The organism is Streptomyces sp. NBC_01463 (genome assembly GCA_036227345.1).
Classification (GTDB): Bacteria; Actinomycetota; Actinomycetes; order Streptomycetales; family Streptomycetaceae; genus Streptomyces.
Genome location: CP109468.1, coordinates 7,251,370 through 7,363,692, shown reverse-complemented (window position 1 = coordinate 7,363,692; position 112,323 = coordinate 7,251,370). Strand labels below are relative to the sequence as shown.

Annotated in this window: 108 protein-coding genes and 6 tRNA genes (2 of these 114 cut by a window edge); 43 read left to right on the top strand and 71 right to left on the bottom strand. The window is 72.1% G+C overall.

Annotated features, from left to right (window positions below):
- Positions 1-1,111, top strand: partial view of a hypothetical protein gene (locus tag OG521_32585; protein WUW25238.1) — the final stretch only. The gene continues 1,397 nt to the left of window position 1, outside the view; 1,111 of the gene's 2,508 nt are visible here — the last part of the coding sequence; its start codon lies beyond the left edge, outside the window; it ends in the stop codon at positions 1,109-1,111.
- A 36-nt stretch (positions 1,112-1,147) separates the two neighbouring features.
- Here OG521_32585 and OG521_32580 read toward each other — a convergent pair whose 3' ends face one another.
- From OG521_32580 to OG521_32550, 7 genes are all read right to left on the bottom strand, one after another.
- Complete coding sequence (locus tag OG521_32580; protein ID WUW25237.1) at positions 1,148-3,892, bottom strand: Tat pathway signal sequence domain protein; 2,745 nt, start codon at positions 3,890-3,892, stop codon at positions 1,148-1,150.
- A gap of 90 nt (positions 3,893-3,982) precedes the next feature.
- Complete coding sequence (locus OG521_32575) at positions 3,983-4,564, bottom strand: hypothetical protein (protein ID WUW25236.1); 582 nt, start codon at positions 4,562-4,564, stop codon at positions 3,983-3,985.
- A 6-nt stretch (positions 4,565-4,570) separates the two neighbouring features.
- Complete coding sequence (locus OG521_32570) at positions 4,571-5,434, bottom strand: carbohydrate ABC transporter permease (GenBank protein ID WUW25235.1); 864 nt, start codon at positions 5,432-5,434, stop codon at positions 4,571-4,573.
- Positions 5,431-6,363 (bottom strand): sugar ABC transporter permease, encoded by a 933-nt coding sequence (locus tag OG521_32565; GenBank protein WUW26882.1) that lies wholly within the window; start codon positions 6,361-6,363, stop codon positions 5,431-5,433. Before OG521_32565 ends, OG521_32570 begins: the two co-directional genes overlap by 4 nt.
- Positions 6,364-6,433: 70 nt before the next feature.
- Complete coding sequence (locus OG521_32560) at positions 6,434-7,717, bottom strand: extracellular solute-binding protein (GenBank protein ID WUW25234.1); 1,284 nt, start codon at positions 7,715-7,717, stop codon at positions 6,434-6,436.
- 210 nt (positions 7,718-7,927) lie between these two features.
- Positions 7,928-7,999: transfer RNA gene (locus tag OG521_32555), tRNA-Val, on the bottom strand.
- Positions 8,000-8,053: 54 nt separating this feature from the next.
- The gene (locus OG521_32550) at positions 8,054-8,545 is read right to left on the bottom strand and encodes a TIGR02611 family protein (protein WUW25233.1); all 492 of its coding nucleotides are present in this window, start codon (positions 8,543-8,545) and stop codon (positions 8,054-8,056) included.
- A gap of 190 nt (positions 8,546-8,735) precedes the next feature.
- On the opposite strand from OG521_32550, the gene OG521_32545 reads away from it, so the two are divergent.
- The gene (locus tag OG521_32545) at positions 8,736-9,149 is read left to right on the top strand and encodes an SsgA family sporulation/cell division regulator (protein WUW25232.1); all 414 of its coding nucleotides are present in this window, start codon (positions 8,736-8,738) and stop codon (positions 9,147-9,149) included.
- Between the two features lie 334 nt (positions 9,150-9,483).
- A complete protein-coding gene (locus tag OG521_32540; protein WUW25231.1) occupies positions 9,484-10,059 on the top strand; it encodes a CGNR zinc finger domain-containing protein in 576 nt (191 codons plus the stop codon).
- Between the two features lie 4 nt (positions 10,060-10,063).
- Here OG521_32540 and OG521_32535 read toward each other — a convergent pair whose 3' ends face one another.
- The 4 genes from OG521_32535 to OG521_32520 all read right to left on the bottom strand — a co-directional run bounded on the left by OG521_32535 (position 10,064) and on the right by OG521_32520 (position 13,113).
- Positions 10,064-10,219: a hypothetical protein gene (locus OG521_32535; protein ID WUW25230.1), complete on the bottom strand. Its 156-nt coding sequence runs from the start codon at positions 10,217-10,219 to the stop codon at positions 10,064-10,066.
- A 155-nt stretch (positions 10,220-10,374) separates the two neighbouring features.
- Positions 10,375-11,346 (bottom strand): acetylxylan esterase, encoded by a 972-nt coding sequence (locus OG521_32530; GenBank protein ID WUW25229.1) that lies wholly within the window; start codon positions 11,344-11,346, stop codon positions 10,375-10,377.
- Positions 11,347-11,407: 61 nt separating this feature from the next.
- Positions 11,408-12,427: a LacI family transcriptional regulator gene (locus OG521_32525; GenBank protein WUW25228.1), complete on the bottom strand. Its 1,020-nt coding sequence runs from the start codon at positions 12,425-12,427 to the stop codon at positions 11,408-11,410.
- A gap of 230 nt (positions 12,428-12,657) precedes the next feature.
- Positions 12,658-13,113, bottom strand: coding sequence for a hypothetical protein (locus tag OG521_32520; protein WUW25227.1), 456 nt, complete (start codon positions 13,111-13,113; stop codon positions 12,658-12,660).
- Between the two features lie 213 nt (positions 13,114-13,326).
- Between OG521_32520 and OG521_32515 the strand changes: the two genes are divergently transcribed.
- A complete protein-coding gene (locus tag OG521_32515; GenBank protein WUW25226.1) occupies positions 13,327-13,842 on the top strand; it encodes a DsbA family protein in 516 nt (171 codons plus the stop codon).
- Between the two features lie 45 nt (positions 13,843-13,887).
- Here the strand turns inward: OG521_32515 and OG521_32510 are convergent, their stop codons facing one another.
- From OG521_32510 to OG521_32500, 3 genes are all read right to left on the bottom strand, one after another.
- Positions 13,888-14,724 carry a GNAT family N-acetyltransferase gene (locus tag OG521_32510; protein WUW25225.1) on the bottom strand — a complete coding sequence of 279 codons (837 nt, stop codon included), beginning with the start codon at positions 14,722-14,724 and terminating at the stop codon, positions 13,888-13,890.
- Positions 14,725-14,806: 82 nt separating this feature from the next.
- Positions 14,807-15,628, bottom strand: coding sequence for an aminodeoxychorismate lyase (locus OG521_32505; protein ID WUW25224.1), 822 nt, complete (start codon positions 15,626-15,628; stop codon positions 14,807-14,809).
- Positions 15,625-16,662: a chorismate-binding protein gene (locus tag OG521_32500; protein ID WUW26881.1), complete on the bottom strand. Its 1,038-nt coding sequence runs from the start codon at positions 16,660-16,662 to the stop codon at positions 15,625-15,627. Before OG521_32500 ends, OG521_32505 begins: the two co-directional genes overlap by 4 nt.
- Positions 16,663-16,825: 163 nt before the next feature.
- Between OG521_32500 and OG521_32495 the strand changes: the two genes are divergently transcribed.
- The 5 genes from OG521_32495 to OG521_32475 all read left to right on the top strand — a co-directional run bounded on the left by OG521_32495 (position 16,826) and on the right by OG521_32475 (position 17,268).
- Positions 16,826-16,898, top strand: a tRNA-Gly gene (locus OG521_32495).
- A gap of 37 nt (positions 16,899-16,935) precedes the next feature.
- A tRNA-Cys gene (locus OG521_32490) sits at positions 16,936-17,009 on the top strand.
- A gap of 1 nt (position 17,010) precedes the next feature.
- Positions 17,011-17,082 (top strand) — tRNA-Val (locus OG521_32485).
- A 19-nt stretch (positions 17,083-17,101) separates the two neighbouring features.
- Positions 17,102-17,173 (top strand) — tRNA-Val (locus OG521_32480).
- A gap of 23 nt (positions 17,174-17,196) precedes the next feature.
- A tRNA-Val gene (locus OG521_32475) sits at positions 17,197-17,268 on the top strand.
- Between the two features lie 129 nt (positions 17,269-17,397).
- Here OG521_32475 and OG521_32470 read toward each other — a convergent pair.
- The 4 genes from OG521_32470 to OG521_32455 all read right to left on the bottom strand — a co-directional run bounded on the left by OG521_32470 (position 17,398) and on the right by OG521_32455 (position 19,710).
- Positions 17,398-17,682 (bottom strand): zf-TFIIB domain-containing protein, encoded by a 285-nt coding sequence (locus OG521_32470; GenBank protein ID WUW25223.1) that lies wholly within the window; start codon positions 17,680-17,682, stop codon positions 17,398-17,400.
- 68 nt (positions 17,683-17,750) lie between these two features.
- Positions 17,751-18,806, bottom strand: coding sequence for an aminoglycoside phosphotransferase family protein (locus OG521_32465; GenBank protein WUW25222.1), 1,056 nt, complete (start codon positions 18,804-18,806; stop codon positions 17,751-17,753).
- Positions 18,807-19,053: 247 nt separating this feature from the next.
- Positions 19,054-19,263, bottom strand: coding sequence for a hypothetical protein (locus OG521_32460; GenBank protein ID WUW25221.1), 210 nt, complete (start codon positions 19,261-19,263; stop codon positions 19,054-19,056).
- Between the two features lie 186 nt (positions 19,264-19,449).
- Positions 19,450-19,710 (bottom strand): hypothetical protein, encoded by a 261-nt coding sequence (locus tag OG521_32455; protein WUW25220.1) that lies wholly within the window; start codon positions 19,708-19,710, stop codon positions 19,450-19,452.
- A 205-nt stretch (positions 19,711-19,915) separates the two neighbouring features.
- Between OG521_32455 and OG521_32450 the strand changes: the two genes are divergently transcribed.
- Positions 19,916-21,196: a protein kinase gene (locus tag OG521_32450; protein ID WUW25219.1), complete on the top strand. Its 1,281-nt coding sequence runs from the start codon at positions 19,916-19,918 to the stop codon at positions 21,194-21,196.
- Between the two features lie 29 nt (positions 21,197-21,225).
- Here OG521_32450 and OG521_32445 read toward each other — a convergent pair whose 3' ends face one another.
- The 8 genes from OG521_32445 to OG521_32410 all read right to left on the bottom strand — a co-directional run bounded on the left by OG521_32445 (position 21,226) and on the right by OG521_32410 (position 32,148).
- On the bottom strand, positions 21,226-22,044 hold the full coding sequence (locus OG521_32445; protein WUW25218.1) for an RNA methyltransferase: 819 nt from the start codon (positions 22,042-22,044) through the stop codon (positions 21,226-21,228).
- A 64-nt stretch (positions 22,045-22,108) separates the two neighbouring features.
- On the bottom strand, positions 22,109-23,362 hold the full coding sequence (gene cobA / locus OG521_32440; GenBank protein ID WUW25217.1) for a uroporphyrinogen-III C-methyltransferase: 1,254 nt from the start codon (positions 23,360-23,362) through the stop codon (positions 22,109-22,111).
- A gap of 212 nt (positions 23,363-23,574) precedes the next feature.
- The gene (cobT, locus tag OG521_32435) at positions 23,575-27,024 is read right to left on the bottom strand and encodes a nicotinate-nucleotide--dimethylbenzimidazole phosphoribosyltransferase (GenBank protein ID WUW25216.1); all 3,450 of its coding nucleotides are present in this window, start codon (positions 27,022-27,024) and stop codon (positions 23,575-23,577) included.
- Between the two features lie 333 nt (positions 27,025-27,357).
- The gene (gene cbiE / locus OG521_32430) at positions 27,358-28,596 is read right to left on the bottom strand and encodes a precorrin-6y C5,15-methyltransferase (decarboxylating) subunit CbiE (GenBank protein WUW25215.1); all 1,239 of its coding nucleotides are present in this window, start codon (positions 28,594-28,596) and stop codon (positions 27,358-27,360) included.
- Between the two features lie 107 nt (positions 28,597-28,703).
- The gene (locus tag OG521_32425; GenBank protein ID WUW25214.1) at positions 28,704-29,381 is read right to left on the bottom strand and encodes a GNAT family N-acetyltransferase; all 678 of its coding nucleotides are present in this window, start codon (positions 29,379-29,381) and stop codon (positions 28,704-28,706) included.
- A gap of 102 nt (positions 29,382-29,483) precedes the next feature.
- The gene (locus OG521_32420; GenBank protein ID WUW25213.1) at positions 29,484-30,350 is read right to left on the bottom strand and encodes a MetQ/NlpA family ABC transporter substrate-binding protein; all 867 of its coding nucleotides are present in this window, start codon (positions 30,348-30,350) and stop codon (positions 29,484-29,486) included.
- Positions 30,351-30,421: 71 nt separating this feature from the next.
- A complete protein-coding gene (locus OG521_32415) occupies positions 30,422-31,093 on the bottom strand; it encodes an ABC transporter permease (protein ID WUW25212.1) in 672 nt (223 codons plus the stop codon).
- Positions 31,090-32,148, bottom strand: coding sequence for an ATP-binding cassette domain-containing protein (locus tag OG521_32410; GenBank protein WUW25211.1), 1,059 nt, complete (start codon positions 32,146-32,148; stop codon positions 31,090-31,092). Before OG521_32410 ends, OG521_32415 begins: the two co-directional genes overlap by 4 nt.
- Before the next feature lie 670 nt (positions 32,149-32,818).
- Here OG521_32410 and OG521_32405 point away from each other — a divergent pair.
- Both OG521_32405 and OG521_32400 read left to right on the top strand, forming a co-directional pair.
- A complete protein-coding gene (locus OG521_32405; protein WUW25210.1) occupies positions 32,819-33,178 on the top strand; it encodes a hypothetical protein in 360 nt (119 codons plus the stop codon).
- A 2-nt stretch (positions 33,179-33,180) separates the two neighbouring features.
- On the top strand, positions 33,181-33,618 hold the full coding sequence (locus OG521_32400; GenBank protein ID WUW25209.1) for a hypothetical protein: 438 nt from the start codon (positions 33,181-33,183) through the stop codon (positions 33,616-33,618).
- A gap of 3 nt (positions 33,619-33,621) precedes the next feature.
- Here the strand turns inward: OG521_32400 and OG521_32395 are convergent, their stop codons facing one another.
- The 3 genes from OG521_32395 to OG521_32385 form a co-directional block, all read right to left on the bottom strand.
- Positions 33,622-34,125, bottom strand: coding sequence for a GNAT family N-acetyltransferase (locus tag OG521_32395; protein ID WUW26880.1), 504 nt, complete (start codon positions 34,123-34,125; stop codon positions 33,622-33,624).
- A 37-nt stretch (positions 34,126-34,162) separates the two neighbouring features.
- A complete protein-coding gene (locus OG521_32390; protein WUW25208.1) occupies positions 34,163-34,729 on the bottom strand; it encodes a sigma-70 family RNA polymerase sigma factor in 567 nt (188 codons plus the stop codon).
- Between the two features lie 113 nt (positions 34,730-34,842).
- Positions 34,843-36,015: a glycerophosphodiester phosphodiesterase gene (locus OG521_32385; protein ID WUW25207.1), complete on the bottom strand. Its 1,173-nt coding sequence runs from the start codon at positions 36,013-36,015 to the stop codon at positions 34,843-34,845.
- Positions 36,016-36,249: 234 nt separating this feature from the next.
- Between OG521_32385 and OG521_32380 the strand changes: the two genes are divergently transcribed.
- Positions 36,250-36,921, top strand: a complete 672-nt coding sequence (locus OG521_32380; protein ID WUW25206.1) for a 1-acyl-sn-glycerol-3-phosphate acyltransferase — start codon at positions 36,250-36,252, stop codon at positions 36,919-36,921.
- Between the two features lie 178 nt (positions 36,922-37,099).
- On the opposite strand, the gene OG521_32375 is transcribed toward OG521_32380, so the two are convergent.
- Together OG521_32375 and OG521_32370 are read right to left on the bottom strand one after the other, a co-directional pair.
- On the bottom strand, positions 37,100-38,644 hold the full coding sequence (locus OG521_32375; GenBank protein WUW25205.1) for an MFS transporter: 1,545 nt from the start codon (positions 38,642-38,644) through the stop codon (positions 37,100-37,102).
- Entirely contained in the window at positions 38,641-39,192 is a 552-nt protein-coding gene (locus OG521_32370; protein ID WUW25204.1) for a TetR/AcrR family transcriptional regulator, read from the bottom strand. The genes OG521_32375 and OG521_32370 overlap by 4 nt, the downstream gene beginning before the upstream one ends.
- An 85-nt stretch (positions 39,193-39,277) precedes the next feature.
- Between OG521_32370 and OG521_32365 the strand changes: the two genes are divergently transcribed.
- Complete coding sequence (locus OG521_32365) at positions 39,278-39,802, top strand: hypothetical protein (protein ID WUW25203.1); 525 nt, start codon at positions 39,278-39,280, stop codon at positions 39,800-39,802.
- Between the two features lie 28 nt (positions 39,803-39,830).
- Here the strand turns inward: OG521_32365 and OG521_32360 are convergent, their stop codons facing one another.
- Together OG521_32360 and argH are read right to left on the bottom strand one after the other, a co-directional pair.
- The gene (locus tag OG521_32360) at positions 39,831-40,802 is read right to left on the bottom strand and encodes an aldo/keto reductase (protein WUW25202.1); all 972 of its coding nucleotides are present in this window, start codon (positions 40,800-40,802) and stop codon (positions 39,831-39,833) included.
- Between the two features lie 65 nt (positions 40,803-40,867).
- The gene (gene argH / locus OG521_32355; protein WUW25201.1) at positions 40,868-42,301 is read right to left on the bottom strand and encodes an argininosuccinate lyase; all 1,434 of its coding nucleotides are present in this window, start codon (positions 42,299-42,301) and stop codon (positions 40,868-40,870) included.
- Between the two features lie 256 nt (positions 42,302-42,557).
- Here argH and OG521_32350 point away from each other — a divergent pair, with 256 nt between their 5' ends.
- The 3 genes from OG521_32350 to OG521_32340 all read left to right on the top strand — a co-directional run bounded on the left by OG521_32350 (position 42,558) and on the right by OG521_32340 (position 45,203).
- A complete protein-coding gene (locus OG521_32350; GenBank protein WUW25200.1) occupies positions 42,558-43,799 on the top strand; it encodes a hypothetical protein in 1,242 nt (413 codons plus the stop codon).
- Positions 43,800-43,841: 42 nt separating this feature from the next.
- A complete protein-coding gene (locus tag OG521_32345; protein ID WUW25199.1) occupies positions 43,842-44,435 on the top strand; it encodes a pyridoxamine 5'-phosphate oxidase family protein in 594 nt (197 codons plus the stop codon).
- A gap of 66 nt (positions 44,436-44,501) precedes the next feature.
- A complete protein-coding gene (locus OG521_32340) occupies positions 44,502-45,203 on the top strand; it encodes a L,D-transpeptidase family protein (GenBank protein ID WUW25198.1) in 702 nt (233 codons plus the stop codon).
- Positions 45,204-45,210: 7 nt separating this feature from the next.
- On the opposite strand, the gene OG521_32335 is transcribed toward OG521_32340, so the two are convergent.
- From OG521_32335 to OG521_32285, 11 genes are all read right to left on the bottom strand, one after another.
- Complete coding sequence (locus OG521_32335) at positions 45,211-45,747, bottom strand: arginine repressor (GenBank protein ID WUW25197.1); 537 nt, start codon at positions 45,745-45,747, stop codon at positions 45,211-45,213.
- Positions 45,748-45,772: 25 nt separating this feature from the next.
- Positions 45,773-46,969: an acetylornithine transaminase gene (locus OG521_32330; GenBank protein WUW25196.1), complete on the bottom strand. Its 1,197-nt coding sequence runs from the start codon at positions 46,967-46,969 to the stop codon at positions 45,773-45,775.
- Complete coding sequence (argB, locus tag OG521_32325; protein ID WUW25195.1) at positions 46,966-47,868, bottom strand: acetylglutamate kinase; 903 nt, start codon at positions 47,866-47,868, stop codon at positions 46,966-46,968. Before argB ends, OG521_32330 begins: the two co-directional genes overlap by 4 nt.
- The gene (gene argJ, locus OG521_32320; GenBank protein WUW25194.1) at positions 47,865-49,019 is read right to left on the bottom strand and encodes a bifunctional glutamate N-acetyltransferase/amino-acid acetyltransferase ArgJ; all 1,155 of its coding nucleotides are present in this window, start codon (positions 49,017-49,019) and stop codon (positions 47,865-47,867) included. The genes argB and argJ overlap by 4 nt, the downstream gene beginning before the upstream one ends.
- The gene (gene argC / locus OG521_32315) at positions 49,016-50,044 is read right to left on the bottom strand and encodes an N-acetyl-gamma-glutamyl-phosphate reductase (GenBank protein ID WUW25193.1); all 1,029 of its coding nucleotides are present in this window, start codon (positions 50,042-50,044) and stop codon (positions 49,016-49,018) included. Before argC ends, argJ begins: the two co-directional genes overlap by 4 nt.
- A gap of 129 nt (positions 50,045-50,173) precedes the next feature.
- Complete coding sequence (locus OG521_32310) at positions 50,174-51,181, bottom strand: MerR family transcriptional regulator (protein WUW25192.1); 1,008 nt, start codon at positions 51,179-51,181, stop codon at positions 50,174-50,176.
- 3 nt (positions 51,182-51,184) lie between these two features.
- Positions 51,185-51,856 (bottom strand): HEAT repeat domain-containing protein, encoded by a 672-nt coding sequence (locus tag OG521_32305; GenBank protein WUW26879.1) that lies wholly within the window; start codon positions 51,854-51,856, stop codon positions 51,185-51,187.
- A gap of 72 nt (positions 51,857-51,928) precedes the next feature.
- Positions 51,929-53,395: a rifampin monooxygenase gene (gene rox / locus OG521_32300; GenBank protein WUW25191.1), complete on the bottom strand. Its 1,467-nt coding sequence runs from the start codon at positions 53,393-53,395 to the stop codon at positions 51,929-51,931.
- Positions 53,396-53,577: 182 nt separating this feature from the next.
- Positions 53,578-54,465, bottom strand: coding sequence for a hypothetical protein (locus tag OG521_32295; protein WUW25190.1), 888 nt, complete (start codon positions 54,463-54,465; stop codon positions 53,578-53,580).
- Entirely contained in the window at positions 54,357-55,370 is a 1,014-nt protein-coding gene (locus OG521_32290) for a HEAT repeat domain-containing protein (GenBank protein WUW25189.1), read from the bottom strand. Before OG521_32290 ends, OG521_32295 begins: the two co-directional genes overlap by 109 nt.
- A gap of 130 nt (positions 55,371-55,500) precedes the next feature.
- Positions 55,501-55,890 carry a DUF5997 family protein gene (locus tag OG521_32285; protein WUW25188.1) on the bottom strand — a complete coding sequence of 130 codons (390 nt, stop codon included), beginning with the start codon at positions 55,888-55,890 and terminating at the stop codon, positions 55,501-55,503.
- 58 nt (positions 55,891-55,948) lie between these two features.
- On the opposite strand from OG521_32285, the gene OG521_32280 reads away from it, so the two are divergent.
- From OG521_32280 to OG521_32260, 5 genes are all read left to right on the top strand, one after another.
- Positions 55,949-56,758, top strand: coding sequence for a LysR substrate-binding domain-containing protein (locus tag OG521_32280; protein ID WUW25187.1), 810 nt, complete (start codon positions 55,949-55,951; stop codon positions 56,756-56,758).
- A 63-nt stretch (positions 56,759-56,821) separates the two neighbouring features.
- Positions 56,822-57,334 carry a DinB family protein gene (locus tag OG521_32275; protein WUW25186.1) on the top strand — a complete coding sequence of 171 codons (513 nt, stop codon included), beginning with the start codon at positions 56,822-56,824 and terminating at the stop codon, positions 57,332-57,334.
- 109 nt (positions 57,335-57,443) lie between these two features.
- Complete coding sequence (locus OG521_32270) at positions 57,444-57,941, top strand: peptidylprolyl isomerase (GenBank protein WUW25185.1); 498 nt, start codon at positions 57,444-57,446, stop codon at positions 57,939-57,941.
- A gap of 154 nt (positions 57,942-58,095) precedes the next feature.
- On the top strand, positions 58,096-58,839 hold the full coding sequence (locus OG521_32265; protein ID WUW25184.1) for an ATP-dependent Clp protease ATP-binding subunit: 744 nt from the start codon (positions 58,096-58,098) through the stop codon (positions 58,837-58,839).
- Between the two features lie 173 nt (positions 58,840-59,012).
- Positions 59,013-61,256 carry an MMPL family transporter gene (locus OG521_32260; GenBank protein ID WUW25183.1) on the top strand — a complete coding sequence of 748 codons (2,244 nt, stop codon included), beginning with the start codon at positions 59,013-59,015 and terminating at the stop codon, positions 61,254-61,256.
- Between the two features lie 35 nt (positions 61,257-61,291).
- Here OG521_32260 and OG521_32255 read toward each other — a convergent pair whose 3' ends face one another.
- Genes OG521_32255 through OG521_32245 form a run of 3 tightly spaced genes read right to left on the bottom strand, consistent with a single transcriptional unit; the run spans position 61,292 to position 63,822 of the window.
- Entirely contained in the window at positions 61,292-61,864 is a 573-nt protein-coding gene (locus OG521_32255) for a histidine phosphatase family protein (protein WUW25182.1), read from the bottom strand.
- 60 nt (positions 61,865-61,924) lie between these two features.
- Positions 61,925-62,356: a GNAT family N-acetyltransferase gene (locus tag OG521_32250; protein ID WUW25181.1), complete on the bottom strand. Its 432-nt coding sequence runs from the start codon at positions 62,354-62,356 to the stop codon at positions 61,925-61,927.
- Complete coding sequence (locus tag OG521_32245) at positions 62,353-63,822, bottom strand: PLP-dependent aminotransferase family protein (GenBank protein WUW25180.1); 1,470 nt, start codon at positions 63,820-63,822, stop codon at positions 62,353-62,355. The genes OG521_32250 and OG521_32245 overlap by 4 nt, the downstream gene beginning before the upstream one ends.
- Between OG521_32245 and OG521_32240 the strand changes: the two genes are divergently transcribed.
- Both OG521_32240 and OG521_32235 read left to right on the top strand, forming a co-directional pair.
- Positions 63,821-64,801, top strand: a complete 981-nt coding sequence (locus tag OG521_32240) for a DMT family transporter (protein ID WUW25179.1) — start codon at positions 63,821-63,823, stop codon at positions 64,799-64,801. The two genes, OG521_32245 and OG521_32240, sit on opposite strands and share 2 nt — an antisense overlap.
- Before the next feature lie 42 nt (positions 64,802-64,843).
- Positions 64,844-65,059, top strand: coding sequence for a DUF1918 domain-containing protein (locus OG521_32235; GenBank protein WUW25178.1), 216 nt, complete (start codon positions 64,844-64,846; stop codon positions 65,057-65,059).
- 8 nt (positions 65,060-65,067) lie between these two features.
- Here the strand turns inward: OG521_32235 and OG521_32230 are convergent, their stop codons facing one another.
- Entirely contained in the window at positions 65,068-66,342 is a 1,275-nt protein-coding gene (locus OG521_32230) for a family 10 glycosylhydrolase (GenBank protein ID WUW25177.1), read from the bottom strand.
- A 186-nt stretch (positions 66,343-66,528) separates the two neighbouring features.
- On the opposite strand from OG521_32230, the gene OG521_32225 reads away from it, so the two are divergent.
- The 9 genes from OG521_32225 (at position 66,529) to OG521_32185 (ending at position 76,598) form a co-directional block, all read left to right on the top strand.
- Complete coding sequence (locus tag OG521_32225) at positions 66,529-67,389, top strand: 3-hydroxybutyryl-CoA dehydrogenase (GenBank protein ID WUW25176.1); 861 nt, start codon at positions 66,529-66,531, stop codon at positions 67,387-67,389.
- 501 nt (positions 67,390-67,890) lie between these two features.
- A complete protein-coding gene (locus tag OG521_32220) occupies positions 67,891-68,139 on the top strand; it encodes a hypothetical protein (GenBank protein ID WUW25175.1) in 249 nt (82 codons plus the stop codon).
- Positions 68,140-68,597: 458 nt separating this feature from the next.
- Complete coding sequence (locus tag OG521_32215) at positions 68,598-70,250, top strand: hypothetical protein (protein WUW25174.1); 1,653 nt, start codon at positions 68,598-68,600, stop codon at positions 70,248-70,250.
- Positions 70,251-70,789: 539 nt separating this feature from the next.
- Positions 70,790-71,443, top strand: a complete 654-nt coding sequence (locus OG521_32210; GenBank protein ID WUW25173.1) for a GntR family transcriptional regulator — start codon at positions 70,790-70,792, stop codon at positions 71,441-71,443.
- Between the two features lie 45 nt (positions 71,444-71,488).
- Positions 71,489-72,247, top strand: coding sequence for a PIG-L family deacetylase (locus OG521_32205; protein ID WUW25172.1), 759 nt, complete (start codon positions 71,489-71,491; stop codon positions 72,245-72,247).
- On the top strand, positions 72,247-72,960 hold the full coding sequence (locus tag OG521_32200) for a 4-carboxy-4-hydroxy-2-oxoadipate aldolase/oxaloacetate decarboxylase (GenBank protein WUW25171.1): 714 nt from the start codon (positions 72,247-72,249) through the stop codon (positions 72,958-72,960). Before OG521_32205 ends, OG521_32200 begins: the two co-directional genes overlap by 1 nt.
- Positions 72,957-74,066 carry a 4-oxalomesaconate tautomerase gene (locus OG521_32195; protein ID WUW25170.1) on the top strand — a complete coding sequence of 370 codons (1,110 nt, stop codon included), beginning with the start codon at positions 72,957-72,959 and terminating at the stop codon, positions 74,064-74,066. The genes OG521_32200 and OG521_32195 overlap by 4 nt, the downstream gene beginning before the upstream one ends.
- Complete coding sequence (locus OG521_32190; protein WUW25169.1) at positions 74,063-75,010, top strand: VOC family protein; 948 nt, start codon at positions 74,063-74,065, stop codon at positions 75,008-75,010. The genes OG521_32195 and OG521_32190 overlap by 4 nt, the downstream gene beginning before the upstream one ends.
- Before the next feature lie 256 nt (positions 75,011-75,266).
- Complete coding sequence (locus OG521_32185; protein WUW25168.1) at positions 75,267-76,598, top strand: aromatic acid/H+ symport family MFS transporter; 1,332 nt, start codon at positions 75,267-75,269, stop codon at positions 76,596-76,598.
- A gap of 215 nt (positions 76,599-76,813) precedes the next feature.
- On the opposite strand, the gene OG521_32180 is transcribed toward OG521_32185, so the two are convergent.
- The 9 genes from OG521_32180 to infC form a co-directional block, all read right to left on the bottom strand.
- Entirely contained in the window at positions 76,814-77,344 is a 531-nt protein-coding gene (locus OG521_32180) for an NUDIX domain-containing protein (protein ID WUW25167.1), read from the bottom strand.
- Between the two features lie 51 nt (positions 77,345-77,395).
- On the bottom strand, positions 77,396-78,736 hold the full coding sequence (locus tag OG521_32175) for a transcriptional regulator (GenBank protein WUW25166.1): 1,341 nt from the start codon (positions 78,734-78,736) through the stop codon (positions 77,396-77,398).
- A gap of 431 nt (positions 78,737-79,167) precedes the next feature.
- Positions 79,168-81,717, bottom strand: coding sequence for a phenylalanine--tRNA ligase subunit beta (pheT, locus tag OG521_32170; protein WUW25165.1), 2,550 nt, complete (start codon positions 81,715-81,717; stop codon positions 79,168-79,170).
- A complete protein-coding gene (pheS, locus tag OG521_32165; protein ID WUW25164.1) occupies positions 81,717-82,844 on the bottom strand; it encodes a phenylalanine--tRNA ligase subunit alpha in 1,128 nt (375 codons plus the stop codon). The genes pheT and pheS overlap by 1 nt, the downstream gene beginning before the upstream one ends.
- Positions 82,845-82,969: 125 nt before the next feature.
- Positions 82,970-84,121, bottom strand: a complete 1,152-nt coding sequence (locus tag OG521_32160; protein ID WUW25163.1) for a PAS domain-containing sensor histidine kinase — start codon at positions 84,119-84,121, stop codon at positions 82,970-82,972.
- Positions 84,122-84,243: 122 nt separating this feature from the next.
- On the bottom strand, positions 84,244-85,086 hold the full coding sequence (locus OG521_32155) for an RNA methyltransferase (GenBank protein WUW25162.1): 843 nt from the start codon (positions 85,084-85,086) through the stop codon (positions 84,244-84,246).
- Positions 85,087-85,196: 110 nt separating this feature from the next.
- Complete coding sequence (gene rplT, locus OG521_32150; GenBank protein ID WUW25161.1) at positions 85,197-85,580, bottom strand: 50S ribosomal protein L20; 384 nt, start codon at positions 85,578-85,580, stop codon at positions 85,197-85,199.
- Between the two features lie 107 nt (positions 85,581-85,687).
- Positions 85,688-85,882 carry a 50S ribosomal protein L35 gene (rpmI, locus tag OG521_32145; protein ID WUW25160.1) on the bottom strand — a complete coding sequence of 65 codons (195 nt, stop codon included), beginning with the start codon at positions 85,880-85,882 and terminating at the stop codon, positions 85,688-85,690.
- 120 nt (positions 85,883-86,002) lie between these two features.
- Positions 86,003-86,713: a translation initiation factor IF-3 gene (gene infC / locus OG521_32140; GenBank protein ID WUW25159.1), complete on the bottom strand. Its 711-nt coding sequence runs from the start codon at positions 86,711-86,713 to the stop codon at positions 86,003-86,005.
- 363 nt (positions 86,714-87,076) lie between these two features.
- On the opposite strand from infC, the gene OG521_32135 reads away from it, so the two are divergent.
- Complete coding sequence (locus OG521_32135) at positions 87,077-87,439, top strand: DUF1844 domain-containing protein (GenBank protein ID WUW25158.1); 363 nt, start codon at positions 87,077-87,079, stop codon at positions 87,437-87,439.
- An 84-nt stretch (positions 87,440-87,523) separates the two neighbouring features.
- On the opposite strand, the gene OG521_32130 is transcribed toward OG521_32135, so the two are convergent.
- Both OG521_32130 and OG521_32125 read right to left on the bottom strand, forming a co-directional pair.
- On the bottom strand, positions 87,524-88,228 hold the full coding sequence (locus OG521_32130) for an MIP family channel protein (GenBank protein WUW25157.1): 705 nt from the start codon (positions 88,226-88,228) through the stop codon (positions 87,524-87,526).
- Between the two features lie 90 nt (positions 88,229-88,318).
- The gene (locus OG521_32125) at positions 88,319-89,047 is read right to left on the bottom strand and encodes an SseB family protein (protein WUW25156.1); all 729 of its coding nucleotides are present in this window, start codon (positions 89,045-89,047) and stop codon (positions 88,319-88,321) included.
- A gap of 86 nt (positions 89,048-89,133) precedes the next feature.
- On the opposite strand from OG521_32125, the gene OG521_32120 reads away from it, so the two are divergent.
- Positions 89,134-90,048 carry a serine hydrolase gene (locus tag OG521_32120; GenBank protein ID WUW25155.1) on the top strand — a complete coding sequence of 305 codons (915 nt, stop codon included), beginning with the start codon at positions 89,134-89,136 and terminating at the stop codon, positions 90,046-90,048.
- 7 nt (positions 90,049-90,055) lie between these two features.
- Here the strand turns inward: OG521_32120 and mycP are convergent, their stop codons facing one another.
- Positions 90,056-91,252, bottom strand: coding sequence for a type VII secretion-associated serine protease mycosin (gene mycP / locus OG521_32115; GenBank protein WUW25154.1), 1,197 nt, complete (start codon positions 91,250-91,252; stop codon positions 90,056-90,058).
- Entirely contained in the window at positions 91,249-92,133 is an 885-nt protein-coding gene (locus OG521_32110) for a hypothetical protein (protein ID WUW26878.1), read from the bottom strand. The genes mycP and OG521_32110 overlap by 4 nt, the downstream gene beginning before the upstream one ends.
- Positions 92,134-92,755: 622 nt before the next feature.
- Here OG521_32110 and OG521_32105 point away from each other — a divergent pair.
- The gene (locus OG521_32105) at positions 92,756-93,958 is read left to right on the top strand and encodes an amino acid deaminase/aldolase (protein WUW25153.1); all 1,203 of its coding nucleotides are present in this window, start codon (positions 92,756-92,758) and stop codon (positions 93,956-93,958) included.
- 19 nt (positions 93,959-93,977) lie between these two features.
- On the opposite strand, the gene OG521_32100 is transcribed toward OG521_32105, so the two are convergent.
- The 4 genes from OG521_32100 to OG521_32085 are packed head-to-tail and all read right to left on the bottom strand — an operon-like array spanning position 93,978 to position 98,478.
- Positions 93,978-94,907: a DUF2510 domain-containing protein gene (locus OG521_32100; GenBank protein WUW25152.1), complete on the bottom strand. Its 930-nt coding sequence runs from the start codon at positions 94,905-94,907 to the stop codon at positions 93,978-93,980.
- A 35-nt stretch (positions 94,908-94,942) separates the two neighbouring features.
- Entirely contained in the window at positions 94,943-95,731 is a 789-nt protein-coding gene (locus OG521_32095) for a 3-oxoacyl-ACP reductase (protein ID WUW25151.1), read from the bottom strand.
- A gap of 6 nt (positions 95,732-95,737) precedes the next feature.
- A complete protein-coding gene (locus tag OG521_32090) occupies positions 95,738-97,102 on the bottom strand; it encodes an aldehyde dehydrogenase family protein (GenBank protein ID WUW26877.1) in 1,365 nt (454 codons plus the stop codon).
- Positions 97,103-97,110: 8 nt separating this feature from the next.
- A complete protein-coding gene (locus OG521_32085) occupies positions 97,111-98,478 on the bottom strand; it encodes a glutamine synthetase family protein (GenBank protein ID WUW25150.1) in 1,368 nt (455 codons plus the stop codon).
- 114 nt (positions 98,479-98,592) lie between these two features.
- On the opposite strand from OG521_32085, the gene OG521_32080 reads away from it, so the two are divergent.
- A complete protein-coding gene (locus OG521_32080; protein WUW25149.1) occupies positions 98,593-99,288 on the top strand; it encodes a gamma-glutamyl-gamma-aminobutyrate hydrolase family protein in 696 nt (231 codons plus the stop codon).
- 192 nt (positions 99,289-99,480) lie between these two features.
- Positions 99,481-100,545: a class I SAM-dependent methyltransferase gene (locus OG521_32075; protein ID WUW25148.1), complete on the top strand. Its 1,065-nt coding sequence runs from the start codon at positions 99,481-99,483 to the stop codon at positions 100,543-100,545.
- 194 nt (positions 100,546-100,739) lie between these two features.
- Here OG521_32075 and OG521_32070 read toward each other — a convergent pair whose 3' ends face one another.
- On the bottom strand, positions 100,740-101,672 hold the full coding sequence (locus OG521_32070; protein WUW25147.1) for a LysR family transcriptional regulator: 933 nt from the start codon (positions 101,670-101,672) through the stop codon (positions 100,740-100,742).
- 70 nt (positions 101,673-101,742) lie between these two features.
- On the opposite strand from OG521_32070, the gene OG521_32065 reads away from it, so the two are divergent.
- A complete protein-coding gene (locus OG521_32065; GenBank protein WUW25146.1) occupies positions 101,743-102,891 on the top strand; it encodes a TDT family transporter in 1,149 nt (382 codons plus the stop codon).
- Here OG521_32065 and OG521_32060 read toward each other — a convergent pair.
- The 4 genes from OG521_32060 to OG521_32045 all read right to left on the bottom strand — a co-directional run bounded on the left by OG521_32060 (position 102,830) and on the right by OG521_32045 (position 108,047).
- On the bottom strand, positions 102,830-103,537 hold the full coding sequence (locus tag OG521_32060; GenBank protein WUW25145.1) for a helical backbone metal receptor: 708 nt from the start codon (positions 103,535-103,537) through the stop codon (positions 102,830-102,832). The genes OG521_32065 and OG521_32060 overlap by 62 nt on opposite strands.
- Before the next feature lie 38 nt (positions 103,538-103,575).
- Positions 103,576-104,121, bottom strand: a complete 546-nt coding sequence (locus OG521_32055) for a helix-turn-helix domain-containing protein (GenBank protein WUW25144.1) — start codon at positions 104,119-104,121, stop codon at positions 103,576-103,578.
- 172 nt (positions 104,122-104,293) lie between these two features.
- Positions 104,294-106,930: an ABC transporter permease/substrate binding protein gene (locus OG521_32050; GenBank protein WUW25143.1), complete on the bottom strand. Its 2,637-nt coding sequence runs from the start codon at positions 106,928-106,930 to the stop codon at positions 104,294-104,296.
- Positions 106,923-108,047, bottom strand: a complete 1,125-nt coding sequence (locus OG521_32045; GenBank protein WUW25142.1) for a glycine betaine/L-proline ABC transporter ATP-binding protein — start codon at positions 108,045-108,047, stop codon at positions 106,923-106,925. The genes OG521_32050 and OG521_32045 overlap by 8 nt, the downstream gene beginning before the upstream one ends.
- 260 nt (positions 108,048-108,307) lie before the next feature.
- Between OG521_32045 and OG521_32040 the strand changes: the two genes are divergently transcribed.
- The gene (locus tag OG521_32040) at positions 108,308-109,216 is read left to right on the top strand and encodes a 5'-3' exonuclease (GenBank protein WUW26876.1); all 909 of its coding nucleotides are present in this window, start codon (positions 108,308-108,310) and stop codon (positions 109,214-109,216) included.
- A gap of 111 nt (positions 109,217-109,327) precedes the next feature.
- A complete protein-coding gene (locus OG521_32035; protein ID WUW25141.1) occupies positions 109,328-110,170 on the top strand; it encodes a siderophore-interacting protein in 843 nt (280 codons plus the stop codon).
- Positions 110,171-110,252: 82 nt separating this feature from the next.
- Here the strand turns inward: OG521_32035 and OG521_32030 are convergent, their stop codons facing one another.
- Positions 110,253-110,891, bottom strand: coding sequence for a MerR family transcriptional regulator (locus tag OG521_32030; GenBank protein ID WUW25140.1), 639 nt, complete (start codon positions 110,889-110,891; stop codon positions 110,253-110,255).
- Positions 110,892-110,997: 106 nt separating this feature from the next.
- On the opposite strand from OG521_32030, the gene OG521_32025 reads away from it, so the two are divergent.
- Positions 110,998-111,960 carry a hypothetical protein gene (locus OG521_32025; GenBank protein WUW25139.1) on the top strand — a complete coding sequence of 321 codons (963 nt, stop codon included), beginning with the start codon at positions 110,998-111,000 and terminating at the stop codon, positions 111,958-111,960.
- Positions 111,957-112,323, top strand: the 5' portion of a protein-coding gene (locus tag OG521_32020; GenBank protein ID WUW25138.1) for an ABA4-like family protein. The gene runs 107 nt beyond the window's last position; only the first 367 of its 474 coding nucleotides appear in the window; the start codon lies at positions 111,957-111,959; the stop codon falls past the right edge of the window. Before OG521_32025 ends, OG521_32020 begins: the two co-directional genes overlap by 4 nt.

Sequence of the window (112,323 nt, the reverse complement as noted above, 5' to 3'; positions counted from 1 at the left end):
GCTGACGGTGCTGCCGCCCGCGCTGGACTTCTCGTACCCGGTGGCCGTCTCGGTGCAGTCGGTGCTGGCCGCGGGGGTGCTCGCCCTCGCGGTGGGCGCGCTGCGCCGCGGCAGGACGGGTGTGGCGCTGACGGCGTGGCTGTGCGGCTCGGTCGGTGCGGTGGGCGTTGCCCTGCTGTCGCTGGGCTCGGAGCCGGTCACGTACGCGGTGTTCGGGATGCTGCTGCTGGTGTTCGGCGGCGGAGCCGCGGCGCTGGACGCGCCGCAGGGGCCGTCGCGCTCCACGGCATGGGTGACCGTGCAGGCGGTGGTGGCGTGCGCGGCCGTGGTGTGTGCCGCGGTGCTCGCCGTGGCGGCCGGCGCGTCGTTGGACCTGGCGGCGCACGAGGCGGCCCCCCTGCTGCTCGTCGTCCCCGCGCTGACGGCCGGACTGGGGGCGTGGCTGAAGGGGCGCGCGGTGGCGGTGCCGGTCGAGGCGACCGGTGGCGCGGTGGGACTGGCGGCCGTCCTGATGGCTCTGGACGACCGGCCGTTCCTCGCTCTGGTGCTGTCGCTGTGCGGGGTGCTGGCAGCGGCGACGGCGCTGCGCCCGGAGCGGCGCCCGGTGGCCGGGTATCTGGCGACGGCGCTGTTCGTCCTGGCGTCCTGGGTCCGGCTGTCGGCGTCCGGGGTGTCCTCCCCGGAGGCGTACACCCTGCCCGTGACCGTGCCGGCGCTGGTGGTCGGTGTGCTGCGCCGGCGCCGCGATCCCGCGGCCTCCTCGTGGACGGCGTACGGGGCGGGTCTGGCGGTCACGCTGGTGCCTTCGCTCTTCGCCGCCTGGGTCGATCCGCACTGGCCGAGGCCACTGCTGCTGGGTGTGGCGGCGCTGGTGGTCACGCTGGTGGGGGCGCGGCTGCGGCTCCAGGCGCTGCTGGTGCTGGGCGGTGCGGTGCTGGCGCTGGACGCGCTGCACGAACTGGCGCCGTATGTGGTGCAGGTGGTGGGTGCGATGCCGCGCTGGGTGGCGCCGGCGCTGGCCGGGGTGCTGCTGCTGGCCGTGGGCGCGACGTACGAGAAGCGGCTGCGTGACGCGCGGCGGCTGAAGGACGCCCTGGGCCGGATGCGGTGACGTGCCGCGCGCCGGCCCGGGGCGCCCTCGGGGGCCTCAGGCCGGCATGCGGTCGCCGACGAGGGCGAGGTTCTCGATGGCGGCTAGCCCGTAGAGCGCGGTGTCGTTGGTGTAGACCCAGTTGGCCTCGCTGCCCGGGACGGTGGTGACCGGGCCGCTCACCTTCTCGGTCTTCCAGGGGGCGGATTCCTTGTAGCCGTCGCTGTTGTAGAACTTCTCCCAGGCACGGGCGGCGAGCTTCTCGTCGCCCGTCTGCACGGCGGCGTACGCGTCCATCCGGGAGTGGCCCTGGAAGAGGATCAGGCTGCCGAAGTTGGAGCCGTAGCGGGCGGCCTGTTCGGCCTTGGTGGCGTTGAAGTAGCGGCAGTAGTCGAGGTACGCCTCCTTGAACTCCGGCATGTCGATCAGGCCGATGAGTTCGGCGCACAGTTCGTTGAGGCCGAAGACGCCGGACAGGTGGGAGACGCTGACGACGGGTTCGGTGGCGACGGCGAACTTCCCGGTGTCCAGGTCGTAGAGGCCGCTGCCCTGGACGAATCCGTTGGGCTGGGCGGCGATCGTCTCCATGGTGCCGAGCACCCGGGCCTTCGCCTTCTCGGCCTGCGGGCCGCCGCGCTCCCATTCGGTGAGCCAGGCGGAGACGAGTCCGCTCCAGTCGGTGCCGAAGCCGACGGACAGGGCGTGCCGGTCGGGGGTGTAGGGCTCGGTGCGGATCTTGCGGAGCGGGTCGAGGGCGAGGAAGGTCTCGTCGGAGTCGACGTTGGCGCGCATCAGGTCGCCGACGCGTTCGTCCGCGGTGAGGAAGTAGTAGAAGCGCCGGTAGGTGGTGTTGGCGATGCGCTGCTGTTTGGCGCTGTCGGCGTAGTGCTGGACGCCGTGACGGGTGCCGAGGCCGGCCCAGTCGCCGAGGTGGTAGACGTCGACCTCGCCGGTGTGGCGGGTCATGGCCTCGGCGAAGCGGAAGATGTCGGCGCGCCCGGAGCGCAGGTAGGCGTACCAGAGCCAGAGGTCGGGCGAGAGCTCGGAGTTGTCCCAGGCGTAGCCGCCGACGTCGTAGCGCCACTGGTGCCGGGCGGGGTCGTAGGAGTGCATGATGTCGCCGTAGTCCCAGAAGCCGTACCAGCGGCGCATCTCGACCTGGTCCTTGTAGTACGTGAACAGGAAGTCCAGGTGGTCCTCGATCTTCGCCTTCGCGGGCGTGGAGCGGTCGACCGGGGAGAAGAGCCCGCCGAAGACGCCCGCGCCGATGAGCTGGGAGGGCGGGGCGACGAGCTGCGGGAGGGTGCGCACGGTACGGGTCTGCTGGGCGAGGGCCTCGGCGCTGGGGGTGGAGTCGTTGGCCCAGAAGACGAGTTCGCTGGTGCGGGCGATGCCGTACGGCGTGCCGAAGCCGGGCTCGTAGTCCTCGTAGGTGATCTCGAGGCCTTCGAGCTGTTCGGGGAAGGTGTCCTGGCCGAGGCCGTCGTGGTAGAACCGCAGGTCCATCGGCTCGGACTCGGGCGACCAGAGCCAGATGGTGACCTCGGCGGCGTCGGTGTCGGCGCCCCGGATGTCGAGCTGGGCGGGGAACTTCTCCCAGAAGTCGCGCAGTCCGAAGGAGAGTCCGCCGCTCGCGCCGCCCACGTAGCCGAAGCCGGAGGCGCGCCGCCCGCCGCCCGCGGCGATCCAGCCGTGGCCCTTCCTGGTGCGCTTGCGCAGCGAGAAGCCGTCGGCGGAGAGCTGGCTGAGGGTGTAGTCGCCCCAGGTGGGGATGAGCGGGAGGCGGGTGGTGACGCGCTGGTCCCAGGTCGCCGGGTCGGGCAGCTTCGTGCCCTCGAACTGGGCGGCCTGGACGGCCGCTCCGGGGTCGCGGCGCAGTCCGGTGATGCCCTTGACGGCCTCGCGGAGCATGCCGCTCTCGTCGCCGCCGATGCGGATGTGCCGGTCGTACGTCTCGTCGCGCATCGGGACGGTGAAGCGGACGCCGAGGCCGCGGATGAAGTCGCCGCTCGCCTTGCCGGGCTCCTGGGTGCCGTCGAACGTGATCGTGTGCATCATGCGGAACGATTCGGCGCCGGCGTAGAAGTACAGCCGGACGGAGAAGGGCAGCCAGGAGCGGCTGCCCCGGCGGTGCTTGCCGTCGATGCGGACCACGGCGCGGACGGGGCCGCTCTGTTCAACCTCGGCCCTGGAGATGGCGCTCTCGAAGCGTTCGTACTTCTCCTGCCCCTGGTCGCCGTCCTCGATCTCGCCCTGGCGGATGAGGACGAGCCGGCCGTCCCTGGCTGTTTCGGTGGAGCCTCGGGTGAGGGAGGTGACGAGCGAGGAGCCGGTCTTGCCGATCTTCGCGGTGATGACGCCGGTGGAGACGGTGATGGAGCCGCCGCTGTTCTTGACGGTGACCGTGTGGGCGGCGGTGGCGGGTTCGCCGGTGGTGAGGGTGAACTTCTTGGCGCCGGCCGCCTCGGGGCCGACCGCGTGGGCGGTCCACTTCAGGGAGCCGTCGGGCCATTTGGCGGTGGCCCAGGTCTGGACGGGGACGTCCTTTCCGTCGGCGGTGGCCAGGGCGAACCTCTGGTCGGCGGGGAAGCGGCCCTTGGCCCAGGGGACGCCGAAGGTGGAGCCGGGCGCGGCGCCGAGACCCTCCTCCTCCAGCCAGCTGATCTCGACGGGGCCTTCGCCGGCCTTGCCGGTGGCGGCGGCCGCCTGCTGGGCGGTGTCGTTCAGCACCCAGGAGAAGGTAGTGGCCGCGCCGGCGACGGCGGCTGCCTTGAGGACGGTACGGCGGGGGATCGGGGACATCACGGCTCCAATTCGTGGCGAAAACGGGCATGCCTGATCGCACGCTGACGCGTGGTGGGACGTGGTGCGGTTGGGGGGCCGGCCGTCGGGTCAGCGGCGGTCGGCGGCGACCGCGGCCGCGGCCAGACAGCCGAGGGCGGGCGCGGCCAGCGGCGGAATCTGCCAGGCGGCGAGGGCCAGGGCGACGAATCCGCCGACGAGCAGCAGCGATCCGGCCGGGTCGGTGAGGGTCCGGCGGCCCGCGGCCCGGGCGGTCCGCTGCCAGGGTGTGCCGGGCTGCCAGGCGGCAGCCGTACGCAGCCCCCAGACGGCGACCGCCGGCAGTCCCAGCAGACTCACGACGATGAGCGGACCGCCGCCCGGCAGCAGGCCGGACCGGGCGACCTGCCAGTCGAAGGCGAGCAGGGCGAGCGCCGCCCACCAGAGCAGGGAGATCCGCCAGCCGGTACGGAACGCCTCGCGTGCGTCGGCGGCGAACTCCCGCATCCCGCCCGCCTCACCCGCCAGGTAGCGGCGCAGGTGGCGGCTCCCCGCGGCGAACGCCGCGGGGAGGGTGACCAGCGGCAGGGCGGCCACGGTGATCCACACACCGGTGAGCAGGCATTCGGTGAAGACGCTGAATCGCTCCCGGACGAAGGAGGTCCTGGGTGCGGTGCCGGTTCTGGTCGCCACGGGTGTTCAGCCCTTCAGGCCGGAGGTGGCCATGCCGTCGATGAGGTAGCGCTGGAAGGCCAGGAAGAAGGCCAGCACGGGCAGCAGGGCCACCAGTGACATCGCGATCATGCCGCCGTAGTCGGCGACGGCGTCCTGGTCGATGAACATCCGCAGCCCCATCGAGACGGTGTACTTGTCCGGCTCGTTGAGGTACAGCAGGGGGCCCATGAAGTCGTTCCAGGCCTGGATGAAGGTGAAGATGGCGCTGGTGATGAGCGCGGGCCGGCAGAGCGGCATCACGATCGACCAGTAGATCCGCAGGTGCCCGCAGCCGTCGAGCCGGGCGGCCTCGTCGAGTTCCTTGGGCAGTCCGCGCATGAACTGGACCATGAGGAAGACGAAGAAGGCGTCGGTGGCGAGGTACTTGCCGATCAGCAGCGGAGTGAAGGTGTTGATCAGCTCCAGCTTCTGGAAGAGCACGTACTGCGGAATGATCAGTACGTGGTACGGGAGCAGCAGCGTCCCGATCATGATGGCGAACATGATGTTGCGCCCGGCGAAGCGGACCTTGGTGAAGGCGTACGCCGTGAGCGAGCAGGACAGGACGACGCCGATCACCGAACCGACCGAGATGTAGGCCGAGTTCAGGAAGAACTTCCAGATCGGGATGTCGGCGATGCCATCGGCGAGCCGCCGGTAGTTGGAGGTGACCGGGTCGGCCGGGAAGAGGTTCAGCGCGCCGACGATGTCCCCGCTCGGCTTGAACGACGCGCCGATCGTCCACGCCACCGGGTACAGGACCACCACGAGGATGGCCAGCGCGCCGATGTGCCAGGCGAGGGAGCCGGGGAGCCGGCGTCGTGCGGCAGTGGTGTCCATCGGGGTCATCGGCCCCCCTCCTCGTAGTGCACCCAGCGCTTCTGGGACCAGAACAGCACGGCGGTGACCAGGCCCACGGCGACGAGCAGCAGCCATGCCATGGCGGAGGCGAAGCCCATCCGGCTGTTCGCGAAGCCCTGGTCGTACAGGTAGCAGGTGTAGACGAGCGTGGCGTCGGCCGGGCCGCAGCTGCCGTTGCTGACGATGTAGGCGGAGGCGAAGATCTGGAAGGAGTGGATGGTCTCCAGCAGCACGTTGAAGAACAGCACCGGGGAGATCATCGGCAGGGTGATGCTCCAGAACCTGCGCCAGGGGCCGGCCCCGTCGACCTCGGCCGCCTCGTACAGCTCCCTGGGGACCTGCTTGAGGCCGGCCAGGAAGATCACCATCGGGGCGCCGAACTGCCAGACCGTGAGGGCCACCAGCGCGTAGATGATCATCTGCGGGTCGCCGATCCAGCCGCCGGCGTCGATGCCGAACAGCTGCTGTCCGCGGTCGACGACGGCGTCGTCGGAGAACAGGGCGCGCCAGACGATGGCGGCCGAGACGCTCGCGCCGATCAGCGAGGGGGCGTAGAACGCCGCCCGGTAGAAGGACTGGCCCCAGCGCTTCTGGGCCAGCAGCATGGCCACGGCGAGCGCGGCGGCCAGCTTGACCGGGGTGCCGATCACCACGTACCAGGAGGTCACCTTGACCGACTGGCGCCAGCGGGGGTCGGCGAACATGTCGGTGAAGTTCTTCAGGCCGACCCACTTGGGGGCGTCGAAGAGGTTGTAGTCGGTGAACGCGAGGTACAGCGAGAAGACCATGGGGCCGGCGATCAGGAACAGGAAGCCCGCGATCCAGGGCGACATGAAGAGATAGCCGGTCAGATTCTCGCGGTGGCCCCGCGGTTGCGGAGCGGGGCGGGTCTTGCGTCCCGGGCCGCTCCGCTCCACGGCGGCGAGGTCCGTGCCGAGGACCGGGCCGCTCGTGGAGGTCTGGATGTGAGTCACCGCGATGCTCCTCTCAGTTCGAGGCGAGGGCGGTCTTCGCCTCGGAGAAGAACTGCTTCACGGAGTCCTCCGGCGAGGCCTTGCCCAGGGACATGTCGCCGCCGATGCGCAGGAACGCCGCCTCGACGACGTCGGCGCCCGCCGGGTGCGGGGTGATGGGCTCCAGGACGCCCGCCTTGGCGATCTCGGTCTCGTACGCGCCGATCGCCTTGCTCGGGGCGTCGGTGGGCTGGAAGGCCTCGAACTGGGCGGTGGTGGCGGGGACTCCGCGGTCGTAGCCCATGATGCGGGCGACGGCGGGGTCGTGCGTCATGAAGCTGATGAAGGTGGCGACCTCGGCGGGGTGCTTGGTGCGGGCGGTGCCGCTGAGCATCAGCGAGCCGAGGTACTGGCCGGTCTTCTTGCCGTCGGTGGTCGGGATGGGCGCGAGGCTGTAACTGCTCTTGCCCTCCGCGCTGTAGCGGACGGAGAAGTTGTCCCAGGTGAACTCGCCGGCGGAGAGGCCCTTGGCGAGCGCGGAGGCCGGCTTGATCTGCTCGACCTTCTTCTGGTCGGCGTAGACGCCGGACTTGACCCGGGCGAGCGCCTCGGTCCAGTACGGCAGCAGTTCGTTCTCACCGAAGCCCATGCCCTCCTCGGTGAAGAAGGCCTTGCCGTTCTGGCGGAGGATCAGGTCGTAGAGGTACATGACGCCGTGCGGGCCGGAGTCGCCGGCTATGCCCTGACCGGACTTGATCTTCTGCAGGCCCGCGTACCAGTCGTCCCAGGTCCAGCCGAGGCCGTGGTCGACGCCGGCCTTCTCGAAGACCTTCTCGTCGATGACCAGGGCCATCGAGTTGCTGCCGACCGGGACGCCGAGCAGCTTGCCGTCGATCTCGGCGAACTTCTCCAGGCCGGCGCGGAAGCCCTCCAGTTCGAGATTGCCCTTCTTCGCCTGCGGGTTGAGGTCGAGCAGGACGTTCTTCGCCTCGTACTTGCGGAGGAAGGTGACCGCGTTCTGGATGACGTCGGGCGGGTTGCCGCCGGCCGCCTGGGTGTTGAACTTCTTCCAGAAGTCCGGGTACTGCTGGAAGTCCGTCTTCACCTTGATCTTCGGGTGCTTCTTCTCGAAGAGCGCGACGCACTCCTGGACCTTCTTGGCCCGGTCGTCGGCGCCCCACCAGGCATGCCGGATGGTGACCGGCCCGTTCGAGCCGCCGCCCGAGCCGCAGCCCGCCGCGGTCAGCCCGAGACCGGCGGCCGAGAAGCCCGCGAGCTTCAGCATCTGCCGCCGGTCCATGCCCTGGTTCCGAGACATAGTTCGCCCCTACGCTTGATTGAATCGTTTTAGAAAGCGCTTGCCGGGTCAAAGTAGGGAGCGGCACCGGCGACGTCAATGGCTGGGACGAAAATCAATCGAAGCGCTTGAACGGGACGCCCGGGAACACGCCCGGCCGGAGCGCCCGCGGCATCCGGAAACGCCGACGGCCCGGAAGCTTCTGGAAGCTTCCGGGCCGTCGGTCCGGGGTGGGCGATACTGGGTTCGAACCAGTGACCTCTTCGGTGTGAACGAAGCGCTCTCCCACTGAGCTAATCGCCCGGGCGCACGCCAAACATTACCCCATGTCAGCGGCGCCCCACGACCATGCCCGGGTCACTCGTGGATCTTCCACGGCATGACGATTCCGAACTTCCAGACGTAGATCCCCACCAGCACCGCGATGATCACGAGCCCGATCACCGTGAGCGTGATGTTGCGCCGCCGGACCTTCGGATCGAGCGCCCGCTGGGCGGCCTCGGTGACCTTTCGGCGCGTCCAGCGCAGCACCAGCTGGGCCCAGACGAACTCGGTCGCCCAGATCGCCATGCCGCCGAAGATCACCAGCCAGCCGGGGCCGGGCAGCGGCAGCATCACGATGCCGGCCCCCACCACGGCCAGACCGACGATGAACACGCCGACCTGCCAGCTCAGGTGCAGCGTCCTGGACGCCTTGATGAACCCGGGCGCCCTGGAGCCGAGCTCCCGGTCCTCCTTCGTCACACCTTCCGTGACGTCCCCCGTCACGCTCTTTCGTTCTTCCCCCGTGGCGGAAGCCGGATCCGCCGGTGCGGCGGCCCCGTCCCGCTCGTCACTCTCCGCATTCATGGGGGTCAACCTACCCGAACGCTCCTCGTCACCGGAATGGCCGCATGACTCAAAGTTACACACCGCTGTACGAGCTACCTGAAGGATCACAAAACGGTCAGAGGGGTTTACAACGCCACCGTAGGTGGCATGTCGATTTCGCCGACGTGCGAATCCCCGAGCGCACACTGAGCGAAAGGCCCTGGCGCTTATGAACACCACGGTCAGCTGCGAGCTGCACCTGCGCCTCGTTGTGTCGAGCGAGTCCTCACTGCCTGTACCCGCGGGCCTGCGGTATGACACGGCCGATCCGTATGCCGTGCACGCCACCTTCCACACCGGAGCGGAGGAGACGGTCGAGTGGGTTTTCGCCCGTGACCTCCTTGCCGAGGGGCTGCACAGGCCCACCGGCACCGGAGACGTCCGTGTCTGGCCATCCCGTAGTCACGGCCAGGGCGTCGTCTGTATCGCACTGAGCTCCCCAGAGGGCGAAGCCCTGCTGGAGGCCCCGGCAAGGGCCCTGGAGTCGTTCCTGAAGAGGACCGACGCCGCGGTTCCGCCGGGGACCGAGCATCGTCACTTCGATCTCGATACGGAGCTCTCACACATCCTGGCCGAGAACTGAGCCAGGCCGAGAGCTGCACGGCGCCGTCCGACTCGGGGAGACGGCGCCGCGCAGACAACCTCATACGGCTGACACCGGCGCGGTCACCACGGAATCCACCGTGGTGACCGCGCCGGTCCGCGTTCCCCCGCTCCCCCGTGACGCCGTCGCACCCTCCCGGAGGCCGCACCTGCCCGCCGGACAGCCGCGGGACTCCCGGCCGCTCCCGGATGCCCGGGAGGTGCGCCCCAGGGGCCCCACAGGCCCCTCCGCACCCCTGCGCGGCAGGGCCGAGCCAGTAGAGTCAGCCCGCATCGGCGGGTGTCCCGCCCGCCGGAGGCCAGGGAGCGGAAGCGTGCTGATCCCCCACGACACCCGGATCGCCCTCGAAACGGTGGTCGATCTGGTGAACACCGCGCCGGAGAGCGAGCAGCCCGAAGGCGGCGAACCCGTCGACGGGCTCGCCGACACCGCGGCGCTCTACGCGTTCGCCGGACGCCACCGGGTCAGCGGCGTGGGCGAGCTCGGCGAGAAGGACCTGAGGGCCGTCCACGACGTACGGGCACGGTTCGCCGACGTCTTCGCGGCCACCGACGCGGCGGTCGCCGCCTCACTGGTCAACGCACTCGTGGCCGCCGCGGGCACGACGCCGCAGCTGAGCAACCACGACGGCTACGACTGGCACGTGCACTACTTCGCGCCGGACGCCTCGCTGGCCGACCACCTCGCGGCGGACTGCGGCATGGCACTCAGTTTCATCATCGTGGCGGGCGAGACGGAGCGGCTGCGGCGGTGCGAGGCGCCGGACTGCCGGCACGCCTTCGTCGACCTCTCGCGCAACCGCTCCCGCCGCTACTGCTCCAGCCGCACCTGCGGTAACCGCTTGCACGTCGCCGCGTACCGCGCGCGCCGCAGGGAAGCGGCCGGCTGACCGTTCACAGCACGAAGAGATCGTGCAACGCGGCCATCAGCAGCAGACTGCCGATCACCGTGAGGAAGATCATCAGAGGGGGCTGGGAAAGCGCGAAGAGGCAGCCACGCGGCTCTTCGGCAGGGGGTGCGGGGGCATCGCCCCGGGAGGTGTCCACCATCTCGGGACGATCATGACGCAGTCCGGCCCCCGCGTGTGGTCAACACGCCTTTTCGTGGCGGGAGTTCACTCCCCGAAGGAGGTTGCGAATCGCTCCGGCGTCCGATCCCCCGTCACGCTTTCGGAACGGCGCTCCCCCGCACCCGGCCCCGCCCGTCAGCCCAGGTCGCGCAGCATACGCAACTGCGCGGCGCGGTGGACCGATGCGCCGCCCTCGTGGCCGTTCCAGGGGTAGACCTCGATCTCCTTGGGACCGGCCCAGTTGTTGTAGGCGGCGAAGACCGTGGACGGCGGGCAGACGAAGTCCATCAGCGCCACCGAGTACAGCGCCGGCAGGTCCGCCCGGGCGGCGAAACTGATGCCGTCGAAGTAGGACAGGGTCCGGAACACCTGGTCGGCGTGGCCGTGTTGGGTGGCCAGGAAGCGGACGATCTCCTGGTACGGGTCCTTGTCGGTGATCTCCACGGCCCGCCGGAAGTGCGTCAGGAAGGGTACGTCGACGAGCGCGGCCTTGACGTGGGGGCTGAGCCCCGCCACCGCCTGGGCGATGCCGCCGCCCTGGCTGCCGCCGTGCACGACGATCCGGTCCGGGTCGACGGACGGGTGGGCACGGGCCACTTCGACGGCGCGCACCGCGTCGGTGAACACCCGCCGGTAGTAGTACGTGTCGGGGTCGAGGATGCCGCGGGTCATGAAGCCGGGCGACTGCGGGTTGGCGCCGCCGTGCGGGTCGGCGGTGGAGCCCGCCGAGTGGCTGTTGACGGCGCCCTGGCCGCGGGTGTCCACGACCAGGGCGGCCCAGCCGGCGGCGGGCCACACCAGGTGGTCGTGCGGCAGTCCGCGCCCGCCGCCGTATCCGAGGTAGTGGACGACGGTGGGCAGGGGGCCCTCGGCACCGGCGGGCACGTTCAGCCAGGCCCGTATGCGGTGGCCGCCCCAGCCGGCGAACGACACGTCATGGACGTCGACGTTGCTCAACGCCGCGTCGTAGGGGCTGAATTCGGCGTCCAGCGGGTGCTCGCCCGCCTCGTCGAGCGTGCGGCGCCAGAAGGCGTCGAAGTCGTCCGGTTCACCGGACTCCGGCCGGTAGCTGCGGAGTTGGTCGAGGGGCAGGTCGAACAGGGACACGGCATCTCCATTTCGGGCATGCGGAAAGGGACGGCAGGGGCGGTGAGGGGGAGCGCGGGGCTCAGCGGGGCGTGGAGCTCGATGCGCGCACGACGAGTTCCGGCTGGAGCACCACGCTGCGGTGCTCGTGGGTGCCGTCCTCGTCGTCGGCCTCCTCCAGCAGGAGTTCGGCGGCCATCCGGCCCATGACGACGGCGGGCTGGCGGACCGAGGTCAGCGGTACGGCGGCGGCCGCGGCGAACTCGATGTCGTCGTACCCGACGATGGCGATGTCCTGCGGCACCCGCACCCCCGCCGCGTACAGGGACTGGAGCACACCGAGGGCGAGCAGGTCGTTCGCGCAGAACACGGCGGTGGGGCGCGGGACGAGCCCGAGCAGCCGGGCGCCGGCGTCGCGGCCCGCCGCCACGTCCAGGCGGTCGGAGGGGATCTCGACGAGTGCCCCGGGCGGCAGCCCGGCCTCGGCCAGGGCGGACAGCGCGCCCTCGCGGCGGTCCCGGATCTGGTGCAGGTCGCCGGGTCCGCTGACGTACGCCACCGAGCGGTGCCCGGCGGAGATCAGATGACCGACGGCCAGGGCGCCGCCCCGCACGTCGTCGACGGAGACCGCGCAGGTGCCGGTGCCGGAGGCGACCCGGTCGACCAGCACGTACGGGATGCGGTGGCGGCTGAAGGAGTCGAGGTTGCGGCCGGTGGCGTCGGCCGGTGTGACCAGGACGCCGCACACCCGCTGCTCCGCGAAGAGACCGAGGTACTCGGCCTCCTCCGCGGGGCTCTGGCCGCTGTTGCAGACCATGACGCCGAGGCCCGCCTGACGGGCGGCGCGCTCGGCGCCGCGGGCCACGTCGACGAAGAACGGGTTGCCCATGTCCAGGACGAGGAGCGCCATGATCCGGCTGCGGCCCGCCCTGAGCTGGCGGGCCGACTCGCTGCGGACGTAGCCGAGCTCCTCGATGGCGGCCAGCACCCGGGCCCGGGTCTCGGGCAGCACGGCCTCGGGGCGGTTGATCACGTTGGAGACCGTGCCCACGGAGACCCCGGCCTGCCGGGCCACATCCTTGATCCCTGCCACACGCGCCACTTGCCCTGCCCCACTGATGCCCTTGGCCGCACTCGTGAAGCGGCGTCACCCCATCGTACGGACGGCGTGATCGTACGAACGGCGTGAATGAATTGTTTCAATCGGTTCGGGACGCTAGCCCTCTCGCCCAACGCCGTCAAGGATCATGACTGAATCGATTCATACTACAGCTGTTCCGTCGCGGCCGAAGAGGACCTGAGGACCGGGCCGGGGAAGGACCGGGCCGGGCGTCAGATGCCGTGCTTCTTCAGAATGGCCTCGATGTCGCTGAAGTCGTCGCCCTGCCCCGTGGGCGCCGCCTGCTTCTTCGGAGCCTGTCGCGGCTGGGCCGCCGGGACACCGGCGCCCAGTGAGGGGGCCGCGGCGGCGGGCGCCACGGCATCGCCCTGCGCGGCCCGGGCGGCGGCCTTGCGTTCCTTGCGGCTGCCCCCGCCGCGGCGTTCGATCGCGCGCGTGGTGATGAACAGCAGCCAGGCCACCCCCAGCACCCCGAAGCCCAGCCAGACGCTCGGCTTGAAGGCGATGTCCGACACCCACTCGACGACCCCGGTCAGCACCAGGCCGATCGGCACCAGGGAGTAGGCGGCGATCCTGGTCGCCGCCAGGAACCGCTTCCGGTACGCGGTGACGGCGGCGATACCCAGGCCGGCCGCGGACGCCGCGGAACAAATGGTCTCGGCAAGCATCGGTGCCTCCAGGCGCAGGGGAAACGTCCCTTCCATCCTGCACCGGTCATCGTCCGGGGGGCCACGCTCCCGGCCCACATCAGGGACATTTCAGGGCCGGGCTCCTCCCCAGGTGCCGTGCGGGAGGGTGCCGGACGGCATGGGACCGGTCGCCGCTCCCCCGCCTCCGGGGCTCGGTCGTGGCACGCCCGCGCTCCCTGGGAGACTGGTCCCATGAGCGATTCCACCCCCGCAGCACCGGTCGTCCTCGACGTCTGGTGCGAGCTCCAGTGCCCCGACTGCCACCACGCCCTCGCCGATGTGCACGCCCTGCGCGCCCGGTACGGCGACCGGATCGACATCCGGCTGCGGCACTTCCCGCTGGAGAAGCACAAGCACGCCTACGCGGCGGCGCAGGCCGCCGAGGAGGCGGCGGCACAGGGCAAGGACTGGCCCTACATCGAGGCGGTGCTCGCCCGCACCGCCGACCTCGGCCGCACCGGCGAGCCGCTGCTGATCGAGGTCGCGGGGGAACTCGGTCTGGACGCCGAGGAGTTCGACACCGCCCTGATCGACGGCAGGCACATGCTGATCGTCGACGCCGACCAGGCCGAGGGCAAGGCGATCGGCGTCACCGGCACGCCCACGTACGTGATCGGCGGGGAGCGGCTGGACGGCGGCGCGAGCCAGGAGGGCCTGCGCGGGCGGATCGAGGAGATCGCCGACCGGCTGCTCGCGGACCAGGACTGAGAACCGGCGGCCGGATCCGCTCCGCGCACCGGGTCCCGGCAGCGGCTACAGCGGTTTGACCAGGTTGTACTGCGTCGGCTCGTAGCCGAGCGACTCGTACAGCCGCACCGCGGGCGTGTTGGCCGTGACGACGTGCAGACCCAGCCGTACGTCGCCGGCGGCCAGCGCGAGCCGTTCGGCCTGGAGCATCAGCGCGCGGCCGAAGCCCCGGCCCCGGAACCGCTCGTCCACCTCGACGTCGAAGACGTAGCCCACGGTCAGGCCGGGATGCATCTCGAACCGGGCCACCCAGACGTACCCGGCCCGCTCGCCCTCGTGCACCAGGAGGTGCAGCCGCGCCCCCTCGGTGGCCAGGCCGTCGGGCAGGTGTCCGGCGTGCGAGGCACGGGCCGCCCGCAGCGCCGTCTCCCGTGACGCACCGCGCGTCACCAGGCTCTCCGCGTAGGCGGCGATCGCCCCGTCCTCCCAGGCCGCGAACTCCTCCGGCGTCATCGGCCGGGCGGTCAGCCCGTCCGGGAGGGCCGGGGGCGTGGACGGCAGCCGCTTGAGCATGTTCCGGCTGCGCTCGGTGTAGCCGAGTGCGGCGGTCAGCCGTCGTGCGGCGGTGTTGTCGGCGGCCACCTCCGTCCGCACCTGGGTGCAGCCCCAGCCCCGCAGCACCTCTTCGGCCGCCAGCGCGGCGATGGTGCCGCGGCCGCGCCGTCGCACGGGCTCGTCGACGCGCAGGGCCCGCAGCACCCCCGTGCCGCCGTCCGAGCCCGCTTCGGTGCCGATCTCCACGGCCCCGACGGGCCGCCCGTTGTCGCACACGTCGTACGCGCGGCTCTGCGCGCCGTCGGCGCCTGGCTGGATCGGCCCGGAGGGCCGGAGTGTCGTGGTCATCAGAGAGGTTCTATCCCCTGCCCGCGGGCCCGTCATCCGCTTTTGCGGGCCCGGAGCCGCTCGGCGGCCCCGGGCGTCGCGCTCACGGGTCCAGGTCGTCGCCGGCCCGCTCGTCGAAGACGCGCATGGCCTTGGCGGTCACCGGTCCGGGCCCGCCGGGCAGTTCCCTGCCGTCGACCCGGTGGACGGCCTGGACGTCGCGGAGGGTGGAGGTCAGGAAGATCTCCTCGGCCCGGTCCAGGACGTCGAAGGGCAGCTCCGTCTCCTGCGCCCCGGTCCACTCCACGGCCAGGGCGCGGGTGATCCCGGCCAGACAGCCGGAGGCCACCGGCGGCGTGTGGAGCCGGCCGTCGAGTACGACGAAGACATTGGAACCGGTGCCCTCGCAGAGCTGTCCGACGGTGTTGGCGAACAGTGCCTCGGACGCGCCCCGCTCGTGGGCGCGGGCGAGGGCGACGACGTTCTCCGCGTACGAGGTGGTCTTGAGCCCGGTGAGCGCGCCGCGTTCGTTGCGCGTCCAGGGCACGGTGATCACCGCCGTGGTGTCCGGGCGCCGCTGCACCTCGCCGAGGGCGACGACGAGCCCGGGTCCGTCCGTGCCCCGGTCGGAGCCGAGCGGCGAGATCCCGCCGGTGTACGTGATGCGCATCCTGCCGAGTGCGGCCGGATTGGCCTCGGTGACGGCGGCGCAGGCCCGGCGCACCTCGTCGAGGTCGGGGGCCGGCAGGCCGAGGCCCCGGGCGGAGCGGGCCAGCCGGTCGAGGTGCCGGGTGAGGGCGAAGGGGCGGCCGTCGGTGGTCCTGACCGTCTCGAAGACGCCGTCGCCGACGGTCAGCCCGTGGTCGAGCACGGACACCCGGGCGTCATCGGCGGCCCGCAGTGCCCCGTTGACCCAGATCCTCATGGTGCGGTCCTTCCGGTTGCTTCGTAGGCGCCCGACGCTACCGCGAGCAGCCTGGACGCCTTCAGTTCGGTCTCGTCCCATTCCCGTTCCGGATCCGAGCCCCAGGTGATACCGGCGCCGGTGCCGAACCGCAGCACCGGTGCGGCCCCGGTCCGGTCGGTCCAGAAGGTGCGGATGCCCACGGCGAGCGAGGCGGTGGCCCGGTCGGCGTCCACCCAGCCGATGCCGCCGCAGTACGGGCCGCGCGGGGCGGTCTCCAGTTCCTCGATGATCCTCAGCGCGCTGGACTTGGGGGCCCCGGTGACCGAACCGGGCGGAAAGGCGGCGGCGAGGAGTTCCGGCCAGCCGGCGCCGTCGGCGAGCCGGCCGCGGACGGTGGAGACGAGGTGGACCAGGCCCGGGTGCTTCTCGACGGCGCAGAGGTCGGGGACGGTGACCGATCCGCTGGCGCAGACCCGGCCCAGGTCGTTGCGGACCAGGTCCACGATCATCACGTTCTCGGCGTGGTCCTTCTCCAGCAGGTCGGCCTCGGTGCGGCCGGTGCCCTTGATCGGCCCGGACTCGACCGTACGGCCGTCCCGGCGCAGGAACAGTTCGGGCGAGGCGGTCGCGATCTCCACGCCGTGCCCGGGCAGCCGAATCGTTCCTGCGTACGGGGCGGGGTTGCCGCGCGCCAGCAGGGCCGTGAGGGCGTCCACGTCCGCCGCCGCCGGGTCCGGCAGCGGCGCCGTCATCACGCGGCAGAGGTTGGCCTGGTAGACCTCGCCCGTCGCGATGTACGCGCGGATGCGGCGTACTCCCGCCGTGTACGCGGCGCGGTCGAGGGAGGACGTCCAGTCACCGGCGGCGGGTCCGCGCCAGGCGCCGCGCACCGGTGCGGGCACGGGTGCGGTACGCACGGTGGCGAAGCGGGCACAGACGAGCCGGCCCTCGAAGTCCGCGGACACCGCCCAGAAACCGGACGATTCGAGGGCCGCGGGATCACTGGTGACATCCTGCAGATCGGAGGCGACGAGGCCGCCGAAGCGGGCCATTGGGGCGAGGTCGTGCACGTCGGTGAGTCTAGGACGGCCCGCGGTGACCTGCGCCGGGCTGAGCGCACCTGCGCACGCTGCACAAACGCGTTTTTGTACTGGCCCCGGAATCCGCTAGAGTTCAACACGTCGCCGGGACGCGCAAGTGAACCGGAACCGACAAGCGGACGTAGCTCAGTTGGTAGAGCGCAACCTTGCCAAGGTTGAGGTCGCCAGTTCGAACCTGGTCGTCCGCTCGCAGAAGGTGGGGGATCTTCCCGAACTCCCACCCCTGGTGGAGTGGCCGAGAGGCGAGGCAACGGCCTGCAAAGCCGTCTACACGGGTTCAAATCCCGTCTCCACCTCCAAGGACGATTAGCTCAGCGGGAGAGCACTTCCCTGACACGGAAGGGGTCACTGGTTCAATCCCAGTATCGTCCACCGGTCCGCAAGGATCCCCGCGCGATTAGCTCAGCGGGAGAGCGCTTCCCTGACACGGAAGAGGTCACTGGTTCAATCCCAGTATCGCGCACGCAGTACACGCAGGGTCACCCTGCGCGATTAGCTCAGCGGGAGAGCGCTTCCCTGACACGGAAGAGGTCACTGGTTCAATCCCAGTATCGCGCACCGTCCGAAGCCCCGGTCGTCTCGACGACCGGGGCTTCGTCGTGTCCGGGCTCGTCGCGACCGGCCCGACGGCCGTGTCCGTACCGCGGCCCGGACGGGGTCCGTCCGGGCCGCGGTACGGCGAGCGGGTCAGGACGAGAAGAGCATGCGGCCGAAGCTCTTCTGGCGGTAATGGCCGCCGTGGTGCCCGCCGTGATGCTGAGGGGCGCCCCAGGCGGGCGCCGGCGCGGCCGGGTAGGCCTGCGGGGCGGGCGGCGCGGGCGGAGCCTGCTGGTTCCACTGCGACTCCATGCGGGTCAGGGACTCCAGCTCGCCGTAGTCCAGGAATATCCCCCGGCAGCCGCTGCACTGCTCGATCTGAATGCCGTTGCGGTTGTACGTGTGCATCTGTGCGTGGCACTTGGGACACTGCATCTTCGGGCTCACTCCTCGCCGTCGGTTAGCCGTCGCCGGAATGCATGCCCGGCGGCGGTCGGTTCACCCTACGACGAGTGTTCGGCGGTCAACTCGGGCGGGAGAGAGGCAATTCGGGCACAGGCGTCGATCATCACCTGTTCCACCTCATCCGGAGCCCTGTGCTCCGCAGCGGACTTGGCGAGGGCGAGTGCCGCGGTCTGCACGGTGAGGGCCCGGGCGGCCACGTCCAGTCCGGGCCACGGGTCGCCGTCGGCACGTACCGCGGGACCGCCCGCGGCCCGGTAGGCGGACAGGAAGCGGAACCAGACCTCGGGCGGCAGCAGCCCGGCCGCGTACCAGGCGGCGGGCCGCGCGAGATCCCACGCGGGGTCGCCGAGCCCCGCGTCGTCGACGTCGATCAGCAGCCACGCACCGTCCGCGCCCGGGTGCCGCACGAGCTGCCCCAGGTGCAGATCGCCGTGGCAGACGGCGTGCGCGGGAGCCGGTGCCTCGTCCCGCGCCCAGCCGGGCAGCCCGCGCCAGGCCGCGAGGACGGGAGCCGCGGCCGGATCGCCGGGCCGGGCCGCACACATCCGGGCGACGGCGAGCGCGGCCTTGGCCGGGCCCCTCATGGCGGGCAGGGCGGGTGACGCGGCCGGTGCGGGGTGCCGGCTCCTGGTGCGGTGGAGGCGTGCCAGGAGCGTGGCGGCCTCCTCCCACGGCGCCCGGTCCGGGTCGTCCGGGTCCACGGGCTGCCCGTGGGGCCACAGGGTCACCGGGCGGCCGTGCAGCTCGGTGAGGAAAGGCGAGGCGGGGCCGGCCGCGCCGGGCTCCGGCATGGGGTCCTCGGCGGGCCTTGCCGGCAGGGGGGCGAGCAGGATGCCGGTGAGGCCGGGGTCCGCGGCCAGCCGGAGGCGTGCGCGCAGGGCGGCGGTGTCCGTGCCGGGGGCGTGGGCCTTGGCGACGACGCCGCCGCACCGGACCACCGTGCCGTCCGCCCGGTCCGCGAGGACGGCCGGCGGCGGGCATCCGCAGCGCTCCCCCGCACCGGCACGGGCCGCTTCGCGGTCCGCCCGGTGGGCTCCCGCGTGGACTGCCTCGTGGGCGAGGGCGCCCAGCGCGGTGACGAGTGCGGTGGTCACGTACTCCCCCGGTGGCACAGGATCGGCGGGCCCGGCCGGCGCCGTACCCGCCGCAGAGCGTACGCGGATCGGACCGGACGGCCGGTGGACGGGGTACGCCGGTGTCCGTACCGGCCCCGGACAGCGCGATGTCCGGTCAGCTCCCCAGCTGACCGGACAAACGCTGCCGTCCGCCGCACCCCCGTCCCCACGGGGTTGTTGGCCGGATGTCCCGGTCCGGACCGCTCTTCCGGACCCGGGGCGCCGCTCAGCGCCCCAGCATCACGCCCACGGACGACGCCTGTGTGACCACCGCTTCCCAGCCGCCGAAGACGACTGCGAGCAGGGCCGCCAGAGGAAGAACCATGGCCGTCGCCACCAGTGGGTGACGCTTGCCGGACGACGGGCGGCTGCCGAACGAGGCGTATGCCTTACGTCCCTGCGTGCGGATCGCTGTCCGCGCTGCCGTGTCCGCCATGGTTCCTCTCCTGACCTGATGTGGAGCGGCGGGCGTTTGACCTCGGGGGACGAGTGCGACGCCCGCCGCTTGACTTCAACATTAGGGATCCGGGAGACGGGCGGCGTCATGCCCGCGTACCGAATGCCGGGCCTCCCGGAGGATGAGCCGTGGGTAGCCGGCGTACTCCCCTGGGTGGAGACGGGGCTACCCGGCGTTGGGGTCATCCCGGAGGGGACGCTCGGAGGCGTCCTCCCTGGGGACCGGCTGTTCGACCAGGGCGAGCACCCTGGTCGCCATGAAGCGGGCGGTGCGCACCACGGACCCGCTCCGCGTGACTTCACTCACTTCGACCACCCCTCGGCGGACCGCGGTCTCCACCCTGCGCCCTGCTCTGGAGGCCACCACTTCGTAGGTCCGGGTGGTGTCCCCGGCGTCCACGACTATCTCGACTCGATCGCCCTTCATTGATCCAATCCCCCTTCTGCGACGGACCTTTGAGATCTCGCACGGGCCGGGGAGCGTGGATCCGCGGCTCCCTGACCACTCCTCAAGTTTCCCACCCGGCACTGACAATCGAATCTCCGGCGAGGGCGCGGCCTCTGAGCGCCCCGGGCGGCGGGTACGTAAGCTGTGCCTCGTCAGGCGGACCAGGCAGCGGGGATGGGCAGACATGGCGATGATGCGGCTCCGGCGCGAGGACCCGCGTGTCGTCGGCTCGTTCAGACTGCACCGGCGGCTCGGGGCGGGCGGCATGGGTGTCGTGTACCTGGGTTCGGACCGGCGGGGCCAGCGGGTCGCGCTGAAGGTGATCCGGCCCGACCTGGCGGAGGATCAGGAGTTCCGCTCGCGGTTCGCGCGCGAGGTGTCCGCGGCCCGGCGGATCCGCGGCGGCTGTACGGCCCGGCTGGTCGCCGCCGACCTGGAGGCGGACCGTCCGTGGTTCGCGACGCAGTACGTACCGGGGCCGTCGCTGCACGACAAGGTGGCCGAGGAGGGTCCGCTGTCGGCGGCCGAGGTGGCCTCGATCGGGGCGGCGCTCTCCGAGGGCCTGGTGGCGGTGCACGAGGCCGGTGTCGTCCACCGTGACCTGAAGCCGTCGAACATCCTGCTGTCCCCCAAGGGCCCGCGGATCATCGACTTCGGAATCGCCTGGGCGACCGGTGCGTCCACGCTCACGCACGTCGGCACGGCGGTGGGTTCGCCCGGCTTCCTCGCGCCGGAGCAGGTGCGGGGCGCGGCCGTGACGCCGGCGACGGACGTCTTCTCCCTCGGGGCCACGCTGGCCTACGCGGCGATGGCCGACTCGCCTTTCGGGCACGGCAGTTCCGAGGTGATGCTGTACCGCGTGGTGCACGAGGAGCCTCAGCTGTACGACGTGCACGACGCGCTCGCACCGCTGGTGAGCGCCTGCCTGGCGAAGGACCCGGAGGAGCGGCCCAGCACCCTGCAACTCTCCATGCGGCTCAAGGAGATCGCGGCGCGGGAGGCGCAGGGGCTGCACGAGAGCCGGCCGCCGGCGCAGCGCTCGCCGCAGGAGGCGGACCGCCCGACCGGCCGTCTCGACGGCCCGTACACCGAGCAGCAGACGCGTCGCGCCGCCGGTCCGGGGCCGGCGTCGCGTCCGCAGAACCGGCAGACGGCTTCACCCCGTCCGGCGGCCCCGCGCACCGGTGGTTCGCGCCCCGCGCAGCAGCCGCCGCGCAGCACGACGCGTCCGGGGAAGCGGTCCCAGGGCTCGGCCGGGACGAACGGCAGGCCGGGCACGCGGCCCGGCCCCCGCACGACCTCGACCGGCCGGCGTCCTGCCAATCCGCGGCTGCTGCGGCAGCGGCTGGTGGTCTTCGTCGTGGTGACGCTGCTGGTGGCGCTGGGGATCGCGGCGGCCCAGGGCTGCCAGGGACCGGCCCGCGGTCTGGGCGCGGGCCAGCACCAGGAGCAGAGCGAGCGGTAGGCCGCTCGCCCCGGATCGGCTCGGGGGGCTCAGTTCTCCGGGCGGCCGGTGGCGACCGCGTAGAAGGCGACCGCTGCGGCCGCGCCGACGTTCAGCGAGTCGACGCCGTGGGCCATCGGGATGCGTACCCATTCGTCGGCGGCGACGAGGGCCTGCGTGGACAGTCCGTCGCCCTCGGCTCCGAGCATCAGGGCGACCTGGTCCATCCGGTGCGGGGCGGCCTCCTCGATGCTGCTGGCCTTCTCGTCCGGGGTGAGCGCGAGGAGCTTGAAACCGGCTTCCCGTACGGTCTCCAGCGCCTTGGGCCAGGTGTCGAGGCGGGCGTAGGGCACGGAGAAGACGGCGCCCATCGAGACCTTGACCGAGCGCCGGTACAGCGGGTCCGCGCAGTCCGGGGAGAGGAACACGGCGTCCATGCCGAGGGCGGCGGCGCTGCGGAAGATCGCGCCGATGTTGGTGTGGTCGTTGACCGCCTCCATGACGACCACACGGCGGGTGATGCGGAGCAGTTCGTCGGCGGTCGGCAGCGGCTTGCGCTGCATGGAGGCGAGGGCGCCGCGGTGGACGTGGTAGCCGGTGACGCGTTCGGCGAGCTCGGGGCTGACCGCGTACACGGGCGCCGGGACCTCGTCGATGACGTCGCGCATCAGGTCGACCCACTTCGCCGAGAGCAGCATGGAGCGCATCTCGTACCCGGCGTGCCGGGCGCGTCTGATCACCTTCTCCCCCTCGGCGATGAAGAGGCCCTCGGCGGGCTCGCGCCTGCGCCGCAGTTCGACGTCGGTCAGTCCGATGTAGTCGCTCAGGCGGGGGTCGTCGGGGTCGTCGACGGTGATGAGATCAGCCACAGGTTGATACTGCCTTGTCCGGTGTGTGGTGCCAACGGTCTGGAGGAAGATCCGTTACCGCTGGTTACTCGGTGGTTCGCGCGACGGCCCCGGGGCCGACCGCGACGACGTCGCCGATGACGATGACGGCGGGCGGGCGGACGTCCTCGGCCACGGCCCGTTCGGCGACCGTGGCGAGCGTCGCGTCGACGCGGCGCTGGGCGGCCGTGGTCCCTTCCTGGACCAGGGCGACGGGGGTCTCGGGGGACCTGCCGTGCGCGATGAGCGTACGGGCGATGGCGCCGATCTTGTCGACGGCCATCAGGAGCACCAGGGTGCCGCGCAGCCGGGCGAGCGCCTCCCAGTCGACCAGGGATCGCTCGTCGTCGGGGGCGACATGACCGCTGACCACGGTGAACTCGTGGGCGACACCGCGGTGGGTGACGGGGATGCCGGCCGCGCCGGGAACCGAGATCGAGCTGGAGATGCCGGGCACGACGGTGCACGCGATGCCCTCGGCGGCGAGCGCCTGCGCCTCCTCCATGCCGCGCCCGAAGACGAACGGGTCGCCGCCCTTGAGCCGCACGACGGCCTTGCCCGCCTTGGCGTGCTCGATCAGCGCGTTGTTGATCGCCTCCTGCGCCATGTAGCGGCCGTACGGGATCTTCGCGGCGTCGATCACCTCGACGTGCGGCGGCAGTTCGTCCAGCAGGTCGCGCGGGCCGAGCCGGTCCGCGATGACGACGTCGGCCTCGGCGAGGAGGCGGCGGCCGCGGACGGTGATCAGGTCGGGGTCGCCGGGGCCGCCGCCGACCAGGGAGACGCCGGGGGCCCTGGTGCGGTGGTGGGGGGCGGCGAGGGTGCCGTCGCGCAGGCCCTCGACGATGGCGTCGCGGACGGCGGCGGAGTGGCGCGGGTCCCGGCCGTGGGTGTCGGTGGTGAGCACGGCGACGGTCACGCCCTCGCTGCGGCCGGTGGCGGGGGTCAGGGCGGTGGCGGCGTCCGCGTTGTCGCTGCGGACGCACCAGGTGCGGGTGCGCTCGGCCTCGGCGGAGGCGGCGGCGTTGGCCGCGGTGTCGTCGGACGCGACGAGGGCGTACCAGGTGTCGGCCAGGTCCCCGTCGGCGTACGGGCGGCGCTCCCAGCGGATCTCGCCGGCGTCGGCCATCGCCTCGACGGACGGGGTGGCGGACGGCGAGACGAGGACGATGTCGGCGCCGGCCGCGATGAGGGCGGGGAGGCGGCGCTGCGCGACCTGGCCGCCGCCGACGACGACTACGCGGCGCCCGCTGAGGCGCAGTCCGACGGGGTAGGCGGGGTGATCGGCGTGCTCGGCCATGGCGGTGCGGGCTCCTCGTGCGATGCGGGGGCTGCGGCCGCTGCGGCGGTGGAGCGGCTGTGACGTGCGGTGTTCACGATACGGGGTGGCGCGCGGGGCCGAGCGGGGCTCCGCCCGCGCGCGCGGTCAAGCCGGACGGGCAGGATCAGGCCCCTCCGGCGGTTGAGGAGCGGGGGTCCGGGGGCAGCGCCCCCGAGACCCCCGCGGCTGCGCTACTTCTCCGTGACGCCCGCCGAGTCGAACGTCGCCACCTCGTGCATCGCGCGCGCCGCGCTCTGCACGATCGGCAGGGCCAGCAGCGCACCCGTGCCCTCGCCGAGCCGGAGGTCGAGGTCGACCAGCGGGCGCAGCCCCAGCTTGTTGAGCGCGGCGACATGGCCGGGCTCGGCACTGCGGTGGCCCGCGATGCAGGCGGCCAGGGCCTCCGGTGCGATGGCCCGGGCGACCAGGGCCGCGGCCCCCGCGCTCACGCCGTCGAGGATGACCGGGGTGCGGAGCGACGCGCCGCCGAGCAGGAACCCGGCCATCGCGGCGTGCTCCAGACCGCCGACGGCGGCCAGCACGCCGATCGGGTCGGCCGGGTCCGGCTGGTGCAGGTCGAGGGCGCGGCGCACCACGTCGACCTTGCGGGCGTGCATCTCGTCGTTGATGCCGGTGCCGCGACCGGTCACCTCGGCCGGGTCCATCCCCGTGTACACGCAGATCAGGGCGGCCGAAGCCGTGGTGTTGGCGATGCCCATCTCGCCGGTGAGCAGGCCCTTGTTGCCTGCGGCGACCAGGTCGCGGGCGGTCTCGATGCCGACCTCGATCGCGGCGAGCACCTCCTCGCGGGTGAGCGCGGGGCCGGTCGTGAAGTCGGCCGTGCCCGCGCGCACCTTGCGCGGCAGCAGGCCGGGCGTCGCGGGCAGCTCCGAGGCCACGCCGACGTCGACCACGCACACCTCGGCGCCGACCTGGGCCGCGAAGGCGTTGCAGACCGCGCCGCCGCCGAGGAAGTTGGCGACCATCTGGCCGGTGACCTCCTGCGGCCAGGCCGTGACGCCCTGGGCGTGGACTCCGTGGTCGCCCGCGAAGATCGCGACGGCCGCGGGCTCCGGGATCGGCGGCGGGCACATCCGGGAGAGCCCGGAGAGCTGGGCCGAGATGATCTCCAGCATGCCGAGCGCGCCGGCGGGCTTGGTCATCCGCTTCTGGCGCTCCCATGCCTCGCCGAGTGCCTTGGCGTCCAGCGGCCGGATGCTGGAGATGGTCTCCTGGAGCAGGTTGTGCGGCTCCTCGCCGGGCAGGGCGCGGCGGCCGTACGTCTCCTCGTGGACGACCCACGACAGCGGGCGCCGCTTGGACCAGCCCGCCTGCATCAGCTCGGGCTCCTCCGGGAACTCGTCGACGTAGCCGACACAGAGGTACGCGACCACTTCGAGGTGCTCGGGCAGTCCCAGGGCACGGACCATCTCGCGCTCGTCGAAGAAGCTGACCCAGCCGACGCCGAGTCCTTCGGCTCGGGCCGCGAGCCACAGGTTCTCGACGGCGAGCGCCGAGGAGTACGGGGCCATCTGCGGCTGGGTGTGCCGGCCGAGAGTGTGGCGGCCGCCGCGGGTGGGGTCCGCCGTGACGACGATGTTGACCGGGGTGTCGACGATCGCCTCGATCTTCAGTTCCTTGAACTGCTTCGCCCGCGCCTTGGGGAGCGACTTCGCGTAGGCCTCGCGCTGGCGCTGCGCCAGTTCGTGCATGGAGCGGCGGGTCTCCGCGGAGCGGATGACGACGAAGTCCCAGGGCTGCGAGTGTCCCACGCTGGGCGCCGTGTGAGCGGCCTCCAGCACGCGCAGGAGCACCTCGTGCGGGATGGGGTCGGCACGGAAGCCGTTGCGGATGTCGCGGCGCTCGCGCATGACCCGCAGGACGGCGTCGCGCTCGGCGTCGTCGTAGCCGGGGGCGGGCGGCGTGGCGGCGGGCACGTCCTCGGCCGCCTCCGGGGCCTCGGCGAGTCCGACGACCGGGGCCTCGGGCTCCGGCTCCGTCACGGGTTCGGCAACGGCCTCGGGCCGTACGGCCTCCGGACCCGTCCGCTCAACTGCCTCGGGGTGGCCGACCGTGAGGTCCGGGGTCTCGATGACCTCGGGGCCCACCTCGGGCTCGGACTCGGCCAGGGACGCCGAAGGCACCTCGATGGGCGCTGCCTCGACAGTTGCCACCGGCTCCGTGGGCTCCGTGGGCTCCACCGGCTGCTCGGCCACCGGTGCCGGGGCCGGGTGCGGGGCGATCGACAGGGAGTCCGTCACGGGTACGAACCCGCCCAGCGATGCGCCTTCGGGAACGGGCTCCACCGGCTGCTCCGCCACCGGCGGCTCCACGGCCGCGACGGGTGCGACGGGCGCGGGCTCTTCTTCGGCCGGTACTGCTTCCTCGGCCGGTGCTGCTGCTTCGACCGGTGCTGCTGCTTCGACCGGTGCCGCCTCGGGGGCGGCTGCCTCGGGAACGGCGGCCTCGGCCCTAGGTTCTTCGACTGCGGGCGCTACCACGACGGGTGCTTCCACGACAGGTGCTTCGGCGACGGGCGCTTCCACGACAGGTGCTTCAGCGACCGGTGCTTCAGCGGCGGCCACCGCCTCGGCCACAGGCTCCGTCTCAGCAGCGACGGCCTCGAGAGCAACGACGTCAGGAGCAACGGTCTCCGGAGCGACGACCTCGGCGGGCGCGGCCTCGGCGGGCGCGGCCTCGGCCATCACCGGAACGGGAGCGGGCTCCTCGGCCGGCGCCTCCGCCACGAACTCGGCCACGGCCTCGGGCACGGGTTCCACCACTGACTCGACCGCGACCGGTTCCGGGACGACCGTTTCTGCGGGTGCGGGTGCGGGCGCCGGGGCGGCCACCTGGGCCACGACCGGGACCGCGGCCTGGGCCGCCCACTGGTTCGCGCTCTGCGGCGGGATCTCGCCGAGCTGCGGGCCCGGGAGCGCGGCCACCTCGTCGGCCGGCATCTCGAAGTACTCGGGTTCGGCGGTGGCCGGGCCCGCGTGCCGGGCGGGCGCCTGGACGGCGGTCCGCGTCTGGGGCTGGGCCTGCGGAGCGCCCGCCGGGCCGCGGTCGGCCAGCGAACGGACCACGCCGCCGCCGGACGTACCGCCGTAGGAGGGGCCGGAGTCGGCGGAGGCCGGGCCGCGGTGCAGCGGGCGGCGCACGGGTGCCTGCGTCTGCGCCACCGGGACCTGGGCCTGCGCCGGGGCGGGGACGGGCGACGGGATGCGCACGCCGCCGAGATCGACATGGCCGGAGTCCCGGCCGCCGGACTCGTGGGTGCCCTGGCCGGTCTCCTGCAGCGGCTCGGCGGCGGCCTGCTGCATGGCGTACGCCGGCGGCTGCTCCTGGAACTGGACGGGGCCCTGGGACTGCCCCTGCGGCAGGCCCTCGCCGTGCATCGCGTGCTGCGGCTGCGGGGCGGGCTGGTATCCGCCGCCCTGCTCGGGCAGCGGAGCCGGGGCGGCCTGGGGCTCGCTCCAGGCGCCCTGGGAACTGGGCATCAGCAGAAGGTCGTCGTCCTCGGACGCATGCTCGGAGGGATCGAGGAAGGTGTAGGCATCCGGGGCGGGGATGCCCGGCTGCTCCACCATGCCTGCGTTCTCCGGCAGTCCCTCGCCCGGGATCTGGCCGGTGTCACTCATGCGTACCCCTCGCCCATCGTCAGTGCTTCTTCGGCCCTTCGCCCGGGACGCCCGGACGCGGCACACCGGTGCTCGTCCAGTGGAACGAGCAGGCGCGCCGCGCGGCACGAATCGGTCGCGGACATACTGCATTCTCGCGTTCGTTCGCCGCCGCGGCAGGACATTTCGCCACGGCTCGCTGTGGACTGCGCCACGTCGCGCGTCCCCCGGTTCTGCCGTACCACAACGAGGGCCAAAACGGTCCCCTTTTCCGGACATTGACGAACGAAGCGACGAACGTCCGGGCGCGGTGCAACGATCGTTCAGCCTACCTCGCACCGTATGCGGGACGGGTCAGGGGGCAAGGTCCGAACGCAGTGCGGAAAGCAGGAAGACGACCGTGCGTTCGCGCTCCGCCCATGCGGCCGTGTCGAGTTCGACGGACTGGAGGAGCGAGCAGGCGACCGTGTAGCCGTTCTCGGTGAGGGCGGCGCCCAGTGCCTCGGCCTCGTCCCGGGTCGACGCGTGGGTCACGATCCGCTCGGGCCTGCGGTCGGCGACGGCGGTGACGACGGGCACGCCGCCGCCTCCGATCCGTACGACGTCGGGTTCGGGCAGCCGTTCCAGGACATGGGGTGCGCGGCCCTCGACGACCTGGAGCTGGACCCCGAAGGCCCGCGCGGCCGCGGTCGTGCGGGCGCAGGCGTCCGGGTCGCTGTCGACGGCCAGGACCGCCGCGCCGAAGCGGGCGGCCTCCACGGCCAGGGCGCCGCTGCCGGAGCCGATGTCCCAGAGCAGGTCGCCGGTGCGGGGTCCGAGGTGGGCGAGTTGAGCGGCGCGGAGGCCGGGGCCCTCGCCCTCGCCGCTCTCGCCGCGGGTGTCCGTCGCGGTGCCGGGGTAGGCGTCGGCGGGCAGTGCCCAGCCGCGTACGCCCTGGGGGTAGGCGGGGTGGCGGCCCGCGATCCAGGCTCCCTCGGCCCGCTGTTCGGGGCCGCCGCCGATGACGATGACGACGTTGGGGTCGCGCCAGACGTGGTCGGCGGCCGCGTCGGAGGTGACGACGGTGACCTGTTCGCGGTCGGTGCCGAGTTCCTCGCAGACGACGAACGTGCGGTGGACGCCTTCGAGGAGCAGGGCGAGTTCGGCGGGTCCTGCCCCGGGCGACGTGAGGACGGCGACCTTGTGGTGGGCGCGGCAGACGTTCACGGCGCGGCGCAGGGTGCGGGGGTGGGCGACGACCGTCTGGGCGTCCTCCCACGGCATGCCGGCGCGGGCGAAGGCGGTGGCGACGGAGGTGACGGCGGGCACCACTTCGACCTCGAGGCCGTGCTCGGGCGCGCGCAGCGTGCGGACGACGCCGAAGAACCCGGGGTCGCCGTCGGCGAGGACCACGGCGCTGCCGCGGTGGCCGGCGATGCGGCGGGCGGCCAGGTCGACGGAGCCGAGCCGGATCCGCTCCGCGGCCTGCGGGATCTCGGGCAGGGCGAGATGGTGTGCGGCTCCGGCGACGAGGGTGGCGGCCGAGAGCGCGGCCGTGGCCGCTCTGGTCAGTGGCGAGCCGTCCCAGCCGATCACTGTGACCCGATCGGCCATCTGTCGTCATTCTCCTGGAGTTGTCGCAGGTGGGGCTGGTTGCCCTGGAGCGGGCAGAGTGAGGTTACCGGGTCCGGACCGGTGGGGCGCGGGTGCCCCGGTGCCGGTCAGTTCCAGTCGTTGTAGGTGCCGTATCCGCCCGCGTCGGCGAGCTGTTCGGCGACGCCTTCGAGGTCCTCGGGGAGGAGGCCCCAGACGATCAGGTCGGTCCTGATGTCGGTCCATCCTCCGTCCTCGGTCTGTGAGCGGGCTATCCGGGCGTTGCGCAGGACTCCCTCGCTGATGCAGCCGAGCTTCTGGGCGACCTGCTGGGAGGCGGTGTTGTCGGCGGCGGTGCGCAGCTCGATGCGCTCGAAGGCCTGGTCGCGGAAGAGCCACTGGGCCAGGGCGAGCACGGACTCGGTGGCGTAGCCCTCGCCGCGCGCCCACGGGGCGGTGACGTAGGCGGCCTCCGTGGCGCGGGTGTGCCAGTCGGTGTTGCGCAGCCGTACGGAGCCGACGAGGCGCTGGGTGAGGAACTCGGTGACGGCCAGCACGATGCCGTCGCCCTTGGTCCGCTGTGCGGGAGCGATCCTGCGGACCCAGCGTTCGGCGTCGACCTGGGTGTAGGGGTGGGGCGCCTCGGTCCAGGCGACGACGAGTTCGTCGTTCATCATCTCGATGTAGGCGGGGATGTCCGCCATGTCGAACGGGCGCAGCACCAACCGGTCCGTGCTGATGGAGATGTCCGGAAAGGTGGAAGTCATGCGCAGCTCCATGCCGAAGACCGTGTAAAGGCACAGCATGCAGCATCGGGCGGAGCTTGTGCATGGCCGGGTCGGCACGGCGGAGCCCCGCGCCCCCGGGACGGGGGGTGCGGGGCTCGTCGGGCAAGTGCCGTGCCGGGGTCAGGACTTGGCTGCGGTCCCGAAGGCGGGGATGACGGAGCCCTGGTAGCTGTCCTCGATGAACTTCTTGACCTCGTCGGAGTGCAGGAGCTTCACGAGCTTCTCGACGCGGGCGTCCTTCTCGTTGCCCTTCTTCACGGCGATGATGTTGGCGTACGGGTTGCCGTCCGCCTTCTCCAGCACCAGCGCGTCCGTGGCGGGCTTGAGCTTGGCCTCGATGGCGTAGTTGCCGTTGATGACGGCGGCGTCCACGTCGTTCAGGGCGCGGGGGACGGTCGCCGCCTCCAGCTCCTTGAACTCCAGGCCCTTCTTGTCGGTGATGTCGCTCAGCTTGGCGCTGGTTCCGACGCCGGCCTTGAGCGTGATCAGACCGTTCTCGGCGAGGAGCTGGAGCGCGCGGCCCTCGTTGGTGGTGTCGTTCGGTACGGCGATGGTCTGGCCGGACTTGATGTCGCCGAGGTCCTTGACCTTCTTGGAGTAGAGGCCGAGGGGCTCCAGGTGCACGGTGCCGACGGAGACCAGGTGGGTGTTGTTCTTCTTGTTGAAGTCGTCCAGGTAGGGCTGGTGCTGGAAGAAGTTGGCGTCGACCTGGCCGGTCTCGGTCGCGGTGTTCGGCAGGACGTAGTCCGTGAACTCCTTGACCTCCAGGTTGAGGCCGGCCTTCTTCGCCAGGTTCTTCTTGACGAAGTTCAGGATGTCGGCGTGCGGCGTCGGGGACGCGGCGACGACGAGGGCCTTGGAGGTGTCGGCCTTGGCTCCGGTCTCGCTCTTGGACGCCGGGTCGGAGTCCGTACCGCAGGCGGTGAGGCCGAAGGCGAGGGCGGCGGTGGCGGCGGCGGCAGCGGTGATCTTGATGTTCTTACGCACGAAGAGTGCCTCTTTCAGGTGGTGATGGTGGTGCGCCCGGACAAGGAGTGCGGGCTCGGGGAGGAGAAGTCTCAGGAGGTGGTGCGGCCGCGGCGGGCCAGCAGGCGTACGGCTCCGTCGCCGATCAGCTGGATCACGGTCACGATGACGATCAGCAGCGCGACGGTGATGAGCATGAACTGGTTGTCGAAGCGCTGGAATCCGTAGGTGACGGCCTTGGAGCCGAGCCCTTCGCCGCCGACCGCGCCGGCCATCGCGGAGTAGCCGATGAGCACGATGACGGTGGTGGTGACGCCGGAGACGAGCGAGGGCAGGGCCTGCGGGAGGAGGACCTTGCGGACGATCGTCGGGATGGATCCGCCCATGGACTGGACGGCTTCGACGAGCCCGTGGTCGACCTCGCGCACCGCCGTCTCGACGAGCCGGGCGAAGAAGGGGATGGCGCCGACGGCGAGCGGCACGATCATCGCGGTCGGGCCGATGAACGTACCGACGACCCAGGTGGTGAAGGGGATCAGGGCGATCAGCAGGATGATGAACGGCAGCGAGCGGCCGATGTTCACGATCACGCCGATGACCTTGTTCACCGGGGTGTTCTGCAGCAGTCCGCCCTTGTCGGTGAGGACGAGCAGGACGCCGAGCGGCAGTCCCACCAGGACCGTGACGACGGCGGACCACAGGACCATGTAGAGGGTGTCGACGGTGCCCTGTGTCAGCAGTGGCTGCATTTCGGACCAGGTCACTTCGCCACCTCCTTGGTGAGCGGTGCGGGGATGCTGACGGGTTCGGTCTCCGTACCCTCGACGAGCTCGGCCTGCAGGCCCTGCTCGCGCAGGAAGCCGATCGGCACGACGTTCTCCTCGAACCGGCCGGGCAGCTCGATGCGCATCCGGCCGATCTGCTTGCCGCCGACGGTGTCCATCGCGGCGCCCAGGATCGAGATGTCGATGTTGTACGTACGGGAGAGCTGCGAGATCACCGGGCGGGCGGCGGCCTCACCGTGGAAGGTGACGTCGACGACCGTGGCGTCGGGGCCGGAGGCGCTGCCGCCGACCGGGAACAGCTCGTGGGCGAGTTCGGAGCCGGGGGTGGCGAGCAGGTCGCCGACGGTGCCGGACTCGACGATCCGCCCCTTCTGCATCAGCGCGGCGGAGTCGCAGACGGTCTTGACGACGTCCATCTCGTGCGTGATGAGCAGGACGGTCAGGCCGAGCTGCCGGTTGAGGTCGCGCAGCAGCTGGAGGATGGAGCGGGTGGTCTCGGGGTCCAGCGCCGAGGTCGCCTCGTCGGAGAGCAGCACCTTGGGGTCGCCGGCGAGTGCGCGGGCGATGCCGACGCGCTGCTTCTGGCCGCCGGAGAGCTGGCCGGGGTAGGCCTTGGCCTTGTCGGCGAGGCCGACCAGGTCAAGGAGTTCCAGGGCCTTGCGGGAGCGCTCGCGCCCGGTGACTCCGAGGATCTCCAGGGGGAGCTCGACGTTGCCCTGGACGGTGCGGGAGGCCAGCAGGTTGAAGTGCTGGAAGACCATGCCGATGCGGCTGCGGGCGTCGCGCAGTTCCTTGCCGGCGCGGCGGCCACGGCCCGCGAGGGCGGTGAGGTCCTGGCCGCCCACGGTCACGGTGCCGGAGGTGGGGCGTTCCAGGAGGTTGACGCAGCGGATGAGGGACGATTTTCCGGCACCGCTCTGCCCGATGACGCCGTACACCTCGCCCTCGCGGACGTGCAGGTCGACGCCGTCCAGAGCGGTGACCTCACGGCCGCGCGACTGGTAGACCTTCGTGAGGCCCGTAGTGGTGATCACAGGGTTTCCGTCACTGTCGAGTGCGCGGCGCGGTGTCCGCCGGGCACGGGGAAGTCGTCCGATGAGGCTGTCCGGACGTTTCGATCGGACGTGTTGCGAGCGGGGTCCGGGCACGGCCGGGCGCGGCGGTGGCCGCGGGGCAGCGTGCTGGAAGGGCGCGTTCCGCTGGGTGCGGACGGCTCCGACGCGGTCTCGCTTCGGGGCGCGAGACTCAGGTGTGGGCCCTCAGAAGGCGCGCATTCGACACATACAACGAGCACCGGGCGTCGTGATCGCCTCGGTCGCAAGGATGCGGCTGCTCGTCGTGGTCATGCCCCAAGTAAAACAGACGTAACGTTCCTGCCGAACCGGCTGTCCGGATAGCGGACGAGCGTGGATGGTGCGTCCGCGCCGGACGGGCCGGCCCGCCGGGAATCCACCACACAGCTGTGACCTGCATGAACAGTGCAACGAGCGCTGCGGATGCACCCAGTGCCACCGACCGGGGCCGCCCGTATGTGTGGCCAAGGCCACGGCGCCCGGACCACCGCTCCCCCGCCCGGGGCGGACCGGCACGGACCGCACGGGACCTCTCTGTCCGGCCGGACGGGATCTTGGTTGCCGTGGGCTTGCGGCGTGCGGGTGCGGGGGCGCACGCAGCGGGCGGATCCGCCCGTAATACCCTCGGCTCATGCTTGACGCCCTGACGATCGCGGTCGGCGTGGCCGCCCTCGCCCTCGCCGCCTGGTGCGGATTCGCCGCCTACCGGGACCAGCCGACCAAGGACTGGCACTTCATCGGGATGGCCGTGGTCTCGCTGCTGGCGCTGGCCCAGCTGGTGGTGGGGATCGTGCAGCTGGCCCGCGGCGAGCGGCCGGAGCAGGGCATGACCATCTTCATCGCGTATCTCATCGGGGCCTTCCTCGCCGTGCCCGCGGCGGGCTTCCTGTCGCTGAGCGAACGGACCCGGTGGGGTTCGGTGACGGTGGCGGCGGGCGCGGTCGTGCTGGCCGTTCTCGAAGTACGGCTCTACGACATCTGGGGAAACTGACCGTGACCGACACCGAGCGCACCCCCGAAGCGGCCCCCGGCGAGAAGCAGCCGTTCGACCTCGGGACCGGGCCCGGCCGGGTACTGGTCTGGTTCTACGGCGTGTTCACCGTCGCGGCGGCGTCCCGTGCCATCGTCCAGATGATCCTGGACTTCGGAAAGGCTCCGCTGTCCTACGTGCTGTCGGCCGCCGCCGCCGCCGTCTACGGCTTCATCACCTATTCGCTGGTGCGCGGGGGCGAGAGGGCGCGCCGGACGGCTCTGGTGTGCTGCGCCGCCGAGCTCGCCGGGGTGCTGATCGTGGGTACGTGGACGCTCGTCGAGCCGTCCGCGTTCTCGGACGCCACCGTCTGGTCGTACTTCGGCAGGGACTACCTGTTCATCCCGGTGATCCTTCCGGTCACCGGGATGATGTGGCTGCGCCGCGCGCGCACCGCGTGACGCCTAGGCGCTCGTCACATAGGCGGGCGCCGAGGCCTCCTTCTCCAGGAGGATCATCCGGACGCCGTCCTGACCGGTGGCGTCACCGACGGGGGCGTAGCCGGCCCGCCGGTAGAGGCGCAGATTGCCCTCGCTCCGGTGTCCGGTGTGCAGGCAGTAGCGGGTGGCCGACCGCTGGTCGGTGAGTCCGGCCTCCACCGCTCCCAGCAGGCGGGCGCCGAGGCCGTGTCCCCGGAGCCGGGGGTGGACGCAGAGGCGCCCGATCTCACCGGCACCGTCCTGCGCCATCGACCCGCGTACCGAACCGACGACTTCCTCGCCGAGGCGTGCCACGAACACCAGGTTCGTGGCGATCTCGGCGCGCATCGCGTCGAGGGTCTCGACGAGGGGGTCGATCCGGTAGTTGCCGTACAGCTCCGCCTCGCTCTGGAAACAGAGGTATTGGAGTTTCAAGATCTGTTCGGCGTCCTGTGCACTCGCCGCCGAGATGATCACGCTCATGCCCATCTGCGCATGCCTCTCGCTCACCTGATCCGCCGGTTGTCTACCGCTCCTTTCCCCGCAGTTCAGGAGCTACAACCTCCGCCGCCAGCATTCTGCGCAGACATCCAAGGCATCGGGAACGGATCGGACCCAAACTCCCCTGTGACATACCCAACGCCCCTGCGATTTCCCGGTAGGTGGGATCGCCCGGGGCGAGCAGCGCGCCGATGAGGCGGGCGCAGCGGGCGGGAAGCCGGGCCACGGCGGCGCGCAGCCTGCGCCGTTCGTCGGCGCCGAGGACGGCCCGCTCCGGGCAGCCGGCCGGGTCGGGGGCGTTCTCGTCACGGTAGGGGCGTTCGTGCCGGGCGGTGCGACGGGCCCGGCGGGCCTCCGCCCTGACGGTGTCCCGCACCCAGCGGGCGGGGTCGCCCGGCGGCCCCTGGTCGGCGAGGCGTTCCAGCAGCCGCAGCCAGACCGACTGTTCGAGATCGGCACGGTCGACCGCAGCACCGGTGGCAGCGGCTGCGGACTCCGCTCCCGCCTCGGCGCTGACCAGGGGATACAGCGTGCGGACGACGGTCGCGGCGGCCGGACCGGGCAGTCCGCGGGGATGATCGAGAAGCGTCATGTCCCCACCCGACGCCCTTCGCCCGCGGCCGGTTGCCGAACGGGCCGGGCACCACCCGACCGGGGCACGCCCCGGCCGGGTGCTGACGCCGCACCGCAACTGCTGCCGGGCCGCTACCGCTTGCCGGCGAAGTCGGCCGCGGCGAGCAGCGCCGTGTCCGGGTTGTCGGAGAAGACCCCGTCGATCCCGGTCGCGAAGTACGCGGCGAAGGCGCCGAACGCGTCGCCGTACGCGTTCGGGTCGGTGCCCCGGCGGAAGTCGGCGGGCAGGAAGGTGTTCTCGTTGCGCATCGTGTACGGGTGCAGGATCAGGCCCTGCGCGTGCGCGTCCCGCACCAGGGTGGTGGGTTCGGCGAGCTTGCCGGAGCCGTCCTTGGGGATGACCAGGTCCAGGGTGGGGCCGATGCCCTGGGCGAAGGACGCCATCCACTTCAGGCCCGCGGGCTTCACCAGGTCGTCCACGGTGCGCGGGTCCCCCGACACGACGAAGTCCCACGGCCGGGTGCCGGCGCCGGACAGCAGGACGACGCGCGGGGTGGCGACGAGCCCGGACAGCCGCTGGATGCTGCCCGGTTCGAAGGACTGGAGGATGAGCGGCGACTGCGCGCGGTGCCGGTCGTAGCGGCGCAGCAGTCGGACGAGCGGCTCCTCCAGGCCGAGGCCCAGGCCGCGGAAGTAGGTGGGGTGCTTGGTCTCGACGTACAGCCAGACCGGCTTGCCGCGCCTGCGGCCCTCGCGGTCGGCCCAGCGCAGGACCTCCTCGAAGGTCGGGATCTCCCAGCGGCCGTCGTACAGGGTGTTCTTCTGCCGGTTGCCGGGGATGCGCTCCTTGGCGCGGAGCGTCTTCAGCTCGGCGAGGGTGAAGTCCTCGGTGAACCAGCCGGTCAGGGCGACACCGTCGACGGTCTTCGTGGTCCTGCGGCTCGCGAACTCGGGGTGGGCGGAGACGTCGGTGGTGGCGGTGATGTCGTTCTCGTGGCGGCATACGAGATGGCCGTCCCTGGTCGGCACCAGGTCCTGCTCGATGATGTGCGCGCCCATGTCGAGGGCCAGCTGGTAGGAGCCGAGCGTGTGCTCGGGGCGGTAGCCGCTGGTGCCGCGGTGTCCGATGACGGTGGGCACCGGCAGGTCGAGGCGGTGACCGCCGCCGTGCCCGCCGGACTTCCCCGCGGTGTTCTCCGAGGCCTGCGCCGTCCCGGTGATCCCGAGGGCGGCCGTGCCGAGTACCGCGGCCCCCGCGCCCATGACGGTCCGTCGTCCGGGACTGGCCTGCGCACGCTCTGTCATGAATGCTCCTCGCATGTGATGTCCGGCACCTGTCGGGCGAGGACCGAGCGTAGGCAGCGGCGTGGTCCTGGCGGCGGCACCTGGACGAACATGGCGCAAACACACGTCAACACTGCGTATCCACTGGGTGAACCCGATGTGCGATCGGCGAGTACCCGCGAGTATCGTCCTCACCTGCATGGACCCTCACCATCCGTCGCCTCGGCCGGCCCGGCCACTACACCGGAGGAACCGTTGTCCCGACTCGCACTCATCAAGGCAGTGCTCGGACCGATCCTGCGTCTGATGTTCCGTCCGCGGATGGAGGGCATCGAGAACATTCCGGGCTCCGGGCCGGTGATCCTGGCGGGGAACCACCTGACGTTCATCGACTCGATGATCATGCCGATCTGCTGCGACCGTCCGGTGTCCTTCATCGGCAAGGACGAGTACGTCACGGGCAAGGGGCTCAAGGGCCGGCTGATGGCCTGGTTCTTCACCGGTGTCGGCATGATCCCGGTGGACCGGGACGGCGGCCGCGGCGGTGTCGCGGCGCTGATGACGGGCCGCCGCATCCTGGAGGAGGGCAATGCCTTCGCGATCTACCCGGAGGGCACCCGCTCCCCCGACGGCCGGCTCTACCGGGGCCGTACCGGCATCGCGCGGCTGACGCTGATGACGGGCGCCCCGGTGGTGCCGTTCGCGATGATCGGCACGGACAAGCTGCAGCCGGGCGGCTCCGGTCTGCCGCGGCCCGGCAAGGTCACGGTCCGCTTCGGTGAGGCGATGGAGTTCTCGCGCTACGAGGGCATGGACCGCGACCGCTATGTGCTGCGGGCGGTGACGGACTCCGTGATGGCCGAGGTGATGCGGCTGTCCGGCCAGGAGTACGTCGACATGTATGCGACCAAGGCGAAGGCCGCCTGAGCCGGAGCACGACGGCGCGGCACAGGACATACGGAAGGGCCCGTACCCCGGTTGGCGGTACGGGCCCTTCCGTATGTCGTTCCACTCGACCGGCGGATCGGCGTCCGGCGCGGCCTCTCAGCCGCGGGCCTTCCCGGTAGGACCTTCCCGGCCGTGCGCCTGCTCGCTGATGGCGTTCTCAGTCGTGGACGATGCCTTCCTCCAGCTCCTGGCCGCGCAGCAGGAACCAGGCGGCGACCGCCGTCGCCAGCAGCACCACCGCGCCGATGGCGGAGGCCGCCCCCAGCCCGTCGACGAAGGCGTCCTGGGCGGCGGAGACCAGGGTCGTCGCCTCCTGTTCGGGCAGCGCCTCGGCCGCCTCGACCGCGCCGCCCAGCGACTCGTGGGCGGCCGCCGCGATGTCGGGCGGGGTTCCGGCGGGGGCGTTGAAGCCCTGGTACACCCCGGTGACGATGGAGCCGAGCAGAGCGATACCGAGGGCTGCTCCCAGCTCGTACGCCGTTTCGGACACCGCGGACGCGGAACCGGCATGCTCCTTCGGGACGCTGGAGAGAATCACGTCGGAGGTGACCGTGAAGGCGAGGCCGGCCCCCACCCCGACGACCAGCAGGAGGGCGCCGATCAGCGGGTAGGCGGTGTCCTTGTGGACGAAGGAGACCGCGGCCAGGGACAGGCCGATGCCGGCAAGACCCCAGGTCACCACAACCCGTACGGAGTAGCGGCGGGCGGCGGTTCCGGCCAGCAGGCCCGCCGTGACCGCGCCGACCGCGGCGGGCAGCTCGGCGAGCCCGGCCTCCAGTGGTCCGCGCCCCTGGACCAGTTGCAGGAACTGCGAGAGGAAGAAGACCAGGCCGGAGAGGCCGAGGATGGTCAGCAGGTCGGCGAGCACCGCGCCGGAGAAGCCCCGGTGATGGAAGAGCCTCATGTCGAGCAGCGGGGCGGGGAGCCGGAACTGCCGGCGTACGAACCACATGAGCAACACCAGGCCGCCGAGGCCCGAAAGGGCGACCTCCCAGCTTCCGCCGTGTGCGGCGAGCTCCTTGATGGCGTAGACGAACCCGATCATGCCGACCAGCGAGAGCGCCACGCTCGGCAGGTCCCACGGTCCGGGCGCCGGGTTCTTCGACTCGGGGATCATCTTGATGCCGACCACGACGAGCACGGCCATGACCGGCAGGTTGATCAGGAAGACCGAGCCCCACCAGAAGTGCTCCAGGAGGAACCCGCCGACGACGGGTCCGACCGCCGCACCGGCGGAGGCCATCGCGCCCCAGATGCCGATGGCGAGACTCCGCTCGCGGGCGTCGTGGAAGAGGTTGCGGATCAGGGCGAGGGTGGACGGCATCAGGGTCGCGCCCGCGACACCGAGCAGGGCCCGGGCCAGGATCATCATCTCGGGCGAGTTCGCGTACGCGTTGAGTACGGAGACGGCGCCGAAGGCGGTGGCCCCGCACAGCAGCAGCTTCTTGCGGCCGATGCGGTCACCGAGGCTGCCCATCGAGACCAGGAGCCCGGCGATGACGAAGGAGTAGACGTCGCCGATCCAGAGCAGCTGGGTGCCGGTCGGCTCCAGGTCCTCGCTGAGGAACGGGGTCGCCAGGCCGAGGACGGTCGCGTCGACCGCCACCAGGAGCACGGCGAGCACGAGGACGGACAGCGCGATCCACCGCCCGGGGCGGTACAGCTCGGGCGCGGGCTCCGGCTGCTGTTCCATGCTGCTCATTGCTCCACGCTCCGGCGTGCGCCGCCGAGCAGCAACTCGACGATCATGTACTGGAAGTCCCGGCCGGCCACCCGGCCCGCCTGAACGGCCCACGCGGCGCTGCTGAGAATGCCGTAGAGCGCCTCGGTCAGCCACGCGGGCGTCAGGTCGATGCGGATCTCGCCGCGCTCCTGGCCGCGCAGGAAGAAGGCGGAGACCCGCGCGTCCAGCCGGTCCCAGCCCTCGTTCAGCTCGTCGCCCTCGAAGAGCTGGTTCTCGGTCACGAGGAAGGAGAGCAGTCCGGCGCTCGGCTCGACGGCCGCGACGAACCGGCGCAGCGCCTCCTCCGAGGTGCCCCGGTCGAGCGCCGCGGCGTCGAGGGCGGCTTCGAACTCCTGGATCCCCAGCTCCTCCAGCGCCCTGACCAGGGCGTCCCGTCCGGCGAAGTGCCGGTGGAGCGTGGCGCGGCCGATGCCGGCGGCCTTGGCGACCTCGTCCATGGTGGCCGTCGATTTACGGGTCAGCAGGGCGGCGGCGCTGCGCAGCACCTGCTCACGGTCAAGAGTCATGAGACGACACTAACCCATTTGAGACACTGACGTCTCACCAGAAAGAGGCTCGCGTTTTCGGCCGGAGACGGAGGACCATGTCGGCATGAAGCCGCTGCTGCTGATCGACATCGACGGTCCGCTCAATCCGTACGCAGCGCTCTCCCGCCGCCGCACGCCGGAGGGATACACCAGGCACCGCATGCGGCCGACAGGGTGGGCCTCCGGCCCGGCGCTGCCCGTTCTGCTCAACCCCTGGCACGGCGAGGAACTGCTCGCGCTGTCCGGCCGCTACGAGCTGATCTGGGCGACCACCTGGAAGGCGGAGGCCAACGAATGGGTCGGGCCGCATCTCGGACTGCCCGAGCTGCCGCACATCGACTGGCCGGCCATGCACGGCAACGCTCCGGCGGGGACGTACTGGAAGACGCAGTACGTCGTGGAGTACGCGGCCGGGCGGCCGTTCGCGTGGGTCGACGACGAGATCACCGAGCACGACCGGGCGTGGGTCGCGGACCACGGGGCGGGCGGCGAGAGCCTGTTGCGCTGGATAGATCCCAGGGTGGGGCTGGAGCGGTCCGACTTCGACGCGCTGGCCGCGTGGGCGGACGGCCGGGGAACGGCGGGCTGAAGCCGGTCCGCCCCGAGGCCGCCGGGCTTCAGCTCCAGGGGAGCGAGGCGCGGTGCCGCCAGTACGCCTCCGGCTCCTCCACCAGTGCGTCCAGCCGCGCCCTGCGCTCCTCGTCGAGGTCGAGGACGGCCGCGTGGAGGTTGCCGGCGAGCTGGCCCACGGTCGCGGCACCGGAGAGCACCACTCCGGTCCAGGGCTGGTGCAGCACCAGCGCCAGGGCGACGGCGTCACTGCCCAGCCCCTCCTCGGCGGCGATCTCCCGCATCACGGCGGGCGCCTCCGTCCCCGCGAGCCGGCCGTTGGCCATGGCCTCCTTGACGATGACGGTGAGCCCGGCGTCATGGGCCTCGGCGAGCGCGGGACCTGCCGAGGTCTCCAGCGCGTTGTAGGTGGCCTGGACCGTACGGAAGAGGGGCGTGCCGTCCACCGTGACGGCGAGGGCGGCCCGGATCGCGTCGGCCTGGGCGGGCCCGCTGACGGAGAGGCCGACACTGACGCCCTCGTCGGCGAGACCGGCGAGGCGGGCGTGGAGTTCCTTGTCGGTGAGGGCCGGGCTGTCGGCGGTCACCGAGTGGATCTGGTAGAGGTCGAGCCGGTCGCCGAGCAGGGCGGCGGACTCGGCACGCTGGCGGTCGAACGTACCGGGGCCGTGGTCCTTGACCTCGTGCGCCTCGGCGTCGACGGACCAGTCGGCGGTGTAGGTGTAACCCCACTTGCTGCCGACGACGATGTCGCGGATCTCGGGCCGGGCGGTCAGCCAGTCGGCGAGGAACTCCTCGGAGCGGCCGTAGGACCGGGCCGCGTCGAAGTAGCGGACGCCCTGGGCGTACGCCGCGTCGAGGAGTTCGTGCGTCCGGGCGCGCAGCGCGTCGACGGTGCGCTCGTCCGGCAGGTCCACGTCGCGGTGGAGATTGATGTAGCCGGGCCTGCCGACCGCCGCCAGGCCGAGCCCGATGTGGGCGGTCGGGGTGGTCGCTGTGGCCAGTCGGGCGAACGGCATCGCGGGCTCCTCATGATCGGCAGGAATCTCGCCTACCCCCAACGTAGCCCGCGATGCCCGTCCGGCTACTTACGGGCGGTCGCCCAGGCGTGCTGCGTGGCGAGGTCCGCCTTGACCTCGGCCAGCTGGACGGCGACGGCCGAGGGGGCCGTACCGCCGCGTCCGCTGCGCGAGGCGAGCGCGCCGGCGACGTTGAGGACCGTGCGGACCTCGGGGGTGAGGTGCTCGGAGATCTTCGCGAACTGCTCGTCGGTCAGCTCGTCGAGCTCGATGCCGTGGTGCTCGCACTCCTTGACGCACTCACCGGCGACCTCGTGGGCGACCCGGAACGGCACGCCCTTCTTGACCAGCCACTCGGCGATGTCGGTGGCGAGCGAGAAGCCGGCCGGGGCCAGCTCCTCCATGCGCGCGCGGTTGACGGTGAGGGTGGCCATCATGCCGGTGAAGGCGGGGAGCAGGACCTCGAGCTGGTCGCAGGAGTCGAAGACCGGCTCCTTGTCCTCCTGGAGGTCGCGGTTGTACGCGAGCGGCAGGGCCTTCAGCGTGGCCATGAGCCCGGTCAGGTTGCCGATCAGCCGGCCGGACTTGCCCCGGGCCAGTTCGGCGATGTCGGGGTTCTTCTTCTGCGGCATGATCGAGGAGCCGGTGGAGAAGGCGTCGTGCAGGGTGACGAAGGAGAACTCCTTCGTGTTCCAGATGATGATCTCCTCGGCGATCCGGGAGAGGTTGACGCCGATCATCGCGGTGATGAACGCGAACTCGGCGACGAAGTCCCGCGAGGCCGTGCCGTCGATGGAGTTGCCCACCGAGCCGCCCTCGAAGCCGAGGTCGGCGGCGACCGCCTCGGGGTCGAGCCCGAGCGAGGAGCCGGCGAGCGCGCCGGAGCCGTACGGCGAGACGGCGGTCCGCGCGTCCCACTGCCGCAGCCGCTCCGCGTCCCGGGACAGGGGCTGCACATGGGCCAGGACGTGATGGGCGAACAGCACCGGCTGGGCGTGCTGCAGATGCGTACGGCCGGGCATGGCCACGTCCGGGTGGGCCTCGGCGAGACCGACGAGGGCGTCCTGGAGGTCGGCGATCAGTCCGCCGATGATGCGGGCGTGGTCGCGCAGGTACATCCGGAAGAGCGTGGCGATCTGGTCGTTGCGGGACCGTCCGGCCCGCAGCTTGCCGCCGAGATCCGGACCGAGCCGCTCCAGCAGGCCGCGCTCCAGCGCGGTGTGGACGTCCTCGTCGGCGATGGTCCCGGTGAAGGAGCCGTCCGCGACATCCGCTTCCAGCTGGTCGAGACCGGCCGTCATCCGGGTCAGCTCGTCCTCGGTGAGCAGACCGGCCTTGTGCAGGACGCGGGCATGGGCGCGGGAGCCGGCGATGTCGTACGGCGCGAGCCGCCAGTCGAAGTGGACGGACGCGGACAGCCGGGCCAGCGCCTCGGCCGGACCGTCCGCGAAACGGGCGCCCCAGAGACGTACGTCGCCGTTGCCGTTGCCGTTGCTCACTCGTGCTCCTCGGAAGAACCAGGGGGTGGGGATGTGCGGCCGCTTCCCCGTACGCGTGGGACGCGTCCGGTCACGGACGTCTGCTCACGGCGCGATCCGGGGGCAGCTGCTGCCGCAATCACTCGCAGGCATAACTATGCGGTCCTCTGTATGTTTTGTCAAAGCTGCTGAAGGGCGCCCCGGCCGCCGGGTAATTCGCGGGCTCCATCCCACTCTCCCCGATACGGTCGGCACTCGGCACGCCCGAGGGGGGCTCATGAACGACGTCCGGACGGCGGCATCGCAGCTGGCAGGCGGTCTGCCCCTGCACGAGGTACTGGCGGACGCTCCGCCGGAATTCTGGCCGGCCCTCGACAGCGCGATACGCGACCTGCCGCCCCGGGACCTCGGAACATACGTCGCACCGGGCGGCCGGTGGCTGCGCCGGGACCGGGACGCGCCGCTGCCGTCGCTGGGGCGGGGCGGCCGAGGCCGCCGGGAGAGGTCGGAGTCCGAGGCCGCCGTCGAGTTGTGCCATCCGGACGGACGGGTCCGCGAGGCGGCCCTCGACCTGGTGCCCGGCTTCCCCGCCCTGCTGCCGCTCCTGATCGTGCGGTGCGCGGACTGGGCCGCTCCGGTACGCGAACGGGCCCGGGCCCTGCTGTCGGAGATGCCCCCGCCCTCGCTCCTCCCGTGCGCGGGACTGCTGCTCCTGCTGGCCCGGCGCGAACAGGGCCGTTTCGCGGTGGACCTGCTCGACCGGGAACTGCGCGAAGGCCCCGCCTCACAGGTGGAGGACCTGCTCGACAGCGAGGACCGCGCCACCAGCCGCTTCGCCCACCGCGTCGCCCTCGACCGCGGCCTTCTGGCACCGGGCCGGCTGGCCCGCCTGGCCGCCGGTTCCGGCGACGCCTCCCTGCGGGACCTCTGCGCGGAGGCGGCCATCGCCTCGATGCGGGACGAGGACCACGACGACGTGCTCGGGACGCTGCTGGCGGCCAGGGCCGGACGCATACGGGCGGCCGGCGTCACCGCGCTGCGCCGCACCGGGCGGCACGACGAGGCGCGGGCCTGGCTCGCGGACCGTTCGGGAGTGGTCCGGGCCTGCGCCCGGTACGTCCTGCGGCAGGGCGGTACCGATCCGCTGCCGCTGTACCGGGCGATGTGCGCGGGCGAGGTCACCGTGCCGGGCGCCGTCTCGGGACTCGGCGAATGCGGTGACCGCTCCGACGCGGAGACGCTGTGGGCGCTGGTGAGCCATCCCGCTCCCGGCGTCCGCGTGCACGCGGTCAGCGGGCTGCGGGCGCTCGACGCCGTGACCCGGGACCGGCTGGCCCCGCTGATCGACGACCCGTCACCCGCCGTGGTCAGGGCGGCCACCCGGGCCCTGCTCCCCCACGCCGGCGGGTTCTCCCCGGAGTGGCTGTCCGAGCGGAACGTGCCCGACCGGCCCCGGGTGGTCCAGGTGGCGGCGCAGCGACTGCTGAGAGCGGCCGGGCACATCCGTCCCACCCCCTGAAATCCTCCCGCTCCGACCGAAGTCGGCACGGATACTCAGACCATGGGAAAAACACACGAACGCATCGACGGCCGGCTGCGCACCTTCATCGAGGAGCAGCACATCTTCTTCGCCGCGACCGCGCCACTCGACGGTGAGGGCACCGTCAACCTCTCCCCCAAGGGTGTCAGCGGTTCCTTCGTGGTGCTGGACGAGCGGCGCGTGGCGTATCTGGACTTTGCGGGGAGCACCGCGGAGACCGTGGCGCACCTGCGCGAGAACGGCCGGATCACGTTGATGTGGTGCGCGTTCCAGGGGCCGCCGAACATCGTGCGGGTGCACGGCCACGGTGAGCCGGTCTTCCGGGACGATGCCCGGTTCCCGGAACTCCTCGGGCGGTTCGACGGGGTGGACCCCTCCCGGCACGGGCTGCGGGCGATCATCGTGGTGACCGCGGAGATGATCCGGGACAGCTGCGGGTACGGCGTGCCGTTCATGAGTTACGACGAGGACCGGACGCTGCACGGGCAGCGCTTCTCGCGGGACGACGATGCGTCGCTCAGCGCGTACTTCGAGAAGAAGGAGTACATCGCCACCAGCATCGACGGGCTGCCGGGGCTGCCGCTCCCGCTGCCCGCGATGCCGTCGTCGCCGTGAGCGGGGTTGGGCCGGACGGAGCAGGCGCGCGGGTGGGCGGGTAGTTCGCGGTCTACGGTCCGGGGCATGCGCAGACTTCTGGTGACGGGTTCGGTCCTGCTCGCTCTCGCCGGCCTCGTCGGGGCCCGGCCTCCGGCGGCGGCGCCGCTGCCGTGGCGGCTGGCCGACACGGGTGGCGGCAGTCAGCTCATCACCGCGGTGGCGGCTGGGACCGGCTCCACCACGGGGACGGTCACCTGGTGGAGCCTGCGGTCGGGGCGGTGGGTGGCGGCCGGTTCGGCGCCCGCGCGGTTCGGGGCGAACGGGCTGGCCGAGGGGGCTTCGCGTCAGCAGGGCACCGACACCACGCCCACCGGGCTGTACGACCTGCCGTACGCCTTCGGGGTCGAGGCGGCCCCGTCCGGGACGCGCTACCCGTACCGCCGGATCGGCGACCGGTCGTGGTGGTGCCAGGACAACGCCTCGCGCGCCTACAACCGGTGGGTGGAGCCGCGGCCCGCGGACTGCCGGGCGGCCGAGGCCGAGCACCTGATCACGTATCCGACGCAGTACGCCCGGGCGCTCGTCGTCGGGTTCAACTACCACCGGCCGGTACGGGGCCGGGGCGCCGGGATCTTCCTCCACGTCAACGGACGCGGTGCGACCGCCGGCTGTGTCTCCGTGCCGGCGGCCGCGATGGACCGGATCCTGGCCTGGGCCGATCCGGCCCGCCGTCCGCACATCGCGATCGGGACCCGTTCGGGACCGGCCGCGATCACCCGGTACTGACCGCTCGTCAGCGGTCGTTCTGTGCGAGCCGCAGCAGGTGGTCGGCGAGCGCCTGTCCCCCGGCCGGGTCGCGGCTGATCAGCATGAGCGTGTCGTCCCCCGCGATGGTGCCGAGGATGTCGTGCAGTTCGGCCTGGTCGATCGCCGAGGCGAGGAACTGCGCGGCGCCCGGGGGCGTGCGCAGCACGACGAGGTTGGCCGAGGCCTCCGCCGAGATGAGCAGTTCGGCGGAGAGGCGGCGCATCCGCTCCTCCTTGGCGGAACCGCCCAGCGGTGCGTGCGGGGTACGGAATCCGCCCTCGCTCGGCACCGCGTAGATCAGCTCGCCACCGGTGTTGCGGATCTTCACCGCGCCCAGCTCGTCCAGGTCCCGGGAGAGCGTCGCCTGGGTGACGCTCAGCCCGTCGTCCGCGAGGAGCTTGGCCAGCTGGCTCTGCGAGCGCACCGGCTGCCGGTTGAGGATGTCCACGATCCGGCGGTGGCGGGCCGTGCGGGTCTGCGGCACCGACGGCCCGCCGTGCTCGGATTCCTGCGCATCGGTCATCGTCGTCGCCTCGTCTCCCGGTGCGTCATTCCGCGGACCGTCCGTCCGCGTGGGCCGTGTCGAGCACGCCGGGCAGCGCCCGGAGGAACGCGTCCACCTCCGCGTCGCCGATGATCAGCGGCGGCATCAGCCGCACGACATCGGCGGCGGGTGCGTTCACCAGCAGCCCGGCTCCCTGAGCCGCCTGCTGCACCTGGGGCGCGAGGGGCTCGGTGAGCACGATACCCAGCAGCAGGCCGGAGCCCCGGACGTGGGAGACCAGCGGATGACCCAGGCCCTCCACGCCTTCCCGGATCCGCTCGCCGAGCCGCTTCACCCGGTCCAGCGCGCCGTCGGCGGCCAGCGTGTCCAGGACCGCGAGACCGGCGGCGCAGGCGATCGGATTACCGCCGAACGTCGTGCCGTGCTGGCCGGGCGCGAGCAGGTCGGCGGCCGCGCCGAACGCCACCGTGGCGCCGATCGGCAGTCCGCCGCCGAGCCCCTTGGCGAGCGTGACGAGGTCGGGCTCCACGCCCTGGTGGGCCTGGTACTCGAACCAGGTGCCGCACCGGCCGATACCGGTCTGCACCTCGTCGAGGACGAGCAGGGTGCCGGTGGCGCGGGTGATCTCCCGGGCCGCCTCCAGGTACCCCTTGGGCGGCACGACCACGCCGTTCTCGCCCTGGACCGGCTCGATGATCAGCAGCGCGGTGTCGGTGGTCACCGCGGTCCGCAGCGCCTCGACGTCCCCGTACGGGACGTGCGTGACATCGCCGGGCAGCGGGACGAACGGCTCGCGCTTCTTGGGCTGTCCGGTGAGCGCGAGGGCGCCCATCGTCCGGCCGTGGAAGCCGCCGTCGGTGGCGACCATGTGGCCGCGCCCGGTCAGCCGGCCGATCTTGAACGCGGCCTCGTTGGCCTCGGCGCCCGAGTTGGAGAAGTAGACCTTGCCGGTGCGGCCGAAGAGCTGGAGCAGCCGTTCGGCGAGCGCGACGGGCGGCTCGGCGATGAAGAGGTTGGAGACGTGGCCGAGGGAGGCGACCTGACGGGAGACCGCCTCGACGACCGCGGGGTGGGCGTGGCCCAGCGCGTTCACTGCGATGCCGCCGACGAAGTCGAGGTACTCGGTGCCGTCGGCGTCCCACACCCGGGCGCCCTCACCGCGGACGAGGGACAGCTTCGGGGTGCCGTAGTTGTCCATCAGCGCGGACTTCCAGCGCTGCGAGAGCTCGGCGTTGGTCATGCTTCCCCCTGTGCGTCGGGCACGACCATCGTGCCGATTCCTTCGTCGGTGAAGATCTCCAGCAGGATCGAGTGCTGGACCCGGCCGTCGATGACCCGGGCGGTCTCCACGCCGTTGCGCACGGCGTGCAGGCAGCCCTGCATCTTGGGCACCATGCCGCTGGAGAGTTCCGGCAGGAGCTTCTCCAGTTCGGTGGCGGTGAGACGGCTGATCACGTCGTCGCTGTTGGGCCAGTCCTCGTAGAGGCCCTCGACGTCGGTGAGGACCATCAGCGTCTCGGCGTTCAGCGCGGCGGCGAGTGCGGCGGCCGCGGTGTCGGCGTTGACGTTGTAGACGTGGTTGTCCTCCGCCGAGCGGGCGATGGAGGAGATGACCGGGATGCGGCCGTCGTCCAGCAGTGCCTGGATGGCCCCGGTGTCGATCGCGGTGATCTCACCGACCCGGCCGATGTCGACGGCCTCGCCGTCGATGACCGGCCGGTGCTGGACGGCGGTGATCGTGTGGGCGTCCTCGCCGGTCATGCCGACGGCGAGCGGTCCGTGCTGGTTGAGCAGGCCGACGAGCTCGCGCTGCACCTGGCCGGCGAGCACCATCCGTACGACGTCCATCGCCTCGGGCGTGGTGACGCGCAGACCGGCCTTGAACTCGCTGACCAGGCCCTGCTTGTCGAGCTGGGCGCTGATCTGCGGGCCGCCGCCGTGCACGACGACGGGCTTGAGACCGGCGTGCCGCAGGAAGACGACGTCCTGCGCGAAGGCCGCCTTCAGCTCGTCGTCGATCATGGCGTTGCCGCCGAACTTGATGACGACGGTCTTGCCGTTGTGCCGGGTCAGCCAGGGCAGCGCCTCGATGAGGATCTGCGCCTTCGGGAGTGCGGTGTGCTTCCGCGCTGCGCTCATGAGCTGTACGCGCTGTTCTCGTGGACGTAGTCCGCGGTGAGGTCGTTGGCCCAGATGACGGCCGACTCGGTGCCCGCGGCGAGGTCGGCGGTGATCTTGACCTCGCGGTAGCGCATGTCGACCAGGTCGCGGTCCTCGCCGACTCCCCCGTTCTTGCAGACCCAGACGCCGTTGATGGCGACGTTCAGCTCGTCCGGCTCGAAGGCCGCCTTCGTCGTGCCGATGGCGGACAGCACCCGGCCCCAGTTGGGGTCCTCGCCGTGGATGGCGCACTTGAGGAGGTTGTTACGGGCGATGGAACGGCCCACCTCGACGGCGTCGTCCTCGGTCGCGGCGTTCACGACCTCGATCCGGATGTCCTTGGAGGCACCCTCGGCGTCACCGATGAGCTGCCGGGCGAGGTCGTCGCAGACGGTCCGTACGGCCTCGGCGAACTCGCCCTGTTCCGGGGTGATCGCGCTGGCGCCGGAGGCCAGCAGCAGCACGGTGTCGTTCGTGGACATGCAGCCGTCGGAGTCGACCCGGTCGAAGGTGGTGCGGGTGGCGTCGCGCAGCGCGGCGTCGAGCCCCGCCGCGTCCACGTCGGCGTCGGTGGTGAGGACGACCAGCATGGTGGCCAGGCCCGGCGCGAGCATGCCCGCGCCCTTGGCCATGCCGCCGACGGTCCAGCCCTCGCCGCCGGCGACGGCCGTCTTGTGGACGGTGTCGGTGGTCTTGATGGCGATGGCGGCCTTCTCGCCGCCGTGCTCGCTCAGGGCCGCCGCGGCCTTCTCGATCCCGGGCAGCAACTTGTCCATGGGGAGCAGCAGACCGATGAGCCCGGTCGAGGCGACGGCGATCTCGCCCGCGCTGTGGCCGTCGAGGACCTCGGCCGCCTTCTCGGCGGTGGCGTGGGTGTCCTGGAAGCCCTGCGGTCCCGTACAGGCGTTGGCGCCGCCGGAGTTGAGGACGACGGCGGACACCTCGCCGCCCTTGAGCACCTGCTCCGACCAGAGCACCGGGGCGGCCTTGACGCGGTTGGAGGTGAAGACGCCCGCAGCGGCGCGACGGGGACCGTTGTTGACCACGAGGGCCAGGTCCGGGTTACCGCTGTCCTTGATTCCGGCGGCGATGCCCGCCGCCGTGAATCCCTGTGCTGCCGTGACGCTCACGGTGCGACTCCGATCGTGGAAAGTCCGGTGTCCTCGGGCAGTCCGAGGGCGAGGTTCATGCTCTGCAGGGCGCCGCCCGCGGTGCCCTTGGCGAGGTTGTCGATGGCGCTGATCACGATGATCCGGCCGGCCGCGGCGTCGTACGCCACCTGGATCTGCACCGCGTTGGAGCCGTATACGGCGGCGGTGGCGGGCCACTGCCCCTCGGGCAGCAGATCGACGAACGGCTCGTCCGCGAAGGCCTTCTCGTACGCGGCGCGCAGGGACTCGGCGCTCACGCCCGGCTTCGCCTTCGCGCTGCACGTCGCGAGGATGCCGCGGGGCATGGGCGCGAGGGTCGGGGTGAACGACACGGTGACCGGTTCACCGGCCGCGGCGCTGAGGTTCTGGATCATCTCGGGCGTGTGCCGGTGGACGCCGCCGACGCCGTACGGCGTCATGTTGCCCATCACCTCGGAGCCGAGCAGATGCGGCTTGGCGGCCTTGCCGGCGCCGGAGGTTCCGGAGGCGGCGACGATCACGGCCTCGGGCTCGGCGAGCTGCGCCGCGTACGCGGGGAAGAGCGCGAGCGACACGGCGGTCGGGTAGCAGCCGGGCACCGCGATACGCTTGCTCCCCGCCAGCGCGGCCCGTCCCCCGGGCAGTTCGGGCAGTCCGTACGGCCAGGTCCCGGCGTGCGGCGAGGCGTAGAATTTCTCCCAGTCCGCGGCGTCCTTGAGCCGGAAGTCGGCCCCCATGTCGACCACGAGCACCTCGTCACCGAGCTGCTCCGCCACGGCGGCGGACTGCCCGTGCGGCAGGGCCAGGAAGACCACGTCGTGGCCGGCGAGCACGTCGGCGGTGGTCGGCTGGAGCACCCGGCCGGCCAGCGGCCGCAGATGCGGCTGCAGGGCGCCGAGCGGCTGGCCCGCGTTGGAGTTCGCGGTGAGGGCCCCGATCTCGACCTCGGGGTGGACGAGCAGAAGGCGGAGCAGTTCCCCGCCGGCGTATCCGCTCGCCCCTGCCACTGCTGCACGTACCACCATCGAAATCCTCCTCGTCGATGGCATGACTATACGCAGCGCTGCACTTTTATGCAAAAGGTTTGGATCATTCCCTGCCCCGTCCGCCGCCGCTGCCTCCCGTCCGGGGTTCAGCAGCGGGTCCGGTCTCCGTCACTCCGCGTCGCGCAGCCGGAGCAGGTACGCCGCGGTCAGGGCCACGGCACGGTCCTCGTCCCCCGACAGCCCGACGAGGACGCCCGCGGCCTCCGTTCCCGGGATGCCGGCGAGCGCCTGGGCGAGCCGTCCGCGGGCAGCGGCGTCCGGGCCGGTGTCGGCGAGGCGGTCGGCGAAACCGGCCGCGATCCGGTCCGCCGTCGCGTCGTCACCCGCCAGCACGCTCAGCGCGTCCGCCGCACCGGTGTCGTCCAGCCCCGCCACGATCATGTCGATGAGCGCCGGGACCACGCCGGCCGTGCCCCGGTTCGCGAGCGCCAGCGCCGCCTGCCCGCGGACCACGGCGTCGGGGTGAGCGAGGGCGTCCCGCAGTTGCGCGGCAGCCTCGTCACCGGGCATCTCGGCGAGGCACCGGACGGCTCGTTCCCGCACCGCGGCCGCCGGTGAGCCGAGGCCCTGCGCCAGCAGCGCCGGGCCGGCGTCGTCGCCCGACCGCGCCAGCGCCCACGAAAGGGCTCCAGCGACGTTCGGCTCCGTCTCGTTCAGGACCGCCTCGACCAGGGCCTCCACGGGGACGGGAACCTCGTCGGCGGAGGAGAGGGCCGCGCGCTGGCGGGCGTCGGCGCTCTTCGATCCCAGCGCCTGGAGGAGCGGGACGACCTGGAGGACCTCCCCCCAGTCGGCGGGGTCCGCGGCGTCGATCCGGCGCAGCCTGGTGAGGAGTTCGGTCTCCGCCGTGATGCGCTCGCGCGTCTGCCGGATGAGGTCACCGACGAGAGCCGAGGGCGCGAAGCCGGGGTCCTCGAGGGCGCGCCCGATCTCACGCAGCGACAGGCCCAGCGACCGCAGGCTCTCGATGTGGAAGATCCGCCGGATGTCCTGCCCGGAGTACTCCCGGTAACCGGAACCCGTACGGCCCGTGGGACGCACCAGACCGAGCCGTTCGTAGTGCCGGAGCATGCGGGCACTGACCCCGGACCGCCGCGCCACCTCACCGATCAGCACGCCTCATTGTCCCTCCCGCCCGGGACCGCCGAGGGCCACCACACGCTTCGCCTCCTCGATCGCGCTCTCGAACCCGGTGTCCGGGTCGCGCAGCAGCTGTTGCGTGGCAAGCGCGTGCGCCCGCACCCGCGGTTCGGGGGCCGTCGTCGCGGTGTGCACCGGCGGCACCATCGCCTCGCCGAGTCCGACCAGCGCCCGGCTGAGGCTCAGCTGCGTCTCGCGCCCGCCCCGGCCGAGCTGTGTCGCCAGTACGGCGGCCAGCTCGGGCATCCCGTCCTCCGGCACCAGCACGACCGCGGCCCGCCAGGCACTGCGCGCCACCCCGTCGTCGGCGTCGCACAGCACGGCGCGGGTGATGGCCGGCCACGCCCTCCCGTCCCCGATCTTGGAGAGCGTGTGCAGCGCCTGACTCCGTGCCTGGACGCGCTCCGAGCGGACCTCACCGAGCAGCGCGGGCAGCGTCAGTGACACCGGGTGGCGGGTGAGTGCCCAGGTCAGCATGTCGCGGACCAGGAAATCGGGCTCGACGGCACATCGCTCGACGAGTGCGCCGACGTAGCGGGGGTCGGGCGCCGTACCGATCGCCAGAGCGGCCCGCAGCCGCACGGACGAGCGCTCGTCCTCCAGCGCCCGAAGCGCCCGTACCGTGTCCGTGTCCTGTCCCGTGACCGTCATCGAGACCACCTCCTCGGCACGCAGTGAAAACCCTGTCACCGTGTCAAGGTCAAACGCGGCCGCCCCCCGCGCTCAGGGGCGGGCTGCGCCGAACCACCGGGGAAGCACGGCGCGCAGATCCTCCTGTTCCTCGCCGGCCCACGCCACGTGGCCGTCCGGCCGCAGGAGCACCGCGGGCACGTCCAGTTCCTGGGCGGTGGCGACGACGTGGTCGACCCGGTCCTCCCAGCCCGCGACCGACAGCCGACCGGTCCCGTCGAGCAGCAGTCCCCGCCCGGCGTGCATCAGGGAGTAGAGGCGGCCCTGCTTCAGTTCCACGTCCCGCAGCCGGCGGCCGAGGAGAGGGTGCCCGTCGCCGAAGTCGTAGCGGACGTCGACCGCGGTGATGAGCCCGGTGACGTACCGGTTCACCTCCTCGAAGTCCATCAGCTTCGAGAACAGCTCGCGCAGCGCGGTCGCTCCGGGATCGGTGCCCAGCAGGGCGATCTGCGCCCGGGTGTTGTCGAGTACGGCGGCGCCCACCGGGTGCCGTTCCGTGTGGTAGCTGTCGAGCAGCCCGTCCGGCGCCCAGCCGTTGACCGTCGCGGCCAGCTTCCAGCCGAGGTTGAACGCGTCCTGGACGCCGAGGTTGAGCCCCTGCCCGCCGGTCGGCGGGTGGATGTGCGCCGCGTCGCCGGCCAGCAGCACCCGGCCGGCCCGGTAGTGCTCGGCCTGCCGGGTCGCGTCGCCGAACCGGGACAGCCAGCGCGGCGTGTGCACGCCGAAGTCGGTGCCGGCGACCGCCCGGAGCCGCTGCCTGAACTCCTCCAGGGTCGGCGGGGCCGAACGGTCGTCGGAGACCCCGTCGGCGGGCACGACGACCCGGCACACACCGTTCTCCGGGGGCGAGACGCCGAACCGCAGCTGGGTCCTGCGGACTTCCGCGACGACGGCGGCGACGGTCTCCGGGTCCTCGGCCACCTCCATCTCGCCCAGCAGCGTCTCGACGGTGGCGGGCAGGCCGGGGAAACCGACGCCGAGCAGCTTGCGCACCGTGCTGCGGCCGCCGTCGCACCCGACGACGTACCGCGCGCGCAGTTCCGTGCCGTCGGCCAGCTCGACGGTCACCCCGGCCCGGGCGCCCCCGGCTCCGTCGCGCTCTTCGTCGCCCTCCGTCGACCGGTTCAGGCCGACGACTTCGCAGCCGAGCCGGATCTCGGTGCCGAGTTCGAGCGCGTGCTCCTGGAGCAGCCGCTCGGTGACCGGCTGCGGGGTCGCGACGCCGTACGGGTGGGCCGTGTCCAGGGCGTCCGGCCACGGCTTCCTGATACCGCCGAAGAGTCCACCGGCCTGGAACGTCTCGCTGACGGCGAGGAACCGGTCCAGCAGTCCGCGCTGGTCCATGATCTCGACGCTGCGTGTGTGCAGGCCCTGCCCCCGGGACTCCCCGGTCGGCTCGGTCAGCCTCTCCAGCACGACCACGCGTACGTCGTGCAGCCGCAGTTCGGCCGCCAGCATCAGGCCGGTCGGGCCACCGCCGACCACGATCACATCAATCATCTGTACGCCCGTTCAGGAGATCGGATTCCGGCCGGGGCCGGTCGAGGCCGGTCATTCTGCGATCCGGGGCGGGCCTTGCCGCAAGCCCCCTGACGCGCTATATCTTGATAGTGGCAAGGAGAGGGCAGCATCCTCCTTGCCTTTTCGTTTGCTGCCCGGCGGTCCTTCGGGTGGCCGGACTCTCAGCCGGTCAGCGCCAGCAGTTCGCGTGCCGCCCGCCTCACCGCGAGGTCCGGATGCGGGCTTCCGTCGCAGAGGAAACCGCCGACGACCCGGCGGGGCGAGGCGGCTATGTGCTCGACCGCGGGGCGGGCGCCCTCCGGGAGCAGCCGCATCGCCACAAGTGTGCGGAGCGCACCGAGCTGTGGTTCGTGCCGGTCTGCGCGACGGGTCAGCTGGTCCGCGATCACCGGCGCCATGTCGTGCGCGCTCCCCGTGACGCGCCAGATCGCGGCAGCCGCGTCCGCCCTGCTCTCCCGGGCCGGCGCCCGCAGCCGTTCCTCCAGCAGGGGCAGCAACGGGGCCGCGGGCGGCCCGAGTTCGCTCGCGACCAGGACCGCCGCCCTGCGGCGCTCCGGCGCGTCCGGCAGCGCCCGTACCGCCCGCAGTGCCGGTTCCGTGTCCCCGTCGACGCGCGCCAGTGCCAGCGCCGCCGCCAGGTCGCCCGCGGCGGCGTGCGTCCACAGGGCCCGTGCCGCGTCCGGGCCGGCTGCAGGCCCCAGCGAGGCCAGCACCCCGGCCGAAGCGGGCAGCAGCCGGACCAGGTCGCCGGCACATGCGGCGGCGAGGGCGGGGAACGGCAGCAGGGCGTCCAGCCATTCGGCCCGCGGGCGGGCCGCGACCCGCCGGGCCACCGGCTCGGCCGCCGCGCCGAACACCTCGGCCGCCGCGGACACCACCGCCCCCGGCACACCGAGCGGCGTCAGGGACAGCGAGGCCGCCTCCTCGGGCAGTTCGTCCATCAACCGCAGCACGAGGCCGGGCGCACCGGGCACGCGCAGCCGTACGGCGGCGAGCGTCGCCGCGACCCGGACCGCGGGGTCGTCGGACCGCAGATGGGGTCCAGCCATGGAGCGGCCTCACCGCCCTTGAGCGCGGCTCCCACACGGGCCACCCGGCACAGGCCGTCCGCGTCGGTGGCGGCGGCCGCGAGCCGGGGCAGGACCGCGGCCTCCCGGTCGCGCCAGGTCTCGGTGAGCTCCCAGGCCAGCGGCAGCCCCCGCTCGACGGCGCGCAGGGCCGCGTCGGGGTCCGCCATCAGCCGCTCGGTGAGCGGGACGTAGGAGGCGGGCCACGGCCGGTGCGTGCCGTCGTCGCCGGGCGCGGCCCCGTGGGCGTCGAGCGCCGATTCCACCAGGGCGGGCGGCAGCGGCAGCGGTGCCGTGCGGAGCAGGTCCGTCGCCGCTGCGGTGCGCACCAACGGCTCGGGGGCGTGCAGGAGTTCCCGGTTACGGGCCCTGCTCGGGCCGGGTGAGACGTCGAGCAGTCCGAGCGCGGTGACGAGGGCCGCGCGCACCTCGGGGTCGCCCTCGGTCTCCAGCCGGGCCCGCAGCAGCGGGAGCAGCGGCAGAGACGCCTCCTCGCAGCCGGCGATGATCCACACCATGGTGCGCCGGACGGCAGGGTCCCGGTCCGCCGCGAGGCCGAGGAGGGCAGGAAGGGCCGTGGCCACCGCCCGTCGTACGTCCTGCCGGTCCCGTCCCGCCCCGTCGGCCGCGCCGTGCAGCAGCCACAGCAGCGGCAGCCGGTGACCGGGCCCTTCGAGGGCGAGCCGGGCGACGAACCGCACGGCCGGTGCCGTCGCCGAGTAGACGGAGCCCTGGTGACAGAGGGAGGAGAACAGCTCGTCCACGGCCTCGCCCCGGGCCTCGGCGTCCGGCGATGCGGCCGCCCGCAGCAGAGCGGGGACGTCGTCCGCCGGCCCGTACGCGTGCTCCAGCGCCGCCCAGTCGATGGCGTCGATCCCCTCCGGCATGGGGGTCAGCCTAGGTGTATTGCCCTGTCCGGCGCGGGCGGCCTTGCGGAGAACGACGTGTGGGTGGCCCCCGTTCCGCCGGTGTCCGGCGGAACGGGGGCCACCCACACGTGAACCCGGAGGGGCGGCGCTACGACTGGTCCTTGCGCTCCGCGTTCCGCTCCTTGATCCGTACGGTCTCCTTGCGGACCTCCGCCTGCGTGGCCCGCTCCTTCTGCAGCCACTCGGGGCTGTCCTGCTTCAGCGCCTCGATCTGCTCGGTGGTGAGGGCGTCCGTGACGCCTCCGCGGGCGAGACCGGAGATGGACACGCCCAGCTTGGACGCGACCACCGGCCGGGGGTGCGGGCCGCTGCGCCGCAGTTCCTGCAGCCACTCGGGCGGATCGGCCTGGAGGGCCGCCAGCTCGGCGCGCGAGACGACACCCTCCTGGAACTCGGTGGGGGTGGCCTCGAGGTACACACCCAGTTTCTTCGCCGCGGTCGCGGGCTTCATGGTCTGGGTGGTCTGGTGCGACGTCATGGTGTCCAGGGTATCGAGCGTGTGCGCCACCTCTGACCACGACCGGTAACCTGGCGGGGTGACAGGCTCGGAAGTTTCCCCTTCGTTCCGGCTCGCGTACGTCCCGGGGGTGACGCCCACCAAGTGGGTGCGGATCTGGAACGAACGCCTGCCCGGCGTACCCCTGGCTCTCGTGGCGGTGCCCGCCGCCGAGGCGCCGGCCCTGCTGCGCGACGGCGGCGCCGACGCGGGCTTCGTGCGGCTGCCGGTCGACGGGACGGATCTCAGCGCGATCCCGCTCTACACCGAGCAGACCGTGGTCGTGATCCCCAAGGACCATGTGGCGGCGGCGGTCGAGGAGCTCTCCCTCGCCGAGCTGGCCGACGACATCGTGCTGCATCCGCTGGACGACCTCCTCGGCTGGGAGCAGCTGCCCGGCAAGCCCGCGATCGAGCGGCCGGCCACCACGGCCGACGCGGTCGAGCTGGTCGCCGCGGGTGTGGGCGTACTGGTCGTTCCGCAGTCGCTGGCCCGTCTGCACCACCGCAAGGACCTCACCTACCGTCCCCTGACGGACGCGCCCGAGTCCCGCATCGCGCTGTCCTGGCCGCAGGACAGGACCACCGACCTGGTGGAGGACTTCATCGGGATCGTCCGCGGGCGGACCGTGAACAGTTCGCGTGGCCGCAGCACCGCGCCCGCGGAGCAGCCGAAGGCGAAATCGAAGCGGGCCGAGGGCGGCGCCGCGCGGCGGAAGCCCGCGGGGGGCGCGGCGGCGGGGAAGAACCCGCGCGGCGGCTCAGGCGGTGCGAAGGGGGCCAAGGGCGGCGCGCGCGGCGCGAAGGGTGCCGCGGCCGCCAAGCGCGGCAAGCCCCGCCGGCGGCCGTAGGGCGACCGCTGCGGAGCGGTCGCGGGGCCCGGCTGTCAGACCCGCCTGGCAGCATCGGTGATCATGACGCACACCGAACGCGCGATGCCGCCCCTCCAGGCCGACGAACGCACCAATCTGGCTGCCTGGCTCGACTTCTACCGGGCCACCGTGGCCACGAAATGCGACGGCCTCACGGACGGACAGGTGCGGGAGGCCTCCGTGGCACCGTCGGAGCTGACGCTGCTGGGGATCGTCCAGCACCTGACGGAGGTCGAGCGGAACTGGTTCCGCCGGGTGCTGACCGGTGAGGACGTGCCGCCCGTGCACGGCGCCCCGGCCGCTCCCGGTGACCACGACGGAGGGTTCGGCCTCTCCGACGGCACCAGCTTCGCGGACGCCCGCGCGGCCTGGCTCGACGAGATCGAGGTGTCCCGGGCCAACTGCGCCGCGAGGTCGCTGGAGGACACCGCGCCTTTCATGGGCGGCGAGGTCGCTCTGCGGTGGATCTACACGCACATGATCGCCGAGTACGCGCGGCACAGCGGCCACGCCGACCTGCTGCGGGAGCGGATCGACGGCAGCACCGGGGTGTGAGGGAGCACGGGCCGGGCAGCCGCCGCGTTCACCGGGCCGGTCACCCGTGAGCGGTGTTTCGCCGCGCCCGCCCGTCGGGGCCGCGCGGGAAGATGTCAGGATGGGTTCCATGACGAGCAAGGTTTACTTCGACATCACCATCAACGACGAGCCCGCCGGGCGGATCGTCTTCAACCTGTACGACGACGTCGTCCCGAAGACCGCGGACAACTTCCGCCAGCTGGCCACGGGCGAGCACGGCTTCGGCTACGCGGGTTCGTCCTTCCACCGGGTCATCCCCGAGTTCATGCTGCAGGGCGGCGACTTCACCCGTGGCGACGGCACGGGCGGCAAGAGCATCTACGGCGCGAAGTTCGACGACGAGAACTTCAAGCTGGCGCACACCAAGCCCGGTCTGCTCTCCATGGCGAACAGCGGCCCGAACTCCAACGGCTCGCAGTTCTTCATCACGACCATCGTGACGTCGTGGCTGGACGGCAAGCACGTGGTCTTCGGCGAGGTCGCCGACCAGCAGAGCATGGACCTGGTCACGAAGATCGAGAGCCTCGGCTCGCAGAGCGGCCGCACCAAGGCGAAGGTCACCATCGCCGAGTCCGGCGTCCTCTGATCCCGGACCGCTCGCGCACCAGCTGAACGGACGCGCCGCCCGACGAACACCGTCGGCCGGCGCGTCCGTCGTTTCCGGGCCCGCGCCGCACCGGTACCGATGGCATGTCAACCGAAGGTTGACACTCACCTCACTGTCAACCTACCGTTGACACATGACGCAGCCCGTAGGCATGACGCAGCCCGTTCGTCTCGACGACCTCATCGCAGCCATCAAGAAGGTCCACCCCGAGGCACTCGACCAGCTTCAGGACGCCGTCATCGCGGCGGACCACCTCGGCGACGTCGCCGACCACCTCATCGGCCACTTCGTGGACCAGGCGCGGCGCTCCGGCGCCTCCTGGACGGAGATCGGCAAGAGCATGGGCGTGACCCGGCAGGCCGCCCAGAAGCGGTTCGTCGCCAAGGATCCCGGCGAACTGACCGAGCTCGACCCCAGCCAGGGCTTCAGCCGCTTCACCCCGCGCGCCAGGAACGTCGTGATGGCCTCGCAGAACGAGGCGCGCGCCGCGGGCAACGCCGAGATCGGCACCGTCCACATCGTGCTGGGGCTGCTGATCGAGCCGGAGGCGCTCGCGGGCGCGTTCATCAAGGCGCAGGGGGTCGCCCTGGACAGCGTCCGTCAGGCCGCCGAGCAGGCGCTGCCGGCGCCCGCGGAGGGTCAGCCGCCCGAGCTCATCCCGTACGCCGCCGATGCGCGCAAGGTGCTGGAGCTGACCTTCCGGGAGGCGCTGCGGATGGGGCACAACTACATCGGCACCGAGCACATCCTGCTGGCCCTGCTGGAGCACGAGGACGGTACGGGGCTGCTGACGGGTCTCGGTCTCGACAAGGCGGCCGCGGAGGCGGCCGTCATCGAGGCGCTCACCCTCGTCGTCGACGCGCAGCAGAAGGACTGACCGGGCCCGTGCCGCACGGCGGGAGCCGCGGCTACCGGCCGTGCGGCGGAACGGGCGGGTCCGCGAACGTGTCGCGGACCACCGGTCCCGCAGCGGCCTCTACGTTCTCGGAGTGAACACGGGGATCACCAGCCGCCCCGGCTGAACGGCCCGTCCCTTCTCCGGAGAGCGCCATGGCCACGCCCAGCGGCAGCAGCACCCACACACCACCGGCACGATCGGGCGGGGGGTGGCTTCTGCGGCTGGGCGAGTGGTGCGCGCGCCACTTCGTCGTGGTGATCGTGCTGTGGCTGGTCGCCCTGGGCGGGCTGCACGCCCTGCAGAGCGCGTTCGGGGGGACGTACTCCGACGACTTCAGCCTGCCCGGCACCCAGTCCAACACCGGCGCCGAACTGCTGAAGGCGCACGATGCGGCCGCGGGCGGCACCGGGGCGCAAGTGGTCCTGCACGATGCGCAGAAGCCCCTGACCGACGTGCAGAGCCAGGTCGACCAGGTGGTGGGCAACCTCCAGAAGCTGCCGCACGTCCTGTCCGCCCAGAACCCGCTGCCCTCGTCCTCCTCCGCGACCTCCACCTCGCTGTCCAAGGACGGCAGCACCGGGTACATCACCGTGCGGTTCGACGTGAACCCGACCTCGCTCGACGACTCGTATCTCGGCCAGGTCGACACGGCGGTGAAGCCGCTGCGCTCCGCCGGTGTGGAGGTCGAGTACGGCGGCCCGCTCGGAGAGCTCGCCCGGCCCGAGACGAAGGACCTCACCAGCGAGGCCGTCGGTTTCGCCGTCGCGGTGGTCGTGCTGCTCATCGGGTTCGGCAGCATCATCGCCGCGGGTGTCCCGCTGCTCACCGCGCTGATCAGCGTGATCGTCGGGCTGAGCTGTCTGGCGCTGGTGGCCGCAGCCACCACCTTCGCGAGCGTCTCGCCGACCCTCGCCACCATGATCGGGCTGGGCGTCGGGATCGACTACGCCCTCTTCCTGATCACCCGTCACCGTCAGCTCGTCATGGACGGCGCCGATCCGGTCCGGGCCGCCGGCCGGTCGGTGGCCACCAGCGGGCGTGCCGTCCTGGTCTCCGGCTGTACCGTCATCGTCGCGCTGGCCGGTCTGTACGTCTCGCGGGTCAGCTTCATCGGCAAGCTGGGGGCCGCGGCCGCCGTCACCGTGATCACCGCGGTCATCGGCGCCCTCACCCTCGTCCCGGCCCTGCTGGGCCTCATCGGCAGGCGGATCGACCGCTACCGGGTGCGGCCGCCCGTCGCCGAGGGCGGGGCCGGCGCCGGCGCCCCGGCGACGGGCGGCTGGCACCGCTACGCCCAGCGGGTGGAGCGGCGGCCCTGGTGGTTCCTGCTCGCCGGGCTGGTCGTGGTGGGGGTCCTCGCGATCCCGCTGTTCTCCATCCGCCTCGGGCACATCGACGACGGCGCCGATCCGACGAGTTTCACCGACCGGCGCGCGTTCGACCTGATCTCCACCGGTTTCGGGCCCGGCGCGAACGGCCCGTTCACCCTCGTCGTCGACCAGCGGTCGGTGCCGGACTCGGACCGCTCGGCGCTGGCGAGCAGCCTCCAGAAGGCGCTCACCGACGTGCCGGGCGCGGCCAGCGTCACCCCGCTGCAGCCGACGGACGACAACGCGCTGCTCGTCGGCACCGCCCTGTCCGAGGTGGCCCCGCAGGACGCGGGGACGACCACCCTGTTCAACCACCTCAAGGACGACGTCCTGCCGCAGGGGGTTTCGGGCACCGCCGCCTCCGGCTACGTGACCGGGACGACCGCCGCCCAGGAGGACTTCCTCGACCTCATCGCCAGCCGGCTCCCCCTGATCATCGCGGTCGTGGTCGGCCTCGCCTTCGTCATCATCCTCATCGTGTTCCGCGGCGTCCTAGTCGCGGTCAAGGCGGCCGTCCTCAACCTCCTCTCGATCGCCGCGTCGTACGGGGTGGTGGTGGCGGTCTTCCAGTGGGGCTGGGGCGGGCCCGCCCTGGGGGTCTCGGGGACCGTGCCCATCGAGAGCTATGTGCCGATGATGATGTTCGCCATCGTCTTCGGACTGAGCATGGACTACGAGGTGTTCCTGATCGCCCGCGTGCACGAGGCCTGGCTGCGCACCAGGGACAGCAAGGGCGCGGTGGCGCACGGGCTGGAGATCACCGCGCGGGTGATCACCTGTGCGGCGCTCATCATGGTCAGCGTCTTCGCCGCGTTCGTCATCAGCGACAACATCGTGGTGAAGATGCTGGGGCTCGGACTGGCGGTCAGTGTGCTGGTCGACGCCACGATCGTGCGGCTGCTGCTGGTCCCCGCGGTGATGACGCTGCTCGGCCGGAGCGCCTGGTGGATGCCCGGGTGGCTGGACCGGGTGCTCCCCCGCATCGACACCGAGGGCGACTCGGTGCCGCCGCTCCCGGCGCCCTGACCCACCGCGCCGGTCCCGCGCCGGCACGGGCCGGGTCACGCCCCGGTTTCCAGGCGCAGGCTCCAGCGCCGCGGCAGGCCGATGAGCGTGACGGTGGAGAGCGGCCGGACGTCGACGTTCCAGTACGACGACGGCGGGGCCTTCAGCGCGTACACGAGGGCGGCGCGGACGACGGCGGGTTCGGCCACGGCGACGATCGACCCGTCGCAGGCCGGGCGGGTGTCCAGCCAGCTCCCGATCCGGGAGATGAAGGCGAGCAGCGGTTCACCGCCGTGCGGGGCCGAGCGCGGGTCCGCCAGCCAGGCGTCCACGGCCGCCGGTTCGCGCGCGGTGACGTCGGCGAGCGTGCAGCCGCGCCAGCGGCCCATGTCGCAGTCGCGCAGGGCGGGCTGGACCAGCGGGGCGAAGCCGAGCGCCTGACCGGTGGCGCGGCTGCGGGCCGTCGGTGAGCAGTACCGCAGTTCGGCCGCGCCCAGGGGCACCAGGGCCGGGGCGGCGAACTGGACCTCCTGCCAGCCGGCCGCGTCGAGCGGCCGGTCGTCGTCGAAGCGCTCACCGAGCAGGGAGGAACTGCGTGCCGCGGCGACGAGCGAGACTCGAACACTCATGGGCGCGATCGTGGAGCCGATCGCCACGCGGGTCAAGAGTGCCGCCGCAAGCGCTTCCGGTCAGGCGAACCGGAGGCACATCCATTGGTCCGGGTTGTCGAGCGCCCGGAAGCCCGCCTTCTCGTACACCCCGTGGGCGTCGGCCGTGCCGAGGAGGAACCTGCGGACCCCGGTCGGGGCGAGGTGGTCGCGGGCCGCGACGACGAGCCGGCCGCCGAGGCCCTGCCCGCGGGCCGTGCGGTCGACGTACACGTCGCAGAGCCAGGCGAAGGTGGCGAGGTCGGTGACCACGCGTGCGTAGCCGGTCTGTTCGCCGGTCGCGAGGTCGTAGGCGCCGAAGTTCAGCGAGCCGGCGATGGCCCGGTCCTGGTGCTCGCGCGTGCGCCCCCTGGCCCAGTAGGAGTCGCCGGAGAGCCAGGTGTGGATCCGGGCGGCGTCCAGCCGGGCGGGGTCGGACGAGATCTCGTAACGTTCCTGAGGTATTCCGGTCATGGCCGGAGACTAGTCTCCGCGGGGCCGAAGGCGCCGTCCCAGGCGGTGCACAGGCGGCGCACGCCCTCGGTGATCTCCGCGAGGCCGGCGACGGCGACGAAGCTCAACCGGACCTGGGGCGCCGGGGGTTCGGCGCAGAAGTAGGGGCGGCCCGGGGCGATGGCGACACCGGCGCGCAGCGCCGCAGCGACCATGGCGGACTCGTCGGCGCCGGCACCGGAGTCCGGCAGCCGCAGCCAGAGGCTGCCTCCGCCGGCCGGGATGTGCGGCAGCGCGAGGCCGGGCAGCTCCTGGCTCAGCGCGGTGACCATGGCGGTGCGGCGGGCGCGCAGCTCGGCCGAGACGGAACGCAGATGGCGGCCCCAGGCGGGCGAGCCGACGAGTTCGAGCGCGGCCTCCTGGAGCGGCCTGGGGACGAAGAGGCTGTCGACCACCTGGATGGCCCGCAGCCGCTCCATGACCGGCCCCCGGGCCGCCAGGGCACCCACCCGGAAACTGGGCGATGTGGCCTTGGTGAGGGAGCAGACGTGGACGACGACCCCGTCGGGGTCGTCGGCGGCCAGCGACGCGGGGAGCGGTCCGGCGTCGTCGTGGACGAGGTGGCGGGCGAAGTCGTCCTCGACGACGAACGCCCCCGCTTCCCGGGCGATCCGCACGATCCCGGCGCGCCGGTCGGCGGCGAGGACCGTGCCGGTCGGGTTCTGGAAGAGGGGCTGGCACACCAGGACGCGGGCGCCGGTGGCCCGGAAGGCCGCGGCGAGCAGTTCGGGACGTACGCCGTCCCCGTCGACGGGGACGGGCACGGGCCGCAGTCCGGTGGCGCGGGCGGCCGCCAGCATGCCGGGGTAGGTCGGCGATTCGACGAGGACGGGTGCGCCGGGCGGGGCGAGTGCCCGCAGCGCGGTGGCCAGGGCGCTCTGGCCGCCCGCGGTGATCAGCACATCGGCCGCGGTGAGGGCGGGGCCGATCTCGCGGGCGAACCAGGCGCGCAGTTCGGTGAGTCCGTCGGTGGGCGGGCGGCTCCAGGCGCCGGGGCGGCGGCCGGCCCGGGCGAGGGCCGCGGCCATGGCCCGTTCGGGCTGGAGGGAGCTGTGCAGATAGCCGCCGTTGAACTCGATGACCCCGGTGGGCGGGGGCGTCAGGGTGACCAGGAGGCCGGAGGCGTCGACCGTGCGGGGCACCACCTCGGGTCCGCCGTCGCCGCTGAGCGACACCTCCTGCCAGGAGGTGTCGGCGGGCGGGCGCACGGAGGTACGGGGCTGCGCCCGGAAGGCGCCGGAGCCCGGGCGGGTGACGACGAGCCCTTCCGCGGCGAGCAGGGCGACGGCCCGCGAGACGGTCACCGGGCCGGCCCTGAAGCGCTCGACGAGGGCACGGCTGGACGGCAGCTTCTCACCTGGTGAGTAGCGGTTCAGCTCCTTGCGGAGCACTTCTGCCAACTCGGCGACACTGCTACGCTCTTGCATGAGAGACGAGAATAGCGCTACCGAATCGCCGACGATAGCGGTCGCCACGGCACCCGTCCCCTCCGAAGCGGGAGCGTCCCGCGGTTCACGCGACGCTCCCGGCCCCCTCCCGGCCGGCCGCGGCGGAACGCTGCTCGCCCTGCTCGGCGTGGTCTCCTTCTCGCTGACCTTCCCCTCCACCGCCTGGGGCCTGGAGAGCTTCGGCCCCTGGTCCCTGGTGACGCTGCGGACCCTGCTGGCCGCCACGATCGCCGGCGGGTTCATGCTCGCTGCCCGGGTGCGGGTGCCCGAGCGGCAGCACCGGGCCGGGCTCGCGGTGGTGGCGTGCGGCGTGGTGGTGGGGTTCCCGCTGCTGACGACGCTGGCGCTGCAGACCTCGACGACCTCGCACGCGGCGGTCGTCGTCGGCCTGCTGCCGCTGACCACCGCGGTGTTCTCCTCGGTCCGCACCGGATCGCGCCCGTCCCGCGCGTTCTGGGCCGCGGCGCTGGCCGGCGCGGCGGTGGTGATCACGTTCACCGTGCTGCAGAGCGGCGGGGGCATCTCCACCGGCGATCTCTACCTCTTCGCCGCGCTGCTGGTCTGCGCGGCGGGCTACACGGAGGGCGGCAGGCTGGCGAAGGTGATGCCGGGCTGGCAGGTGACGGGATGGGCCCTGCTCCTCACCGCGCCGCTCGCGGTGGTGGGCGCCGCGGTCGCGCTGCCGCACGAACCGGTGCGGTGGACCGCGCACGGGGTGGCCGGGCTGGTCTGGGTGGCGGTCGCCTCGACCTTCTTCGGCCTGTACGTCTGGTACCGCGGCATGGCGGAGATCGGGGTGGCCCGGGCCAGCCAGCTTCAGCTGGCGCAGCCCCTGCTGACGCTGATCTGGTCGTTCCTGTTGCTGGGCGAGGAGATCGCACCGGCGGCCCCGGTGGCGGCGGTCGCGGTCCTCGTCTGCATCGCCGTCACGCAGCGCGCCGGAGCCCGCCGGTCATAGACTTGTCGACATGGCACGCCACCCGTGAGGAGGTCACTCCCGATGGAGGCACACACGGGCGACCGGCTGCTGACGCACGGCAGGACCGTGGGGCAGCACGACCGGGTCGCCGAGATCCTCGAAGTGCTCGGGGACGGGGGCGCTCCCCCGTACCGCGTCCGCTTCGAGGACGGACACGAGCATCTGATCGCCCCCGGCCCCGACAGCGTCGTCCAGCACACCGGGCGGAGCCGGGACCCGGGCACGCAGGTGCGCTGAACAACCGGTCAGCGGGGCGGACGGGCCCGGGCCTGGTAGTGGTCGGCCACCACCCGGTCCATCGCCCCGATCCGGTCCCTGACCACGCTGTTCCCGGAGAAGTAGACATGGCCGCGGGCCTGGTCGTGACCGGCGGCCAGGTCGACGTGCCGCGACAGCTCGGCCGGGTCCTGCCAGGCCGCGGGCTGGGCGGGGTCGCCGGCCTTGTAGAGGGCCTCGCCGATGAAGAGGTCCACGCCGGTGCCCCTGACCACCTCGCCCCACCAGGGCACCAGCTCCGCGTAGTCGGCGGGAGCGAAGCCGATGTTCCAGTAGAGCTGGGGACAGATGTAGTCGATCCATCCCTTCTTGATCCAGCCACGGGTGTCCGCGTGCAGGTCGTCGTAGGTCTGCACCCCCGCCTCGGTCCGTGAGCCGAGCGGATCGGTGGAGGCGTTGCGCCAGACGCCGAACGGACTGATGCCGAACCGGACCCCCGGCTTGAGCGCCTTGATCCGTCCGGACATCTCCCGTACGAGCTTGTCGGTGTTGTCACGCCGCCAGGCGGCCTTGTCGGGGAAGCCCGCACCGTACTTCGCGTACGCGGGTCCGTCGGCGAAGGACTGTCCGGCCACCGGGTACGGATAGAAGTAGTCGTCCCAGTGCACGGCGTCGATGTCGTAGCGGCGGACCGCGTCGAGCATCGCGTCCTGGACGAAGGCACGGACCTCGGGCAGCCCCGGGTTGTAGTAGAGCTTCCCGCCGTACGGCAGCACCCACGCCGGGTGCAGCCGGGCGGGATGGGCGGCGGACAGCCGGGAGAGGTCGGTGTGGTTGGCGACCCGGTACGGATTGAACCAGGCGTGCAGTTCGAGACCGCGGGCGTGAGCCTCCTGGACGGCCGTGCCCAGCGGGTCCCACCCGGGGTCCCTGCCCTGGACGCCGGTGAGGCAGGCGGCCCACGGCTCGTGCGGTGAGGGCCACAGCGCGTCCGCCGAGGGGCGGACCTGGAGGACCACGGCGTTCAGCCGCCGGTCGACGGCCTCGTCGAGGAAGGCGGTCAGCCCGGCCCGCTGGGCGGCGGCGGACAGCCCCGGCTCCGCGGGCCAGTCGAGGTTCTCGACCGTGGCCACCCACATCCCCCGGAGCTCGCGCCGGAGCGCGTCGCGGGGTGCCCCCGGCCGGCCCGGACCGCGGCCGCGCGGGACCGCGGCGGCGTCACCGGCCACGGCGGCCGGGGCGATCACCCCCGCGACCGTCCCCGCCGCCCCCGTCACGAACTTCCTTCGCTCCATGTGCCGCATGCCGTCGCTCCCGCCGTCTCCGTACTCGTCCGCGGCCCCGCATTCCGGGCCCGGAAGCGAGCATGCCCGCCCCGGCCCGCAAACCCCGGTAAGGCGCGGAGTAACGTCGTGGGGTCGTGGTGGAGCCCGGAATCAGACGGAAGCCGCCGAACGGAGAACAGCGAAAGGCACGAGGTGACGGACTCTATGGCCGACATTGCACGCGTCGGGGTGGTGGGCTGTGGCCAGATGGGCGCAGGCATCGCGGAGGTGTGCGCCCGCAGCGGCCTCGACGTCAAGGTGGCAGAGACCACCGGCGAGGCGCTGGAGATCGGCCGCACCCGGCTCCACAACTCCCTCTCCAAGGCTGCGGAACGCGGCAAGATCACCGCGGAGGAGCGCGACGAGACCCTGGCCCGGCTCAGCTTCACCACGGACCTCGGCGAGTTCGCGGACCGCGATCTCGTCATCGAGGCCGTCGTGGAGAACGAGCAGGTCAAGACCGAGATCTTCCAGGTCCTGGACCAGGTGGTGACCCGGCAGGACGCGATCCTCGCCTCGAACACCTCCTCGATCCCGCTGGTGAAGCTGGCCGTCGCGACCTCGCGTCCGGACCAGGTCATCGGCATCCACTTCTTCAACCCGGCCCCGGTGCAGAAGCTCGTCGAGCTGATCCCGGCGCTGACCACCTCGGAGGAGACGGTCAAGCGTGCCGAGGCCGTGGTGCAGGACATACTGGGCAAGCACCCGATCCGCGCGCAGGACCGCTCCGGCTTCGTCGTCAACGCGCTCCTGATCCCGTACCTGCTCTCCGCGATCCGGATGTTCGAGTCGGGCATCGCCAGCCGCGAGGACATCGACAACGGCATGGAGATGGGCTGCGCCCACCCGATGGGCCCGCTCAAGCTCGCCGACCTGATCGGCCTGGACACCGTCGCCTCGGTGGCCGACTCGATGTACGCGGAGTACAAGCAGCCCCTGTACGCCGCTCCCCCGCTGCTCCAGCGCATGGTCGACGCGGGCCGGCTCGGCCGCAAGACCGGTTCGGGCTTCTACCCGTACGTCTGACCACCCGTCCGCGGGTCCGGCGCTCACGCTGCTGGGCCCGCGGGGGCACGTTCCCCGAGGTCAGGGCCGCGGGCGGCTTCGAAGAGCCTCATCCTGTACAGCCGACCCGACGCCGTGCCGGAGCGCTACGGAGCAACGGCGCGGACGCGGGGGCCCGAAGCCCTGGGCCTTTCAGCGCTGTCGCAGCCTTCCGTGCTTGTACTGCGACCAACTCGTCCGGAAGTTGTCGGGCCGTGGGCAGCCATCGTGTCAGCAACTCCGTCATGATGAGCATGCTGTCCGCGTCATCGTCGTCCTGCAGAGCCTGGGCGACGGCCTCAACGGTCTGTGTAGCCAGGAGCGTGGTTTTCGCCATCCTCGACACCTTCTCCCCACTCAGTTGAAGGGTCAGGGGCCAGACAGAGGATTCCCACGCTTCACGGCGCACCGCAGCGCTGGATGCCAGGGTTTCCAGCAAGGCCGGCAACAGCGCACCGTTCCAGCCTCGGGTGTCATCACGGCTTGAGATCAGCGAGCCAACCTGGCGTACAGGCGGAGGCCGCCGGAATCCCCGACCGGGCGGGAGAGCCGAAGCCCGCCTCCGCGCGGGCCGAACGGACCCGACGGCCGCCGGCCGACGACGAACAAGCCCGCGCCGGCCTCGGCTTCGCGGGGCACACCCTGGGCCCCGCCCTGCCGGCGGTCGCCGGCGTGACCGACGCGGCGGAGGCCATCTCGGCAGCCATCTCGCCGACTGGGCCTCCTGACTGAACCCCGGCATCGACGCTCGCCCTGTATCAGCCGTCGCACAGCGATCGAGCACGCCCGGTTCGTCGTCTCCACCGACGTCCTGGGCGCAGATGCCCCGCCCAGGGGCGCCGTCCACGCAGGAAGGAAGCGGAACCTGCGCCGCGCCCACCAGTGTGCCGACGACGAAGTCGAAGCCGACCTCCCGAGCCCGGAGGCCAAAATGTCGGCGAAATCGTTGTGCATATTGTTAACATTCTTGTAGCGTGCGTCCAGCCTCGGTAACCGAGGCCTTGAGCGAAGCACTCGGTGCTCGACGAGGGAGACTCATGGAGAGGCTTTCCGTGCCAGACGAACGCGATGCACTCATTCACCCGGTGACGAGGGCACGACGCCCTGGCTACCGCAACCGCCTCATCAGAGGCGTGGCTCTCGCGAGTTCTCTCGTGCTTGCCACGGTCGCGGTCCCGACTTCCGCCGCTGTGGCTGCCTCGGGCGCGTCCCCCTCGGGGCACCGCGCCAAGGCCACCGATCCCCAGGACTCGGCACTGGACTTCGACTCCGCCGCGTACACGACGATCGCCGTCACCGTCGACGGCCGCCCGATGAACGTGCGCTGGTACAAGGAGATCTGCTACGTCGCCAAGCCGGTCGCCGCGGCGGCCCAGCAGCCCGGCGGCCCGGGCGGCGGCACCACGATCCCCAACACCGCCTGCGGCTACCAGAGCATGAACGTGTTCGTCCCGGAGAGTGCGTTCGGCGACCAGCACACACCGGTCTACTTCGCGGTGAACAACAGCGGCTGGAGGGCCAGTTACATCAAGGCGAGTGTCACCGCCGGCACCTCCTACAACAGTGCGACCAGCAATGTCGGCGCGGCGTTGAAGGCGGGGTACGTCTTCGTCGATGTCGCCAACCGCAGCCGCGGCCTGGTCGGCGCCGACGGCGCGGCCCCCGGCAAAGCTCCCGCCGCGGTGGTCGACGCCAAGGCCGCCGTGCGTTACCTGCGCCTCAACGACGCCGCTATGCCCGGCAGCGCGGAGCGGATCGTCATCAACGGCACCAGCGGCGGCGGCGCCCTGGTTTCGATCCTGGGCGCCTCCGGCAACAGTGCGGAGTACAACCACTATCTGGCCGAGATCGGCGCGGCCGGCATCGACGCCAAGGGACGCAGCACCGTGCGCGACGACGTCTTCGCCGTCAACGCGTACTGCCCGATCACCGACCTCGGCAACGCCGACAAGGCGTACGAATGGCTGTACGGCATCCTCGACACCCGCAATCGCACCGGCTCGAACCCCTCGCCCGAGGACGCCTCCGCGATCGCGGCACAGTTCGCGGCCTACGAAAGAAGCCTGGGACTGCGCAATCCCGACGGCACACCGCTCACCGCCTCCACCATGCTCAACGCCATCAAGAACGAGGTCATCCGCTCCGCGGAGACCTATCTGAAGGCCGACCCCGCCCACGCCATCCCGCCGCTGGGCGGCACCTTCGAGATCACCTCCGGTGGCCCCGGGGCGCCGCCCACCCCCAAGTCCTACGTGAACGACTGGATCGACATCGACGCCACCACCCGCAAGGTGCGCTCCGTCGACATGACCAAGTACCTCGTCTTCGTCGCCACCCAGACCACCCTGAAGACGAGCCCCGCCTTCGACGCCGTGGGCGTCAACGGAAACACCACCAGCGGTACCGAGACCGACCTGTTCGGCCCTCCGACCCAGAAGTACATGAACTACACCGAGTACAGCTGGAACCACAACGACGTCGCCGGCGACGGCAGCGGCCTCGACGACACCGGCCTGACCTGGGACCGGTACACGGCGAAGAAGACCACCACGGTCGATGAGCAGGTCCACCTGATCAACCCGATGGACTTCATCGGCACCACCGCGGACACCGCCCCCAACTGGTACGTCCGCCACGGCACCCGGGACCGGGACACCGCGTTCACCGTCTCGGTCAACCTCGACCGGGCACTCGCCGCGGACAAGCAGGTCCACAGCCTCGACTACCAGCTCGCCTGGAACCAGCCGCACGCCGGCAACTACGACGTGCCCGAGGCCATGGCCTGGATAGCCAAGGTTGTCCGCTCAGCCGGAGATCCGCTCGCCCCCGGCCGCCACGGATAGCCCCTCTTCGGCCGCCACGGGCAGACCGTCCAGGCGCCCGAAAGTCGATGGCCGGCACCGCGGCTGTCCGGCCTCCGGGCTCGGTGCCGGTCGCAGCATGTCTCCACCAGCCCAGTAGCCGGCAGCCAGTTCGTCCGGCGTGAGCGGCTCGCGACTGACCCGTCCGTGCCTCCGGTGACCAGGCCCGACTGGGACCTCCGCCAGCCGACAGGGTCGGGCCGATCGTGCAACGCAGGGCCCGGCGGGACCACCGCCGGGCCCGTGTGCGTGAGAGCGAACAGGCTGTGGCGCCGCACCCACCCGCCGCGCCCCGCCGACGCCCGCGCAAGGGCATTGCGGCTCCTGGGCCTCGCCGCGCCGCCAGGATCCGCACATCGCGCAGCGCCCTCCCTCTGTGCGAGGACGCACCGGCGCGGCAGGCCGCAACCGATGGCCGGGACGGCAGCTGCCCCGAGTGACGGACTCAAGTGAGAACAAAATCGTTGACAATAATGTTCGCCTAGAGTTAGCGTCGACAGGCACTCACTCAGGGAGGGCACATGCCGGAGGAAGCCCGTACAGGCTCCGGAGAGCAGGCCAAGCAGTACGCGTTGGAGCGGTTGCGGCGGGCGATCCTGCAGGGCGACATGGCACCGGCGCAGCGCCTGGTGGAGAACGAGCTCGCCGAGCAGTACGACGTCACCCGCGCGAGTATCCGGGCGGCACTGCTCGACCTCGCTTCCGAGGGACTGGTCGAGCGAATCCGCAACCGTGGATCGCGCGTGCGGGTGGTCACGGTCGAGGAGGCCGTGGAGATCACGGAATGCCGGATGGCTCTCGAAGGGCTGTGTGCCGTCAAGGCCGCCGAGGCCGCGACCGACGCACAGCTCGACGAGCTGGCCGACCTCGGCAGGGCTTTGTCGAAAGCGGTCGCCGACGGCGATCCGCTCTCCTACTCCGAGCTCAACCACGACCTGCACGCCCGGATCCGGGACATCTCCGGCCAGCACACGGCCGTCGGTCTCCTGGAACGCCTCAACGCCCAACTGGTACGCCACCGCTTCCAGCTGGCGCTGCGCCGAGGCCGCCCCCAGCAGTCCCTGAGTGAGCACCTGGCCATGATCGAAGCGATCAGGGCCAGGGACCCGCAAGCGGCCGAAGAGGCCGTTCGCGCCCACCTCAGCAGCGTGATCGACGCCCTGCGCGCCGACTGAACGCGCTCCTGGGGCGGGGCACACCTGTCACCAAGGAGATGCAGCATGACCCACGGCAACGGCGCACCCGCCGCCACCCCGCCACGATCGACCCTCGTCGTCACCGCGCACGCCGGCGACTTCGTGTGGCGGGCCGGCGGAGCCATCGCCCTCGCCGCCGCCCGGGACGAGAAGGTCACGATCGCCTGCCTCACGTTCGGCGAGCGCGGCGAGTCCGCGAAGGCATGGCGCGAGGGCAAGAAGCTCGACGAGATCAAGGCGATACGCCGCGACGAGGCCGAGCGCGCCGCCGCCGAACTCGGCGCGGAGGTCCGTTTCTTCGACGCCGGTGACTACCCGCTGGTAGCCACCGCCGAGCTGACCGACCAGTTGGTGACCGTCTACCGCGAGACCCAGCCCGACGTCGTGCTGACGCACCCGGTCGAGGACCCGTACAACGGCGACCACCCCGCCGCCAACCGCATGGCCCTGGAAGCCCGCGTCCTCGCGCAGGCCATCGGCTACCCGGGCGAGGGCGAGATCATCGGCGCCCCACCCGTCTTCTACTTCGAACCGCACCAGCCGGAGATGAGCGGCTTCAAGCCCGAGGTCCTGCTCGACATCACCGAGGTGTGGGACACCAAGCGCCGCGCGATGGAGTGCCTGGGCGCCCAGCAGCACCTGTGGGAGTACTACACCGATCTCGCCGTCCGCCGCGGCGTCCAGCTCAGGCGGAACGCGGGGCCCAATCTCGGCCTCGCCCACAGGACCATGGCCGAGGCGTACATGCGTCCGTACCCGCAGATCGCCAAGGAGCTCGCCTGATGCCCGGCGTCATCGTCACCGACCCGCCCAAGGCGCAGGCGCAGGACGTCGAGGCGCTCGCCGGCTACGGCACCGCCACCGTCGGCGAGGCAATGGGCCGCACCGGCTTCCTCGGCACGCATCTGCGCCCGATCCAGCAGGACGTACGCGTGGCCGGCACCGCTGTCACCGTGCTGTGCTGGCCCGGCGACAACCTGATGATCCACGCGGCGGTCGAGCAGTGCGGCGAGGGCGACATCCTCCTCGTCACCACCACCTCTCCCTGCACGGACGGCCTGTTCGGGGAGCTGTTCGCCACGGCACTCGTACGGCGCGGCGTGCGTGGAGTCGTCATGAACACCGGCATCCGGGACACCGCCGAACTGCGCGCGATGGGGTTTCCCGCCTGGTCCGCCGCCGTCAGCCCGCAGGGCACGGTCAAGGCGACCGGCGGCAGTGTCAACGTGCCCGTCGTGATCGGCGGGCAGGCGATCCGCCCCGGTGACGTGATCGTCGCCGACGACGACGGAGTGGTGGTCGTTCCGCGTCAGCTTGCCCGGCGGACGGCCGAGGCGTCCGCAGCCCGCGAGCGGAAGGAGGCGAGTGCCCGCTCCGCCTTCCAGGAGGGCCAACTCGGCCTGGACCGCTACGGGCTGAGAATGACGCTGCAGCGGCTCGGAGTCGAGTACCGCACCCACGAGGAGCACGCGGGGCACCCGGAGGGCGCATCATGACCGGGTTCGCGGAAGTGCGCTGCATGCTGATGCGCGGCGGCACCTCCAAGGGCGCCTACTTCCTCGCCGCGGACCTGCCCGCCGACCCCTCCGTCCGCGACGACCTGCTGGTACGCGTCATGGGCAGCCCGGACCCGCGCCAGATCGACGGGCTCGGCGGGGCGCACCCGCTGACGAGCAAGGTCGCCGTGGTCTGCCCGTCCACCGACCCCGAGGCCGACGTCGACTACCTCTTCCTGCAAGTCGCCGTCGATGAGCCCGACGTATCGGACCGCCAGAACTGCGGCAACCTGCTCGCCGGGGTCGGCCCGTTCGCTGTCGAGCGCGGCCTGGTGCCCGCCGACGACGGCGAGACCTCCGTACGCATCCGCATGGTGAACTCCGGCGACCTGGCCACGGCCACCTTCCCGACGCCGGGCGGACGCGTCGACTACACGGGCGACACGAAGATCTCCGGCGTGCCCGACACAGCGGCCGGCGTGGTCATCGAGTTTCCCCCGGGCAAGAACGAGCTGCTACCCACGGGGAACCCGCGTGACACGGTCGCGGGTATCGAGGTCACCTGCGTCGACAACGGGATGCCGACGGTCCTCATCTGCGCCGAGGCCCTGAAGGTCACCGGTTACGAGGAACCGGAAGACCTGGAGGCGAACCAGGAACTGTCCGCTCGGCTCCAGGAAATCCGCCTCTCGGCGGGGCAGTTGATGAAACTCGGCGACGTATCGGCCACCACCGTGCCCAAGCTCACCCTCCTCGCACCGCCCCGGCACGGCGGCGCGGTCACCACCCGCACCTTCATCCCGGTCCGCTGCCACACCTCGATCGGCGTCCTCGGCGCGGCGAGCGTGGCCGCGGGGCTGCGGATCACAGGAAGCGTCGCGCACGGCCTCGCCGACCTCACCGGCCGTTCCGAGCAGCACGACCGGCTCCGCATCGAGCATCCCAGCGGATTCACGGACATCGAGAGCAGCATCGACCACGCATCCGGCAGCACGCCCCGCGCCCGTCGCACCGCCGTAGTGCGCACGGCCCGCAAGATCTTCGACGGCACCGTCTTCCCCCGTCCCGCCCTCGCGCCCGCGCCCTCTTCAGGAGGTCCCCGATGACTCCGCCTCTCGGCGACATCGCCCACATCGGCCACGCCCAGCTGTTCACCCCCGACCTGGACGCCAGCGTCGCCTTCTGCACCGACTTCCTCGGACTCACCGTCAACGGCCAGGACGGCGACACGGTCTACTTGCGGACCTTCGACGACTACGAGCACCACAGCCTCGTCCTCACCGCCCGCGAACAGCCCGGCCTCGGCCGGCTCGCCCTGCGCACCTCCAGCGAGGAGGCCCTGCAGCGCCGGGTGAAGGCCATTGAGGGGGCGGGCGGCAGCGGCACCTGGGCCGAGGACGAACCCGGCCTCGGCAAGCTGTACGTCACCACCGACCCGGATGGCCACGAGCACGCCCTGTACTGGGAGAGCGAGCACTACCGCGCCCCCGACCACCTGAAACCAGCCCTGAAGAACCAGCCGCAGGCCAAGCCGAACCGGGGCGTGGGCGTCCGCCGCCTGGACCACGTCAACTTCCTGGCCGCCGACGTCCTCGCCAACGCCGAGTTCCAGCAGAACGTTCTCGGAGCCCGGCCCACCGAGCAGATCAAGCTCGACACCGGCCGGGTCGCGGCGCGCTGGCTGACCTTCACCGACAAGTCGTACGACGTCGTCTACACCGAGGACTGGACCGGGAGCGCGGGCCGCCTGCACCACATCGCCTTCGCGACCGACACGCGCGAGGACATCCTGCGCGCCGCCGACCTCGCCATCGACTCCGGCGTCTTCATCGAGACGGGCCCGCACAAGCACGCCATCCAGCAGACCTTCTTCCTCTACGTCTACGAGCCCGGCGGCAACCGCATCGAGCTGTGCAACCCGGTCTCCCGCCTGGTCTTCGCGCCCGACTGGCCGCTCATCACCTGGACGGAGGCGGAGCGCGCGAAGGGGCAGGCCTGGGGGCTGAAGACGATCCAGTCCTTCCACACGCACGGCACACCTCCCCTCTGACCGAGACTGCTTGGCCCCGAGGGTGACGGACACCCTCGGGGCCAAATCGTTGCCTAGATTGTTAACAGAAGTGTTGACGAAGTCGGTACGACTTTCTAACGTCTACGCCACAGCGAGTGCGAAGCTCCCCGTCACCAGCTCAGGGAGCACGTTTCGTCCGCCCCATCTCCAGCCGCGCCAGCCGCGCAGGCCCCCACTGCCCTTGCAGCAAGGGACCAGGGCCCGACCCTGACGTCCCGCACGAGAGGAAACAAAGATGTCCTCCTCCGCCAACTCCCCGCACGACCGGGTGACCGGGACCACCACCCGCCGAAGCCGCAACGTCGTCATCGCCCTGTGCTGGGGGCTCGTCCTGATCGATGGCATCGACACGTTCATCTACGGCTCCGTGCTCCCGAAGATGCTCGGCAGCCACAGTCTCGGACTCACCCCCGACACCGCGGGCACGATCGGCAGCTACTCCAACTTCGGCATGCTGCTCGGAACGATCCTGTCGGGCATGGCGTCGAACTGGATCGGCCGCCGCATCACCGTCTTCACCAGCGTCACGATCTTCACCGTGGCCACCCTGGGCACCGGATGGTCGCAGTCCGCGGGCCAGTTCGGCCTCCTCCGCTTCGTGTGCGGATTCGGCCTCGGCGCCCTGCTGCCGATCGCCATCTCGTACGGCATGGAGTTCACCTCGCGCGGCCGCCGGGCGCTGGCCACCGGCATCATCATGACGGCGCACCAAGCCGGCGGCGCCCTTGCCCCCTTGATCGCGCTCTGGCTGGTCGACGACCACGGTTGGCGCTCGGCGTTCATCGTCTCCGCGATACCCGCCCTGATCCTGCTGCCGCTCGCCTTCAAGCTGCTGCCCGAGTCGCCCACCAACCTGCTCACCCGCGGCCGCCGAGCCGACGCCGAGCTGCTCGCCGCCGACTTCGGCACCGAGCTGCCCGAGCCGAAGGCGAACAGCACCGACAGGCTGGACGCTCTGAAGAACCTCTTCCGCGGCGGCCAGTGGTCCACCACCCTGTGCTTCTGGCTGACGTCGTTCGCGGGCCTGCTGCTGGTCTACGGCGTCGGCCAGTGGCTGCCCAAGATCATGATCGAGCTCGGCTACGACACCGGGGACTCGCTGCTCTTCTCGACGTTCCTGAACGTCGGCGGCATCTGCGGCATGCTCATCGCCGGCCGCACCGCCGACCGGATCGGTCCGCGCAAGGTCGTCATCGCCTGGTTCACCCTGACCGCCGTCTTCGTCTACCTCATGGGCGTCGAGATGTCGGTCGGCCTCCTGTACGCGGTGGTCTTCTTCGCCGGCCTGCTGCTCTTCTCCGGCCAGACGATGGTCTACGCGACCGTCGGCACCCACACCAACGATGAGGACCGGCCCACCGCCCTCGGCTGGGTCTCCGGCATGGGCCGCTTCGGCGCCATCTTCGGACCGTGGATCGGCGGCGCGCTACTCGAAGCCGGCAACGCCGACATCGGCTTCACCATGTACGCCTGCGCCGCACTCTTCGGCGCCGTCATGATGACCCTGGCCGCCATGACCATCAAGGCGCGCTCGGCTTCCACGGCCTCGAAGGCGTCCATGGCGTAGCGGAACGGGAATGGGAAGGGAGCCCTCCAGCGCCGCCGGGCGGATGCTGGAGGGCCACGCTCGCGAGCAACGGAGTCCGATCCGTGCAGCGGGGGGCCAGGCGTGGGCCGAGGCCGGCATGCGATCCTTGCGCCGCAGTGGCTGAAAAGCGCCTGCTTCGTCTGATCCCGCGCGTGCGAGGGGCCCGGCGGCCCCTCGCACGTGAACGGCCGGGCTCAGCCCAGCCGTAAGTGGTGGAGCATCATCAGCCCGGCGGCCATCCCCGCGGCCGGGACCTCACCGCGGGCGACCATGTCGGGGACCAGTTTGAGCGGTATCCACTCGCGGCGCGAGGACTCGAAGTCGTCGCTGGGGTGGCCGGTCCAGCGGGCCTCCTCGCCCCAGAAGAAGTGGTGCCGGGCGTCGGTGAGCCCGTTCGACGGCTCCAGGGTGAGCAGCGGCTGGAGCGGTCCGGGGCGCCAGCCGGTCTCCTCCTCCATCTCCCGGGCCGCCGCCGCGGCCAGGCCCTCGCCGTCCTCGACCACACCCGCGGCGAGCTCCCAGCCCCAGCTGTCCGTGATGAACCGGTGCCGCCAGAGCAGCAGCACCTCGTTCGCCGCGTTGACGACCGTGGCCGCCGCCACCGGCCGGAGCCGGATCGCGAAGTGGTCGAGGTGGTGGCCGTCGGGGAGTACGACATCCGCCAGGTTGACCCGGAACCAGCGGTTCTCGTACACAGTCTGTTCGTTCAGGTTCGTCCACTGCACAGTTCTGCCACCTTCTGACTAGTAGGTGGCCATATCGCAGCAGACCCGGGCTCACAGCGGTACGCGCAGCGCCCCGTCGACGATGTCCGCGGCCCGTTCCGCATCGGCGCTGCCGCTCGCGACCAGGTCCTCGCGCACGGTCCGCAGCCGGTCGCGCAGCCGTTGCGACTCCATCCCCCTGGCGTGTTCCGCCATCTGGGCAGCGGTGACCGCGGCCCGGTCGGCCTCGCCCTGCCGCAGCTCGATCGTGGTCAGCATCGCCAGCCGGTGGACCCGGCCCCGGTCGTGCGCGGGGGTCCGGACCGCGGCCGCGGCGTGTTCCCTGGCCGCCGGCAGGTCCCCGAGGCCGAGCAGGGCCTCCGCCACCTGGACGTCGACCAGACCCGGCTGCACGTACCCCGTCTCGTCCGGCTCCCGGCCGGGCCGGATCCGGCCGGCCTCGGACTCGGCCCGCCGGATCGACTTCAGCGCGCTGGGGCCGTCGCCGAGATGGGCGTACGCCTTGGCCTGCATCGCGTGGAGGTCGGCGGCCAGCGCGGGGGTGATGTCGCGGCCGGCGGCCCGCAGCGCCGCCTCGGCGAAGGCGACGGACTGCCGGTACTCGGCCAGGAAGAGCGACTGGTTGACCAGCAGGGCGATCACATAGCCGCCGAGCCCCCGGTCGCCGCTCGCCTTGGCCAGTCGCAGCGCCTGGTGGAAGTAGCGCTGGGCGAGCCCGTGCGCGTCGGAGTCGTACGCGCAGATGCCGGCGACCGCGACCAGACCGCCCGTGGCCCGGTGCAGCTGACGCCCCATCGCATCGCTGTAGCCGCCGCGCAGCAGCGGGGCCGTCTCGGCGTTGAGGAAGCCGACGATGCGCGAACGCGTCGCGATTCCGCCCGCCTTGCGGTACATCAGTTCGTAGTGGGCACGGGCGGCCCGCAGCGTCGCTATGTCGGCCGTACCGACGCGGTGCGGGCCGGTCCGGGACACATCGGCGTCCTCCGGCGGGTTCTCCCACTCCCAGACCGGCATCACCGCGGTGGTCCCGGTGACGGCCTGGGCGGCGACGACATGGGGGCGCTGCTGTTCGTCGGAGCGCCACAGTGCGGTGGCCCGCTCGACGAATCCGGTGAGCGAGGAGCCCTGCGCGGGCATGTGGCCGCCGTGCGCCGCCATGCCGATGTCGTCGAGCGAGACGGCCCGGTGCAGGCGCTGTCCCAGCACGTCACAGAGGAGGTCGGGCACCTGGCCGCGCGGCCGCTGGCCCTTCAGCCAGCGGGCGACGGCGGTGTGTTCGTAGCGCAGGCACAGCCCCCGGGTGCGGCCGGCCTGGTTGACGTGTGCGGCGAGCCCGGCCCGGGAGACACCCGCCTCGTCGATCAGAGCCTCTAGCAGAGTGTTCGGCTCCATTGCCCCCATTGCCCCCTCCGGTGGGTCGGCACGCCCAGGACGTGTCGCCCCAGTGGAGCACGATTCACACGGGGTGTGAACGGAATGCCCGAACCGTCCCGCTGCGCACTCTGTTGCGCCGGTGGCCGGATCGCTTGAATGAGTCCCCTCGCAAGAGGCGGCCGGGTCGTCTGCTCCCCCTCGTACAGCACGACGACCCACAACCGCGCCGTCCGCTCTGCCAACCTGCCCGACACTCCGTGGCACTGCGGACGGCGCCGGATCGCACGACCCACTGCCCACGGATCGGAGGGTGGCTGCGGGGTCGGCCGGGAACCGGGTTCCCCCGGGCCCGGCCGGGGTCCGCGTGCGGTCCTCCGCCCCTGGGCGAGCACACAGGAGGGGCGTATCCGGTGGCCGGATACGCCCCTCCTCACTGTGCGGTTGCGCTGTTACGCGCCGCGCAGCACCGCGCCCGTGCGCTCGGCGGCCAGCGCCACCGCGGCGTCCCGGGCGGCGCTCGCCTCGTCGACGGTCAGCGTGCGGTCCGCGGCGCGGAACCGCAGCGCGTACGCGAGGGACTTGCGGCCCCCGCCGATCTGCTCACCGGTGAAGACGTCGAACAGCCGCAGCGATTCGAGGAGTTCACCGGCGCCGTCCCGGAGCGCCTGCTCCACGTCGGCGGCGGGGACGTCCCCGTCGACGACGAGCGCGACGTCCTGGGTCGCCACCGGGAAGGTGGAGATCCGCGGCGCCTGGAGGGCGCCGTCGACGGCCCGCTCCAGGACGTCGAGCTCGACCTCCATGGCGCAGGTGCGCTCGGGGAGGTGGAGCTCCTTGATGACGCGCGGGTGCAGCTCGCCGGCGTGCCCGAACAGGGTCTCCTCGCCGTCGACCGTCACATACAGCGCGGCGCAGCGGCCCGGGTGCCACGGCGCGTGCTGGTCGGCGCGGACCGTGAGGTCGACACCGGCCTCACGGGCGATGGTGCGGGCGGCCTCGACGGAGTCCGCCCAGTCGGCCGGGCGGCCCTTGCCCCACCAGCCGGCCTGCTCGCGGGCGCCCGCGAGGACGACGGCGGCATGGCGCGGCTGACGCGGCAGCGTCGCGTCGAGGGACGCGATCTCCTCGTCGGAGGGGCGCCGGTCCACGGGCAGCCGGACGGGCTTGGTCTCCTGGCCGGTGAGTGAGGTCTCCCCTGCTCGAACGGAGCCGAGAGCCTGGGGAATGAAGACCAGGCCGGTCTCGAAGAGCGCGAGGTCGTGGCTGCCGCGGCCGTCGTTGCGCCGCAGTGCGCCGAGGAGGCCCGGCAGCAGCGTGGTGCGCAGCGAGGGCTCCTCGTCGGAGAGCGGGTTGACGAGCCGGACCGTGCGGCGGCGGGCGTCGTCCGCCGCCAGGCCCAGCTGGTCCAGGACCGCCTCGCCGGTGAACGGGTAGTTCAGCGCCTCGACGTAGCCCGCGCCCGCGAGGGCCCGGCCGACACGGCGGTGCAGCCGCTGCCGGTCGGTGAGCCCGCGGCCGGAGGGCGGGGTGGGCAGCGTGGACGGGAGGTTCTCGTAACCCTCCAGCCGGATGACCTCTTCGGCGAGGTCGTTCGGCTCGTTCAGGTCGGGCCGCCAGGACGGGGCGGTGACGAGGAGCTCGTCCTGCCCGTACACGTCGCAGCCGACCTCCTGGAGGCGGCGTACGACGGTCTCGCGGCCGTACGCGACTCCGGCCACCCTGTCCGGGTGGTCGGCCGGCATCGTGATGGTGCGGGGGCCGGACGGGGCGCTCACCTCGGTGACGCCCGCCTCCGCGGTGCCGCCGGCGAGGAGCACCAGCAGGTCGACGGTGCGCTGGGCCGCGGCTGCCGCGGCCTGCGGGTCGACGCCGCGCTCGAAGCGCTTGGACGCCTCGGACGCCAGCTTGTGGCGGCGCGCGGTGCGGGCGATCGAGATCGCGTCGAAGTGCGCGGCCTCGATGACGACCTCGGTGGTGTGCGTGTCCTCGGCGGCGTCCGCGATCTCCGTGTTGGCCCCGCCCATGACGCCCGCCAGGCCGATCGGCCCGCGGTTGTCGGTGATGACGAGGTCGGCGGCGTCCAGGACGCGGACCGTGCCGTCGAGCGTGGTGAGCTTCTCGCCCTGCTCGGCGCGGCGCACCCCGATCGGCCCGTCGATCCGGGACCGGTCGTAGGCGTGCAGCGGCTGGCCCAGTTCGAGCATGACGTAGTTGGTGACGTCGACGGCGAGCGAGATGGGCCGCATCCCGGCCTTCTGCAGCCTGCGCTGCATCCAGATCGGGGAGCGGGCCTCGGGCTGCAGACCGACGACGGTGCGCGCGGTGAAGCGGTCGCAGCCGATCGGGTCGGAGACCTGGACCGGGTAGCCGAACGCGTTGGGCGCGGGCACGTCCAGGAGCGCCGGGTCGCGCAGCGGCAGTCCGTAGGCGATGGCGGTCTCGCGGGCGACGCCGCGCATCGACAGGCAGTAGCCGCGGTCGGGCGTGACGGCGATGTCGAGGACCTCGTCGACGAGCTGGAGCAGCTCGATCGCGTCGGTGCCGACCTCGTGCTCCGGCGGCAGCACGATGATGCCGTGGGTGCCGTCGTCGCCCATGCCGAGCTCGTCGGTGGAGCAGATCATGCCGTGCGAGGTCCGGCCGTACGTCTTGCGCGCGGCGATCGCGAAGTCGCCGGGCAGCACGGCGCCGGGCAGGACCACGACGACCTTGTCGCCGACGGCGAAGTTACGGGCTCCGCAGACGATCTCCTGCGGCTCACCGGTGCCGTTGGCGGTGCCGACGTCGACCGTGCAGAAGCGGATGGGCTTCTTGAAGCCCTCCAGCTCCTCGATGGTCAGCACCTTGCCGACGACCAGCGGGCCCTTCAGGCCGGCGCCGATCTGCTCGACGGTCTCGACCTCCAGGCCGACGGCGACGAGCTTGGCCTGTACGTCACGGCCGGTCTCGGTGGGCGGCAGGTCGACGTACTCCCGCAGCCAGGAAAGCGGGACGCGCATCAGATCTCCATCCCGAAGGGCCGGGTGAACCGGACGTCGCCTTCGACCATGTCTCGCATGTCTTCTACGTTGTGGCGGAACATCAGCATCCGCTCGATGCCGAACCCGAAGGCGAATCCGCTGTACTTCTGGGGGTCGACGCCGCAGGCGATGAGCACCTTGGGGTTGACCATGCCGCAGCCGCCGAGCTCGATCCAGCCCTCGCTGCCGCAGGTGCGGCAGGGGCGGTCGGGGTTGCCGACGGACTCGCCGCGGCAGACGTAGCAGACCATGTCCATCTCGGCGGACGGCTCGGTGAACGGGAAGAAGTTCGGCCGCAGCCGGGTCTTCATGTCCGGGCCGAAGAGCGCCTGGACCATGTGGTCGAGGGTGCCCTTCAGATCGGCCATGGTGAGGCCCTCGTCGACGGCGAGCAGCTCGATCTGGTGGAAGACCGGGGTGTGCGTGGCGTCCAGCTCGTCGGTCCGGTAGACGCGGCCGGGGCAGACCACGTAGACGGGGGGCTCGCGGTCGAGCAGGGTGCGGGCCTGGACCGGCGAGGTGTGCGTGCGCAGCACGACACCGGACTCGTCGTTCTTCGCGCCGTCGGCGCCCTCGACGAAGAAGGTGTCCTGCATCTGCCGGGCCGGGTGGTCGGGCACGAAGTTCAGGGCGTCGAAGTTGAACCACTCGGCCTCGGCCTCGGGGCCCTCGGCGACCTCGTAGCCCATGGCCACGAAGACGTCGGCGACGCGCTCCATGATCGTCGTCAGCGGGTGGCGGGCGCCGGCCGGGGTGCGGTCGTACGGCAGTGTGACGTCCACCGCCTCCTCGACCAGGACCCGGGCGTCGCGCTCGGCCTCCAGCTCCGTCTGGCGGGCCGCGAGGGCCCTGCCCACGGCGGCGCGGGCCTGGCCCACGCGCTTGCCGGCCTCGGCCTTCGCCTGGGGCGGCAGCGCGCCGATCTCGCGGTTGGCGAGTGACAGGGGCGAGGTACCACCGGTGTGCGCGGTCTTCGCCTGGGCGAGCGCGTCGAGGTCGCCCGCGGCGGCGAAGGCGGCGAACGCCTCGTCCCGGATGCGCTCGATCTCTTCCGGTTTCAGTGCCTCGACCTCGACTGGGTCGTACGACTTGTTCGGTGCCGACATCTCTTCCCGTACTTCCGATTGGCTGGTGGCGCGGCCCCGCTCGACGACTGGAGGACGCAAAGGTGCCAAAGGTCGAGTCTAAGGGCCACAGGATGTGTGGGCCGCCCGTGGTCCGCTCAGGCCCGCTACTTCAGGTAGGCCGGCGTGCTCACGGGCAGAATAAATCGGAACTCGGCGCCGCCCCCGGGGCCGCGGCCGACCGTGATCGTGCCGCCGTGCGCCTCGACGATGCCCTTGACGATGTAGAGGCCCAGGCCCGTGCCGCCGCGCTTGCTCCCCCGCCAGAAACGAGTGAAGACACGACCCAGCGACTCCTCGGGGATGCCGGGACCTTCGTCGCTCACGGTGACCGCTGTTCCCATCTCGTCGCTCTTCGCCGGTGCGGGTGCCACCTCGATGGTGACGGTTCCCTCGCCGTGGCGCACCGCGTTTTCCAGCAGGTTGCCCAGCACCTGGTCGACCTTGTCCGGGTCGGCCCACACGGCGGGCAGCGGCTGGCAGGTGCGGACCAGGAAGCGGCCGGGTGCCTGGCCGGACGCGGTGAGGGCCTGGATGTGGCGTTCCACGGCGGCGGAGAGGTCCACCGGCTGGCGGCGCAGCTCCAGGCGTCCCGAGTCGATCCGGGAGATGTCCAGCAGTTCCGTGATCAGCCGGGTGACCCGGTTGGCGTCGGCGTCGACGGTCTCCAGCATCAGCCGCTTCTGGTCGTCCGTGAACCGCTCCCACTTGGCCAGCAGGGTGGCGGTGAAGCCCTTCACGGACGTCAGCGGGGAGCGCAGTTCATGGGCGACGGTCGCGATGAGCTCGGCGTGGCTGCGTTCGGTGCGGCGGCGGGCCTCGGTGCCGCGCAGGCTGATCACCAGCCGGCGTACGGGCCCCGTCGGGCTCTCGCGGACGTAACGGGCGGAGACGAGGACCTCGCGGCCGCCGGGCAGCAGGAGGTTGCGTTCGGGCTGTCCCACGCGGGTGGCGAGGCCGCCGTAGGGGTCGGTCAGCTCCCACCAGCGGCGGCCCTTGAGGTCCTCCAGCGGCAGCGCGTGTTCCAGCGGGCGGCCGAGGGCGGCGGCCCTGGGCACGGCCGTGATCCGCGCGGCGGCGGCGTTGAAGCAGATGACCCGGCCGGTCTCGTCCGCGACGACGAGCCCGTCGGGCAGGTCGTCCGGATCCAGCGCCTGGCCGCCCGGTCCGATGCCCGGCACGGCCATGCCGTCCGGATCACCGGCGGCGCGCACGACGGCCTCCGCGCGTGCCCGCGGCCCGCTCATGCCGACAGCCATCTTCCCGTACCCCACCTCTCGAACCGGTGCAGTGGGCCCCCGAGTTCGTCACCCTACTAGTCGCCGGTGACGGAGCGACACCCTGCGGGCGCGCCGGGCCGGGAAGCGGTGGTACGGGTGGTTCAGACGGCGCCGGGGCGCGAGCGCTGGGCGCGCGCGGAGGCGTACAGGCAGACGGCGGCGGCGGTGGCGAGGTTGAGGCTCTCGGCCTTGCCGTGGATCGGCACGCGCACGACGGCGTCGGCGAGCGCCCGGGTCTCCTCGGGCAGGCCCCAGGCCTCGTTGCCGAAGACCCAGGCGGTGGGTCCGCCCATGGTGCCGGCGTCGAGTTCGTCGTCGAGGTCGTCCTCACCCGCGCCGTCGGCGGCGAGGATGCGCACGCCCGCGTCCCGGAGCCCGCGCACGGCCTGCTCGACGGGTACGCCGACGGCGACCGGCAGATGGAAGAGCGAACCGACGGACGCGCGCACCGACTTGGGGTTGTACAGGTCGACGGAGGCGTCGGTGAGGACGACCGCGTCGGCGCCCGCGGCGTCGGCGCAGCGCAGCACCGTGCCGGCGTTGCCGGGGTCGCGGACGTTGGCCAGGACGGCGACCAGCTTCGGCCGCGCGGCGAGCACCGCGTCGAACGGGGTGTCGAGGAAGCGGCAGACGCCGATCAGGCCCTGCGGGGTGACGGTCTGCGACACATCGGCCAGCACCTCGCTGTCGGCGAGGTGCACCCGGGCACCGGCCGCGTGGGCGGCGTCGACGATGGCCTCGTACCGTTCGGCGGCCTCGACGGTGGCGAACAGCTCGATGAGCGTGGGCTCACCGTCGCTGCCGCGGTGGTCGGCGGCCTCGCGCACGGCCTGCGGCCCCTCGGCGATGAACCTGCGCTCCTTGCCGCGGAAGTTGCGCCTGGCCAGCCGCCGGGCGGCGGCGACCCGTGGCGATCGCGGGGAGATCAGTTCGGGGGTGCCCATGTCGGCGGCGAGCCTCTCTGCGTGACGAAAAGGTCCGGCTGCAACGCACCGGACCCGCAGACGGCGAGCGCCTGCGGGTCCGGCTCAGAAGCCAAGAAGTGCGGCCTGGATCAGGCGGCCTTCGGGGCGTTGACGTCGCTCGGGAGGGCCTTCTGGGCAACCTCGACGAGAGCGGCGAACGCGTTGGCGTCGTTGACCGCGAGCTCGGCCAGGATCTTGCGGTCCACCTCGATGTTGGCGGCCTTCAGACCCTGGATGAGGCGGTTGTACGTCATGCCGTTCTGGCGGGCAGCGGCGTTGATGCGCTGGATCCACAGCTGACGGAAGTCGCCCTTGCGCTTCTTGCGGTCGTTGTAGTTGTAGACCAGGGAGTGGGTGACCTGCTCCTTGGCCTTGCGGTACAGGCGCGAGCGCTGACCGCGGTAACCGCTGGCGGCCTCGAGAATTGCCCGGCGCTTCTTGTGGGCGTTGACTGCCCGCTTGACGCGTGCCACTTGTTAACTCCTTGTAGCGGGGCCGTGGTCGTACTCACACGGCCCGGAAACGAATTGGTCCCGGTCGGATCGAGGGCGTGTCCCAGGTGTCACCGGGGACGACGGCCTCACTTGCCGAGAAGCTTCTTGATCTTCTTGGCGTCGGCCGGAGCCACGACGACCGTGCCGGTCAGCGAGCGGGTCTTCTTGGACGACTTGTGCTCGAGAAGGTGGCGCTTGCCGGCCCTCTCGCGGAGCACCTTGCCGGAGCCGGTGATCTTGAAGCGCTTGCTGGCACCGCTGTGCGTCTTGTTCTTCGGCATCGCGCCGTTCTCTCCTCGTCAGTGGCGCCCCTCCCGGTGCGGGCACCGGGCTGCAGGGGCGTCAGATCTTGGTGGGATTCCGGGGGGACCCGGGGGCGCCTGGATGGCGGCCCCCGGAGGTCACGCCTCGGAAGGTGTCTCGGCCGGAGCCTCGGAGGTCGCCTCGGCCGGAGCCTCGGGAGCCTCGTCCGCAGCCTCGGCGTCGGGGGTGTATCCCTGACGCTCCGCCTTGCGGGCGGCCTGGGCCTCGCGGGCCTCGGCCATGGCTTCGGTCTTCTTCTTGTGCGGGCCCAGAACCATGATCATGTTCCGGCCGTCCTGCTTCGGGTTGGACTCGATGAAGCCGAGTTCCTCCACGTCCGAAGCGAGACGCTGGAGCAGTCGGAAGCCCAGCTCCGGGCGGGACTGCTCACGACCACGGAACATGATCGTGATCTTGACCTTGTCGCCCTGCTTGAGGAACCGAACGACGTGACCCTTCTTGGTGTCATAGTCGTGCGGGTCGATCTTCGGCCGGAGCTTCATCTCCTTGATGACCGTGTGCGCCTGGTTCTTGCGCGCCTCACGGGCCTTCATGGCCGACTCGTACTTGAACTTCCCGTAGTCCATGAGCTTGCACACGGGCGGACGGGCGGTAGCCGCCACCTCGACCAGGTCGAGGTCGTACTCCTGTGCGAGTTCCAGGGCCTTGGCAAGCGGAACAATCCCGACCTGCTCGCCGCTGGGACCGACAAGTCGCACCTCGGGTACGCGAATCCGGTCGTTGATGCGGGGCTCGGCGCTGATGGATCCTCCTCGGTAGCACCACGCGGCCGCCTGGCGGACAGCCACGTAACGTCTGTTTCGACAGACCAACCGTGCGAGGCCATGAAAAATGCCCCGTCGGGACACAGGCGGGGCTCCTGAACAACCGGAACACCGCCGCGGTCAACCGCGGGGCGCATCGGGCGGCTCCATCGTCCGTACGGAACGATGGGCGCCACCTGACCGGTGACCCGCCGTCCTGGGGACGGTCAGGTGGGAGATCGGAGCCTCCACTTGTGGGCCGGGCACATAGATGCCCAGCCGGTCGTTACACAAGGTTAGCAGCTCCCCCGGGGTGGTGCGAACCTTGCGCCCGGGGCCACGGCGGCGGGGGCCGGGGCGCGGCTCCCGGCGACGGGGCGGCGCCGCCGTGGGCCTATCGTATGGCGCATGAGTGACGCGACCCCCACCAGTGATTCCCCCGGCTTCGACGAGATGGCCCGCGACATCGCGGAGGTGCCCGCCGTCGAGGTGATCGTGACGGTCGCCGTCAATCTGATGAGCGCCGCCGCCGTGAAGCTCGGCCTGACCGAGGACGGCGACGAGCACAAGGACCTCGACGAGGCCCGCAAGCTGGTCCACGCGCTGGCCGGCCTCCTGGACGCGAGCACCACGGAGATCAGCTCCTTCCACGCGGCTCCGCTGCGCGACGGTCTGAAGTCCCTGCAGCTGGCGTTCCGCGAGGCCTCGGTCGTGCCGGACGAGCCGGGCCACGGGCCGGGCGAGAAGTACACCGGCCCGGTCTTCGGCTGAGCCCGCCCGCCCCTTCTTCCCTTTCTTACCGTCCGTGAGCCCCCTGCCCGACCCGGCAGGGGGCTCACGGCGTCGGTGGCCGGATCAGGCCGGCACGGACTGCTCCGAACGGGTGACGGGGTGGGTCAGCCGGTGGGCGAGCGCCGCGATCACCCCGCCGATGAGAGGGGCGATCAGGAAGAGCCAGAGCTGGGAGAGTGCCGCGCCGCCCGCGAACAGCGCCGGGCCCAGACTCCGCGCCGGGTTGACCGAGGTGCCCGTGAGCGGGATGCCGACCAGGTGGATCACCGCGAGCGAGAGCCCGATGGGCAGACCGTCGAAGCCGATGACCGCGACCTTGTGGGTCACCGCGAGCACGACGAAGACCAGCAGGAACGTGAGCATCACCTCGGCGAGGAAGGCACCGCCGACGTTGATGTGCACGTCCGAGCGGTCGCCGTAGCCGTTGCTGCCGAACTTGCCGCTCGTCTTCAGACCGGGCACCTGTTTGGCGAGCAGGAACAGCAGGGCCGCGCCGGCGATGCCGCCGAGGAACTGCGCGATCCAGTACGTCACCGCCGTCCGCACGTCGATCCGCCGGGCCGTCAGCATCCCCAGCGTCACAGCCGGGTTGAGATGGCAGCCGGATATCGGGCCGAGCGCGTAGGCGAGGGCGAGAAGCACGAAGCCGAAGGCCAGCGCGATGCCGACCGTCCCGATGTACTGGACGCCCAATACCGCGGCTCCGACGGCGAAGAACACCAGCAGCAGTGTGCCGAGGAACTCCGACACAACTGTCCGCGTCTGCATACGACCACCTCGCGAAGATCGAAGATCGTCCGATTTCTTCGCAATTCTCCGGCCCTCGGTCGCGTCGCGCGCGTTGGGCCGGTCGGGTGATCAGCGCGTGAACAGGGGCTCACCCGGTGTGTGCGCGCCGGCCGGGAGCAGCGCGAGGTCCAGACCACGGACCAGCCGGGCGCGGAGCACCTCGTCCGCCGCCAGCGACCGCGCGACCCGGCCCGCCGCCTCGGCGGGATCGGCGCCGTCCGCCAGCACGAGAGCGAGGGTGCCGTCGGCGCGGCCCGGTCCGAGGTGGGCGCGGAGCACCGCGGGTTCGGCGGCGACGGCGTCGCGTACCGCCGCGGTGACGGCGGGGTCGTCGAGCGGGTCGGCGCTGCTGCGGCCCTCGGCGAGGGCGAGCAGGGCGGAACCGGTCACCTCGAAGGCCACCGGCCCGGCGAGGTCGAGCACCACGGTGTCGGCCTTCTCGTGCACGGCTGCCTGCAGCGCCTGGTGCAGGGGTACGGCGACGGGGCGCGCCTGCGGGTCCCAGCGGGCCAGCGAGGCGGTGGAGGTGAAGGCGGGCAGGGCTCGGCGGTCACCGGCCTGGAGGGTGGGGACCGCCATGTCGCTGGTCTTCTCGCGGCGCAGTCCGTTCTCGTCCTCCTCCACCTCGCCGAGGACCGCCACCACGGGGACGAGGAGCCGGGCCCCCTTGAGTGCTTCGAGCACGGGGGCGACGGCCTTGCGGTCGGCGGCCCAGGCGGTGAGTGCCGCGGTCAGGGCGGGGTCGGCCGTGCCGTCGTCGTCGGAGTATCCGGGGTCCGGAATGTTCTTCTGCGCCACAGGGCGAGCGTAGTGCCTGGGCATTCTCATCCGTCCGACAGGTCGGACCCAGCCCGCTCCCAGCCGCGGTCCCTAGCGTCCGGACCATGTCCCGACACCGAGTCCGCAGATCCGCCGTGTCCGCCTCCGTGGCGGCCGTGGCCGTCCTGGCGGGATCGGCCGCCGGCGGCGCGTACCTCACCGGCCGGTCGCCGGATCACGCGCCCGCCGCCGCGGCTTCCGTATCGTCCGGGTCACCGGCCGCGACCGCACCGGCCGCGGCGGCGACGGGCGAGGAGCCGGTGGTGGATCGCGACACGGAACTGGCGGCGGCCGTCGAGCCGCTGCTGACGGGTTCGGGTGCGGTGTCGGTGGCGGTGCTGGACACCGGCACCGGGACGCGGGCCGTGTACGGGGGCGCGGACGCCTCGTACGACACGGCGAGCATCGTCAAGGTCGACATCCTCGCGGCGCTGCTGCTGCGGGCCCAGGACGAGGGGCGTGAACTGACCGTGGGCGAGCGCGCTCACGCGGTCGCGATGATCGAGCGGAGCGACAACGACTCCGCGACCGCGCTGCTGGCGGCGGTGGGCGGGGCGGCCGGTCTCGACGCCGCCAACGCGCGGCTCGGGCTGACCGGGACGACGGCCGCGCAGGCCTGGGGGCTGACCCGGACCACCGCGGCCGACCAGCTGACGCTGCTGGAGGCGGTGTTCGGCACGGAGGCGGACGCGGAGCTCGGCGCGGCGTCCCGGACGTATCTGCGGGGGCTGATGGCTCAGGTCGAGGCGGACCAGCAGTGGGGGGTGTCGGCGGCGGGCAGCGACTGGGCGCTGAAGAACGGCTGGATGCCGCGCACCGCCACCGGGCTGTGGAACGTCAACAGCATCGGGCAGGTGACGGCCGGCGGGCACACCGTGCTGGTGGCGGTGCTCTCCGGCGGTCAGGCGAGCAAGGAGACGGGGATCGCGCTCGTCGAGTCGGTGGCGAGGGCGGCGGTGGGGGTGGTGCGGGCGGGGTGAGGGAGGTTCAGCGGCGGAAGGCGGGCGGGCGGCCGCCCCGGCCACGCCACAGGACGACGGCGAGGGCCAGCAGGACCGCCCCGAGACCGCCTGCCGCCGGGGCCAGCCAGCCGGCGGGCCCGTCGTCCTCGCGCTCCGGTGCGGGCCCGGTACCGAAGTACTGCTTGCGGTAGCCGGTCGCGGAGGAGTCGGTGCGCAGGCCCTCGGGCCGCAGCGCACCGCCCGCCTCGATGGCGGCGGCCGGGTCGACGATGCCGTAGCCCCGCGCGTCGTCGCGGCCGGCCGGCGGGGAGCTGCGGGCGGTGTCGGTGAGGAGCTTCCTGATCTGGGCCGGTGAGAGACCGGGATGGGCGGCACGCACCAGCGCGACGGCGCCGGAGACGAACGCGGAGGCCGCGGAGGTGCCCCACTCCACGTAGTACTTGCGGTCGGGCGCTGGGACGACGATGTGGTCCCCGGGTGCGCTCACCGTGGCGTACCAGCGGCGGGTGGAGAACGAGGCGTGGGTGCCGTACCGGTCGACCGCGGCGACGGCGATCACGCCCGGGTAGGCGGCGGGGTACGAGATGTGGTCGCCCTTCTCGCCCCCGTTGCCGGACGAGGCGACGACGACGGCGCCCTTCTTCAGCGCGTACTGGACGGCGGCGTCCTCGTCGGGTTCGGGGTGCGCCGACTCGCTGTCGTCGCCGAGGGAGAGGTTGATGACGTCGGCGCCGTGGTCGGCGGCCCAGCGGATGCCGTCGGCGAGGGCGGTGCCCCGGGTCTTGCGGGCCTTGGCCCGGGCGGGGTCGGTCGCTTCGAGGATGACCCGGACGGGGAGGATCCTCGCCTCGGGAGCGATACCGATGACGCCCGCCTCGCGTCCGGTGCCGTGGCCCCGGCCGGCGATGATCCCGGCCATCGCGGTGCCGTGCCTGGCCCAGGACCGGTCGCCGCGTCCGGCGCCGAAGCCGATCAGGTCCTTGCCGGGCAGGACCTGGCCCACCAGGTCGGGGACGGTGCCGTCGACCCCGGTGTCGACCACGGCGACGGTGATGCCCTTGCCGCGCGTGGTCTGCCAGGCGCGGTCGGTGTGGAGGGCGTCCAGGCCCCACTGCTCGGCCCGGATGGTGTCCGCCCCGGCCGGGACCGCGGGCAGCAGCGCGAACGCGGTGGCGGCGCAGACCGCACCGAGGAGTCTGCGGGGGCGGGCGCGGCGGCTCATTCGGACTTCTCCGTGAGGTCGGCGACGGTTCTGCGCAGTCCCCGCTCGACCCGGTCGGCCACGCCCTTGGCCTCGTGCCCGAGCCCGGCCTGGGCGGCGGCGGTCGTCGCGTCGGCCGTCATGGCCTTCTCGGCCGGCTGCGGGTCGGTCATGCTGCGGCCGTCGGCGAATCCGGAGACGGCGAACACCACGACGGGCACCTCGGTCAGCACGTGCACGGTCCAGCTGGCCCGCTGCCGGTCGCCGAACGCGGCGGCGGGGGTGTCCTTGACGGCGTATCCGCGGGGCATCAGGTCGGTGCGGGCGTCGAGGTGCTCGGTGGCGAAGCGGGTGCTCAGCGCCCGCATGGCCTCGGAGTCCGCCTGGGTGAAGACGAGTCCGACGGTGGTGACGCTGCTGCTCGTCGCGTCGGTGTACGTGGCGCGGAGCAGGCGCGCGCAGCCGACCGGGCGCAGCGTCTTGAGGAGCAGCGGGTCCAGTGCGCCCGTGCAGCCGCTGTCCGGGGCCACGGCGATCCTGGTCCAGACCCGGTCGGCACCGCCGGGTCCCGCGCCGTCGCCCTTCAGCGTGCGCGGGAAGAGGGTGTCGACGGGGATGCTGTGCCAGGCGTCGCGGCCCACGGTGTAGGCGCTGTGGGCGGCCGGATCGGCGGACGAGTCGCTGATCAGCCAGCTGCCGGTGGCCGCCCCGCCGATCAGCCCGAGTCCGAGCACCACGCAGACGGCGGCGGCCGCGGCCCTGAAGGTGTGCCGCCGGGTCCGCACGGGCCGGAGCCGGGTGGTGGTCTCCACCGGCGTCTCGGCCGGCGGGTGGGCGTGCGGGGGGCGGTAGGCGTACGGGGCGCCCGGCGCGGGCCCGGCCGGGGGGCCGCCGAGTTCCACGGCGCCCACGGGCCGCCGCCGGGTCGCCGCGGGCGGCGTTCCGGGGCGCGGCGGGAGGGGCGCGGCGACGGAGGACGAAGGCGCCTGCGCCCATCCGCCCGGGGGCGCGGGGCGGAGCTCCGCGGTCGTCTCCACGGGGGGCGGGGCGGCGGCCGGTGGGGCAGTCGTCGGATCAGTCCGCGGCGCGGTCGTCGGCGGCTTCGGCGGTGCGGAGAGCGGCCGGGCAGGGGTCTGGGCGCGGGGAGCGGGCGGGGCCGGGGCGGTCTGCGGTGCCGGGCCCGTCGCGGGGGCGTCCGGTGCCGGGTGCCCGGCCGGCGGGGTCCGGGGGCGGGGCGGTGGAGCGGGGTGGCCCGGCGCGGCCGACGGCGGGGTGCTCGGGCGTGGCGGGACGGGAGCGCGCTGCGCCTCGGTACTCATCCGCCCCCCAGGTCCGTTCCGTACCGCACGCGTATCCGCCTGCAGACAGGCCCGTTGCTCGCCGCGTGACGGTCACTCTACGGGCTGGGGAGGCCGCGGTGGGAGCGGGCCGCCCTGCCCGGGCCCGTCCGCGCGAGGGCCCCGGGGACGATCTGCGTAGATCGTCCCCCTACCCAGCGGTACGGCTGTCTGGCAAGCTGCGGCCATGACTGCCCGTGCCGCTGACCGGACCCGTTACAACCGGGCCACCGCCCATCTCGACGCACCGATCGCCGTCGTCGACCTGGAGGCGTTCGACGCCAACGCCGACGATCTCGTCCGCCGTGCGGCCGGGAAGCCGATCCGGGTGGCGAGCAAATCGGTGCGCTGCCGGGCGCTCCTGGAGCGGGTGCTGGCGCGGCCCGGGTTCGCCGGGATCATGTCGTTCACCCTCGCCGAGTCGCTGTGGCTGGCGCGGGCGGGGTTCGAGGACGTGCTGCTCGCCTATCCGTCGGCCGACCGCTCGGCCTTCGCGGAACTGGCCGCCGATCCGAAGCTGGCCGCCGCCGTGACGGTGATGGTGGACGACCACTCCCAGCTGGAGCTGATCGACGCGGCGCGGGCCGGGGGCACGGAGGAGATCCGGGTCTGTCTGGAGCTGGACACCTCGCTGCGGATGCTCGGCGGCCGGGTCCGGATCGGGGCGCTGCGGTCGCCGCTGCGCTCCCCCGCCCAACTGGCCGACCTGGCCAGGTCCGTGGCGCGCAGGCCCGGTTTCCGGCTGGTGGGGCTGATGGCGTACGAGGGTCATATCGCCGGCGTCGGTGACTCGCTCGCCGGGCGGCCGCTGCGCTCGCGGGCGATCCGGCTGATGCAGGCGACGGGCCGCCGGGAGCTGGCGACGCGCCGGGCCGAGGTGGTGCGGGCGGTCCGGGCCGTGGCTCCGGACCTGGAGTTCGTGAACGGCGGCGGCACCGGCAGTGTGCAGCACACCGCCGCGGAAGCCGCGGTGACCGAGATCGCGGCCGGTTCGGGCCTCTATGTGCCGCGGCTCTTCGACAACTACACCTCGTTCACGGCCCGCCCCGCGGCCCTGTTCGCCCAGCCCGTCGTGCGGCGGCCGGGCGTGGGCGTGGTGACGGTGCTCGGAGGCGGCTACCCGGCGTCCGGTGCGGCCGGTCCGGACCGGCTGCCGGTCCCGTATCTGCCGGAGGGGCTGCGCTACGACCCGCAGGAGGGCCCCGGCGAGGTGCAGACCCCGCTGCTCGGCGCCCCGGCGGACGATCTGCTGATCGGCGACAAGGTGTGGTTCCGGCACGCGAAGGCCGGGGAGCTGTGCGAGCGGTTCGACGAGCTCCAGTTGATCGAGGGCGACCGGGTGACGGCGACCGTGCCGACGTACCGGGGCGAGGGCCGCACCTTCCTCTGAGCCGGCGCCGCCGGGCGGATCAGGGGGCGACGGAGCTGCCGACGCCCCCGCTCGTCTCGCTGTCGCCGATCGGCCGGATGCCCTTGGTGACGGTGTCCATGAGGGCGAGCGGCGGCCCGTCGGGGCCCGCGTCGAAGGCGTAGCGGACGATGACGGGCGACTCGCTGCCGACGGCCGAGGGGAACACGAGCGACTGCACGTAGCCGCCCGGCCCCTTGCCGGTGAGGACCCGCCAGCGCACCTGGTATCCGGTGCGCCCGGCCACGCTGACCGGGCCGGCCGCGATCTGCCGGTGCGAGGTGATGCCGCCGTGGATCCGCCGGCCGATGACGTCCTCCTCGTACGCCCGCTTCGCGGCGGCGCCGATGTCCTGCTCGGCGAGCCCCTCGGGTGTGGTGGCGTCCATGCCGCTGGAGGTACGGGTGGTCACCGTGCCGTGGTAGCAGAACGCGGAGGAGGCGCCGGGGCAGTCGTAGGAGCCCTTGGTGCGCATCGTGAGGAGTTTCTCGACAGTGCTCTCGGGCCGCTCCCAGCCGTCGGGTACCGGCAGCGTGATGCCGTTGAGCTGGTCGACGAGGACGGTGGGGCCGGCGTCGTCCGGTGTGCCGTCCGGGGACGGGCTGTCGTCGCCGGGGGCCGCGTCGGTGCCGGTGCCGGCGGGCTGCTGCGGCGCGGGTTCGCTCGACCCGCTCGCGGCGGGCGCGGCGCTGTCGTCCCTGCCGAGCAGCACCGCCCCGGTCACGACGGCGCCGACGACCACGGCGCCGGCCGCCACGAGCGCGATGGTCCGGGCGCCGGTGCCACCGCCGCCGCCCGGGCCGGGCACGGGCTGCTGGACCACGGTGGCGTACGGGCGGGTGTGGGCGGTCCATGACAGTCCGTCCCACCACCGCTCGTTGCCGGGTGCGGCCGAGTCCGGGTACCAGCCGGGCGGTGTCGCGTTGCTCATCGCCCCACTGTAGGTTCCGCGGCCGGCGGCGGAATCTACAGGGGTGTGACGTACGCGCCGGAGATTCCGCCGTCGACGAGGAAGTCGGTGGCGTTGACGAACGAGGAGTCGTCGCTCGCCAGGAAGGCGACGGCGGCGGCGATCTCGGTGGCCTCGGCGAACCGGCCGAGCGGGATGTGCACGAGGCGCCGGGCCGCGCGCTCCGGGTCCTTGGCGAAGAGCTCCCGGAGCAGCGGGGTGTTGACCGGTCCCGGGCACAGGGCGTTGACCCGGATGCCCTCGCGGGCGAACTGCACGCCCAGTTCGCGCGACATCGCCAGCACGCCGCCCTTGGACGCGGTGTACGAGATCTGGGAGGTCGCCGCTCCCATCCTGGCGACGAACGAGGCGGTGTTGATGATGGAGCCGCGGCCCTGGCGCCGCATGTAGGGCAGCGCCGCCTTGCAGCAGAGGTAGACGGAGGTGAGGTTGACGTCCTGGACGCGCTTCCAGGCCTCCAGGCCGGTGGTGAGGATGGAGTCGTCGTCGGGCGGCGAGATGCCGGCGTTGTTGAAGGCGATGTCGACGGAGCCGTAGGTGTCGTCGGCCGCCGCGAACAGGGCCTCGACCTGTTCGGGGTCGGTGACGTCGACGCGTACGAAGGTGCCGCCGACCGCTTCGGCGGTCGCCTTGCCCGCGCTCTCGTCGATGTCGCCGCAGACCACGTGCGCGCCCTCGGAGGCGAGCCGGTGGGCGGTGGCCAGGCCGATGCCGCTGCCGGCGCCGGTGATGACGGCGGTGCGGCCGACGAGGCGGCGGCAGATGTTCCCTTGTTCCGTGGTCATACCGGTTCAGGCCTCCGTGCTGAGGAAGACGTTCTTGGTTTCGGTGAAGGCGGTGAGGGCGTCCGGGCCCAGTTCCCGGCCCAGGCCGGACTGTTTGAAGCCGCCGAACGGGGTCCAGTAGCGGACCGCGGAGTGGGAGTTGACGGAGAGGTTCCCCGCCCGGACGGCCTGTGAGACACGCAGGGCGCGGCCCACGTCCCGGGTCCAGAGGGAGCCCGCGAGGCCGTACGCGGTGGCGTTGGCCAGCCGGACGGCGTCCGCCTCGTCCTCGAAGGGCAGGACGACCGCGACGGGGCCGAAGACCTCCTCGGTGGCGACGGGCGCGTCCGCGGGCACGTCGGTGAGGACGGTCGGCGCGAACCAGAAGCCGGGGCCGTCGGGTGCGCTGCCGCGGATCGCGGCGGTGTCGCCGGGGACGTAGCCGCGTACCCGTTCCAGCTGGGTACGGGAGATGAGCGGGCCCATCTGCGTCTTCTCGTCGCCGGGGTCGCCGACGACGACGGACGCGATCGCGGGGGCGAGCAGCCCGAGGAAGCGGTCGTACACGGAGCGCTGGACGAGGATGCGGGTGCGGGCGCAGCAGTCCTGGCCGGCGTTGTCCAGGAAGGACAGCGGGGCGGCCGCCGCGGCGGCTTCGACGTCGGCGTCGGCGAAGACGATGTTGGGGCTTTTGCCGCCGAGTTCGAGCGTGATCCGCTTCACCTGGCGGGCGCACTTCGCCATGATCTGTCTGCCGACCCGGGTGGAGCCGGTGAAGACGATCTTGGCGACGCCCGGGTGCTCGACGAGTGCGTCGCCCGTCTCGTCACCGGCCCCCGGCAGTACCTGGAAGAGGTGTTCGGGAAGGCCGGCCTCCAGGGCGAGTTCCGCGAGCCGGAGTGCGGTCAGCGGGGTGGTCTCGGCCGGTTTGAGGACGACGGCGTTGCCCGCGGCGAGGGCGGGGGCGGTGCCCCAGGCGGCGATCGGCATCGGGAAGTTCCACGGTGCGATCACCCCGACGACACCGAGGGGTTCGAGCAGGGTGAGGTCGATGCCGCCGGGTACGGGGATCTGGCGGCCGCTCAGCCGCTCCACTCCCCCGGCGGCGAAGTCGAGCAGATCGCGGACGTTGCCCGCCTCCCAGCGCGCGTTGCCGATCGTGTGCCCGGCCTCCAGGACCTCCAGCCGGGCGAGCTCCTCGGTGCGGGAGTCGACGGCGGCGGCGAAGCGGCGCAGCAGCCGTGCCCGGTCGGCGGGGGCGAGCGCCGCCCAGGTCCGCTGGGCCGCGGCGGCGCGGGTGACGGCCGCGTCCACCTCGGCGGCCGGCGTGGCGGGGACGGTGGCGAGGAGTTCCTCCGTCGCCGGGTTCAGGACACGGTGCTCGTGGATCAAGGCGGCCCTCACAGGCGTTCGAAGGAGCGTCGGAGTTCCCAGTCGGTCACCGCCGCGTCGAAGGCGTCGAGTTCGACGCGCGCCATGTTGGCGTAGTGCGCGACGACCTCGTCGCCGAAGGCCTCGCGGGCGATCTCACTGTCCTCCCAGAGCCCGGCCGCCGCGCGCAGCGTGGTGGGGACCTGGTCGTACGCGGCGGCGTAGGCGTTGCCCTCGCACGGCTCGGGGAGTTCGAGGGAGTGCTCGATGCCGTACAGACCCGCGGCGACGAGTCCGGCAACGGCGAGGTAGGGGTTGACGTCGCCGCCGGGGAGCCGGTTCTCCAGGCGCAGCGACTGGCCGTGGCCGACGACGCGCAGCGCGCAGGTGCGGTTGTCGTGGCCCCAGGCGACGGCGGTCGGGGCGAACGAGCCGGGCTGGAAGCGCTTGTAGGAGTTGATGTTCGGCGCGTACAGGAGGGAGAAGTCGCGCAGGGCGGCGAGCTGGCCGGCCAGGAAGTGCCGCATGACCGGGGACATGGTGCCGTCGGTGTCCGGCATGGCGCTGCGTTCGGGCTCGCCCGTGGGCCGGAGCGAGAGGTGGATGTGGCAGGAGTTCCCCTCGCGCTCGTTGAACTTGGCCATGAAGGTGAGCGCGGCCCCTTCCTGCGCCGCGATCTCCTTGGCGCCGGTCTTGTAGACGGCGTGCTGGTCGCAGGTGGCGAGGGCCTCGTCGTAGCGGAACACGATCTCGTGCTGGCCGGGGTTGCACTCGCCCTTCGCGGACTCGACGGTGAGGCCGGCGCCCGCCATCTCGTTGCGGATGCGGCGCAGCAGCGGCTCGACGCGGCCGGTCCCGAGGACGGAGTAGTCGACGTTGTACTGGTTGACCGGGGTCAGGCCGCGGTAGCCGCGGTCCCAGGCCTGTTCGTAGGTGTCCTTGAAGACGATGAACTCGAGTTCGGTGCCGGTGTGGGCCGTGTAGCCGTGCTCCGCGAGGCGTTCCAGCTGGCGGCGCAGGATCTGGCGGGGCGCCGCGGTGACGGGTGAGCCGTCGGCCCAGGCGAGGTCGGCGGTGACCATCGCGGTGCCCTCGTGCCAGGGCACCCGGCGCAGGGTGGTGAGGTCGGGGTGCATCGCGAAGTCGCCGTAGCCGCGGTCCCAGGAGGACATGGCGTAGCCGTCGACGGTGTTCATGTCGGTGTCGACGGCGAGGAGGTAGTTGCAGCCCTCGGTGCCGTGCGTGACGACCTCGTCGAGGAAGAAGGAGGCGGCGAAGCGTTTGCCCTGGAGGCGTCCCTGCATGTCGGGGAAGGCCAGGACCACGGTGTCGATCTCTCCGCTGTCGACGAGGAGGCGGAGTTCCTCGACGGCGAGCGGGGCTGTTCGGTCGGACACGGATGGATCCTCTCCTCGCGGGCCGACAGATGATCCAAATCTACGGGCGGGGCAAGGGATTTGGATACGGTGCCGGTTCGTTCCGCGTGCCGTGCGAGTGAAATGAGGCGTCCGATGAACCGTCCGCTGATCGGGATCAGCACCTATCTGGTGGCCTCGGCGCGCTGGGGCGTCTGGGATCTTCCGGCGACGCTGCTGCCCGCGGGTTACGCCCGGCTGGTGCGGGAGGCGGGCGGGGTGGCGGTACTCCTGCCGCCGGACGCGCCGGAGCTCGCGGCGTCGCTGGTGGCCCGGCTCGACGCGGTGGTGGTGGCCGGTGGTCCGGATGTGGATCCCGGCCGGTACGGGGCGGGGCGCGACCCGCGGACCGGGCCGGCCGCGCCCGAGCGGGACGGCTGGGAGACGGCGCTGATCGCGGCGGCCCTGGACTCCGGCACGCCGTTGCTCGGGATCTGCCGCGGGATGCAGCTGCTGAACGTGGCGTCCGGCGGCACGCTGACCCAGCATCTGGACGGGCACACGGGGCCTGACGGGGCGACAGGGGTGTTCGGCACGCACCGGGTGACACCGGTTCCGGGCACGCGGTACGCCTCCGTGGTGCCGGGCGTGTGCGACGTGCCCACCTACCACCATCAGGCCGTGGACCGGATCGGTGCGGGTCTGGTGGCCTCGGCGCATGCGGACGACGGCACGGTGGAGGCGGTCGAGCGCCCGGGGCCCGGGTGGGTGCTGGGGGTGCAGTGGCATCCGGAGATGGGCGACGACGTGCGGGTGATGGGGGCGTTGGTGGCGGCCGCGCAGGCCGGCTGAGGCGGCGGGTGCCCGGCGCGTCCGGTGGGTGTCGCGGGAACGGCCGCGGTCCCGGGCGGCCGCCGGCGCCCCCGCGGCGTAGCGTTACGGGCAGGAGTCCGTCCGTCGCCGTCCTGTCGGGCCGCCCGCCGTGAGCGCGGCCGGCCGCACTGCCCCGCCTCCCCTCGTGGCCCGATGGCGAGAGGAGGAGCGATGTCCGTCATCACACCGGACACGGTGAAGCAGGAGGCGTTCGCGGGTCGCATGGTGCAGGTGGTGAACGACACCTGTCTGGGCTTGATGACGGGTCTGGGCCACCAGAGCGGTCTGTTCGACACGATGTCCGGCATGGCTCCGGCCACCGGTGCGGAGATCGCGCGGGCCGCCGGGCTGAACGAGCGGTACGTCCGGGAGTGGCTGGGCGCGATGGTCGTCGGGGGCATCGTCGACTACGAGCCCGGGCCGGGCACGTACGCGCTGCCGCCCGAGCACGCGGCCTCGCTGACGCGGGCGGCCGGCCCCGCCAACCTGGCCCGGATCGCACAGGACTTCGGCATGATGGGCGAGGTCGAGCAGCAGGTGCTGGAGGCGTTCCGGACCGGCGGCGGGCTGCCGTACTCGGCGTTCCCGCGGTTCCAGTCGCTTCAGGCGGAGGAGTCCGGCGAGGTCTTCGACCTGGCGCTGGTGAACGGGATCGTGCCGCTGGTGCCCGGTCTCCCGGAACGGCTGCGCGCGGGCATCGAGGTGCTGGACATCGGCACCGGCCACGGCCACGCGGTCAACGTCCTGGCCCGGGCCTTCCCGGCGAGCCGCTTCCAGGGGCTCGACATGTCCGACGAGGGCATCGCCGCCGCGCGCGCCGAGGCCGCCGCACTGGGGCTGTCCAACACCGCCTTCGACATCGGCGACTGCGCCGAGGTGTCCGGCTCCTACGACCTGGTCACGGCGTTCGACGTCATCCACGACCTGGCCAGGCCTGCCCGCGCACTGGCCGCCGTCGCCGCCTCGCTGGCGCCGGACGGTGTGTTCCTGATGGGCGACATCGCGGCGTCCAGCCGGCTGGAGGAGAACATCGACCACCCGCTGGGCCCGGCGCTGTACACGTTCTCGGTGTTCTACTGCATGAGCGTCTCGCTGGGCGAGGGCGGTGAGGGGCTGGGCACCGTGTGGGGTGAGCAGACCGCCCGGCGGATGCTCGGCGAGGCCGGGTTCGGCCGGATCGACACGCGGCGCGTCGAGGGCGACATCCTGAACGTGTACTACGTGGCGCGGCGGTAGAGGGTGCCGGCGTCCCGGCCGGTCCTGCGCCGCAGCCAGTCCAGCGCGGCCGCGCCCTGCGCCGCCTGGAAGGCCCTGACGGTCGGCAGGCCCAGCGGTGGCGGACGCCCTCCGCGGGCGGTGCGGTCACGGTCATCCGGACATCCTTCCGCTCGGCCGGCGGGCCGGCCAACGGATTTGTCCGCCCGCCGCCCTCAGTCGCCGGGCGGGCCCGACCGGGTCAGGGAGAGCAGGTCGCGGGCCGGTCCGGTGGGGCGGTGGCCGGAGGGCCAGACCGCGCGGAGCTGGCGGCGCAGCCGGACCCCGGCGATCGGCACCTTGACCAGGCGCCGGGCCGAGAGTTCCTCGCCGAGCGCGAGTTCGCTGAGGACGCAGGGCCCCGCGCCGCTCTCGGCGGCCCCCTTCACCGCGGTCGTGGAGGAGAGTTCGAGGAGGGGCTGCGCGAGTCCGCCGTGGACGGCGAGGGCGGCGTCCAGGACCTGACGGGTGCCGGAGCCGTGTTCGCGCAGGATCAGCGGGGTCCCGGCCAGCTCCTGCGGGGTCAGCGGGGTGCGGCGGCGGGCCCAGGGGTGGGACGGGGCGACGACCACGACCAGGCGGTCGTGGGCGATGACCGTGCCGTCGAGCCCCTCGGGGACGGAGAGTCCCTCGACGAAGCCGAGGTCGGCCTCGCCGCTGAGCAGCCGCCGGGCGACCGCGGCGGAGTTGCCGGCGAGCAGCGACACGGCGGTGTCCGGGCGGTCGCCGCGCAGCGCTATCAGCCAGCCCGGGAGGAGGTATTCGGCGATCGTCATGGAGGCGGCGACCCGCAGCCGGGAGTCTCGGCGGTCGCGCAGCGCCTGGGCGCCCGCGTCGAACGCCTCGGCCGCCTCGACGACCCGGCGCGCCCAGTCGGTGACGAGGGCGCCCGCGTCGGTGAGCCGGGAGCCGCGGGGCGAGCGGTCCAGGAGGGCGAGGCCGAGCTGCCGCTCCATGGAGCGGATGCGGCTGCTGGCGGCGGGCTGGGTGATGCCGACGTCCCGGGCGGCCCGTCCGAGGCTGCCGTGCCGGGCGACGGCGATGAGCAGCTCCAGTGCGCCGAGATCGGGCACCCGGTGGGACAGAAGGGCAGGTGGATCGCTGGACATAAGTCCACCTTATGACCTCATAGACCGGGACTCCCTGGTGGGGGACGGCCGGGGCGCCGAAAATCGTGGCATGGCCATCTTTCCGCAGACCCGCACCGCTCTTCCGTACGCCGGCACCGTCCGGCGGCCGGCCCTGCGGCACTTCGGCCCCAACTGGTACGCGACCGTCATGGGCACCGCGATCGTGGCGAGTGCGGGCGCCGCGCTGCCGGTGCACGTCCCCGGGCTGCGGGCGGCCTGCTCGCTGGTGTGGGTGCTCTCCGCGGTGCTGCTGGCCGCCGTGCTCACGGCTCGCGCCGGGCACTGGTCGGCCCACCGCGACCAGGCCCGTGCCCATCTCCAGGACCCGGCGGTCGCCCCCTTCTACGGCTGTCTCCCGATGGCGCTGCTGGCCGTGGGGGGCTCCGGCATGGTCGTCGGCAAGGACGTGATCGGGCATCAGGCGGCCCTGGTCCTGGACGTCGTGCTGTTCACCGCGGGCACGCTGACCGGTCTCGCGGCCGCCGTGGCGATTCCGTACCTGATGATCGTCCGCCACCGTCCCGGGCCCGGGACCGCGTCGCCGGTGTGGCTGCTGCCGGTGGTGGCGCCCATGGTGTCCGCGGCGCTCGGCCCGCTGCTGGTGCCGGAGCTGCCGGAGGGCCAGTGGCGGGAGGCGCTGCTGCTCGCCTGTTACGCGATGTTCGGGCTGAGCCTGCTGGCCACGCTGGTGATGCTGCCGCTGGTCTTCGCCCGGCTGGTCCACCAGGGGCCGCTGCCGCTCGTGCTGACGCCCACGCTGTTCCTGGTGCTCGGCCCGCTGGGCCAGTCGACGACCGCGGTCAACGCGCTCGCCGATGTGGCTCCGGGTGCGATCCAGGCACCGTACGCCTCGGCGCTCGGCGCGTTCGCCGTGCTGTACGGAGTGCCGGTGACGGGGTTCGCGCTGCTGTGGCTGGCGCTGTCGGCCGCGCTGGTGGTGCGGGCGGTGCGGGGCGGGATGACGTTCGCCATGACGTGGTGGGGCTTCACCTTCCCCGTCGGGACGTGTGTGACGGGCGCCGCCGGGCTGGCCCGGCACACCGGCCTGACGGCGTTCGGGTGGCTGGCCGTCGCGCTGTACGTCCTGCTGGTGGCGGCCTGGGCGGTGGCCGGGGCGCGCACGGTGCGCGGGCTGCTCAGCGGAGCGCTGCTCGCAGCGCCGCGGGGGCCCGCACCAGTGACGGCCCGTACCACGTGAGATACCGGCCGTCGACGAGCGCGGCGGGCAGCGCGGGGAAGGCCTCGGGGCCGTCGTCGGCGGTGAAGCGGTACGGCTCGTCGGGCAGGACGACCAGGTCGGCGCCGGCCGCGGTCAGCTCGTCCAGGGGGATGCGGGGGTAGCGCTCGGCGTGGTCCGCGTAGACGTTGGCCACCCCGAGCCGGGCCAGCAGGTCGCCGGCGAAGGTGTCGCGGCCCAGCACCATCCAGGGCCTGCGCCAGACGGGGACGATCGCGCGGCGCGGGACACCGGGCCGCGGCAGGGCGGACCAGGCCGCCTCGGCCTCGTCCAGCCAGCGTGGCCTCGGCAGACCGCAGGCGCCGGTCAGGACCCGGTCCAGCTCCGCCAGGGCCTCGTCGAGGGTGCGGACGGTGGTGACGAGGACCTCGGTGCCGGCGTCGCGCAGCGCGGCGAGGTCGGGTGCGCGGTTCTCCTCCTCGTTGGCCACGACGAGATCGGGCCGGAGGGCGAGGATCGCGGGCACGTCGGGATTCTTCGTGCCCCCGACACGGGCGGCGTCCAGTCCCGCCGGGTGGGTGCACCAGTCCGTGACGCCGACGAGCAGCCCGGGGCCGCTCTCGGCGAGGGCCTCGGTGAGCGAGGGGACGAGGGAGACGACGCGCACGGGAACACCTCCTGGTCGCGGAACCGGTCCGGTCCCTCTCAGCGCCGCGGGTCGAACGTGGCGTCGATGTGCTCGGCGACCGCGACGACCAGCAGCCGGGTGCCGGGGACGGTGGCCCGCCAGCGATGCCGCACCCCGCCCGAGAGGAACAGCGTGTCGCCGCGCTCCAGCCGGTAGGCCTGCCCCTCGGCCTCCACCTCGGCGGCGCCCTCCGCGACGTACATCACCTCGTCGTTGCGGTGCTGGAACTCGCGCCCGAGGTCCAGCTCCCCGGTGAATTCGAGGGCGCTGAGCTGATGGCGCCCGCGCACCACCCGGCGTACGCCGTCCTCGTCGCCGCCGCGCACGACATCGACCGCGCGGGCCGAGTCCGCGGCGGCGCGGAGCCGGGCGGTGGTGGTCTCCAGCGCTTCGGCGACCCGGTCCAGGGAACGCGGGCTGGGTCTGGCCCGTTCGTTCTCGATCTGGCTGAGGAACGGTACGGACAGGCCGCTGCGCGCGGCGACCGCGGCCAGGGTCAGTCCCAGGGATCTGCGCTGTCGGCGGACCGCGGCACCCACCCGGAGTGTTTCCTTGTCGTCCATTGTCCGGCTCCCTCCCGACTCGCCATCCTTCCGGCTGCCAGCACCTTACGCACACCGTTGCGCAAGGACGGCGGGTAATCGGGATGTCCGGACAGCCGGGGAGGGGTGGGCGCCGCCGCCGGCGGTGCCCACCCCTCTCCGTGCCGCCGCCCCCGAAGGGGCCGGGCCGCTGTTACTGCTGAGGTGCCATCTTGTCCGCGATGCCCGGGTTCTTCTCCATCCAGGCCTTCACGGCTTCCTCCTCGTGTCCCGTACCGAGCTTCTGGATCTGGTTCTCCAGGCCGGCGAGCTGGTCCTCGCTGAGCTTGAAGTCCTTGAACCACTTGGTCAGCTGCGGGTAGTTCTTCGGGAAGTCCTTGGAGGCGATGGTGTGCAGCCGGTCGCCGTCACCGAACGCCTTCTTCGGGTCCTGGAGCTTCGTCATCCCGTACTCGCTGTACGCCCAGTGCGGGGTCCACAGCAGGACGGCGATGGGCTCCTTCTTGGCGTACGCGCGCTTCAGCTCGGCGAGCATGCCGGGCGTCGAGGAGTCGAGGACCTTGTACTCCTTGTCGAGGCCGTACGACGGCAGCACGTTCTTCTTCAGGTTCTCCATCGTGGCCGTGCCCGGCTCGATCCCGACGATGCGGCCCTTGAACTGATCGCTCTTGCCCTTGAGGTCGGCCAGGGTCTTCACGCCCTTGACGTAGTCGGGCACCGCGACCTCGATGGAGGTCGGGCCGTACCACGAGCCGATGTCGGTGAGCTTGGAGCCGTACTTGTCCCAGTAGTTCTTCTGGGTGTACGGCAGCCAGCCGTCGAACTGCACGTCGAGCTGGCCGCGGGACATCGCGGTGTACATCGGGCCGACCTCGAACTGCTTGAGGTTGATCTTGTAGCCGCGGTCCTCCAGGACGGCCTTCCACAGGTACGTGGCGGCGATGTCCTCCTCCCAGGGGAACCAGGCCATCTCGACGGTGCGCTCGCGCTCGTCCTTGCCGTTGGCGCCCTTGGAGGAGGCGGCCTTCTTCACCGGGGCCGCCTTGTCGGCGAATCCCGGGTTGGCCTTGAGCCAGGTGCGGACGGCCTCCTGCTCCTTGCCGGCTCCGCTCTTCTGGATCTGCGCCTCAAGACTGGTGAGCTGGTCCTCGGTCATCTTGAAGTTCTTGAGCCAGCCGCCGACCTCGGGGTTCTCGTCGGAGAAGCCCTTGCGGGTCAGCGTGTGGATGCCGTCGCCCTTGCCCCAGAGGTTCTTGGGGTCCTTGAGCTTGGTCAGCTCGTACTGGTTGTACGCCCAGTGCGGCGACCAGAGCGGAACGACGATCGGTTCCTTCTTGGCGTACGCGCGCTTCAGCTCGGCCAGCATGGACGGCGTGGAGCCGTCGACGACCTTGTACTCCTTGTCCAGGCCGTAGCCCGGCAGGATCTTGTCCTTGAGCAGGCCCGTCTCACCGGCGCTCGGCTCGATGCCGACGACGCGGCCCTTGAAGTCGGACGCCTTGCCCTTGAGGTCGTCGAGCGAGTCGACGCCCTTCACGTACGAGGGGACGGCCAGCTCCAGCGAGGTGGGACCGAACCAGGACCCCATGTCCTCCAGGCGGTCCTTGTACTTCTTCCAGTACGCGGCGTGGGTGACCGGCAGCCAGGAGTCGGTCTCGAAGTCGATCTGGCCGCCCGCCATACCGGTGTACAGCGCGCCGGCCTCGTACTGCTTGGCGTCGACCTCGAAGCCGCGCTGCTCCAGCAATTCCTTCCACAGGAAGGTGGAGGCGATGCCCTCGTCCCACGGGATGTAACCCATGCTGATCTTCTTGCCGGCCCCGATGTTCTTCGGGTCGGAGCCCGCGGTGCTGTCCGAGTCCGTGCTGCCGAACAGGCTCATGCTGCCGGCCACCAGGGCGAGGACGACGATGCCGGCCACGGCGACGAGGGGCTGCGGGCGGTAGTTCCACACCTTCAGTCCGCCGGTCACCGCCTGCGCCTTGGCGAGCGCGCGGCGGGCCAGCGGGGAGACCTCGCGGCCCAGGGCGCTGGTCATCCGGTCCAGGTACATCGCCAGGACGACGATGGAGATGCCCGCCTCGAAGCCGAGGCCGACGTCGACGTTGCCGATGGCGCGGTAGACGGCGCCACCGAGGCCGCCGCCGCCGACCATGCCGGCGATGACCACCATGGACAGGCCCAGCATGATGACCTGGTTGATGCCCGCCATGATCGTGGGCAGCGCCAGCGGCAGCTGCACCCGCAGCAGGGTGTTGCGCGACGTGGTGCCGAAGGCCTCGGCCGCCTCGACGAGTTCGCCGTCGACCTGGCGGATGCCGAGCTCGGTCATCCGGACGCCGGGGGGCAGCGCGAAGATGATGGTGGCGATGATCCCGGGGACCACGCCGACACCGAAGAAGATGACGCCGGGGATCAGGTAGACCATGGCGGGCATGGTCTGCATGAAGTCCAGGACCGGCCGGGTCACCGCGCTGACGGCCTTCGAGCGGGACGCCCAGATGCCGAGGGGTACGGCCAGCACCAGCGTCACGATCGTCGCGACGAGCACCAGGGTGAGCGTGTCCATCGCCTCGTCCCACAGATCGACGGAGTCGATGAGGGCGAAGCCGACGAACGCGAGTACACCGGCGAGCAGACCGCGCAGCCACCAGGCGATGACAGCGACGATGCCGGCGAAGAGCAGGGGTGCGGGGGCGGAGATGACGGCGGCGATGCCGTCGAACATGCCGCTGACGACGGAGCTGATGGCGTCGAAGAGCCAGGCCAGATGGTTCTGGAGCCAGTCGACAGCCGTGTCGACCCAGTCGCCGAGGTGGAGCCTAAACACTGGCCACCTTCTTCAGGGAGGCCGCGGCGTCCTGGGGAGCCTCGGCGGGGGTCATCGGCTCACCGAGGACGGCGAGCAGGCGGGCCCGCGGCACGACGCCGGTGAGCTTGCCCTTGTCGTCGGTCACCGCGACCGCGACACCGCTCTGCGAGCAGGGCGTGAACAGCTCGATGATCGGGGTGGACTCGGTGACGGTGGCCGGGGCCTCCCGCAGGACGTCGGCGGGGGTCCGCAGCTCCTTGCCGTCGTCCGTGGTGGTGCCCATCACGGTGTGCGGTTCGGCCATGATGGCGCCCGCGGTCAGCACCCGGGAGCGGTCCACGTCCTGGGTGAAGGAGGCCACGTAGTCGTTGGCCGGCGTGACGAGGATGTCCTCGGCGGTGCCGAGCTGGACTATCTCGCCGTCGCGCATCACCGCGATGCGGTCACCGAGGCGCATGGCCTCGTTGAGGTCGTGGGTGATGAAGACGATGGTCTTCTTCAGCCGCTTCTGCAGCTCCAGGAGCTGGTCCTGCATGTCGCGGCGGATCAGCGGGTCGAGCGCGCTGAAGGACTCGTCCATCAGGAGCAGGTCGGCGTCGGTGGCGAGTGCGCGGGCCAGGCCGACGCGCTGCTGCATGCCGCCGGACAGCTCGTCGGGCCAGGACTTCTCCCAGCCGGCGAGGCCGGTCATCTCCAGCGCCTCGGTGGCACGGCGGTTGCGCTCGGCGCGCGGCACACCCTGCACCTCGAGGCCGTAGCCGGCGTTCTCCAGGACGCTGCGGTGGGGGAACAGCGCGAAGTGCTGGAACACCATGCTGATCTTGGTGGAGCGGACGTGGCGGAGTTCGGCGGGGCTCAGGGCGGTCAGGTCCTGTCCGTCGAAGAGCACCTTGCCCGCGGTGGGCTCCAGCAGTCCGTTGAGCATGCGCAGCAACGTGGACTTGCCGGACCCGGACAGACCCATCACGACGAAGATCTGGCCCGGTTCCACGGTGAACGATGCGTCGATCACCGCTGCGGTCGTTCCGTCGGCGCGCAACTCGTCGCGGTCCGTGCCGCTCTCGAGTTTCTGCACGGCTTGATCGGGTCGTCTGCCGAAGACCTTGTACAAGTGTTCGGCTTGCAGCCTAGACACATACACCTCACGCGTTGAACCGAAAAACGGTCTGCCACCCCCTCCGGCAGACCGTGGAGCGGTGCGGATTCGGTCCGCATGGCACGTGCACTAGTTGAAAATGCGACGTGGTCCGCTCCGATGCCGCGCCTGCCCCCGCTTATGCGGGGCAAACACAAGAGTGAGCCAGCTCACAGAAGAGCGGCCCCGGTCCGGGAACCGCGTCCGCGGCGGCCACTGTCGGTGGGGTGCGGCATCATCGGGGTGTGACGCGACGCCTGATGCTCCTCGACACCGCCTCCCTCTACTACCGCGCCTACTTCGGGGTGCCCGACTCGGTGCGCGCACCGGACGGGACCCCGGTCAACGCCGTCCGCGGACTGCTGGACTTCATCGGCCGGCTCGTGCAGGACCACCGGCCGGACGATCTGGTCGCCTGCTGGGACAACGACTGGCGTCCGCAGTGGCGGGTCGACCTGATCCCCTCGTACAAGGCGCACCGCGTCGCGGTGGAGACCGGCGAGGGGCAGCCCGACGAGGAGGAGACGCCCGACACGCTGGCCCCGCAGGTCCCGGTCATCGCGGACGTGCTCGACGCCCTCGGCATCGCCCGGGTCGGCGTCGACGGCTACGAGGCGGACGACGTGATCGGCACGCTGACCGGTCTGGCGACCGGCCCGGTCGACATCGTCACCGGCGACCGCGACCTCTACCAGCTGGTCGACGACGCCCGCGGGGTGCGGGTGCTGTACCCGCTGAAGGGCGTCGGCTCCCTCCAGGTGACGGACGAGGCCTGGCTGCGCGAGAAGTACGGGGTGGACGGCTCCGGCTATGTCGACCTGGCGCTGCTGCGCGGCGACCCGAGCGACGGACTGCCCGGCGTCCCCGGCATCGGGGAGAAGACGGCGGCGAAGCTGCTGGACGCGTTCGGCGACCTCGCCGGGATCATGGCAGCGGTCGGCGATCCGGCGGCCAGGCTGACGCCCTCGCAGCGCAAGCGGCTCGACGAGGCCCGTGACTACGTGGCCGTCGCGCCGACGGTGGTCCGGGTCGCCGGGGACGTACCGCTGCCCGGGTTCGACCCCGTACTGCCGGCCGAACCGCGCGATCCCGCGACGCTGGAGGCGCTCGCCGACCAGTGGGGGCTGGGCGGCGCCCTGCAACGGCTGCTCGTCACGCTCACGGCCTGAGGGATCGATTACCTCCCCACCCCGGCGCCGGGGTGTTAAGTTAGGTAACCCTAAGACCGATGGTCCGTGTATGAACCACCGGTTCGGCATCCGTACCAGGGAGACAACCTCGTGGCAGAACGACCGGCGCGGCAGGCACCCACGGCGCAGGGTGCGCAGGTCCTGCGCACCGAGCAGATCACCCCGCACATGATCCGGGTGGTGCTCGGCGGCGACGGTCTCGCCGGCTTCGCGCTCTCCGGCTTCACCGACCACTACGTCAAGCTGTGCTTCGCGCCCGAGGGTGCGGACTACGCGCACCCCTTCGACATGGCCCGCATCCGCGAGGAGTTCCCGCGCGAACTGTGGCCCACCACCCGCACGTACACGGTGCGTTCCTGGGACCCGGCCGCCCGGGAGCTGGCGATCGACTTCGTGGTGCACGGCGACGAGGGCCTGGCCGGTCCGTGGGCGGCGCGTGCGGCGGCCGGTGACCAGGTGACCTTCCTGGGCCCCGGCGGGGGTTACGGCCCCGACGCCTCGGCCGACTGGCACCTCCTGGTGGGCGACGAGAGCGCGCTGCCCGCCGTGGCCGCGGCGCTGGAGCAGATGCCCGCGGGCGCGGTGGTGCACGCGTTCATCGAGGTCTCGGACGCCTCCGAGGAGCAGAAGATCGCCTCGCCGGACGGCGTCGAGGTCACCTGGCTGCACCGGGGCGACCGCCCCGTCGGCGAGGCGCTCACCGCCGCGGTGAAGGGGCTGGAGTTCCCCGCGGGCGACGTCCAGGCCTTCGTCCACGGCGAGGCCGGCTTCGTCAAGGAGATCCGCCGCCATCTGCGGCTGGACCGCGGGATCCCGCTGCCGCAGCTGTCGATCTCCGGCTACTGGCGGCTCGGCCAGAACGACGACGCCTGGCGCTCGGTCAAGCGCGAGTGGAACGCGCAGGTGGAGCGCGAGCAGGAGAGCGCCGAGTAACGCCTTCGCCCATGACATGGCAGTGCCCCGGCCCTCACGGACCGGGGCACTGCCATGTCCGCCGGGGCGCTCCGGCGCCCGGTCAGCCGTCCGCCTCCTCGCTGTACGCCCGCGCCGACGCGTCCACGTGCGCGAGCCGTCGCAGGGCGTTGAACATCGCCTCGCCCAGCACCGTGCCGACGACCACGCGCTCCACCAGGTCCTCCCGCGCTTCGCGTTTGCCGACCCAGTCGAGGTCGACCCGGGCGATCTGCTCGGCGGCCGCCGCGTAGTCGTCGAGCAGTTCGACGAACGCCCCGTGCCCGGCCTGACGCACCGCCACCAGCACCTCGGCCAGGGACTCCCCGCCCGGACTGTCCGCGCCGGAGAGCCAGCCCCTGCGCCGCAGCAGTTCCGCCACGTCCTCGCGGGCGTCGGCCAGTTCGGCTCCGGCTTCCTCGCCCTGCGACGGCGAGAGACGCTTGGCCGCCGCGCCCAGCACCTCGTGCACGGGCTGCGCGGGGTCCTCCATCGCCCGCAGCACGTCCCCGATGGCCGCCAGCGGCAGCCCGCCGACATCCAGGAGGGCGCGGATGAGCCGCAGTCTGCGCTCGTGCCCGGCGTCGTAACTCGCCTGGTTCGGGCTGGTCAGCTGCCCCGCGGGCAGCAGCCCCTCCCGTACGTAGTACTTGATCGTCGGTACCGGAACCCCGGACCGGCGGCTCAACTCGCCTATGCGCACCGCGCGTTCTCCCTTTTCCTGCTTGCCATCCCGCACCTCATCATAGATAGTTCCCCTATCGGATAGCGGAGAGCGCTGCTATCCATAATCATCTCAGGGGGATCTCATGCCGCAATGGCGTACCTGGCACCGTCCATTAGTCGTCTTCGCCGCCGCCATGGCCGTGACGGCGGTCGTCTCGGGCATCGGCCTGCTGGTCGACGACCGGGTCCTGGCGGGCTCGGCGATCTGGTTCAAGCCCTTCAAGTTCGCGGTCTCCTTCGTGGCGTACGCCCTCGCCCTCGCCTGGATGCTGACACTGCTCACGCGGGGCCGTCGCACCGGCTGGTGGGCCGGGACCGTGGTCGCGCTGGCCAGTCTCGCCGAGATGGCGATCATCGTCGGGCAGGTCGTCCGGGGGAAGCGCAGCCACTTCAACAACGCCACCCCGTTCGATGCGTCGCTCTTCGCCGCGATGGGCGCCACCGTGGTCATCCTGTGGGCCGGCACCCTGGTCATCGCGATCCTGCTGATGCGCGCCCGCATCGCGGACCGCGCCTCCGCCTGGGCGATCCGGTCCGGCGTCGTCCTGGCGCTGGTGGGCGCCGGCTTCGGCTTCCTGATGACCCGGCCCTCGCAGGAGCAGCGCGCGGCCGGGAACCTGGACACGGCCGATGTGATCGGCGCGCACTCCGTGGGGGTACCGGACGGCGGACCCTCGATGGCGCTCACCGGCTGGTCGACGACCGGCGGCGATCTGCGCGTCCCGCACTTCGTGGGGATGCACGCTCTGCAACTGCTCCCCCTCTTCCTGATGGCGCTGGTCGCCCTGGCGCCGCGCCTCGCCCGGCTGCGCGACCCCCGGGTCCGGCTGCGCCTGGTCCTGGTCGCCTCCGGCTCCTATGCCGCGGTCACCGCCCTGGTCGCCTGGCAGGCGTTGCGCGGCCAGCCGCTGATCCACCCCGACGCCGCGACGCTCGTCGCCACCGCGCTGGTCCTGGCCGCCACGGCCGCCGGGACGTACGGCGCGCTGCGCCCCTCCTCCCCCGCACACACCTCCCGCACCACCGACAAGGAGCTCGTGTCATGACCGGCGCACTGTTCGAGATCGCGTTCCTGCTGGCCGCACCCTTCTGGCTGCTCATGATCTTCGCGCCGGGCCGGGCGGTCACCTCCCGGATCGCCGCCTCGCCCCTGACCGTCCTGCCGGTCCTCGCCGTCTATGTGGCGATGGCCCTGCCGGTCCTCCCCGAGCTGTGGACGGCGGTGCGCAGCCCGGACATCGACACGTTCCGCGATCTGACCGCGCTGTCGAACGGGGCGGGAGCGGTGTGGGCCCAGGTCATCGCCTGGGACCTGCTGCTGGGGCAGTGGATGTTCCTGGAGAGCCGCCGGCTGGGCATCCCGCCGTACGTGATGGGACCGCTGCTGGTCCTGACCATCCTGCTCTCAC

Bases quoted from the DNA above. Each gene is read 5' to 3' on its own strand.
- OG521_32130 (WUW25157.1), bottom strand. From the start codon at position 88,228: ATGCAGACGCGGACAGTTGTGTCGGAGTTCCTCGGCACACTGCTGCTG.
- OG521_32390 (WUW25208.1), bottom strand. From the start codon at position 34,729: ATGACGCTTCTCGATCATCCCCGCGGACTGCCCGGTCCGGCCGCCGCG.
- rpmI (WUW25160.1), bottom strand. From the start codon at position 85,882: ATGCCGAAGAACAAGACGCACAGCGGTGCCAGCAAGCGCTTCAAGATC.
- argB (WUW25195.1), bottom strand. From the start codon at position 47,868: ATGAGCGCAGCGCGGAAGCACACCGCACTCCCGAAGGCGCAGATCCTC.
- OG521_32510 (WUW25225.1), bottom strand. From the start codon at position 14,724: ATGACCACGACACTCCGGCCCTCCGGGCCGATCCAGCCAGGCGCCGAC.
- OG521_32225 (WUW25176.1), top strand. From the start codon at position 66,529: ATGGCCGACATTGCACGCGTCGGGGTGGTGGGCTGTGGCCAGATGGGC.
- OG521_32345 (WUW25199.1), top strand. From the start codon at position 43,842: ATGGGAAAAACACACGAACGCATCGACGGCCGGCTGCGCACCTTCATC.
- OG521_32025 (WUW25139.1), top strand. From the start codon at position 110,998: ATGCCGCAATGGCGTACCTGGCACCGTCCATTAGTCGTCTTCGCCGCC.
- OG521_32250 (WUW25181.1), bottom strand. From the start codon at position 62,356: ATGACCGGAATACCTCAGGAACGTTACGAGATCTCGTCCGACCCCGCC.
- OG521_32550 (WUW25233.1), bottom strand. From the start codon at position 8,545: ATGAATGCGGAGAGTGACGAGCGGGACGGGGCCGCCGCACCGGCGGAT.
- OG521_32370 (WUW25204.1), bottom strand. From the start codon at position 39,192: ATGACTCTTGACCGTGAGCAGGTGCTGCGCAGCGCCGCCGCCCTGCTG.
- OG521_32535 (WUW25230.1), bottom strand. From the start codon at position 10,219: ATGGTGGACACCTCCCGGGGCGATGCCCCCGCACCCCCTGCCGAAGAG.
- OG521_32065 (WUW25146.1), top strand. From the start codon at position 101,743: ATGGCCATCTTTCCGCAGACCCGCACCGCTCTTCCGTACGCCGGCACC.
- OG521_32265 (WUW25184.1), top strand. From the start codon at position 58,096: ATGACGCAGCCCGTAGGCATGACGCAGCCCGTTCGTCTCGACGACCTC.
- OG521_32470 (WUW25223.1), bottom strand. From the start codon at position 17,682: ATGCAGTGTCCCAAGTGCCACGCACAGATGCACACGTACAACCGCAAC.
- OG521_32260 (WUW25183.1), top strand. From the start codon at position 59,013: ATGGCCACGCCCAGCGGCAGCAGCACCCACACACCACCGGCACGATCG.
- OG521_32080 (WUW25149.1), top strand. From the start codon at position 98,593: ATGAACCGTCCGCTGATCGGGATCAGCACCTATCTGGTGGCCTCGGCG.
- OG521_32305 (WUW26879.1), bottom strand. From the start codon at position 51,856: ATGACGGTCACGGGACAGGACACGGACACGGTACGGGCGCTTCGGGCG.
- OG521_32160 (WUW25163.1), bottom strand. From the start codon at position 84,121: ATGGCTGTCGGCATGAGCGGGCCGCGGGCACGCGCGGAGGCCGTCGTG.
- rox (WUW25191.1), bottom strand. From the start codon at position 53,395: ATGATTGATGTGATCGTGGTCGGCGGTGGCCCGACCGGCCTGATGCTG.
- OG521_32240 (WUW25179.1), top strand. From the start codon at position 63,821: ATGAGAGACGAGAATAGCGCTACCGAATCGCCGACGATAGCGGTCGCC.
- OG521_32520 (WUW25227.1), bottom strand. From the start codon at position 13,113: ATGCTTGCCGAGACCATTTGTTCCGCGGCGTCCGCGGCCGGCCTGGGT.
- OG521_32100 (WUW25152.1), bottom strand. From the start codon at position 94,907: ATGAGCAACGCGACACCGCCCGGCTGGTACCCGGACTCGGCCGCACCC.
- OG521_32205 (WUW25172.1), top strand. From the start codon at position 71,489: ATGACCCACGGCAACGGCGCACCCGCCGCCACCCCGCCACGATCGACC.
- mycP (WUW25154.1), bottom strand. From the start codon at position 91,252: ATGAGCCGCCGCGCCCGCCCCCGCAGACTCCTCGGTGCGGTCTGCGCC.
- OG521_32360 (WUW25202.1), bottom strand. From the start codon at position 40,802: ATGCCGTTCGCCCGACTGGCCACAGCGACCACCCCGACCGCCCACATC.
- OG521_32375 (WUW25205.1), bottom strand. From the start codon at position 38,644: ATGAGCAGCATGGAACAGCAGCCGGAGCCCGCGCCCGAGCTGTACCGC.
- OG521_32185 (WUW25168.1), top strand. From the start codon at position 75,267: ATGTCCTCCTCCGCCAACTCCCCGCACGACCGGGTGACCGGGACCACC.
- OG521_32070 (WUW25147.1), bottom strand. From the start codon at position 101,672: ATGTCCAGCGATCCACCTGCCCTTCTGTCCCACCGGGTGCCCGATCTC.
- OG521_32560 (WUW25234.1), bottom strand. From the start codon at position 7,717: ATGTCTCGGAACCAGGGCATGGACCGGCGGCAGATGCTGAAGCTCGCG.
- OG521_32515 (WUW25226.1), top strand. From the start codon at position 13,327: ATGAGCGATTCCACCCCCGCAGCACCGGTCGTCCTCGACGTCTGGTGC.
- OG521_32285 (WUW25188.1), bottom strand. From the start codon at position 55,890: ATGACGTCGCACCAGACCACCCAGACCATGAAGCCCGCGACCGCGGCG.
- OG521_32460 (WUW25221.1), bottom strand. From the start codon at position 19,263: ATGGCGGACACGGCAGCGCGGACAGCGATCCGCACGCAGGGACGTAAG.
- OG521_32040 (WUW26876.1), top strand. From the start codon at position 108,308: ATGCTCCTCGACACCGCCTCCCTCTACTACCGCGCCTACTTCGGGGTG.
- OG521_32105 (WUW25153.1), top strand. From the start codon at position 92,756: ATGACTGCCCGTGCCGCTGACCGGACCCGTTACAACCGGGCCACCGCC.
- OG521_32175 (WUW25166.1), bottom strand. From the start codon at position 78,736: ATGGAGCCGAACACTCTGCTAGAGGCTCTGATCGACGAGGCGGGTGTC.
- OG521_32200 (WUW25171.1), top strand. From the start codon at position 72,247: ATGCCCGGCGTCATCGTCACCGACCCGCCCAAGGCGCAGGCGCAGGAC.
- OG521_32580 (WUW25237.1), bottom strand. From the start codon at position 3,892: ATGTCCCCGATCCCCCGCCGTACCGTCCTCAAGGCAGCCGCCGTCGCC.
- cbiE (WUW25215.1), bottom strand. From the start codon at position 28,596: ATGGCCGATCGGGTCACAGTGATCGGCTGGGACGGCTCGCCACTGACC.
- OG521_32075 (WUW25148.1), top strand. From the start codon at position 99,481: ATGTCCGTCATCACACCGGACACGGTGAAGCAGGAGGCGTTCGCGGGT.
- OG521_32155 (WUW25162.1), bottom strand. From the start codon at position 85,086: ATGGGCACCCCCGAACTGATCTCCCCGCGATCGCCACGGGTCGCCGCC.
- OG521_32095 (WUW25151.1), bottom strand. From the start codon at position 95,731: ATGACCACGGAACAAGGGAACATCTGCCGCCGCCTCGTCGGCCGCACC.
- OG521_32425 (WUW25214.1), bottom strand. From the start codon at position 29,381: ATGCTGTGCCTTTACACGGTCTTCGGCATGGAGCTGCGCATGACTTCC.
- argC (WUW25193.1), bottom strand. From the start codon at position 50,044: ATGGTGGTACGTGCAGCAGTGGCAGGGGCGAGCGGATACGCCGGCGGG.
- OG521_32055 (WUW25144.1), bottom strand. From the start codon at position 104,121: ATGGACGACAAGGAAACACTCCGGGTGGGTGCCGCGGTCCGCCGACAG.
- OG521_32505 (WUW25224.1), bottom strand. From the start codon at position 15,628: ATGAGGATCTGGGTCAACGGGGCACTGCGGGCCGCCGATGACGCCCGG.
- OG521_32135 (WUW25158.1), top strand. From the start codon at position 87,077: ATGAGTGACGCGACCCCCACCAGTGATTCCCCCGGCTTCGACGAGATG.
- OG521_32570 (WUW25235.1), bottom strand. From the start codon at position 5,434: ATGACCCCGATGGACACCACTGCCGCACGACGCCGGCTCCCCGGCTCC.
- pheT (WUW25165.1), bottom strand. From the start codon at position 81,717: ATGCGCGTCCCGCTTTCCTGGCTGCGGGAGTACGTCGACCTGCCGCCC.
- OG521_32190 (WUW25169.1), top strand. From the start codon at position 74,063: ATGACTCCGCCTCTCGGCGACATCGCCCACATCGGCCACGCCCAGCTG.
- OG521_32270 (WUW25185.1), top strand. From the start codon at position 57,444: ATGACGAGCAAGGTTTACTTCGACATCACCATCAACGACGAGCCCGCC.
- OG521_32455 (WUW25220.1), bottom strand. From the start codon at position 19,710: ATGAAGGGCGATCGAGTCGAGATAGTCGTGGACGCCGGGGACACCACC.
- OG521_32450 (WUW25219.1), top strand. From the start codon at position 19,916: ATGGCGATGATGCGGCTCCGGCGCGAGGACCCGCGTGTCGTCGGCTCG.
- cobT (WUW25216.1), bottom strand. From the start codon at position 27,024: ATGAGTGACACCGGCCAGATCCCGGGCGAGGGACTGCCGGAGAACGCA.
- OG521_32120 (WUW25155.1), top strand. From the start codon at position 89,134: ATGTCCCGACACCGAGTCCGCAGATCCGCCGTGTCCGCCTCCGTGGCG.
- OG521_32335 (WUW25197.1), bottom strand. From the start codon at position 45,747: ATGACCGATGCGCAGGAATCCGAGCACGGCGGGCCGTCGGTGCCGCAG.
- OG521_32330 (WUW25196.1), bottom strand. From the start codon at position 46,969: ATGACCAACGCCGAGCTCTCGCAGCGCTGGAAGTCCGCGCTGATGGAC.
- pheS (WUW25164.1), bottom strand. From the start codon at position 82,844: ATGTCGGCACCGAACAAGTCGTACGACCCAGTCGAGGTCGAGGCACTG.
- OG521_32235 (WUW25178.1), top strand. From the start codon at position 64,844: ATGGAGGCACACACGGGCGACCGGCTGCTGACGCACGGCAGGACCGTG.
- OG521_32395 (WUW26880.1), bottom strand. From the start codon at position 34,125: ATGGGCATGAGCGTGATCATCTCGGCGGCGAGTGCACAGGACGCCGAA.
- OG521_32340 (WUW25198.1), top strand. From the start codon at position 44,502: ATGCGCAGACTTCTGGTGACGGGTTCGGTCCTGCTCGCTCTCGCCGGC.
- OG521_32365 (WUW25203.1), top strand. From the start codon at position 39,278: ATGAAGCCGCTGCTGCTGATCGACATCGACGGTCCGCTCAATCCGTAC.
- OG521_32545 (WUW25232.1), top strand. From the start codon at position 8,736: ATGAACACCACGGTCAGCTGCGAGCTGCACCTGCGCCTCGTTGTGTCG.
- cobA (WUW25217.1), bottom strand. From the start codon at position 23,362: ATGGCCGAGCACGCCGATCACCCCGCCTACCCCGTCGGACTGCGCCTC.
- OG521_32195 (WUW25170.1), top strand. From the start codon at position 72,957: ATGACCGGGTTCGCGGAAGTGCGCTGCATGCTGATGCGCGGCGGCACC.
- OG521_32295 (WUW25190.1), bottom strand. From the start codon at position 54,465: ATGGCTGGACCCCATCTGCGGTCCGACGACCCCGCGGTCCGGGTCGCG.
- OG521_32405 (WUW25210.1), top strand. From the start codon at position 32,819: ATGCTTGACGCCCTGACGATCGCGGTCGGCGTGGCCGCCCTCGCCCTC.
- OG521_32210 (WUW25173.1), top strand. From the start codon at position 70,790: ATGCCGGAGGAAGCCCGTACAGGCTCCGGAGAGCAGGCCAAGCAGTAC.
- OG521_32230 (WUW25177.1), bottom strand. From the start codon at position 66,342: ATGCGGCACATGGAGCGAAGGAAGTTCGTGACGGGGGCGGCGGGGACG.
- OG521_32245 (WUW25180.1), bottom strand. From the start codon at position 63,822: ATGCAAGAGCGTAGCAGTGTCGCCGAGTTGGCAGAAGTGCTCCGCAAG.
- OG521_32385 (WUW25207.1), bottom strand. From the start codon at position 36,015: ATGACAGAGCGTGCGCAGGCCAGTCCCGGACGACGGACCGTCATGGGC.
- OG521_32255 (WUW25182.1), bottom strand. From the start codon at position 61,864: ATGAGTGTTCGAGTCTCGCTCGTCGCCGCGGCACGCAGTTCCTCCCTG.
- OG521_32500 (WUW26881.1), bottom strand. From the start codon at position 16,662: ATGGCCCGCTTCGGCGGCCTCGTCGCCTCCGATCTGCAGGATGTCACC.
- OG521_32290 (WUW25189.1), bottom strand. From the start codon at position 55,370: ATGCCGGAGGGGATCGACGCCATCGACTGGGCGGCGCTGGAGCACGCG.
- OG521_32275 (WUW25186.1), top strand. From the start codon at position 56,822: ATGACGCACACCGAACGCGCGATGCCGCCCCTCCAGGCCGACGAACGC.
- OG521_32350 (WUW25200.1), top strand. From the start codon at position 42,558: ATGAACGACGTCCGGACGGCGGCATCGCAGCTGGCAGGCGGTCTGCCC.